General features: G+C 72.9%; 78 protein-coding genes and 1 pseudogene. 30 read left to right on the forward strand and 49 right to left on the reverse strand.

The features are described from left to right. Nucleotides 1-108 precede the first annotated feature (108 nt). Nucleotides 109-1251, reverse strand: a complete 1143-nt coding sequence (locus tag ACIRFH_RS15440; RefSeq protein WP_403520650.1) for an aminoglycoside phosphotransferase family protein — start codon at nt 1249-1251, stop codon at nt 109-111. A gap of 280 nt (nt 1252-1531) precedes the next feature. Between ACIRFH_RS15440 and ACIRFH_RS15445 the strand changes: the two genes are divergently transcribed. Next, nucleotides 1532-3040 (forward strand): hypothetical protein, encoded by a 1509-nt coding sequence (locus tag ACIRFH_RS15445; RefSeq protein ID WP_403520652.1) that lies wholly within the window; start codon nt 1532-1534, stop codon nt 3038-3040. 15 nt (nt 3041-3055) lie between these two features. Here the strand turns inward: ACIRFH_RS15445 and ACIRFH_RS15450 are convergent, their stop codons facing one another. The 4 genes from ACIRFH_RS15450 to ACIRFH_RS15465 form a co-directional block, all read right to left on the reverse strand. Further along, on the reverse strand, nt 3056-4384 hold the full coding sequence (locus tag ACIRFH_RS15450; RefSeq protein ID WP_403520654.1) for a SpoIIE family protein phosphatase: 1329 nt from the start codon (nt 4382-4384) through the stop codon (nt 3056-3058). Between the two features lie 273 nt (nt 4385-4657). Beyond that, entirely contained in the window at nt 4658-5677 is a 1020-nt protein-coding gene (locus tag ACIRFH_RS15455) for a Gfo/Idh/MocA family protein (RefSeq protein WP_403520656.1), read from the reverse strand. Between the two features lie 103 nt (nt 5678-5780). Beyond that, the gene (locus ACIRFH_RS15460) at nt 5781-6875 is read right to left on the reverse strand and encodes a chemotaxis protein (RefSeq protein WP_403520658.1); all 1095 of its coding nucleotides are present in this window, start codon (nt 6873-6875) and stop codon (nt 5781-5783) included. Nucleotides 6876-6963: 88 nt separating this feature from the next. Further along, nucleotides 6964-8550 carry an alpha/beta hydrolase gene (locus ACIRFH_RS15465; protein WP_403520660.1) on the reverse strand — a complete coding sequence of 529 codons (1587 nt, stop codon included), beginning with the start codon at nt 8548-8550 and terminating at the stop codon, nt 6964-6966. Between the two features lie 249 nt (nt 8551-8799). On the opposite strand from ACIRFH_RS15465, the gene ACIRFH_RS15470 reads away from it, so the two are divergent. Next, a complete protein-coding gene (locus ACIRFH_RS15470; protein ID WP_403520662.1) occupies nt 8800-9477 on the forward strand; it encodes a chaplin in 678 nt (225 codons plus the stop codon). Nucleotides 9478-9639: 162 nt separating this feature from the next. Here ACIRFH_RS15470 and ACIRFH_RS15475 read toward each other — a convergent pair whose 3' ends face one another. Further along, nucleotides 9640-10125, reverse strand: coding sequence for a nucleoside deaminase (locus tag ACIRFH_RS15475; protein WP_403520664.1), 486 nt, complete (start codon nt 10123-10125; stop codon nt 9640-9642). 193 nt (nt 10126-10318) lie between these two features. Continuing rightward, the gene (locus ACIRFH_RS15480) at nt 10319-10759 is read right to left on the reverse strand and encodes an SPW repeat protein (RefSeq protein WP_403520666.1); all 441 of its coding nucleotides are present in this window, start codon (nt 10757-10759) and stop codon (nt 10319-10321) included. Nucleotides 10760-10952: 193 nt separating this feature from the next. On the opposite strand from ACIRFH_RS15480, the gene ACIRFH_RS15485 reads away from it, so the two are divergent. The 5 genes from ACIRFH_RS15485 (at nt 10953) to ACIRFH_RS15505 (ending at nt 15803) form a co-directional block, all read left to right on the forward strand. Further along, nucleotides 10953-11156 carry a hypothetical protein gene (locus ACIRFH_RS15485; protein ID WP_403520797.1) on the forward strand — a complete coding sequence of 68 codons (204 nt, stop codon included), beginning with the start codon at nt 10953-10955 and terminating at the stop codon, nt 11154-11156. 124 nt (nt 11157-11280) lie between these two features. Further along, nucleotides 11281-12603, forward strand: a complete 1323-nt coding sequence (locus ACIRFH_RS15490; protein WP_403520668.1) for an aldehyde dehydrogenase family protein — start codon at nt 11281-11283, stop codon at nt 12601-12603. A gap of 194 nt (nt 12604-12797) precedes the next feature. Then, nucleotides 12798-13697: an oxidoreductase gene (locus tag ACIRFH_RS15495; protein WP_403520670.1), complete on the forward strand. Its 900-nt coding sequence runs from the start codon at nt 12798-12800 to the stop codon at nt 13695-13697. 588 nt (nt 13698-14285) lie between these two features. Further along, nucleotides 14286-14678 carry a VOC family protein gene (locus tag ACIRFH_RS15500; RefSeq protein WP_403520672.1) on the forward strand — a complete coding sequence of 131 codons (393 nt, stop codon included), beginning with the start codon at nt 14286-14288 and terminating at the stop codon, nt 14676-14678. Between the two features lie 45 nt (nt 14679-14723). Further along, on the forward strand, nt 14724-15803 hold the full coding sequence (locus tag ACIRFH_RS15505) for an adenosine deaminase (protein WP_403520674.1): 1080 nt from the start codon (nt 14724-14726) through the stop codon (nt 15801-15803). On the opposite strand, the gene ACIRFH_RS15510 is transcribed toward ACIRFH_RS15505, so the two are convergent. Both ACIRFH_RS15510 and ACIRFH_RS15515 read right to left on the reverse strand, forming a co-directional pair. Continuing rightward, nucleotides 15785-16300, reverse strand: coding sequence for a DinB family protein (locus ACIRFH_RS15510; RefSeq protein ID WP_403520676.1), 516 nt, complete (start codon nt 16298-16300; stop codon nt 15785-15787). The genes ACIRFH_RS15505 and ACIRFH_RS15510 overlap by 19 nt on opposite strands. A 25-nt stretch (nt 16301-16325) precedes the next feature. Further along, a complete protein-coding gene (locus ACIRFH_RS15515) occupies nt 16326-17210 on the reverse strand; it encodes a LysR substrate-binding domain-containing protein (protein WP_403520678.1) in 885 nt (294 codons plus the stop codon). A gap of 107 nt (nt 17211-17317) precedes the next feature. Here ACIRFH_RS15515 and mgrA point away from each other — a divergent pair, with 107 nt between their 5' ends. Continuing rightward, on the forward strand, nt 17318-18307 hold the full coding sequence (gene mgrA, locus ACIRFH_RS15520) for an L-glyceraldehyde 3-phosphate reductase (RefSeq protein WP_403520680.1): 990 nt from the start codon (nt 17318-17320) through the stop codon (nt 18305-18307). Between the two features lie 77 nt (nt 18308-18384). Here the strand turns inward: mgrA and ACIRFH_RS15525 are convergent, their stop codons facing one another. After that, nucleotides 18385-18783, reverse strand: a complete 399-nt coding sequence (locus tag ACIRFH_RS15525) for a nuclear transport factor 2 family protein (protein WP_403520682.1) — start codon at nt 18781-18783, stop codon at nt 18385-18387. Between the two features lie 335 nt (nt 18784-19118). On the opposite strand from ACIRFH_RS15525, the gene ACIRFH_RS15530 reads away from it, so the two are divergent. Beyond that, nucleotides 19119-19529, forward strand: a complete 411-nt coding sequence (locus ACIRFH_RS15530; protein WP_403520683.1) for a hypothetical protein — start codon at nt 19119-19121, stop codon at nt 19527-19529. Between the two features lie 167 nt (nt 19530-19696). On the opposite strand, the gene ACIRFH_RS15535 is transcribed toward ACIRFH_RS15530, so the two are convergent. Continuing rightward, entirely contained in the window at nt 19697-20410 is a 714-nt protein-coding gene (locus ACIRFH_RS15535) for a ScbR family autoregulator-binding transcription factor (RefSeq protein WP_403520799.1), read from the reverse strand. Nucleotides 20411-20951: 541 nt separating this feature from the next. Here ACIRFH_RS15535 and ACIRFH_RS15540 point away from each other — a divergent pair. Next, a complete protein-coding gene (locus ACIRFH_RS15540; RefSeq protein WP_403520685.1) occupies nt 20952-21728 on the forward strand; it encodes an HAD family hydrolase in 777 nt (258 codons plus the stop codon). A gap of 314 nt (nt 21729-22042) precedes the next feature. On the opposite strand, the gene ACIRFH_RS15545 is transcribed toward ACIRFH_RS15540, so the two are convergent. From ACIRFH_RS15545 to ACIRFH_RS15555, 3 genes are all read right to left on the reverse strand, one after another. Next, a complete protein-coding gene (locus ACIRFH_RS15545) occupies nt 22043-23317 on the reverse strand; it encodes a streptophobe family protein (protein ID WP_403520687.1) in 1275 nt (424 codons plus the stop codon). Nucleotides 23318-23404: 87 nt separating this feature from the next. Continuing rightward, nucleotides 23405-23821, reverse strand: a complete 417-nt coding sequence (locus ACIRFH_RS15550) for a PRC-barrel domain-containing protein (RefSeq protein WP_403520689.1) — start codon at nt 23819-23821, stop codon at nt 23405-23407. Then, a complete protein-coding gene (locus ACIRFH_RS15555) occupies nt 23818-24402 on the reverse strand; it encodes a PRC-barrel domain-containing protein (RefSeq protein ID WP_403520691.1) in 585 nt (194 codons plus the stop codon). The genes ACIRFH_RS15550 and ACIRFH_RS15555 overlap by 4 nt, the downstream gene beginning before the upstream one ends. A gap of 153 nt (nt 24403-24555) precedes the next feature. On the opposite strand from ACIRFH_RS15555, the gene ACIRFH_RS15560 reads away from it, so the two are divergent. After that, nucleotides 24556-25011 (forward strand): ATP-binding protein, encoded by a 456-nt coding sequence (locus tag ACIRFH_RS15560; protein WP_403520693.1) that lies wholly within the window; start codon nt 24556-24558, stop codon nt 25009-25011. Between the two features lie 109 nt (nt 25012-25120). Here ACIRFH_RS15560 and ACIRFH_RS15565 read toward each other — a convergent pair whose 3' ends face one another. Then, a complete protein-coding gene (locus tag ACIRFH_RS15565) occupies nt 25121-26008 on the reverse strand; it encodes an RNA polymerase sigma factor SigF (RefSeq protein WP_403520801.1) in 888 nt (295 codons plus the stop codon). A gap of 277 nt (nt 26009-26285) precedes the next feature. Between ACIRFH_RS15565 and ACIRFH_RS15570 the strand changes: the two genes are divergently transcribed. Further along, entirely contained in the window at nt 26286-26678 is a 393-nt protein-coding gene (locus ACIRFH_RS15570) for a helix-turn-helix domain-containing protein (protein ID WP_403520695.1), read from the forward strand. Nucleotides 26679-26760: 82 nt separating this feature from the next. Here the strand turns inward: ACIRFH_RS15570 and ACIRFH_RS15575 are convergent, their stop codons facing one another. Further along, complete coding sequence (locus ACIRFH_RS15575; protein ID WP_403520697.1) at nt 26761-27363, reverse strand: ClpP family protease; 603 nt, start codon at nt 27361-27363, stop codon at nt 26761-26763. Continuing rightward, entirely contained in the window at nt 27363-28019 is a 657-nt protein-coding gene (locus tag ACIRFH_RS15580; RefSeq protein ID WP_403520699.1) for an ATP-dependent Clp protease proteolytic subunit, read from the reverse strand. Before ACIRFH_RS15580 ends, ACIRFH_RS15575 begins: the two co-directional genes overlap by 1 nt. A gap of 243 nt (nt 28020-28262) precedes the next feature. On the opposite strand from ACIRFH_RS15580, the gene ACIRFH_RS15585 reads away from it, so the two are divergent. The 3 genes from ACIRFH_RS15585 to ACIRFH_RS15595 all read left to right on the forward strand — a co-directional run bounded on the left by ACIRFH_RS15585 (nt 28263) and on the right by ACIRFH_RS15595 (nt 30447). Then, on the forward strand, nt 28263-28745 hold the full coding sequence (locus tag ACIRFH_RS15585) for a VOC family protein (protein WP_403520701.1): 483 nt from the start codon (nt 28263-28265) through the stop codon (nt 28743-28745). Between the two features lie 174 nt (nt 28746-28919). Continuing rightward, a complete protein-coding gene (locus ACIRFH_RS15590; RefSeq protein ID WP_403520703.1) occupies nt 28920-29717 on the forward strand; it encodes a VOC family protein in 798 nt (265 codons plus the stop codon). A 31-nt stretch (nt 29718-29748) separates the two neighbouring features. Further along, nucleotides 29749-30447: a ribonuclease H gene (locus ACIRFH_RS15595; protein ID WP_403520705.1), complete on the forward strand. Its 699-nt coding sequence runs from the start codon at nt 29749-29751 to the stop codon at nt 30445-30447. Between the two features lie 23 nt (nt 30448-30470). Here ACIRFH_RS15595 and ACIRFH_RS15600 read toward each other — a convergent pair whose 3' ends face one another. Continuing rightward, nucleotides 30471-30923: an SRPBCC family protein gene (locus tag ACIRFH_RS15600; RefSeq protein ID WP_403520707.1), complete on the reverse strand. Its 453-nt coding sequence runs from the start codon at nt 30921-30923 to the stop codon at nt 30471-30473. A gap of 141 nt (nt 30924-31064) precedes the next feature. Here ACIRFH_RS15600 and ACIRFH_RS15605 point away from each other — a divergent pair, with 141 nt between their 5' ends. Next, nucleotides 31065-32048 (forward strand): aldo/keto reductase, encoded by a 984-nt coding sequence (locus tag ACIRFH_RS15605; protein ID WP_403520709.1) that lies wholly within the window; start codon nt 31065-31067, stop codon nt 32046-32048. A 55-nt stretch (nt 32049-32103) separates the two neighbouring features. On the opposite strand, the gene ACIRFH_RS15610 is transcribed toward ACIRFH_RS15605, so the two are convergent. Then, a complete protein-coding gene (locus ACIRFH_RS15610; RefSeq protein WP_403520711.1) occupies nt 32104-32451 on the reverse strand; it encodes a hypothetical protein in 348 nt (115 codons plus the stop codon). Between the two features lie 231 nt (nt 32452-32682). Here ACIRFH_RS15610 and ACIRFH_RS15615 point away from each other — a divergent pair, with 231 nt between their 5' ends. Further along, complete coding sequence (locus ACIRFH_RS15615; protein ID WP_403520803.1) at nt 32683-33108, forward strand: DUF6328 family protein; 426 nt, start codon at nt 32683-32685, stop codon at nt 33106-33108. A gap of 51 nt (nt 33109-33159) precedes the next feature. On the opposite strand, the gene ACIRFH_RS15620 is transcribed toward ACIRFH_RS15615, so the two are convergent. The 7 genes from ACIRFH_RS15620 to ACIRFH_RS15650 form a co-directional block, all read right to left on the reverse strand. Further along, nucleotides 33160-33585 (reverse strand): SsgA family sporulation/cell division regulator, encoded by a 426-nt coding sequence (locus tag ACIRFH_RS15620; RefSeq protein WP_403520713.1) that lies wholly within the window; start codon nt 33583-33585, stop codon nt 33160-33162. Between the two features lie 100 nt (nt 33586-33685). Beyond that, nucleotides 33686-34660 carry an LLM class F420-dependent oxidoreductase gene (locus ACIRFH_RS15625; RefSeq protein WP_403520714.1) on the reverse strand — a complete coding sequence of 325 codons (975 nt, stop codon included), beginning with the start codon at nt 34658-34660 and terminating at the stop codon, nt 33686-33688. A gap of 127 nt (nt 34661-34787) precedes the next feature. After that, nucleotides 34788-35747 carry a threonine/serine dehydratase gene (locus tag ACIRFH_RS15630; protein WP_403520716.1) on the reverse strand — a complete coding sequence of 320 codons (960 nt, stop codon included), beginning with the start codon at nt 35745-35747 and terminating at the stop codon, nt 34788-34790. A 127-nt stretch (nt 35748-35874) separates the two neighbouring features. Continuing rightward, nucleotides 35875-36552 (reverse strand): AIM24 family protein, encoded by a 678-nt coding sequence (locus tag ACIRFH_RS15635; protein WP_403520718.1) that lies wholly within the window; start codon nt 36550-36552, stop codon nt 35875-35877. A gap of 132 nt (nt 36553-36684) precedes the next feature. Next, entirely contained in the window at nt 36685-37038 is a 354-nt protein-coding gene (locus tag ACIRFH_RS15640; protein ID WP_403520719.1) for a UBP-type zinc finger domain-containing protein, read from the reverse strand. After that, nucleotides 37035-38492, reverse strand: coding sequence for an ATP-binding protein (locus ACIRFH_RS15645; RefSeq protein WP_403520721.1), 1458 nt, complete (start codon nt 38490-38492; stop codon nt 37035-37037). The genes ACIRFH_RS15640 and ACIRFH_RS15645 overlap by 4 nt, the downstream gene beginning before the upstream one ends. Next, nucleotides 38489-40165, reverse strand: a complete 1677-nt coding sequence (locus ACIRFH_RS15650; RefSeq protein WP_403520723.1) for an FAD-dependent oxidoreductase — start codon at nt 40163-40165, stop codon at nt 38489-38491. The genes ACIRFH_RS15645 and ACIRFH_RS15650 overlap by 4 nt, the downstream gene beginning before the upstream one ends. Nucleotides 40166-40410: 245 nt before the next feature. Here ACIRFH_RS15650 and ACIRFH_RS15655 point away from each other — a divergent pair, with 245 nt between their 5' ends. Beyond that, nucleotides 40411-41283, forward strand: a complete 873-nt coding sequence (locus tag ACIRFH_RS15655; protein ID WP_403520725.1) for a universal stress protein — start codon at nt 40411-40413, stop codon at nt 41281-41283. 16 nt (nt 41284-41299) lie between these two features. Here ACIRFH_RS15655 and ACIRFH_RS15660 read toward each other — a convergent pair whose 3' ends face one another. After that, the gene (locus ACIRFH_RS15660) at nt 41300-42532 is read right to left on the reverse strand and encodes a DUF4032 domain-containing protein (protein ID WP_403520727.1); all 1233 of its coding nucleotides are present in this window, start codon (nt 42530-42532) and stop codon (nt 41300-41302) included. A gap of 9 nt (nt 42533-42541) precedes the next feature. Next, the gene (locus tag ACIRFH_RS15665) at nt 42542-43288 is read right to left on the reverse strand and encodes an MBL fold metallo-hydrolase (RefSeq protein ID WP_403520729.1); all 747 of its coding nucleotides are present in this window, start codon (nt 43286-43288) and stop codon (nt 42542-42544) included. Between the two features lie 316 nt (nt 43289-43604). Between ACIRFH_RS15665 and ACIRFH_RS15670 the strand changes: the two genes are divergently transcribed. From ACIRFH_RS15670 to ACIRFH_RS15680, 3 genes are all read left to right on the forward strand, one after another. Continuing rightward, nucleotides 43605-44225 (forward strand): TetR/AcrR family transcriptional regulator, encoded by a 621-nt coding sequence (locus ACIRFH_RS15670; RefSeq protein ID WP_403520730.1) that lies wholly within the window; start codon nt 43605-43607, stop codon nt 44223-44225. Between the two features lie 28 nt (nt 44226-44253). Beyond that, nucleotides 44254-45927, forward strand: a complete 1674-nt coding sequence (locus ACIRFH_RS15675) for an FAD-binding dehydrogenase (protein WP_403520732.1) — start codon at nt 44254-44256, stop codon at nt 45925-45927. Between the two features lie 137 nt (nt 45928-46064). After that, nucleotides 46065-46514: a DUF6098 family protein gene (locus ACIRFH_RS15680; RefSeq protein WP_403520734.1), complete on the forward strand. Its 450-nt coding sequence runs from the start codon at nt 46065-46067 to the stop codon at nt 46512-46514. Between the two features lie 10 nt (nt 46515-46524). On the opposite strand, the gene ACIRFH_RS15685 is transcribed toward ACIRFH_RS15680, so the two are convergent. After that, nucleotides 46525-46776, reverse strand: coding sequence for a WhiB family transcriptional regulator (locus ACIRFH_RS15685; protein WP_403520736.1), 252 nt, complete (start codon nt 46774-46776; stop codon nt 46525-46527). 211 nt (nt 46777-46987) lie between these two features. Between ACIRFH_RS15685 and ACIRFH_RS15690 the strand changes: the two genes are divergently transcribed. Then, nucleotides 46988-48286, forward strand: coding sequence for an MFS transporter (locus ACIRFH_RS15690; RefSeq protein ID WP_403520738.1), 1299 nt, complete (start codon nt 46988-46990; stop codon nt 48284-48286). 7 nt (nt 48287-48293) lie between these two features. Here the strand turns inward: ACIRFH_RS15690 and ACIRFH_RS15695 are convergent, their stop codons facing one another. The 3 genes from ACIRFH_RS15695 to ACIRFH_RS15705 form a co-directional block, all read right to left on the reverse strand. Next, the gene (locus ACIRFH_RS15695; RefSeq protein ID WP_403520740.1) at nt 48294-48749 is read right to left on the reverse strand and encodes a cyclic nucleotide-binding domain-containing protein; all 456 of its coding nucleotides are present in this window, start codon (nt 48747-48749) and stop codon (nt 48294-48296) included. Nucleotides 48750-49073: 324 nt separating this feature from the next. Next, nucleotides 49074-50552 (reverse strand): aminotransferase class I/II-fold pyridoxal phosphate-dependent enzyme, encoded by a 1479-nt coding sequence (locus ACIRFH_RS15700; protein WP_403520742.1) that lies wholly within the window; start codon nt 50550-50552, stop codon nt 49074-49076. 102 nt (nt 50553-50654) lie between these two features. Then, nucleotides 50655-50876, reverse strand: a complete 222-nt coding sequence (locus ACIRFH_RS15705) for a hypothetical protein (RefSeq protein ID WP_403520744.1) — start codon at nt 50874-50876, stop codon at nt 50655-50657. Between the two features lie 164 nt (nt 50877-51040). Here ACIRFH_RS15705 and ACIRFH_RS15710 point away from each other — a divergent pair, with 164 nt between their 5' ends. The 5 genes from ACIRFH_RS15710 to ACIRFH_RS15730 all read left to right on the forward strand — a co-directional run bounded on the left by ACIRFH_RS15710 (nt 51041) and on the right by ACIRFH_RS15730 (nt 55141). Next, nucleotides 51041-51484 (forward strand): ATP-binding protein, encoded by a 444-nt coding sequence (locus tag ACIRFH_RS15710; RefSeq protein WP_403520746.1) that lies wholly within the window; start codon nt 51041-51043, stop codon nt 51482-51484. 179 nt (nt 51485-51663) lie between these two features. Beyond that, nucleotides 51664-52530: a SigB/SigF/SigG family RNA polymerase sigma factor gene (locus ACIRFH_RS15715; RefSeq protein ID WP_403520748.1), complete on the forward strand. Its 867-nt coding sequence runs from the start codon at nt 51664-51666 to the stop codon at nt 52528-52530. 213 nt (nt 52531-52743) lie between these two features. After that, nucleotides 52744-53610, forward strand: a complete 867-nt coding sequence (locus tag ACIRFH_RS15720) for an ANTAR domain-containing protein (protein ID WP_403520750.1) — start codon at nt 52744-52746, stop codon at nt 53608-53610. Nucleotides 53611-53831: 221 nt separating this feature from the next. Beyond that, the gene (locus ACIRFH_RS15725; RefSeq protein ID WP_403520752.1) at nt 53832-54665 is read left to right on the forward strand and encodes a DUF1206 domain-containing protein; all 834 of its coding nucleotides are present in this window, start codon (nt 53832-53834) and stop codon (nt 54663-54665) included. Between the two features lie 41 nt (nt 54666-54706). Continuing rightward, nucleotides 54707-55141 carry a hypothetical protein gene (locus tag ACIRFH_RS15730; RefSeq protein WP_403520754.1) on the forward strand — a complete coding sequence of 145 codons (435 nt, stop codon included), beginning with the start codon at nt 54707-54709 and terminating at the stop codon, nt 55139-55141. 4 nt (nt 55142-55145) lie between these two features. On the opposite strand, the gene ACIRFH_RS15735 is transcribed toward ACIRFH_RS15730, so the two are convergent. The 10 genes from ACIRFH_RS15735 to ACIRFH_RS15780 form a co-directional block, all read right to left on the reverse strand. Beyond that, complete coding sequence (locus tag ACIRFH_RS15735) at nt 55146-57392, reverse strand: FUSC family protein (RefSeq protein ID WP_403520756.1); 2247 nt, start codon at nt 57390-57392, stop codon at nt 55146-55148. Between the two features lie 91 nt (nt 57393-57483). Next, nucleotides 57484-58860: an NAD(P)/FAD-dependent oxidoreductase gene (locus tag ACIRFH_RS15740; protein ID WP_403520758.1), complete on the reverse strand. Its 1377-nt coding sequence runs from the start codon at nt 58858-58860 to the stop codon at nt 57484-57486. 224 nt (nt 58861-59084) lie between these two features. Further along, a complete protein-coding gene (locus ACIRFH_RS15745; RefSeq protein ID WP_403520760.1) occupies nt 59085-60821 on the reverse strand; it encodes a PP2C family protein-serine/threonine phosphatase in 1737 nt (578 codons plus the stop codon). Further along, entirely contained in the window at nt 60818-61882 is a 1065-nt protein-coding gene (locus tag ACIRFH_RS15750) for a SpoIIE family protein phosphatase (protein WP_403520762.1), read from the reverse strand. Before ACIRFH_RS15750 ends, ACIRFH_RS15745 begins: the two co-directional genes overlap by 4 nt. Next, nucleotides 61882-62322, reverse strand: a complete 441-nt coding sequence (locus tag ACIRFH_RS15755; protein WP_403520805.1) for an anti-sigma regulatory factor — start codon at nt 62320-62322, stop codon at nt 61882-61884. The genes ACIRFH_RS15750 and ACIRFH_RS15755 overlap by 1 nt, the downstream gene beginning before the upstream one ends. Continuing rightward, nucleotides 62322-62753, reverse strand: a complete 432-nt coding sequence (locus tag ACIRFH_RS15760; protein WP_403520764.1) for an STAS domain-containing protein — start codon at nt 62751-62753, stop codon at nt 62322-62324. Before ACIRFH_RS15760 ends, ACIRFH_RS15755 begins: the two co-directional genes overlap by 1 nt. Next, complete coding sequence (locus ACIRFH_RS15765; protein ID WP_403520766.1) at nt 62750-63646, reverse strand: STAS domain-containing protein; 897 nt, start codon at nt 63644-63646, stop codon at nt 62750-62752. The genes ACIRFH_RS15760 and ACIRFH_RS15765 overlap by 4 nt, the downstream gene beginning before the upstream one ends. 154 nt (nt 63647-63800) lie before the next feature. Continuing rightward, nucleotides 63801-64193 carry an STAS domain-containing protein gene (locus ACIRFH_RS15770; protein WP_403520768.1) on the reverse strand — a complete coding sequence of 131 codons (393 nt, stop codon included), beginning with the start codon at nt 64191-64193 and terminating at the stop codon, nt 63801-63803. A gap of 170 nt (nt 64194-64363) precedes the next feature. Further along, complete coding sequence (locus ACIRFH_RS15775; RefSeq protein WP_403520770.1) at nt 64364-66835, reverse strand: SpoIIE family protein phosphatase; 2472 nt, start codon at nt 66833-66835, stop codon at nt 64364-64366. 97 nt (nt 66836-66932) lie between these two features. Beyond that, nucleotides 66933-70928: a HAMP domain-containing protein gene (locus ACIRFH_RS15780; RefSeq protein WP_403520772.1), complete on the reverse strand. Its 3996-nt coding sequence runs from the start codon at nt 70926-70928 to the stop codon at nt 66933-66935. A gap of 333 nt (nt 70929-71261) precedes the next feature. Here ACIRFH_RS15780 and ACIRFH_RS15785 point away from each other — a divergent pair, with 333 nt between their 5' ends. Further along, nucleotides 71262-71633 carry a PRC-barrel domain containing protein gene (locus ACIRFH_RS15785; RefSeq protein WP_403520774.1) on the forward strand — a complete coding sequence of 124 codons (372 nt, stop codon included), beginning with the start codon at nt 71262-71264 and terminating at the stop codon, nt 71631-71633. 67 nt (nt 71634-71700) lie between these two features. Next, nucleotides 71701-72141: an ATP-binding protein gene (locus ACIRFH_RS15790; protein WP_403520776.1), complete on the forward strand. Its 441-nt coding sequence runs from the start codon at nt 71701-71703 to the stop codon at nt 72139-72141. 9 nt (nt 72142-72150) lie between these two features. Here the strand turns inward: ACIRFH_RS15790 and ACIRFH_RS15795 are convergent, their stop codons facing one another. Together ACIRFH_RS15795 and ACIRFH_RS15800 are read right to left on the reverse strand one after the other, a co-directional pair. Continuing rightward, nucleotides 72151-72585: an ATP-binding protein gene (locus ACIRFH_RS15795; RefSeq protein WP_403520778.1), complete on the reverse strand. Its 435-nt coding sequence runs from the start codon at nt 72583-72585 to the stop codon at nt 72151-72153. 154 nt (nt 72586-72739) lie between these two features. Continuing rightward, nucleotides 72740-74650: an AMP-dependent synthetase/ligase gene (locus ACIRFH_RS15800; RefSeq protein ID WP_403520807.1), complete on the reverse strand. Its 1911-nt coding sequence runs from the start codon at nt 74648-74650 to the stop codon at nt 72740-72742. 149 nt (nt 74651-74799) lie between these two features. On the opposite strand from ACIRFH_RS15800, the gene ACIRFH_RS15805 reads away from it, so the two are divergent. Beyond that, nucleotides 74800-75033 carry a DUF6480 family protein gene (locus tag ACIRFH_RS15805; RefSeq protein ID WP_403520780.1) on the forward strand — a complete coding sequence of 78 codons (234 nt, stop codon included), beginning with the start codon at nt 74800-74802 and terminating at the stop codon, nt 75031-75033. Between the two features lie 43 nt (nt 75034-75076). Here the strand turns inward: ACIRFH_RS15805 and ACIRFH_RS15810 are convergent, their stop codons facing one another. The 5 genes and pseudogenes from ACIRFH_RS15810 to ACIRFH_RS15830 all read right to left on the reverse strand — a co-directional run. Beyond that, nucleotides 75077-76168: a glutamate--cysteine ligase gene (locus tag ACIRFH_RS15810; RefSeq protein WP_403520782.1), complete on the reverse strand. Its 1092-nt coding sequence runs from the start codon at nt 76166-76168 to the stop codon at nt 75077-75079. A gap of 111 nt (nt 76169-76279) precedes the next feature. Continuing rightward, nucleotides 76280-78502, reverse strand: coding sequence for a 1,4-alpha-glucan branching enzyme (gene glgB / locus ACIRFH_RS15815; protein WP_403520784.1), 2223 nt, complete (start codon nt 78500-78502; stop codon nt 76280-76282). Between the two features lie 3 nt (nt 78503-78505). Further along, nucleotides 78506-79867, reverse strand: a complete 1362-nt coding sequence (locus tag ACIRFH_RS15820; protein WP_403520785.1) for a maltokinase — start codon at nt 79865-79867, stop codon at nt 78506-78508. Nucleotides 79868-79895: 28 nt separating this feature from the next. Beyond that, entirely contained in the window at nt 79896-81614 is a 1719-nt protein-coding gene (treS, locus tag ACIRFH_RS15825) for a maltose alpha-D-glucosyltransferase (protein ID WP_403520787.1), read from the reverse strand. After that, nucleotides 81611-82045, reverse strand: a pseudogene (locus ACIRFH_RS15830) (alpha-1,4-glucan--maltose-1-phosphate maltosyltransferase); the annotation flags it as partial. The gene treS and the pseudogene ACIRFH_RS15830, both read right to left, overlap by 4 nt.

An 82045-nucleotide genomic window follows, 5' to 3' on the forward strand; every position in this document is an offset into this window, starting at 1 on the left:
GGGGGGGGGGTGTTTTGGCCTAAACAATGGCCCCCCCCCCCCGGGGGGGGCCCCGGGGGGGGGGGGGGGCCCCCCGCGGGGGGCCCCCCCGCGCATTCTCCGTGTCCGTCAGCGGGTGCCGACCGCCGCGCGCACGGCCCGCCGGGCCAGCTGGCAGTCGTCGTGCAGCCGCCGCAGCAGCAGCCGCTGCTCCTCACCGGAGGGCACGGCGCCCGCGGGGGCCGCCGCCGGGGCCACCGGAGCCGCCTCCTGCATCGACCGTTGCACAGCCGTCTCGTACGTACGGATCTCCCGGGTCAGCACGAGCATCAGGTTCACCAGGAAGGCGTCACGCGCCGCGGGCCCCTGCGCCTGGGCGATCTGACTGATCTGGCGGCGGGCCGCCGGGGCGTCGCCGAGCACCGACCACAGGGTCGCCAGGTCGTAACCCGGCAGGTACCAGCCCGCGTGCTCCCAGTCCACCAGCACCGGACCGGCCGGTGACATCAGGATGTTGGACAGCAGCGCGTCGCCGTGGCAGAACTGGCCCAGGCCCTGGCGCCCGGCCGCGTGGGCGATGTCGTGCAGCAGCTTCTGCAGGTCGCCCAGGTCCCGGTCGGTGAGCAGTCCGAGTTCGTGGTACCGGGAGATCCGCGCCGCGTAGTCCAGCGGGGCGTCGAAGGTCCCGGCCGGCGGCCGCCAGGCGTTCAGCCGGCAGATCGCGCCGAGCACCGTCCTGATGTCCGCCCGTGGCGGCGTCTCCAGAGGGTGCCGCTGCAGTGCCGCGGGCCGCCCCGGCATCCGCTCGATCACCAGCGTGCCGTTGTCCGGATCCGCCGCGATCAGCCTCGGCACCCGCACCGGCGGGCGGTGCCGGACGAACGAGCGGTATGCCGCTATTTCGTGCCGGACCCGTTCGGCCCACGCGGGGGAGTGGTCCAGTAAACACTTGGCGACGGCCGTGCTGCGCCCGGTCGTGCCGACCAGGAGGACGGACCGCCCGCTGCGGCGCAGCACCTGCACCGGAGCGAACTCCGGGCAGATCCGGTGCACGGAGGTGATCGCCGCGCGCAGTGGGGCGCCCTGGGCGCCGGACAGGTCGATTCTGCCGCTGAGCGGCTGCGTGCCGGCTCCCGCGCCGCGCCGCATCCTGCCCGCCCCGAGCACCGGGGCCGCCGGACGCGCGGGGGCGAGGTAGGGGCCGCCGCCCGCCGCCGGGCGGGGGTGGAGCGATCGCTGCGGGGCGGACACGGAGGACGATGCTGCGTACATGGGCGAGACAGATCCCTTCGTGTGCCTGCTGTGCCTGCCTGGAGGCGGTGCCCGCCGGAACGGGCGCGCCCTCCGAAAAGCCTTCGCGTCACCCGCCCGGCCGCCGAGGGCCACCCTGGGGAGTACCCCCGCGGCGGCCGGGTCGAGGTGGCGCTTTCCTACCTGACACCCGGCCGCCCGTGGCACACCATCTGGCGCACCCTGGCGAACGGTGGCGAATAGTCGCCCGGCAACCCGCACGGGGCTACTGTCAACTCAGCCGAGAACCTGGGGGCTTGACGTGAGCGGAGAACCCAACACCCGTCTGTCGGATCTGTTCGGCCTGGCCGGCTGGTCCAAGGGCGAGCTCGCGAGGCTGGTCAACCGGCAGGCGGCGGCCATGGGCCACCCCCAGCTGGCGACCGACACCTCGCGGGTGCGGCGGTGGATCGACATGGGAGAGATCCCGCGCGATCCGGTGCCGCGGGTGCTGGCGGCTCTGTTCACCGAGCGTCTCGGCCGTGTCGTGACCATCGAGGACCTCGGTCTGGTCCGGCACGGGCGTGCGGGGAAACGGCGGGTCGGCGGGAGCGAGGAGCATCCCGACGGAGTGCCGTGGGCGCCCGAGCGGACCGCGGCGTTCCTCACCGAATTCACGGGAATGGACCTCATGCTCAACCGACGCGGCTTGGTGGGCGCGGGCGCCGCGCTCGCCGCGGGATCCGCACTCAGCAGCGCCATGCACGACTGGCTGCACACCGACCCTGTCCTGGCTGCCGACGCACCCCGCACCACCGAACCCCTGCACGCCGACCCCGCCGGGTACGACCGCTACGAGGCCGCCCCCATCGGGTCGCAGGAGATCGAGGAACTGGAGCGCTCGGTCGAGGTGTTCCGCGCCTGGGACGCCGCCCGTGGCGGCGGGCTCCAGCGCAAGGCGGTCGTGGGCCAGCTCAACGAGGTGGGCGGTATCCTCGCCTACCACCATCCGCCCCACCTGCAAAGGCGCCTGTGGGGCGTGGCGGCCAACCTCGCCGTTCTCGCGGGCTGGATGTCGCACGACGTCGGCCTGGAACCCACGGCCCAGAAGTACTTCGTCATCGCCGCCCATGCCGCGAGAGAGGGCGGCGACCGGCCCCGGGCCGGCGAGGCGCTGTCCCGGGCGGCCCGCCAGATGGTGCACCTGGGCCGGCCCGACGACGCGCTGGACCTGATGAAGCTCGCCCAGTCCGGCTCCGGCGAGCAGGTACTGCCCCGCACCAGGGCGATGTTCCACACCATCGAGGCCTGGGCGCAGGCCTCCATGGGCAAGGGCCAGGCGATGCGCCGGACCCTCGGCCGGGCGGAGGACCTGTTCGTCTCCGACAAGAGCGATGTGCCGCCGCCGAGTTGGATGCAGCTGTTCAACGAGGCGGATCTGTACGGCATGCAGGCCCTGGCCTACCGCACGCTCGCGGAGTTCGAGCCGGGTGCCGCCGCGCACGCCCAGCACTACGCGGACAAGGCGCTGGCGCTGCGGGTCGACGCACAGGAGCGGTCGAAGATCTTCGATCACCTCTCCATGGCGTCCGCCTGCTTCATCGCCGACGACCCGGAGCAGGCGGCGGGGTACGCGCGCCTGGCGCTGGTGTCGATGGGTTCCAACTCCTCGCGCCGCACCTGGGACCGGCTGCGCCAGATGTACCGGCTCACCGCCCAGTACGCCGGCTACCCGAAGATCCAGGAGTTGCGGGAGGAGATCGAACTCGCCCTGCCGAAAGGCAAGACGGTCAAGGGCAGGGGACGGGGCGGGAACACCGCTCCGGCATAGCGGGCGGCGCGTTTCCTACGACGTCACCCGGGCGACCAGCACACAGGCGTCGTCCTGGCGGCCGGACGCGCCGGGCCCACCGAGTGCCTCCGTCACGATCGGTACGCCGTCCCGTGCCGTGCGCGCCCCGGTGAGACGGGGAGCCAGGGCGAGGAGGCGGTGCACGGCCGTCGGCGTGAGTCCGCCGGTGTGCAGGAGCAGCAGGTCGCCTGCTTCCAGTGTCGCCGCGTCCCCCTCGTCCAGCTCGCGCCCCGTCCCGTCGCGGAACAGCAGCGGGGCGGGTGCTCCGGCGTGTGCCCACGTCAGGGTGCGGGTGCGGGGCCGGTAGGCGCAGTACACGGCGTCGCGCACGGGCGGCAGGGCGGTGGTGCCCAGCAAGCGGGCGAGCCGGTCCGGCAGTTGGGGGGGACGCGCGCCGCCCGCCGCCAGGCCGCGCAGGGCGCTGATCACCATCGCCTGAGCCGGCGCCACGCCGGTGTCCGGACCCGCGAGGCCGCCGACGCCGAGCAGGGTCTCGTCACCGGCGAGCGGGCACGCGTCGTACCAGCCGGGCCGGGGGGCGTCGGCGGACGAGGGCAGGTACCCGGCGGCCAGGTCCAGACCGGGTCGGCCCTGGTCCGGGAACCGCAGGAGGGCGTGCCAGGGCGGCGGCACGGCCTCCTGCGGTTCCACCACGGCCCGTTGCCCGATGCCCGCGTCCCGCGGGTGGCGGTGGAGCGAGTCACGGGTCTCGCTCACCATCCGCTGGCTGCGGCGCAGTTCGCTGACGTCCCGCAGCACGGCCCACATCGAGGCGGTGCTGCCGTCGGCGTCGAGCACGGGCTCGCCCATCATGTGCACGGTCCGTACGGTGCCGTCGGGGTGCACGACGCGGAACTCCCCGTCGATGGGCCGGCCGTCGACGAGACAGCCCGTGACCATCGCGGTCAGCTTCGGCCGGTCCCCGGCGAGTACCAGGGACGGCAGTTCGTCGAGGCTGAGCGGGGCGGCGGTCGGGTCGAGGCCGAGGATCCGGAAGAGTTCACCGGACCAGTCGGCCTCGTCGGTCAGCAGGTTCCATTCGGCGCTGCCGACCCGGCTGAGCAGCGATCCGGGCCGCGGCGCGGGGGCCGGGCCGTCCCGCAACTGGGCCAAGTGCGCGTCGAGATCGGTGAGCTGGTGCAGGGCCAGGTCGCACAGGGCGCGCTGCCAGCGTCCCCGCGGGTCCGCCGCGTCGTGCCGGGTGTCCCGTCGTACGGCGTCCACGTCGTCCCGCAGCCGACGCGTCTGCGAGATCAGGGCCTCGACCGGTCCGTGGCCCGGTGGCTGGGCGGCTGGGCGGTCCGCGGAGAGAGGGGACGACATGACGCACTCCGATGTGCAGACGGTACGACCGAGGCGGATCCGGGGGGTGGCGGAAGGACCGTTACGACTGTTGCACAGCCCGCGACGCCCCGTAAGGGGTTTGGCAACACACGATACGGTGGTGCTTCCGGCATATGCCAGCGTCTTTCCGGTGCGGTGTCCGCGCACCTGTGACGTACGTCCGCGGTCGCCCAAGTCGTAGTGTTCCTACGTCACTTGGGGTTCATCGGTGTCCGGGGGCGTCGTCGCCCGGATGTTCGTCGGACCCCTGTTCTAGGTCGAGGCGGGCAGTGCCGGGCGAGGTGCCGTTTCGATCGCGGTGCGCACCCCTGTCTCCAGGGCCCGGACGCCGGCTTCGGCGACCACGGAGGCGGCGTACCCGTCCCAGGCGCTCGCGCCGGTGACCCGGCCCTGCCGGGCGGCGTCCACCCACGCCTGCACCTCGCGGTCGTAGGCGTCCGCGAACCGCACGAGGTAGTCCTGCGGCACCTCCTCCCGGGCGCCGCCCGCCGCCGTCACCACCATGGTGTGCGCCTGACCGATCCGGGCGCTGCCCGCCTCGCAGACGGCCTCGCAGCGGACCTCGTAGCCGAAACCGCAGTTGACGAAGACCTCCACGTCGACCAGCGCGCCCCGCTCGGTCTCGAAGAGCACGAACTGCGGGTCGAGCAGCCCCTCCGGCGCGCCCGAGGACGGCCGGGGCCGCAGCACGGTCACCGCGGTCAGTTCCTGGCCCAGCAGCCAGCGGGCGGCGTCGATCTCGTGCGAGACGGAGCTGTTGACCAGCATCGCGGAGGTGAAGTCCGGCGGGGAGGACACGTTGCGGTGCACGCAGTGCAGCATCAGCGGCCGGCCCAGCCGTCCGTCGTCCAGCAGGGACTTCAGCCGGCGGTACTCGGGGTCGTACCGCCGCATGAAACCGATCTGCGCCAGCCTGCGGCCGAGCCGCACCTCCGCCTCCACCACGCGCAGCGCGCCCGCCGGGTCCGGCACCATCGGCTTCTCGCACAGCACCGGCAGGCCCCGCGCGAAGGCGGCCAGCAGCGCCTCCTCGTGCGCCTCGCCCGGCGAGGCGATCAGGACGGCCTCGACGCCGGGCGCGTCGAGCGCGGCCTCGGCGTCCGTGTGCACGATCACCCCGCCGATCCCGGCCACGGCCTCCCGAGCCCGCTCGGCGTCGGGGTCCGCGACGGCGGCGACCCTGGCGCCGCTGACCACCTTGTCGAGGCGTCGTATGTGATCGGCGCCCATGTGCCCCGCGCCCAGGACCGCCACACCCAGAAGTCCGCTCACGCTCCACCCGCCCCTTCCCCGTCCGCCGCGCACCCGCGAGGACGGGTGCGTGTACGGCGGACAGGGTTTCATGGTCGTCAAGGCCCCGAGGGCGCGGCGGGCGTCAGTAGCGCAGTACTCCCGCGATGCCGTCCGCGTCCTCCAGCGCACCGTCCGGTACGAACCGGACGTCGGCGCCGGTCTCCAGGCACTGCTCGACGATCTCGTCCACGATGTCCTCGCGGGCGTCCAGGTCACCGCTGTCCGCGGGCATCAGGTGGTCGCCGTCGTCCCGCATCGTCACCCGGAAGTTCTCCTCGACGGCGAGCAGCCGGACCCGGCCGGTGTGCGCGCTCTCCCACAGCTCGTCGACGCCCGCCGCGAAGTACCTGCGCCCGCGGGCCGCCTCCAGCTCCCTGGCCACGGCCTCGACGGCGCCGCGCGCCTCGTCGTCGAGCACCGGCCGCACCGCCCGCCACACGGCGTCCGCGCTGCCGTGGGCGAGGCCCCCGTGCGGGACGGGCACGGCGTGCGCCGCGACCCCGCCCGCCTCCTCGAACAGCGAGAGCGCGGCCTCGGGGCCGGTGATGTACAGCGGTCGGGGGTGGGTGCGCAGCACCTTGCCCATCGCGGTGTCGGCCTCGCGCAGGAACTGCCGGGTCCGCTCGTCGCGGTAGGCGCTCGGCGAGTCGCCGATCCGCTGCTGGCGCTCCGGGTCGAAGTTCTCCGGCGGCCGGTCCATGGGGAAGCCGCCGATGCGCTCCTCGACGACCCGGTCCGCGCCACCGTTCCACAGCGTGACGCGGTCCGCGGCGACCGACAGCACCCAGAACGGCCGCTCGGCGGCCTGCGCGGCGACCAGGTTGCGGGTCAGGAAGGTGTCCGAGAGCACGACGCGCTCGGGCACGGAACGGGCCAGCGTCCAGACCTGGTGCTCGCCGGGGGCGGCGAAGATCGCCAACCCGTCCTCGGCGTGCGTGAGATCGACTTCGGCGAGGGCCCGGTCCAGCTCCCGGGCGACCTCGAGGCGCCGTTCCCGGGGGACCGCCGGATCGTCCTCCAGCTGTTTCTTGGCCTCGGCGACCGCGTTGCGCAGCCGGACCGGGTCCTGGGCGTTGTCCGGTTCGCGGCGGTGCGTCGGCGTCAGCACGGACACCGCCGGATACGGGCGGGGCCGGCGCAGCTCGGCAAGGGCGGCGGGACTCAGATCGTGCTCCATGTCAGCACCATAGAGCGGTCGGGCGTATCAGGCATTCGGAGCAATCGGTGCACATCGGGGTTCCTCGTCCGTGCCCGTGACCGGCGGCTCAGTCCTCCTCGTTCTCGGGGCCGCAGGAACTGCCGTCGGGCGGCAGGGAGCCGTACAGGAGGAAGTCGTCGACCTTGCGGTGGACGCAGTCGGAGGACGCGTAACCGGTGTGCCCCTCGCCCTTGTTGTCGAGCACCACCGCCGAGGGACCGAGCCGTTCGGCCGTCTCCACGGTCCAGCGGTACGGCGTCGCCGGATCGCCGCGCGTGCCGACCAGCAGCATCTTCGGGGTGTCGACGTCCTTCACGTCGTCGCGTATGTAGTCGGTGCCCTTGGGGCGGCCGTGGCACATCAGCACCTGGGCGAGCCGGTACCGTCCGAAGACCGGCGAGGCCTCCTCGTACTGCTTGCGCAGCCGTCCCAGGGAGCGGGTGATCTGCTCGGCGGTGGGACGGTCGGGGTCGTCCGCGCAGTTGATGGCCATCAGGGCGGCCGGCAGGTTGTCCATGGGGACGTCCTCCTCGTCGGTGAGGCCGCCGCCGTTCCCGCGGCTCTTGCCGCGGACGGGGAAGGTGACGCCGCCGGACACGAAGCCCTCCAGACCGCGGGTCTCGCCGTCCTCCAGCAGCTGCGCGAGGGCGCGCTCCAGCGAGGGCCACAGCTCCCGGCTGTAGAGCGCCTGCCCGATGGCGCCCACCATGTCCTCCCCGGAGAACGAGTCGCCGAAGGCCGTCGGCACCGGGTCCGCGTCGAGCGAGCCCACGAGCCGCACGATCTGGCGCCGGGCCTCCCGGGCGTCCTGCCCGAACGGGCAGGCGACGTCCTCCGTGCACCAGTCGAGGAAGTTCTCCAGCGCGGTCTGCTGTCCCCGCGCGCCGGCCAGCCCCTGTTCGGCCAGCGGTTCCGTCAGCGTGTCCACGCCGTCCAGGACCACCCGGCCCACCTTGTCGGGGAACTGTGCGGCGTAGACCGATCCCAGCCGGGTGCCGTAGGAGAAGCCGAGGTAGTTGAGCCGGTCGTCGCCGAGCGCCGCGCGCATCACGTCCATGTCCCGGGCGGCGTTCACCGTGCCTATGTGGCGCAGCACGGGTCCCGAGTGCTTCGCGCACGCGGCGGCCGCGTCGCGCAGTTTCCGGAGCACGGACCGCGGGTCGCCGATCTCCTCGTCCCCGTCCGCCGCCTCGATGATCTCGCCGATGGCGGGACCGCAGCTGACCGGCGAGGACCGGCCGACGCCGCGGGGATCGAACGTCACCACGTCGTAGCCGTTGGTCAGGTGCATGAAGGCCTTGCCTCCGGTGGACAGTTCGCTGACGCCCGAACCGCCCGGTCCGCCGAAGTTCAGCAGCACCGAGCCCCGTGAGCGACCGGTCGCCCGGTACCGGGCGAGGGCCAGGTCGAGGGTCCCGTTCCCGGGGTGCCCGTAGTCGAGGGGGACGGTGACCTTCCCGCACTGCAGGTCCTTCGGCGCCTCCATGCCCTCGCACGCCGACCATCTGATCTTCTGGTCGTAGAACCGGGACAGGCCGGGTCCGGTGTCGTCCGCGGCCGCGGCGGGCAGTCCCGCGCCCAGCAGGGCCAGCCCCAGTGCTCCGGTGACCGCGCGGCGCCGGAGCGACGACCGAGTCGACAGCTTGGCCAGCATGGATGCCTCCCGGGCGCCCCGTCGAGGACCCGTCGTCGGCGCCCTCGATCACCATAATCGGGCCTCGCACGGCGCGCCTCCGGGCGCTTTCGCGGGGCTTGTGCGGGCGTGCGGACACCATGCTGCTCGTTCGACAAACCGCCCACTCGATGGAGTGAAAGGCCGATAAGCCATAACTCGGATGGTGCGCCCGCGTTTTAACCGGTGCGGGCGAGCGCCCGCGACAATGTCTGGAAGGCAGGGAACCTCATGAGAAGGGTTACCCGAAACGGTGTGTTCGCTGTCGCCGCCTCCGGCGCGCTGGCCATGGCGATGCCGGCGTACGCGGCGTTCGCGTCCGACGGTGCCGTCGCGGACGGCTCCGCGACCGGTTCGCCCGGAGTGGTCTCCGGCAACACCGTGCAGCTTCCCGTGGACGCCCCGGTCAACGTGTGCGGGAACACGGTGAACGTGGTGGGGCTCCTCAACCCGGCCGTGGGCAACAGCTGCGCCAACACCGGCTCAGGCGGGACGGCGCACGCCGGGACGGACGCCTCGCCCGGCGCGTCCGGTGGCGGCGCCGTCGCCGAGGGGGAGGCGAAGGGCTCCCCTGGCGTGCTCTCCGGCAACGCGGTGCAGCTGCCGGTCCACGTCCCGGTGAACGTCAGCGGCAACAGCGTGAACGTGGTCGGCGTCGGCAACGCGGCCGTCGGCAACGAGTCGACGAACACCTCCGGCGACCGTCCGGAGGAACCGCGCCGCCCGGCGAAGCCGGCGCCCTCCGCACCCACCGAGGAGCGCGCGCAGCCCCAGCCGTCCCCGCAGGCCGTGGCGTCCCTCGCCCACACGGGCACGGACGCGGCCCTGCCCGCCCTCGCGGGCGGCGCCGCGCTCGTCCTGGGCGGAGCGGTCCTCTACCGGCGTTTCCGCCCGGGGGCCGGTCACTGACCGGGACGGACGTCCGTCCCGGTCTCCTGCCGGCGGGGTGTGTCACGGCGCCCGCCCCGCCGGGGTGAGACGGCGGGTACGGGCCCGTGAGCCGCGCCCTCGTCTCGGCCCCCCGGCCCGTGACACCCCGGTGCCCGGTCGTGCCGGGGGCCTCGCGCCGCGTCAGGCACGTCCCCCGTGGAGCCGGTGGTGCAGCGCCCGCACCTCGTCCGTCAGCTCGGGCACGGGGCCCTCGACCGTCACTCCGGGCGCCACCTCGCCGACCGGCAGCGTCCGGACCGGTGGAGCGGGCACGCCCCACTCGGTCAGCCAGGTGCCGAGCTGCTCCGACGAGGCGACGTACACGATGCGCCCGAGGCCCACCCAGGCGTGCGCGGCGGCGCACATCGGGCAGTGCTCTCCGGACGTGTACACCGTCGCCGCCGCCCGTTCCCCGGGGGTGAGGTGGGCGGCGGCCCAGCGCGCGAGCTCGAACTCGGGGTGCCGGGTGCGGTCCCCGGACGCCACCCTGTTGCGCTCCTCGGCCAGCGCCGTGCCGTCCGCGCCCGCCAGGACCGAACCGAACGGCTCGTCGCCTGCCTCCAGCGCCTCGGCCGCCAGCTCCACGCAGCGGTGCAGATGTCGTAGTTCGGCGTCCTTCATGACCATGCCCCAGGGCCCTCCTCGCGATGTGATCCTCGACGGGCACCCTACGTCCCGCGCGGCGCCCCTCGGACACGGCGGACGCCACACCGGTCCGGTCCGGGCCCCGCGAGCCGGAGAGGGCGCACGAACGCGGCGCGCCGCATCCGGCGCGCCGCGTCGGGCTGTCCGGCCCGTCCTTCCGTGCCGGACCTCGGGCCTACGGCCTGGGGGCGCTCCTCGCCGCCGTACCGGCGCAGACCGCGCCCAGGACCAGGGCCAGGGCGCCGATGACGATGTTGTTCCAGATGACGCCGGCGTCCGGGTTCGTGCCGACGATCCACGGTGAGACGATCATCCACACGCCCATGGCGCACATGGCCCAGCTGAGGCCGTACATGCGCTCGGGGGCCCGGGTGAATCCGAGGGCGAGCAGGCCGATCGCGATCCCGATGATCAGGTTGTGGGCGACGAGCGCGGGCTGGCTCGCGGTGAAGTGGAGTATCCAGGGGGACACGGCACAGTACAGGCCGAGCAGGAACACCGGCCCGTCCACGAGTGCCACGTCACGACCACCGAGCATGCGGGCGTAACGCGCCCGCATCTCCGGCGCGTCGGGGTGGCTGGTGATGTCACCTCTGGTGTGCGAGACGTTGGCCATGAGTCGTCTCCTTCGACTTGCCGGGCCGACCGCGTCAGGCGCGGTGCGGTAGCGCCGTTTGTTCCATTCTGCTCTTATTCGGTCTTTATGTGTAGAGATGGGTGGCCCGTACATGTCCCCCTGGATCGCGGGCATCCGCAGGAGTGCGCGAGCGATCGACCGATACGAGGGAACGGTGGAGGTGGCGGCCGTCATGGGTGCGAAGGTGTTGGAGCGGTTTCCGGCGGGGTCTCCGCGCGGGTCATGGCCGGCGGAGGAGTTCGCGGCGCGACGCCGTGCCGAGGGCGAGCCCGCCACCGTCGTGATGGACCTGGAGACGGACGCCTTCCTGGTGGTGGTACCGGCCCGTGACGAGGACAGGGCGCGGGCCGGCGTCCGAGGAACCGCGCGCGAGTGACGAGGCCCACGGAATCGGGGCCGAGGGCGGGAATGTATTTCCCCACCTGAAAGGTTGGCAATTACATCTGGTCGGCGGTCGCCCGCGGTCGCCGGCGCCCCCAGTCACACATCAGCGAGGCACCGTGAACCACCCCGCCCCCGAGCAGCCGGCCGACATCGTCTCCCGGCTGCGTGCCACCTTCCGCACCGGCCGCACCAAGCCCGTCGAGTGGCGCACCGCCCAGCTGGGCAGGCTGCGCGCGCTGCTCACGGAGAACGGCCCGGACCTGGAGGCCGCGCTCCACGCGGACCTGGGCAAGGGCGCCGCGGAGGCGCAGCGCACGGAGATCGGCTTCACCGTGCGCGAGATCGATCACACCCTCGAGCACCTCGCCGACTGGCTGCGCCCCGACCCTGCCCCCGTCCCGGCCCACCTCGGCGCCGACGCGACCGCCTGGACCCAGTACGACCCCTTGGGCGTGGTCCTCGTCATCGCGCCCTGGAACTACCCCGCGCAGCTGCTGCTCGCCCCGATGGTCGGCGCCCTGGCCGCCGGCAACGCGGTGGTCGCCAAGCCGAGCGAGCTGGCCCCCGCCACCTCCGCCGCGCTGGCCCGGCTGCTGCCGGCCTACCTCGACACCGAGGCCGTCGCCGTCGTCGAGGGCGGGGTACCCGAGACCACGGCCCTGCTCGCCGAGCGCTTCGACCACATCTTCTACACCGGCAACGGCACCGTCGGCCGCATCGTCATGCGCGCCGCCGCCGAGCACCTCACCCCGGTCACCCTCGAACTCGGCGGCAAGTCCCCGGCGTTCGTCGACCGCGGCACGGACCTCGACGTGGTCGCCGCCCGGCTGGCGGGCGGCAAGTTCCTGAACGCCGGGCAGACCTGCGTGGCCCCCGACTACGTGCTGACCGACCCGGAGACCGCCGCGGCCCTGGAGCCCGCGCTGGCCCGCGCCGTCAAGGCTCTGTACGGCGACGACCCGGCGGACTCGGCGGAGTACGGCCGGATCGTCAACGAGCGGCACTTCGACCGGCTCACGGGGCTGCTGGGCTCGGGCCGGGTGGTCGTGGGCGGCGGCAGCGACCGGGCGGCGAAGTACATCGCGCCGACCGTGCTGGCCGACGTCGCGCCCGAGTCGCCGGTGATGGGCGAGGAGATCTTCGGCCCGATCCTGCCGATCGTCACCGTCCCCGGGCTCGACGAGGCGATCGACTTCGTCAACGACCGGGACAAGCCGCTCGCCCTCTACGTCTTCACCGAATCCCCGGAGACCCGGGAGCGGTTCGCCGCCGAGACGTCCTCCGGCGCACTCGGCCGGGGGCTGCCGCTCGCCCATCTCACCGTCTCCGACCTGCCGTTCGGCGGCGTGGGGGAGAGCGGCATGGGCAACTACCACGGCCGGTACTCCATCGAGACGTTCAGCCACCGCAAGGCGGTCCTCGACAAGCCGCTGGGCTGACCGGGCGCCGGGGCCGCGCCGGCCTGACCCGTATCAGGGCAGGGCGGCGCGGCCCGCACCGTCGCCCGACAGGAATCCCGCGCAGGTCCGGAGCCGGACCGTCACCTGTCGGCGGTCCAGTCGGATCCCCGGCGGCCCGCCGGGCGGCGACCTGCACCGCTGAGCCCCCGCGGGGCGTGTGCGAGACTCCGCCGATGACCTCGGAAACGATCACCGCGGAGGCCGCGGGCACCTGGAACCTCGGCGACCTGACCGTCAACCGCGTCGGCTTCGGCGCGATGCGGCTGACGGGCAGCGCCGCCTTCCACCTCGGCACGCCGAGCGACCGCGCGCGGTCCCTCGCCGTCCTGCGTCGGGCGGTCGAACTCGGCGTCGACCACATCGACACCGCCGCCTTCTACTTCTCCTCCCTGCGCTCAGCCAACGAACTGATCAACAGCGCGCTGGCGCCGTACCCCGACGACCTCGTGATCGTCACCAAGGTCGGCCCGTACCGCGACTGGTCGGGGGAGTGGGGGACCTCCGCCCGCCCCGAGGACCTGCGCGGCCACGTCGAGGAGAACCTGCGCCAGCTCGGCCGCGACCACCTCGACGTCGTCAACCTGCGCCGCATGCGGCAGGACTCCATCGCCGAACACTTCGGCGCCCTCGCCGAACTGCGCGAGGCGGGCCTGATCCGCCACCTCGGCCTCTCCGACGTCGAGCCCCGCCACCTCGCCGAGGCCCAGGCCATCGCGCCCGTGGTCTGCGTCCAGAACCGCTACGGCCTCGGCTTCCACGACCCCGCCACCGACGAACTCCTCGCCCTGTGCCGGGATCAGGGCATCGCCTTCGTCCCGTTCTACGCCATCGCCGGCGAGGCGGGCCCCCGGGGTGCCGGCACCGCCCACGAGGACGAGGTCCGCGCCGTCGCCCGGGCCCACGGCGCCAGTCCCGCGCAGGTCAGGATCGCCTGGACGCTGCACCAGGGCCCGAACGTCCTGGCCGTCCCCGGCACCGGCGACCCCGGCCACCTCGCCGAGAACGTGGCCGCGGGCGCCCTGCGGCTCACCGACGAGGAGCTGTCGCTGCTCGACGGGGTCCGGACGGGCTGACGCACCCCATGCGGTCCAGACGCCGTCCCGCACGAGGTGCCGCCGCCTCAGCTCGTGCTGCTCGTGCCACGCCCGCACCGCGAGCGGGCGGACCCGGGACCAGGCGTACGACGCGCTGTCCCCGCGCGGGCCCCAGCCCGTCTTCGCGCGGAACGCGTCGGCCGCCGCCGGGGGCGCCTCCAGCAGGCCGAACGTCTCCGCCTCGCCGTCGATCAGCACGACGTCCCGGGTGTGTCCGAACGCCGGCCGGGCCCGGCCGGCGTCCCGCAGGTTGCGGCCGGTCGGATCGGTGAGCCGCGTGCCCAGCCGGACCGCCTCCCGGTGCCGCACGAACCACAGCGGGACCAGGCACGGCGAACCGCCGGCGTCCGCCGTGGCCACCCGGACGCCGGACTCCCGCTCCAGGCGGTCGAGCACGTCCTGCCTGCGCTGCCCGGGTTCGCGCGGCGGTGCGGTGATCCTCATGGCCGTGTCGGTAGCGGGCGGACCGGGCTCGCGCCTCGGGCCGAAGACGCAGGACCGGAGACTGGCGCCCGATGGGTTTTACGTATAACCTCTCCCGTCGATCACTCCTTCCGGAAGGTCCCGATGCCGCACATCGCCCTGGTCACCCTCGTCGTCGACGACTACGACGAGGCGATCCGCTTCTACACCGAGGCCCTCGGGTTCCGGCTCGCCGAGGACACGCCCCGGCCCGACGGCTCCCGCTGGGTCGTCGTCGAACCAGGCGCCCCCGGGCAGGGCACCGCGCTGCTGCTGGCCCGCGCCAAAGGTGACGCCCAGCGTGTCCGGATCGGCGACCAGACGGGCGGGCGCGTCGGCTTCTTCCTGCACACCGACGACTTCGCCCGCGACCACGCCCGGATGACCGCCGCCGGTGTGACCTTCCTGGAGGACCCCCGGCACGAGCCCTACGGCTCGGTCGCCGTCTTCCAGGACCTGTACGGCAACCGCTGGGACCTGCTCCAGCCCGCCGCCTGACCCGACCGACGCTTCCGCACAGACCCCGCCGAGGAACCACCGCACATGTCATCTACGCGCATAGATATCGAGACCCTCCGTCGCCTCCCCAAGGCGGTGCTGCACGACCACCTCGACGGCGGCCTGCGCCCCGCGACCGTGGTGGAGCTGGCCGCCTCCGTCGGTCACACCCTGCCCACCACCGATCCCGACGAGCTGGCCGCCTGGTACTACGAGGCCGCCAACTCGGGCGACCTGGTGCGCTACATCGCCACCTTCGAGCACACCCTCGCCGTGATGCAGAACCGCGAGGGCCTGCTGCGCACCGCCGAGGAGTACGTCCTCGACCTCGCCGCCGACGGCGTCGTCTACGCCGAGGTCCGCTACGCCCCCGAGCTGATGACGAACGGCGGGCTCGGCCTCGCCGAGGTCGTGGAGACCGTCCAGGAGGGCCTGGCCGCCGGCATGGCCAAGGCCGCGGCGGCGGGCACGCCGGTCCGCGTCGGGACCCTGCTGTGCGGCATGCGGATGTTCGACCGCACCCGCGCGACCGCCGACCTCGCGGTCGCGTTCCGGGACGCGGGCGTCGTCGGCTTCGACATCGCCGGAGCCGAGGACGGCTTCCCGCCCGCCGACCACCTCGACGCCTTCGAGCACCTGCGCCGCGAGAACGTGCCGTTCACCATCCACGCCGGCGAGGCCCACGGGCTGCCCAGCATCCACCAGGCCGTCCAGGTGTGCGGCGCCCAGCGCATCGGGCACGGCGTGCGCATCACCGACGACATCCCCGACCTCGCCGCCGGCAAGCTCGGCCGCCTCGCCGCCTGGATCCGCGACCGCCGCATCGCCCTGGAGATGTGCCCGACCTCCAACCTCCAGACCGGCGCCGCCACCTCCATCGCCGAGCACCCGATCACGGCGCTCAAGGACCTCGGCTTCCGCGTCACCCTCAACACCGACAACCGTCTCGTCTCGGGCACGACGATGACCCGCGAGATGTCCCTCCTCGTCGAGCAGGCCGGCTGGACCGTCGCGGACCTGCGCACGGTCACGGTGAACGCCCTCAAGAGCGCCTTCGTCCCCTTCGACGAGCGCAACGCCCTGATCGAGGACGTCGTCCTGCCTGGTTACGAAGCGGCGCTCTGAACGAGCCCGCGCACATAGGCGGCCTGCCCGACGTGCTGGAGATCGTCGGCCAGGACGCTGACCAGCCGCACGCCCAGCGTGACCGGCGGATCCCAGTTGTCGTCCACGACCCGCTCCAGGTCCTCGGCGGCCAGGGAACGCAGGGCCCCGAGCGTCTGCTCGTGCACGGCGTCGTAGTAGCCGGTCAGCAGGTCGGCCGAGTCGACCCGCACCTTGGCGACCTTCGCCGAGCTGTGGCCGTACCCGGTGTCGCGGCGGGGCAGGTCCAGCCCGAAGCGCTTCTCCCAGTCCTGGGCCAGCCACATCTGGTCGAGCCCGAAGGCGTCCGCGATGTGGTCGTCCTGCACCCGGGTGAGGTGCCAGACCAGCCAGGTCACGGAGTTGGCGTCGTCGGCGGGGCGGGCGTTCAGGCCGTCGGGATCCAGGCCCTCGACGGCGGCGTGGACTTCTTCCCGGATGCGGCCGTAGCCCTCGATGAGGATGTCCTTCGCGTGCATGGGTCCACCATCGCGCAGTCCGCCCTCACGCGCTCCCCGTCTCCAGCAGTCCCATCAGCGCCCGCGCCGCCGGGCTGGTGGCCTGGGCGGGCGGCAGCAGGGCGACGGTCTCGTACGCCGCGCCTCCGGTGTCCCCCAGCGGCAGCGAGGTGAGGGACGCCCGCTTGTGCCGGAAGTGGCGCGGCACGACCGCGATGCCCAGGTTCTCGTCGAGCAGGTCGAGCAGCCCGTGCACGTCGTTCACCTCCAGCGCGACGGTCCGCCGTACGCCCGCCGCGGCGAAGGCGGCGTCGGTGACGCGGCGCGGGCCCCAGTCCGGGTGGAAGTCGACGAACACCTCGTCGGTGAGATCGCGCGGGGCCGGCACCGCACCGCTGCTCGCGAGGCGGTGGCCGGGGTGGCACAGGACGGTCATCGGCTCGCCGGCCAGTGAGACGGAGCGCAGCTGTTCCGTGTCCGCCTGCGTCCGGTAGGCGAACGCCAGGTCGAGCCACCCGGCCGCGACCTCCTCCGCCAGCTCGCCCGACCCCGCCTGGCGCAGCCGGATCTCCACGTCCGGATGCCGGCGCCGGAACGCGGCCAGCAGCCTCGCCACCGGCACCCCGGCGATGCACTGCTCGGTGCCCAGCGACAGCGTGCCGCGCAGCACGCCCTGCACCGCGGCGACCGCCTCGTGGGCCGACCGCACCTGCGCCAGGATGCGCCGCGCCTCGCCCAGCAGCGCCCGCCCGGCCTCCGTCAACGTCACCCTGCGGGTCGTGCGCACGAACAGCGGCGCCCGCAGCTCCCGCTCCAGCGCCCGGATCGACGCCGACAGGCCGGACTGGGACACCAGCAACCGCTCGGCCGCGCGGGTGAAGTGCTGGTCCTCGGCGACCGCCACGAAGTGCTGGAGATGACGCAGTTCCATGATTGAGAAGGCTAGTCGCTGAATACCATCGGATTCTTCTGTTGGACCACTGCCCGCAGGTCGCGACAGAGTGGAGGCCACCCTGGATCTACCTTTCTGGAGTCGCGTTGTACACCGCATCCCCCGACCGCTACGCGGACATGCCCTACCGGCGCACCGGACGCAGCGGCCTGAAGCTCCCCGCGCTCTCGCTCGGCCTGTGGCACAACTTCGGCCCGGACCGCCCCGTCGAGACCCAGCGCGCCATCCTGCGCCGCGCCTTCGACCTCGGTGTCACCCACTTCGACCTCGCCAACAACTACGGCCCGCCGCCCGGTGCCGCCGAGTCCGCCCTCGGCGAGGCGCTGAAGGCCGACTTCGCGCCGTACCGTGACGAGCTGGTGATCTCCACCAAGGCCGGCTACCTGATGTGGCCCGGCCCGTACGGCGAGTGGGGCTCGCGCAAGTACCTGCTCTCCTCCCTCGACCAGAGCCTGCAGCGCATGGGTCTGGAGTACGTCGACATCTTCTACTCGCACCGCCCCGACCCGGAGACTCCCCTGGAGGAGACGATGGGTGCCCTGCACACGGCGGTGCAGCAGGGCAAGGCGCTGTACGTCGGCGTCTCCAACTACTCGCCGGAGCAGACCCGCGAGGCCGCCCGCATCCTCGCCGGTCTGGGCACCCCGCTGCTCATCCACCAGCCGCGCTACTCCCTGCTCGACCGGCGCCCCGAGACCAGCGGCCTCCTGGACGTCCTCGACGAGCTGCAGGCCGGCTCCATCGCCTACTCCCCGCTGGAGCAGGGTCTGCTGACCGCCCGTTACCTCGACGGCATCCCCGAGGACTCGCGCGCCGCGAGCGACAGCCCCTTCCTGAACTCCGACGCGGTCACCGGCGAACTGGTCGGCAAGCTGCGCGCGCTGGACGAGATCGCCAAGTCCCGCGGCCAGTCCCTGGCCCAGATGGCCCTCGCCTGGGTGCTGCGCGAGGGACGGGTGACCTCGGCCCTCGTCGGCGCGAGCAGCCCGGGGCAGCTGGAGGACAGCGTCTCGGCCATCGGGAACCTCGCCTTCGACGCCGACGAACTGGCCAGGATCGACGCCGTCGTCGCCTAGACCGCCCCTGCCTCACGGTCACGGCCCGAGCCGTTCCGCCGGCCGGACCGTGACCGTGAGGCCCTCCCGCGAACTCCTCACGCCTCCGCGGGCACCCGGTCCAGGAAGCCGTACACGGCCCGGATCCGGCCCTCGCCGTCCAGTACGACCACGTCGGATCCGGCCACGGGCGCCGAACCTCCCCCAGCGGGGGGACCCCCGGCCTCGTTCACCAGCTCCCAGGAGAAGCGGGCCGTGTCGTGGTGCCCGTCGACGGCGCCGGACAGCCGGAAGACGTACCCCGGGAACTGCTCGTGGGCCGCCGTGATCACCGCGGCGATCTGCTCGTGGCCGCGCACGTCGGCGAGCGGGTCGGTGTAGCGGCCGTCCGCCGTCCAGGCCGCGGCGACCGCCTTGTCCCGCGCTTCCGTCCCGGCGTTCCAGGCCTCGAAGTAGCGGGCGACGGCATCCTCGTGACGGTGGGTGGGTGTGGACATGCCGATCAGCCTCCATCGCGATGTACGTGCTGGTCAGGGACCGGATCCCGGTCTCGGCGACCCGGTACCGCAACCATGCCCGCAGCCGGCCGGAGCCGTCGATTACCTCCGGGGTCATGACGGCCGCCCCGGCCGCTCGCCGCGTTTCGGCCAACGGCCGCCGTGAATATGCCAGGAGACTGGCCGGAAATTCATGGTGACAGTGATTCAGCAGTGAACATACTCACCTCTAGGGCGTCTCACAGCACGCGACAGCGCCCTCACGCACCGCCACACGAGCCGCACGGACGCCATGCCCGACCGGTGGGCGAACCGGGCGACGGGGGAGGGGAGCAGTGCACGACGAGTTCCTGTGCCATGTCACCGCCTACGGCACCTGCGACGGCCGGCGCGTCGGCGTGCCCCTGGGCACCTACCGGGCTCCCACGCTCGCCCTCGCCCTGTGGTGGCTGCGCGACCGCGCGTCCTGGATCGCCGACCGTCTGGATCCGCAGCCCGACTCCCCGCACCTACCGCGCGGCGCCCTGACCCCGGTCGCCGACGACGCTCCCGACGTGCCGCGCGTCCTGCGCGCCTGGTGCGCGGACCCCGTCCAGCAGGAACTGGTCGCCGACGAGCTGACCGAGGGGCGTCTGGTGCGCATCGCCACCAGCGACGACACCACCGAGTACGAACTGCTGGCCGAGTCGGTCGACGCGCTGCGCATGCAGCGGGCCGCGCCGCGGCTGGCCGTCCCCGTCGCCTGAGACCACGCGCGGCGGCAGGGCCCCGGCCGGTTCCTCGTCGAGGGCGCTGCCCGCCCCACCGTCGCCGCCGTCGGCCACCCGCTCGCTCGTCATGGCCGCCGTGCCGCAGCGCGCGGGGCCTCACCGGAGGAAACCGCGGCTCGATCCATGGATCCGCGGGGTGCCGCTCACGTACCGTACGCCGGACGGTCGGCCTGCCCGGGGCCGGTGCGCGCGGTCAAGGCCGGTCCGGAGGCGGGCGGGCCGCAGCCGGCGGTACCCGTTCCGCCTGGGGCCCGCGCCGGAACCCTGACGGGGCGCGGATCCCGCTGGAGCGAGGGCAGGGTCAGGTGCCACCAGTCGGAGAGACGACCGCTGAGAGCGTGCGGTCCTTCCAGCGCCTCGGTGAGGGCGCAGACACCGAAGAAGGAACGGACCAGGCTGCGGGCGGTGGGGGCCGGGCGGACGTGGGCGGCCAGCTGGCCGCGGCTCCGGGCCTGGCAGAGCAGACGCGTGGCGGCGGTCGTCCAGAGGGCGAAGGGGTCGGGCAGGCGTACGCCGATGGCGTCGCGCTCTGCCCACAAGCGGGCACCTGCGCGAGTCAGGGGGTCCTCGGAGAGGGCATGGGCGATCTCGTGACTCAGTAGGACGAGGCGTTCCAGCGGTGGCACGGACAGGTCGCCGTACCGTGTGGCGAGGCCGGGCCAGGTGGCGAAACCGTCCCGGACGACGGCGAGGGCGATGCCTTCCTTGCTGGCGTAGTGGAAGTAGACGGAGCCGCTGGTCCGTCCGGACCGGGCGCTTATGTCGTTGACGCTGGTCCCCGCGTATCCCTGCTGGGCGAAGAGGTGGGCGGCCGCCTCCAGGAGCGATCTGCGGGTTGCTCTGGCCCGTTCTTGCAAGATTTCGTACACCTCGGCTCGTTGTGTAATGAACGACTGAAATGTAGTGCGCCCGCGTACGCCTGGAGCAATCAAGCGTCAACTGCATGTGGTTATTGCTCACTTCTTTCGAATATGAACGCGTGCGAGTGGCGACTGGCCTTTTGGGTGTTGCTCCTGCTTCACCGGGCGACGGGGGAACTGCTCGCCGACAGGTGATTCGTTCCCCGCCATCTGCGACAACTGCGGTGCCACCCAGTGATGGTGAGTGACCGTCAGGAGGCATGGGCGACTCGCGTCCGGTGGTCCGCATACACCCTGGTCGCCCGATGGTCGAGCACTCGAAGTAGTGATTGCGCCGACTTTCGGTGCAGAAATAACGTAGTCATCGCAATGTTTTCATTTTGTGGCTGATGTCCCGAAATGCTGCTTGCTCCCGCCGGTGGAACCGGCGAAGGGGACGGTGACGGCCCTGATGCCCGTCACGGGAGGCCGCAACAGCTCACCCGACGGTCCCGTGACGCGCGTGACCGCCCACCCCCAGGAGGTCATCGTGACCCGTATGGCACGCTTTCCGGCGAACTGGTCGCCGGAAGCCGTCGTCTTCGACTGCGACGGAACCCTGATGGACACCGAACGGCATTGGCAGGATGCCCGCAACCGGACCTTCCGTGAGTTCGGCCTGCTGCCTCCGCCCGGTTTCGCCGAGCGGGCCAAAGGTGTGCACTACGTCGACTGCGGGCGGCTCATGGCCCAGGAGACGAACAAGCCCGAGCTGACCGCGGACCTGACGGCGTCGCTGCTCGAACACTTCCTGTTCCTCGTCGCGGAGGATCCGCTGACGATGCCCGGCGCCTCCGAGTTCGTGCGGTTGTGCGCGCGCCGGCTTCCGCTGGCGGTGGCCAGCAACTGCCCGCTGGTGGCGGTGGAGGAAAGCCTCGGCCGGGCCGGGCTGCGCAAGTACTTCCGCCACATCGTCGTACCCACGGTGCCTCCGGGGGAGCCCGGCGCGGCGGAACCGGCGGAGAGCCCCGAGCAGGAGAACCCGGTACGGCCCAAGCCCTGGCCCGATGTCTACGCCACGGCCGCCCGCCTGTGCGGAGTCCCTCCGCGGGCGGCTCTCGCCGTCGAAGACTCCCTCACGGGCGTCGAGTCGGCGTGGCGCGCGGGCCTGCGGGTCCTCGGCGTGGGGCCGCTGCCGCGCGACGACAGGAGCGGACAGGCCGACGCCTGGGTCACGGGGCTGGACTCCGAAGAGGTGCTGCAGTGGGCGCGGTCATGGGTGTCGGACCCGGACGCGGATGCCGGACAGGATCCGGTGGGGCGCAAGCCCCTGTAGGGAAGAGAGCCGCCGTGCCGTCAGCCAGGCCGGCGTTCCCCGGCGTGCTCTCACCACGGGCGGCGCGGCCCCAGGGCATCGCGGCCGGACCGGTCGGTCCTCGGAACACGACGGCGGGCAGGGAGCATGGCGTACGCGGTACATGCCGACCGGGTCCAGCAGTGCCTCACGGAAGGCGCCGCGCCCTCGGGCGCCCACGGCCGGCAGACGGTCCCCTGGGACGGCATCGGGCAAGGTGGCGGCCGGGGCACGTGCGGACACCGCGTACGGACACCGCGACACCGGTACGGTGCTGCTCGGCCAGGCGGTCGGGGTCAGCTGCCGTACCCGGCCCTCCCGGCCCATCGGCGCGCCCCTCGCGCGAGGAGCGCGCCGAGGAACCCGGTGACCAGACCCCACGGCAGGGCGAGGCCGACCGCGCCCCACAGCCGCGGGTGCAGGAACAACCGCCCGGACAACCCTCCGCCCAGGTCGCCGATGCCGAGCACCGACAGGCCGTAGTACGCCGAGATCCGGCCCACAGCGCAGATCATGAGCACCGTGAGTGCCAGCGCGGCCGCCATGTGCACGGCGTGCCGCCAGGCCGGCGTCCCGGCCGGGGACCGGGCTGCCGCCAGGCACCCGGCGGCCAGCAGCAGCACCACGGCCGCGACCAGGAGCCACCACATCCGCCCGTCCCGCTCGGTGAGCGTGCCCAGGTCCACCGTGGAGACGTCCGGCGTGCGCAGCACCTCGTCGAGCACCTGCGGCATCGGCAGCCCGAACGGCCCCTCCACCCGGCCGTTCCAGGTGGCGCCGAGGCCGATGGTGAGCGCCGGCCACACCAGGTTCGGCAGGCCGAGCAGCAGCACGGCGAAGGTGTCCGCCGGGTGTCCCCGCGTCCCGGTGACGACCAGGCCCACGACGGTGCCGACGACGACGTACGCGAGCAGCAGTGCCACCATCGCGTACGCCACCGGCCGCACCGACGCCCGAAAGCGCAGCAGCCGGCCCGGCAACGGCGCCCCCCGGGACACCAGCAGGGCCAGTACCAGCACACCCGCCAGCCACAGCAGTCCGAACAGCACGGTCAGCGGCACGTCCGTGGTGAAGCCGATCCGCGGGGTGATGCCGAACAGGTCCCCGAGGTCGTCGAGCACATCCTCCCCGAGCGACACCTCGAAGGTCTGCCGCGAGGCGAAGGCCAGTCCGACGAGGGCGAACAGCCACAGCACGGCGATGCGGCCGGCCCAGCCGGCCAGCTCCCCGGCGCCGGCGACCGCCCGGTGGCGCAGTGGACGCAGGAATCCCGCGGCGATCACCAGCGCCCCGGCCAGCGTGACGGACAGCGGCATCACGGTCAGCCCCGCGTCGGTGCCGACGAGCCCCCCGGCGTCCCCGGACAGCTCCAGCGAACCGCCCACGGCGGCGACGACCGTCGCCGTGACGACCCGGGGAAAGGCGTTGTCGGGCAGTCCCGTGGCGCCGGCCGCCCACAGCCCGAGCGCGGCCGCGGCTCCCATGGCGACCAGCCCGGCCAGCACCGTGCCGAGGGCCTGAGCCCAGCCGTGACGGGCCACTGCCGGGCCGGAGGGGGTTCGCGAGCTCACGCAGCCACGCTAAGCAGCACCCGCGCGCCGCGCCCTTCCGACGGGGCCGTCCGCGTCGGCCCGCACGTGGCCACCCGGCCGTTCGGCTCAGCCCGCCCGGACGACGAGCGCGTGGTCCCCGAGGCCCGTCATGCGGCCGGCCGACAGCTCGCCCCGCGTCGTGAACAGCGCCAGGACGCGGCCGGTGTGCGGATCGAACGCCACGTCCAGCACCGTGCCGCGCTCGACGCCCGCCTCGGTCAGGACCCGGCGGCCCAGCAGATCGTGGCCGGGCGGCACCACGTCCGGCGCGGTCACCGGCCCCACCCGCAGCGCTCCCGGGCCGAGCGACCGCACCGCATCCCAGGGCAGTACGGTCTCCCGGCGCAGGCGGCCGGCGCGGTAGCGGACGTGGCTGACCACGCCGGCGGGGGCGTCGACCGTCAGGGACGTCACGGCGCCCAGCCTGCGGTCACCGTCCCGGCCCAGCACGGGCAGGCCCCGCGCTTCGGAGAACAGCATCACGACAGCGAGCCCCTCCAGCTGCCGGGCACACCGCCGAGCAGGGCCGTGAAGCCCGGCAGGTCGTCGGCCACGTGCCGCACGGCGTCCGGGGGAAGGACGAGCGCCCGGCCGACGACCGTCACCGTCCCTCCCCGCGCCACGTACACCTTGCGCCGGTGGCGCGCCGGACCCGGCGCGAACCGCCTGCTCGCCGCCACCCGGAAACCGACGACCCGCCCGCCGGTGCCGCCCTCCACCACGACGTCGAGCACGGTGCCGACCTCGGTGCCCGCGTCCGTCACCACACTCGCCCCCAGCAGCCTGCCCCGCAGCGTCTCCTGGCGCGCCGTCAGCAGCGCGGTGCTCACCAGGCCCCGCCGGTCGCGGACCATCACCGCGTCGTGGCCGAGCGCGTGCACCGCCGACCACGGAAGGCCCTCCTTCATCGGACCGGACCACAGACCCCGGCCGCTCAGCGTGAAACCGGTGATCCGCCCGGCCGCGGTGTCGAAGACGGTGTCCTTGACATGGGCGACGGCGTCCCCGCCCAGAGTGACCACCGGCAGGGTGGTGAGACTGCGCGCGCCCATCAATTCGTTCATCGCACCCCGCACCCCTTCCCGCCTCCTCCGGGTGCCCCGGCCGGCTGTGACGATGCCCGCACTTGTGAGAAGAGGTGGACTGTGATGCCGAACCCGGGGTACGAGGACTGGTGCAGTGGCGTCCGGCCAGTCCGGCTTCCGAGAGAGAAACGCATGACCGAATACCTGGGCGGGGCAGTGATACCGACTGGCTTCGACGTACCCGTGGAACCGCTGAGGCAGGCGGCACACTATTCCGGCGAGCCCGGATGCATTGCGCAGGCGCGGCACTTCGCCTCGCTCTTCCTCGACCAGCTCAGGACCGAGTGGTGCGCCACGATCGGCCGGCGGTCCGACGGCGCGGTGCTCCTGGTGGTGAGCGAACTGGTCACCAACGCGGACCGGCACAGCCAGGGGCCTTACATCCTGGAGCTGGAGGGTACGGACGCGACCGTGACGGTGACCGTCTACGACAGCAACGGCGCGGTGCCCCGGCGTTTCCCCCGCGATCCCGAACGCGTCGGGCGGCACGGGCTCGAGATCGTCCACGCCCTCGCCGAGACGCTGGTCGTGGAGCGGGTGCCGGTCGGCAAGCGCGTGCGCGCGGTGGTGCGGCTGACCGACGAATGACCGGTGCGCCCGTCCGCGCCGCCCACTCGTCTCGAAGGGCAACGATCGTCTCGAAGGGCAACGAACCACCCCGGGGCCGTGAGGACCCCGGGGCCTGCCGTCGTCGCTGTCAGGCGCAGCCCAGCTCGCCCAGCATGCCCTCGCGCAGCCGGGTGATGATCCGCTTGATCAGCCGGGACACGTGCATCTGCGAGCAGCCGAGCTGTTCACCGATCTCCGCCTGGGTGGCCTCCTCCACGAACCGCATGTGGATGATCCGCCGGTCGCGCTCGCTCAGCTCGGCCATCAGCGGGGCGAGCGAGTGGAAGTCCTCGACGAGCCGCAGCCCGTCCTCCTCGACACCGATGAAGTCGGCGAGCACCGACTCGCCGCCCTCGGGACCGTCCCCGGTCAGCGCGGCGTCCAGGGAGGAGGAGTTGTAGCCGTTGGACGCGATCTGGCCCTCGACCACCTCGCTCTCGCTGATGTTCATCAGCGTGGCGAGCTCGGCCACGGTGGGCTCACGGTCCAGCCGGCTGGACAGTTCCTCACGGGCCTTGGCCAGCTCCACGCGCAGCTCCTGCAGGCGCCGCGGCACGTGCACCGCCCAGGTGGTGTCACGGAAGAAGCGTTTGATCTCGCCGACGATGTACGGCAGCGCGAAGGAGGTGAACTCGACCTCGCGCGACAGTTCGAACCGGTCGATGGCCTTGATCAGACCGATCATGCCGGTCTGGACGATGTCGTCCATGTCGTCGCCGCGGCCGCGGAACCGGCCGGCGGCGAACCGCACGAGCGACATGTTCATCTCGATCAGCGTGTTGCGCGCGTACTGGTACTCGTGCGTGCCCTCTTCGAGCTCCGTCAGGCGCTGGAAGAACTGCCGGGACAGCTGCCGCGCGTCCCGCGGGGCCACGGTGCGCGGGTCCATGCCACCCGGCAGTGACCCGTCGTCCGTCCCGCTCTCGGTGGTCGTCCCGACAACCTGCGCTTCCGGCCGGATCACGGCGGTCTCCATTACCTCTCCCACGAACGTCACGGTTGGGCGTCTCCCCAGGTTCTTCCCGTTGGCGGGTACCCGGGTCACGTCCGTCCATGCCACCCGGTTTCCCGGGTGGCCTGAATACGGTGACCGCGGAGTCGTCGCGGGGCGCTGTCCCTCCTTCCAGGCTATGCCCGTGAACGGCCGGAGGCACCCGGGCGCGCCCTCTCGCGGAAGATCATCTTCCGGTGATTTCCCTGTGGGCGGAACGCCGCTCCCTTGCCGCCGGCCGCCGGACTCCTAGGCTGTAGACGTGACCAGCCACGTGCCGAACGAAGCCCGCGTCATCCCCCTGCGCCCGCCGGCCGCGCGCCCCCAGGACCGTCCCGCCGTCAGAGAGCCCCTGTGGCGCGATCTGGTCGGCGACGTCCTGCGGCGCGAACGGCTGGCCCAGGAACGCACCCTGAAGGACGTCGCGGAGGCCGCGCGTATCTCGATGCCGTATCTGTCGGAGGTGGAGCGCGGCCGCAAGGAGGCGTCGTCGGAGGTCCTCGCCGCCGCCGCGGGCGCCCTCGGCATGGGCCTGGCCGACCTGCTGGCGCGGGCCCAGGGGGAGCTGGTCCGCGTCACCGCCCGGCACACCGGAGCCGGCCGCGGCCCCGGTGTCTCCGGGGCCCGGTACGACGGGATGTGCCTGGCGGCCTGACGGGGCGTCCCCCGCTGCCCGGCCCGGTGCCCCGCGACCGTCGTCTCCGTCGTCGCGGGCCCCGGGCCGGAGTCTCACGCCCTCACACCCTCGAGAGGCGTCGGCTGAGCACCTCGTCGGCAAGCCCGTAGGCCACGGCCTCCTCGGCGGTGAACACCTTGTCGCGGTCCATGTCCGCGCGCAGCGTCGCCGGGTCGTGCCCCGTGTGCCGGGCCAGCACCTCCTCGACCTGGGAGCGGATCCGCACCATCTCCTTGGCCTGCAGGGCCAGGTCGGAGACCGTGCCCTGCCGTCCGCCGCTGGCCGGCTGACCCAGCAGCACCCGCGCGTGCTCCAGCACGAACCGCCGCCCGGCGTCCCCGCCGGCCAGCAGCACGGCCGCCGTGGAGGCCGCCTGCCCGACGCAGAACGTCGATATCGGCGCCTGCACGAACGTCATCGTGTCGTAGATCGCCATCAGCGACGTGAACGAGCCGCCGGGGGAATTGATGTAGACCGCGATCTCGCTCTCCGGAGCAGCCGACTCCAGATGCAGGAGCTGCGCGATGACGACGTTGGCCACGCCGTCGTCGATCTCGGTCCCCAGGAAGATGATCCGCTCCGACAGCAGCCGGCTGAACACGTCGTAGGACCGCTCGCCCTGCGGGGTGCGCTCGACGACGTTCGGAATCGTGTAGCTCCCCATCACTGCAGCCCCATCCTGCGTCGCGAGGCGGCCGGGCGGACGTCCGTGAGGGACTCCACGACCCGGTCGACCATGCCGTACTCCCTGGCCTCCTCGGCCGTGAACCAGCGGTCGCGGTCACCGTCCCGGGAGATCGTCTCCGGGCTCTGGCCCGTGTGCTCGGCGGTGATCCGCTCGATGGTCCGCTTGGTGAACTCCAGGTTGTCCGCCTGGATCTCGATGTCGGCCGTGGTGCCGCCGATGCCCGCCGACGGCTGGTGCATCATGATCCGCGCGTTCGGCAGGGCGAAGCGCTTGCCCGCCGCGCCCACGCTGAGCAGGAACTGCCCCATGCTGGCGGCGAACCCCATGGCGAGCGTCGAGACGTCGTTGGGGATCAGCCGCATCGTGTCGTAGATGGCGAGCCCCGCGTGCACCGAGCCGCCGGGGCTGTTGATGTACAGGCTGATGTCGGTGCGCGGGTCCTCCGCCGAGAGGATCAGCAACTGGGCGCAGACCCGGTTGGCGGAGACCTCGTCCACCTGCGTGCCCAGCAGCACGATGCGCTGGGCGAGCAGCTGTGCGGCCAGGTGGTCGTCGAACCGGGTGGGAGGGGTGTCGCCCTCCTCCGCCCGGGGCGGTGTGGCCGGCGCCGGGCCGGTCATGAGTGGAGACATCGGCGCTCCTTGTCGAGTCGTCGCGAACGTCGTGAGCGGCTGGTGCGCCGCGGTTCCTCCACTCTCGGCCGGGGACCGGACCCCGCGGGGATTTCTCTGCCCGCGGCAGATTCGCCGTGAGCAGAGCGTTCACGCGGCCGGCGCGACGCCGCGGAAACTTCCGGCGCGGCGACCGATGAGTTCCGGACCCCGTACCGGTCGACAGTGGTGACCGCGTTCCACGCCCACGCCCGGGAGGTACTCATGACCGCCGACGGATTCACCACATGTCTCTGGTTCGACGAGCAGGCGCAGGAGGCGGCCGAGTTCTACGTCTCCGTCTTCAAGAACTCGAGCATCGGCGCCGTCACCCGTTACCCCGAGGGCGGCCCCCGCCGAGCGGGCACCGTGCTGACCGTGGACTTCACGGCCAACGGCCAGAGGTTCGTCGCCCTGAACGGCGGACCCGAGTTCAGGTTCAACGAGGCGATCTCCTTCCAGGTCATGTGCGAGAACCAGGAGGAGGTCGACCACTACTGGGCCAAGCTCGTCGAGGGCGGCGGCCAGGAGGGTCCCTGCGGCTGGCTCAAGGACCGGTTCGGGGTGTCCTGGCAGATCGTCCCGGTCCGGATCGAGGAGATGCTCCGCGACGAGGACCCGGCCAGGGCCGAGCGTGCCTTCAAGGCGATGATGTCGATGGGCAAGCTCGACATCGCCGCGCTGGAGAAGGCGTACGCGGGGCAGTGAGGCGTCCGCCGCCGTGCCCGGCACGGCGGCGCGTCCGGTCCGGCCCGTCCCGGGACCGCGACGACCGGCACGCGGAGCCGGGCCGTGACGACCGGCACGAGGAACCGACTCCTCTCACCGGCCGCACCACCACCACAACCATCCGGCACATCCAGCGATGCGGAGGCGACAGCCATGGCCGTGCAACCCGAAGGAACCCCTTGTTGGGCCGACGCGATGTTCAGCGACGTCGAAGGGGCCAAGAGCTTCTACGGCGACGTCCTCGGCTGGACCTTCGGCGAGTCGTCGTCGGAGTACGGCAACTACACCCAGTGCTACGCGAACGGCAAGGCGGTCGCCGCGGTGGTCCCGCCGCCGCCCGGCCAGGAGGACCGGTCCCAGTGGTGCCTCTACTTCGCCTCCCCGGACGCCGCCGCGACCGCCGGCCGCATCCGCGAGGCCGGCGGCGAGCTGCTGCTGGGGCCGACGCGGGTCGGCGAGTCCGGCACCATGTGCCTGGCCCGCGACCCGGGCGGCGTCGTGTTCGGCGTCTGGCAGGGCGGTACCCACGAGGGGTTCGAGGCGATGGCCGAACCCGGCGCGTACTGCTGGGCCGAGGTCCTCACCCGCGAGCCCGACAGGTCGGACGCATTCTTCCCCGCGGTCTTCCCCTACCGGGCGAAGCAGATGGAGGACGAGCACGTGGACTTCCGCCTCTTCGACCTGGGCGGCGATCCCGCCCTGGGCCGGATGCGGATGACCGAGGACTTCCCGCCCGAGGCGGCGCCCTGCATCAACGTCTACTTCACCGTCCCCGACTGCGACGACGCCGTGGCCCGGGCCACCGAGCTCGGCGGCGTCCTGCGCTCCGGCCCCATGGACACCCCCTTCGGCCGCTTCGCGGCGCTCAGCGACCCGCAGGGCGCGGACTTCTCCGTGATCGACATCACGAAGACCGCGGGGGAGATGCCGAACCTCAAGCCCGCTCCCTGAGGGCCGTCCGGGCACCCGGCCGGGCCATGGCATGATCGGGGCCATGCGTGAACGTGTGGTGGCCGCGTGCGACGGGGCTTCGAAGGGAAACCCGGGCCCGGCCGGCTGGGCCTGGGTGGTGGCCGACGAGTCGGAGGTTCCGGTCCGCTGGGAGGCCGGGCCGCTCGGCCGGGCCACCAACAACGTCGCCGAACTCACCGCCCTGGAGCGGCTGCTGGCGTCGACCGACCCGGACGTGCCGCTGGAGGTCCGCATGGACTCCCAGTACGCGATGAAGGCGGTCACCACCTGGCTGCCCGGCTGGAAGCGCAACGGCTGGAAGACCGCCGCCGGCAAGCCGGTCGCCAACCAGGAGCTGGTCGTACGCATCGACGAGCTGCTCGACGGCCGCTCGGTCGAGTTCCGCTACGTGCCCGCCCACCAGGTCGACGGCGACCGGCTCAACGACTTCGCCGACCGCGCCGCCAGCCAGGCGGCCACCGCCCAGGAACCCGCGGGCAGCGGCCTCGGTTCCCCCGAACCGCCGCCCGCGCCGGACGTCCCGGCGGCGAGGAAGGCACCGCGCCGCGGACCGGGCACGGCCCGCAAGGGCGGCGCCTCCGCGCGCACGCTCAAGGCGAAGTTCCCCGGGCGCTGCGTGTGCGGCCGTTCCTACGCGGCCGGGGAGACCATCGCCAAGAACGACCAGGGCTGGGGCCACCCGGAGTGCCGCACGACGGCGGCCGGGTGACCCCTCCCGGGTGGGTGTGCGGGTCACCCGACGGTGCCGCGCCAGCCCCCGGTCTCCCGGCCGCGCTCCTCGATGAACCGCTTGAACCGCTCCAGGTCCCCCTTGGCCTGCCGCTGCACGACCCCGAGCTTGTCACCGACCTTCTCGGCGACGCCTTCCGGCTGGAACTCCATCCGGAGCATCACCTCGGTGCGGCCGTCGTCCAGGCGGTGGAAGGTGACCGCACCGGCCTGCCGGGCCTCGCCGGAGACCGTGGTCCACGCGACCCGCTCGTCCGGGACCTGCTCGGTGATCTCCGCGTCGAACTCCCGGCGGACGCCGTCCACGCTCGTCACCCAGTGGGTGAGGGTGTCACCGCGCTGCTCGATGCGCTCCACCCCGTTCATGAACTCGGGGAACGACTCGAACTGGGTCCACTGGTTGTAGGCGGTACGGACCGGGACACCGACCTCGATGGACTCCTCGACCTGCGACACGCTGTCTCTCCTCCTTCTGTTCGTCTTCCGTTCGACGGGCAGGTCCGCGCGGGTACCCGGCGGCCGCCGGGCGAATCACCCCCGTCGCAGGATCCGTTGGGCCGGTGCGGGCGAGGGGGCCGCGGATGACAGACTGACGGCATGGACGAGCGCACTTTCGACAGGTCGGGCCGGCACGCTTCGGTGATCGGCCTCGGCACCTGGCAACTGGGGGCCGACTGGGGAGACGTCGACGACAAGGAAGCCCTCGCGGTACTGGAGGCGGCGGCCGAATCGGGCGTGACCTTCTTCGACACCGCGGACGTCTACGGCGACGGCCGCAGCGAGCGGATCATCGCGGCCTTCCTGCGCGGCAGGCCGGATCTGGACGTACTGGTCGCCACGAAGATGGGCCGGCGCGCCGAGCAGGTCCCGCAGAACTACGTCCTCGACAACTTCCGGGAATGGAACGACCGTTCCCGGCGCAACCTCGGCGTCGACGTCCTGGACCTGGTCCAGCTGCACTGCCCGCCGACCCCGGTCTACTCCTCCGACGAGGTGTTCGACGCCCTGGACACCCTCGTCGAGGAGGAGCGCGTCAAGGCGTACGGCGTCAGCGTCGAGACCTGCGAGGAGGCCCTGACCGCCATCGCCCGGCCGAACGTGACGAGCGTGCAGATCATCCTCAACCCGTTCCGGATGAAGCCCCTGCGCGAGGTCCTGCCGGCCGCCCGGGAGGCCGGCGTCGGCATCATCGCCCGGGTGCCGCTCGCCTCCGGCCTGCTGTCCGGCAAGTACACCAAGGACACGGTCTTCGCCGCGAACGACCATCGCAGCTTCAACCGCCACGGCGAGGCGTTCGACCAGGGCGAGACCTTCTCCGGCGTCGACTTCGCCACCGGCGTGGAGGCCGCCGCCGAGTTCGCCGCACTCGCCCCCGAGGGGTACACCCCGGCCCAGCTGGCGCTGCGCTGGATCGTCCAGCAGCCCGGCGTGACCACCGTGATCCCCGGCGCCCGGTCACCCGAACAGGCCCGCGCCAACACGGACGCCGCCCGGCTGCCGGAGCTGACCGAGGACACACTCACGGCGATCCGCGACCTCTACGACCGCCGGATCAGGGAACAGGTCGAAGGCCGCTGGTAGGCGTTCGCTCCCGCCGCCGCACGGCACCACTCGCCGTGCTCCCTCACCGCACCGCTCACGGCGCCAGGAGCAACTGCCGTTCCTGTTCCTGGTCGCCGGAGGAGGTGCCCTCGTCCCGCGCCGAGAAAGCGCCGGTCAATGTCCTGCTCGCGGCCTCGACGGCCTGCGGGGTGCCCTGCAGGGTGACCGACACCGGCGCCGACAGTCCGGCGCCCGCCTCCGGTGACGCCGGATCGGCCTCCGGGGAGGGCGGGGAGCTGAAGGTCGCGGTGCGGACCGTCGCCCCTTCGTCGGTCGGCAGTTCGTCGGGCGCCCCGAAGGCACCCTCCAGAGCGCGGACGACCGCCCGCGCGTCGTCGATGCCGCCACCACTGAGTGTCACGGTGAGCTGAGTGTCGGACATCCTTCGCCATCCTCCTGGGCCTCGATGTGGGTCCCGCCCGTGTAACCGTCCTCCGATCACCCAAACCGGACACCGCCGACACGGCGTCTGACCACGGGGAACCCGGGAAGAGGGAAGGGAACCCAGTCGGCGGCAACGGGAGGAACAGTGGCGGACACGGACGCGGACACGACGGGGAACCCGGGCCGGCGCAGAGGACGCGACGAGACCGAGGACGAGCGCGCGGACCGGATGTGGACCGAGCTGATCCAGGAGGTCCGCGTCGCGCAGATGGGCGTGCAGATCCTCTTCGGCTTCCTGCTCACCGTCGTGTTCACCCCGAAGTACGACGACCTGTCGGACACGAACCGGACGATCTACCTGGTGACGGTCGTCCTCGGAGCCGTGACGACCGGTGCCCTGATCGGGCCGGTGTCGCTGCACCGCCTCGTCTCCGGGCGGCGCGTGAAACCCCAGGCGGTACGGTGGGCCTCCCGGCTGACCCTGCTCGGGTTGGTACTGCTGCTCGCCACCACGACCGCCTCGCTCCTGCTGATCCTGCGCGTGGCCACCCACGACGGCTTCGTGCCCTACCTGGTCGCCGGCGTGGTGCTGTGGTATCTGCTGTGCTGGTTCGGTATACCCCTGTGGACCCGGTACCGCCACACGGCACGCTGACGGCGCGGCCCCTGCCGGGGAGCCGCGCCGTGAAGGTGCGCCGACGTCCGCTCAGTCGTCGGCCATGAGGTCCGCCAGGAAGTCGTCGACGCGCACCTCTTCCTCGCCCGGCCGGACCACCCCGTGGGTCTCGCGCAGGAACGCGGCCACCGCCGTCGCCCACACGAAGACCACGGCGCGGTGACGCTCCCCGTCGGGCCGGTGGTCGCCGAGGAACTCCATGCGCAGTTCCTCCCACATGCCCCGCCCCACGGGCCGCAGCCGCACGTCGCCCACGCCGACCGGGCGGACGAGTCCCTCGCCCACCATCTCCCGGTCCAGCGTCCAGCGGGCCAGGACGCGACCGTCGTGGCTGAACACCACGGTGAGCGCGAACGGGTCCGCCGGGTCGTAGCTCAGGTGGGCGAGCACCGGGAAACGGTCGGCGTCGCCTGTCTGGAGCTGCACGACCAGGGTCTTGTGCACGAGGGAGTTCACGGCAGAGGCCTCCGGGAGAACAGACGTAGGGCCTTCTAGTACCCCGCTCGTCCGCACCATGCTCCGGCAACCGGGTGATTACCCCGTGTGCTCCCGGCCCTCAGGAGCCCAGGGCGTCGCGCAGGGCCGGCAGCAGGGTCTTCTCCGACCAGTCCAGGAACGCCGGCTGGGACTCGCCGCCGATCTGCACCAGGGCGATCTCGGTGAACCCGGCCTCCGCGTACGGGCGCACCGCCTCGACGAAGGCGTCCGGGTCGTCGCCGCAGGGGATCGACTCCGCGACGTCCTCGGGGGTGACGAACTGGGTCGCCGCGTCGAACGAATCCGGGTGGGGCAGCTCGGAGTTGACCTTCCAGCCGCTGCCGAACCAGCGGAACTGGGAGTGGGCGCGCTCGATCGCCGCGTCCCGGTCCGGGTCGTAGCAGACCGGCAGCTGGCCGACGCGCGGCTTGCCCCCGCCGCCGTGCCGGTCGAACGCCTCCACCAGTTCCGCCTTGGGCTCGGTGGCGATCACCAGGTCGGCGAGCTCGCCCGCCAGCTCGCAGGAGCGCTCCCCGGAGACGGCGATGCCGATGGGCGGCGGGCTGTCCGGCAGGTCCCACAGCCGGGCCGACTCGACGTCGAAGTGTGTGCCGTGGTGGTTGACGTGACCGCCCCCGAAGAGCGCCTTGATGATCTCCACGGCCTCCCGGAACATCTCGTGGCGCACGTCGACGGACGGCCAGCCGCCGCCCACCACGTGCTCGTTGAGGTTCTCGCCCGAGCCGAGCCCCAGCCGGAACCGGCCCTCGGACAGCAGCTGGAGCGTCGCCGCCTTCTGCGCCACGACCGCCGGGTGGTAGCGGAACGTCGGACACGTCACGTACGTCATCAGCGGGATGCGGGACGTCGCCTGCGCCGCGGCGCCCAGCACGCTCCACGCGTACGGCGAGTGTCCCTGCGAGCGCAGCCACGGGAAGTAGTGGTCCGAGGTCACCGAGAAGTCGAAACCCACCTGCTCGGCCCGCACCACGTGGTCGACGAGCTCGCGGGGACCGGCCTGCTCGGTCATCATCGTGTATCCGATTTGCACCATACGGGGCGAGTCCCCGTCCGCGCGGCGCGAAAACGGACGCGTGCCGGGGGCCGGGGTACGGCGAGCGGGCCGGGGTGCGTACGATCCGGCCCGGACCTTCCCGCGCGGCTCGTGCGAAGCGCCGGCGTCAGCGCAGCCCGAAGCGGTCCGTCCAGGCCGTCATGTCGGCGATCGTGGCATTGCCCCCGCACACCACCAGACCGATCCGGGCACCGTCACCCACCCGCTCCACCACCCGCCGGGCCGCGGGCAGCAGACAGCCGGCGGCCGGCTCGGTCCACACCTTCGCGTGCTCGGCCAGTGCGAGCGACCCCTGGACGGCCTCCCGGTCGGACACCACGAGCACGTCGGTGACCAGTGCGGACACCTGGTCGTACGTCAACCGCGAGACGGAGGGCGCACTGAGCGTGGTGACGACCGACGACAACGGGACCGGCAGCGGACCGCCCGCGGCCAGTGCCCGGGACATGGCCTCGGCGCCCTCGGTCTCCACGCCCCAGACCCGCACGTCCGGCCGGCGGGCCCGCAGCGCCGCCGCCACGCCCGCGATCAGCCCGCCGCCGCCGACGCTCACCAGCACGTCGGTGAGCTCCCCGGCGTCCTCGGCGAACTCCAGCCCCACGGTGCCCTGCCCCGCGACCACCACGGGGTCGTCGAAGGGGTGGACCAGGGTCAGCCCCTCCTCCCGCAACCGCGTCACGAGCGCGAAGGCACTGTCCATGCCGTCGGTGAGCCGTACCAGCGCGCCCGCCGCCTCGGCGGTCTCCACCGACCGCGCGGGCGCCGTGCGCGGCATCACCACCGTGGCCTTCACGTCGAGCGCGGCGGCCATGACCGCCACGGCGATGCCGTGATTGCCGCCGCTGACCGCCACCACGCCCGCGGCCCGCTCGGCCTCGGTCAGCGACAGCAGCTTCGCCGTCGCGCCGCGTGCCTTGAACGACCCGGTGCGCTGCAACAACTCCATCTTGGCGGTGACCGGGACCCCGAGCAGCGCGGTCAGTCCCGGGCTCGGCACCGTCGGGGTGCGTACGACATGGCCGGCGATCCGTTCGGCCGCGGCTTCGATCTGAGTGATCCCGATCAAGGCAGTCATCCTTCCGGCGCGGGCGGTGATCCACGCCGTCCCGCAGCCTTTCGCGCGACGCGCCCCAGGTCAACAGGGTTCCGGGACGCGGACGCCGAGGCCCGCGGCTCGGGCCGCCCGGCAGGGCTCAGTGCTGCTGGGGCTTCTGCGGCGTGGCCTCACTCGGCCGCACGACGACGTACCCCTCGCCCTGGAGCGTCAGCTGCACGGCCTCCCCGGAACCCCCGCGCAGCATCGAGCCGAGGGACTGCGAGCGGTGCAGCGAGGTCGCGAGCCCCGCGGACCAGCCGACGACCGCGTCCGTGTCGACGTAGACCGGGTACTGGGGCGACACGGGTATGACCAGCGGGTTGCCCTCGCACACCAGCCCCAGCCTGCCGTGGCCCGTGAAGACGCTGTTGAACAGTCCGCCGCCGGCGATGCCCGAGCCCTTCACGGTGGCGATGCGGTACGACAACGACGCGTCGAAGCACAGGACGTTGCGGCCGTTGACGGTGAACTCGTCGCCCGGCTCGACCTCCACGATGAAGCAGTTCTGCGCCTCGTGCGCGAACCACGCCTCGCCCTGTCCGCGGACCGCCATCAGCGGCAGTCCCTCCCCGGTGACCGCGCGCTTGAGCATGCCGCCCACGCCTTGGCCCTTGCGCTCGAACCGGAGGCCGCCGCGGTAGGCGATCATCGCACCCTGCCGGGCGAGCATCTCGCCGTTCACCACGTACCGGAGGCACTTGGCGTTCTCGACGGTCATGCCCGGCGCGGAGGCGGGCTGCACCATGTGCTCGCTGGAAAAGAGATCACCCTTCATGCGGGCATCCTGACCCGGAGCGTCACGTTCCGCCAAGATCGTCCGCCGCCGTGGCCGGTTTCGCCCCGAAAGCGGCCGGCCGGCCGCCGGAGAGCCGGGTCCGGTACATGCCCGCCCGGCGGGCCGCCGCGTTCAGGAGCGCAGCATCCGGGCCCAGTCCGCCGGCACCCGGCCCGCGGGGCCGGGGGAGGGCTGGTCCTCGGGGCGGCCGGCCGGCGGGGCGAGTTCCGGTCCCGAAGGCAGTATCTCGTCGGTCGAGTAGTCCCAGAACCAGTCCTCGCCGGGCTCGAAGCTCTGCACCACCGGATGCCCGGTGGCCTTGTAGTGGCCGGTCGCGTGCTGCCCCGGCGAGCTGTCGCAGCAGCCGACGTGGCCGCAGGCCGCGCAGCGCCGCAGGTGGAACCACCATCCGCCCGCCGCGTCGCACTCGACGCAGCCGGTGCCGCTCGGCGGGACGCTGGGGTCGATTCCGGTGTCACTGGTCATGCCGGCTCCTCGGTCGGGTCGGATGCGGTCGCGGTGAGCGGGAGAAGGACCTGGAAACGGGTGTCCCCGGGCACGGACTCGACCCGGAGGGTGCCGTGGTGCTTGTCGACCACGATCCGCCAGGAGATGTCGAGGCCGAGCCCGGTGCCCTCGCCCACCGGCTTGGTGGTGAAGAACGGGTCGAAGATCCGCTCCCGGATCTCCGGGGCGATCCCGGTGCCGGTGTCGCGGAACTCCACCAGCAGCCGGTCGTGGTGGAGCGCGGTCCGCACGGTCAGCGTGCCGTCACCGCCCGCGCCGTTCACGGCGGAGACCGCGTTGTCGATCAGGTTGGTCCACACCTGGTTCAGCTCCGCCGGGTACGCCGGGATACGCGGCACCGTGCGGTCGTACTCCTTGACGACCTCGATCCGGGGACCGATCTTGCCCGACAGCATCAGCAGTGTGCTGTCGAGGAGTTCATGGACGTCGACGTCGCGGTAGGGCGCCCGGTCGAGCTGCGCGTACTGCTTGGCCGCGTCCACGAGGTGGGAGATGCGGGCGGTGGAGTCCGCGATCTCGTTCATCAGCAGCTCGGTCTCGACGGTGTAGTTGAGCCAGCCGACCGCCCCCGGCAGGATCTCCGCGTCCACGGCCGCCGCGACCTGCTCCAGCCACTCGGCGTCCAGTCCGGCCTGCACGAAGGTCGGCGCGAGCTGCCAGCCCTGCGCGATGCCGTGGTCCTCCAGCCAGTCGGTGAGCGCGTCCTCCCGGTCGGCGGCCTCCAGCGGACTCAGCGAGGGCGCCTTCGCGACCCGCTCGGCGGTGCGCTCCTGTATCTCGATGAGACCGGCCAGCGCGTCCCGGGAGAACGGGCCCTCGGCGATGACGGCGAGCTTGTGCCGCATCTTCGCCACCCGCTCCCGCAGCGCCGACGTGGCGCGCACGGCCGCCGCCGCGGGGTTGTTGAGTTCGTGCGTCAGACCGGCGGACAGCGAACCGAGGGCCAGCAGCCGCTCCCGCTGGCCTATGGTCCGCTGGTTGTTCTTCGAGCCGAAGAACAGTCCCTCCAGCAGATGCACCGCCATCGGGAACCACTCCCGCATGACGGACGCGAAGGTGTCCGCCGGCAGCACGAAGAACCGCGTCGGCTCGGTGACCCGCATCGAGTTGTTGTAGACCTGCGGCACCCGGTCGCCGACGTACGCCTGCATCGCGCCCGCGTACACCCCGCGCTGCGAGGTGCGGTTGGTCTCCACGTCGTCCCCGCCGACCCGGCGGGAGAGCACGACCGTGCCGTCGAGCAGCACGTAGAAGCAGGTCGCGGGCTCGCCCTCGGCATAGACGGGACCGGGCTCGAACAGCTCCACCCGGCCCTCGGCGCACAGCCGGCCCAGCTGCTCGGGGGACAGCTTCTCGAAGAGGAACAGCTCCCCGATCTCCCCGGGGCTGCACGGCATCGGCCGGCCGCTCACGACTGCTCCAGGTAACGGTGGACGAGCATCACGGCCATGGCTCCCTCTCCGACGGCGGACGCGACCCGCTTCGCGGACTGGGCGCGGGCGTCGCCCGCCACGAACACACCCGGGACGCTGGTCTCCAGGTGGTACGGCGGCCGGTCCAGCTCCCAGTCCGCCGGCGGCCGCCCGTCGGGGGTGAGGTCGGGCCCGGCCAGGATGAACCCGCGCTCGTCCCGCAGCACGGTGCCGTCCAGCCAGTCGGTCAGCGGGGCCGCGCCGATGAACACGAACAGCCACTGCGCGTCGACGAGTTCGGTGTGCCCGCTCTCCGCGTCGCGCAGCGTCAGCCGCTCCAGGTGTCCGTCGCCGTGCGCGCTCTCGACGACCGTGCCGCAGCGCACGTGGATGTTGGGCGTCTCCTCGATCTGCTGGATCAGGTAGTGCGACATCGACGCCGTCAGGGAGTCGCCGCGCACCAGCAGCGTCACCGACTTGGCGCCCCGCGACAGGTACATCGCCGCCTGCCCGGCCGAGTTGGCGCCGCCCACGATGTACACGTCGTGGTCCTGGCAGGACGCGGCCTCGGTCAGCGCGGAGCCGTAGAACACCCCGCAGCCGGTCAGCTCGTCCGTGCCCGGCGCGGCCAGCTGCCGGTAGGAGACGCCGGTCGCCAGGATCACGCTGTGCGCGGCGACCGCGGAACCGTCCGAGAACCGTACGATCCGCGCCGCCCCGTTGGCCTCGAGCCCCGTCACCTCCCGCGCGGTGAGGATCTCGGCGCCGAACTTGGCGGCCTGCCGACGGGCCCGCTCGGTGAGCTGCCCGCCGGACACGCCGTCGGGGAAGCCGAGGTAGTTCTCGATCCGGGAGCTCTGCCCGGCCTGCCCACCGGTCGCCGAGCGCTCCACCAGCACCGTCCGCAGGCCCTCCGAGGCCCCGTACACGGCCGCCCCGAGCCCGGCCGGGCCGCCGCCGACCACCACCAGGTCGTAGAACTCGGCGGTCGGCGTCGTCGCCAGCCCCACCCGGGCGGCGAGGTCCGGCGCCGCGGGCTCCACCAGCGGTGTCCCGTCCGGCGTGATGACCACCGGCAGCCGCTGCCCGTCCTGCCCGGCCGCCGACAGCAGCCGCCGGCCCTCCGGCTCGTCGGAGGAGTACCAGCGGTAGGGCACCTGGTTGCGGGCCAGGAACTCCCGGACCTCCGAGGAGCGCGCCGACCAGCGGTGACCGACGACCTTGGTGCTGGGCACCGGCCGGTGGTCGCCGGCGCGCCACGCCCGCAGCAGGTCGTCCAGCACCGGGTAGAGCTTCTCCTCCGGCGGGTCCCACGGCTTGAGCAGGTAGTGGTCCAGGTCGACGACGTTGATCGCGTCGATCGCCGCGTCGGTGTCGGCGTACGCCGTCAGCAGCACCCGCCGCGCCCCCGGGTACACGTCGAGGGCCTGCTCCAGGAACTCGATGCCGTTCATCTGCGGCATCCGGTAGTCGGCGAGGATCACGGCCACCAGGTCGCCGCGCAGCTTGAGTTCGCGCAGCGCCTCCAGCGCCGACTCGCCGGACTCCGCGCGCACGATCCGGTACGAGGCGCCGTAGCGCCGCCGCAGGTCGCGGGCGACGGCGCGGGAGACCCCCGGATCATCGTCCACGGTCATGATGACGGTCCGCGTCGTCCCGTCCGCCTGTGCCATACGTCCCCCACGTCGAACGGCCGGATTCACGGCACGGCGTCCCCGTCACCGCACCGGCCTGGGACCCATCGTATGGTCGATCGTCCCGCACCGCTCGGGCCGGTGGGGGACGCGGCGCCGGCCCGGCACCGTGATGCCCTCGGCCCGGCCGGTGCGGTCACTACCGCTCCCGCCGTGACGTCGTGTGCGCGGCGTGGTGAAGACTGGGCCCCATGGACGTGACCGAGACACAGGGAGGGGCCCGCATGACGCACCCGATCACGGCAGGGGTGGACGGAACCGAGGAGAGCCTGGCGGCACTGGCCTGGGCCGCCAGGGAGGCGGTCCGCCGGGGAGCCCCGCTGCACGTCGTGCACGCCTGGCGGGCCGAGCCGGAAACGGCCGGCGCGGGGGACCGGGACGCGCAGGAGCGGTGGGTCCGGGACTCGGTCGCCGAGGCGGTCCGGACCGTCACCGGGCGGCACCCGGACCTCGCGGTGTCCACGGACGTCACCGAGGCCGACGACGCCGTCGCCGTGCTGCTCGCCGCCGCGGCCGAGGCCCGGACGCTGGTGCTCGGCTCGCGCGGCCACGGAGCGGTCGTCGGCTTCCTGCTCGGCTCCGTCGGCCAGCAGGTGATCGCCGAGGCGACCCGGCCCGTCGTCCTCGTGCGGGCCGGGGACGAGGCCGCGGCGGAGGCCGCCGGCCGCGAGATCGTCGTGGGCCAGCAGGGGGAACCCGAGGACAGTGCCGACGTGATCGGGTTCGCCTTCGAGGCGGCCGCCGCGCGCGGTGCCACCGTGCGCGCCGTGCGGGCCTGGACCCTGCCGACGGTGTTCACCTACAGCCCGGGCTCGATGCGGCTCGCCGACGAGGCCGGCGGTCTGGAGCAGTACGAGAGGAAGGCCCTCGGCGAGGCGCTCGGGCCCTGGCGCGAGCGCTTCCCCGACGTCCCGGTGATCGAGCACGTCCAGATGGGCAGCGCCGGGCAGGTGCTGCTGGAGGTGGCCGCCGGTGCCCAACTGATGATCGTCGGCCGCCGCGCCCGCCGCACCGCCGTCGGCGCCCGGATCGGCTCGGTGGCGCACGGCGTACTGCACCACGCCGCCTGCCCGGTGGCGGTCGTCCCGCACAGCTGAGCCGTGCCGGGGCGCTTCACTCCGACGTGGGCTGGAGCGTCTCCCGGGCCTTGGGCAGGATGTTCGCGATGTAGTCCTGGACGGCGGTGTCCAGGCCGATGTCGTGCTGGGCCCGCTCGGACAGGTACCAGCGGTGCTCCAGCAGCTCGTGGTAGATCTCGGCCGGGTCCATCGCGCCCCGCAGCTCCACCGGCACCGCCCGCACGGTCGGCCGGAACACCTCCCGCACCCAGCGGTGGGCGAGCACCTCCGGACGGGCGCCGAGGGGGTCGCCCGGGGCGTAGTCGTCCTGGGTGGCCATCCAGCTCTCCAGGTCGTTGAGCAGCCGCCGGGCCTGGTTCTCCTCGGCGTCCAGGCCCGTCAGGCGCAGCAGTTGGCGCTGGTGGTGCCCCGCGTCGACGACCTTCGGCACGAAGGTGACCGTGTCGCCGTTGGAGGCGTGCTCGATCTGCATCTCGGCCACGTCGAAACCGAGGTCGTTGAGCCGCCGGATCCGGCGCTCGATGTAGTGGTGCTTGCCCGCCGGATAGACGGAGGTGCGGGTCAGCTCCTCCCACAGGCGGCCGTAGCGCGCGCAGATCTCCCTGCCGAAGTCCACCGGGTCGACGGAGGGGTGCAGCGCCCCGGACGCCTCCAGGTCGAGCAGCTCGCCGCTGATGTTCACCCGGGCGAGATCGAGGTCGTAGTCGCGCTGCCCGTCGCTCAGCCGCGGGTGCAGCTCTCCCGTCTCCGCGTCCACGAGGTAGGCGGCGTAGGCGCCCGCGTCGCGCCGGAAGAGCGTGTTGGACAACGAGCAGTCGCCCCACGCGAATCCGGCCAGGTGGAGGCGGACCAGCAGCACGGCGAGGGCGTCCATCAGACGGTGCATGGTCGCCGGGCGCAGCGTCGTCTCGAACATCGACCGGTACGGCAGGGATCCGCCGAGGTGCCGGGTGATCAGGACCGGCTCCAGCGGCCCGCCGGCGCCGTCGGTGCGGCCGGTGACCACGCCCAGCGCGTCCACGGCGGGGATGGCGAGCCGGTCGAGGTCGCGCAGCAGCTCGTACTCGCGCAGCGCGGGCCGCTCGGCGAGCTCCTTGACGGCGATCACCTCGTCGCCCGCCCGGGCGTAGCGGACGACGTGGCGGGAGATGCCGCGGGGGAGCGGCACGAGGTACTCCTCGGGCCACTCCTCCAGCGGCAGCTGCCACGGCAGTTCGAGCAGGAGAGCGGGGTGCTCCGGATTGGTGGCACTGATGTGCAAGGCCATGGCCCGACTCTAGAACGTCCGTTCCCGGGCCAGTCGGGCGGCGTCCTTCAACGCACCCCGGTGGACGGGTCCGTGCCCGGGGAGCAGCACGTCGCCGTCGAGTCGCGCGAGGACGTCGAGCGAGGCCACCGCGCGGTCCCGCTCGTGGTGGAACATGCCGGGCAGCAGCTGGGGGCCCTTCAGGCGCGAGGTGGGGTGCCCGCTGACCAGGGCGTCGCCGGAGATCACCACCCCGGCGTCCGGCAGGTGGTAGGCGCAGTGTCCGTCGGTGTGCCCGGGGGTGTGCACCGGCACGGGCCGGCCGGGCAGGTCGAGGGGGCCGTCGGAGGGGAAGGGGGCGGGTGCGGTCACCGGGTGCTGCTGGGTGCCGCCGGAGCGGAGCACGTGCACCATCCAGGGCAGCACGCCCGGCCGCCAGCTGTTGCGCAGCACCTCGCCGACCGACACCTGCTGCAGGAAGTCCCGCCGGGCGTGAGGCACTTCGGCCTCGTGGAGGAGGACGGGGGTGCCGTGGGCGGCGCGCAGGTACTCGGCCGAGCCCAGGTGGTCGTTGTGGGCGTGGGTGATCAGCACGGCCGCCACCGCCTCGGGGGAACTCCCGATCGCCGCGAGGGAGTCGAGCAGGAGCCGCCGGTCACCGGGGTAACCGGTGTCGATCAGGGTCACCGCGTCGCCCTCGGTGAGGATGACCCAGTTGGTGTTGCTCCCGTGCACCAGGTAGGTGCCGTCCGCGACGTGCCGCACGTCCGCGCGCATCGATGTCCCCGCATTCGTTTCCAGGTGGCTGCCCGACGGGGACAGCCAACCAGACGCGGCGGGCGGGCGGGTGTCCGACGCCCGACGCGCCCCGCGCGGTGCGCCGCGACCCGCCGGGTGGAGCCGGGCCGGATCTCGTCCGTACGGTCGAGGAGGCGTCTTCGGGGGTGTCTGGCCGTGGAACCGGCACACGGCGTATGCGCATGAGGATTCCCGGCGCGTCCGAGGTCTTTCGATACATCCATGTATCCGATACGTTCACGTGTCCAACGGCGGAGGGCGGTGCGGTCATGGCGGCGAGAGAGGCCACCGGCGCGTGACCCGGCGACGCGCGCGCACCCGCGCCGACCTGCTGGGGGCGGCGTTCGCGGTGTTCGCCGCCAAGGGGTTCGGCCGGGTTCCGATCGAGGAGGTCTGCGAGGCCGCCGGCTACAGCCGGGGCGCCTTCTACTCGAACTTCGACAGCCTCGACGAGCTGTTCTTCGCCCTCTACCGCGAACGGGCCGACCTGATCGCGGACCAGGTGACCGCGGCCCTCGCCCTCGACGGACCGGACCTGGACGTACGGGCCGCCGTGGACCGCGTCACCGGGGTGCTGCTGCTGGACCGGGACTGGCTCCTGGTCAAGACGGACTTCCTGGTGCACGCCGCCCGCGACCCGGACGTGGCGCGGACCCTGCTGGAACACCGGGCGCGCCTGCGCCGCGCGATCGCCGACCGCCTCGCCCGGGCGCACGCGCACACCCCGCTGCCCGCCGTGCTGGGCGACGCCGAGGCCGCCGCGCACGCCGTGGTCGCCGCCTACGACGGCGTCACCGCCCAACTGCTGCTCGACCGGGACGTCGAGCACGCGCGCGCCTGGCTGGGGCAGCTGCTCACCGCACTGCTCACCGACGGAAGCGGCACCTTCGGCAACAACCCCGGCAACACCCCGTGACAAGACATATGAGGAAGGGACGGTCGCCATGGACGCCGACGTCATCGTGGTCGGAGCGGGCCTCGCGGGCCTGGTCGCGGCGCACGAGCTGACCAGCCGGGGCCGCAGGGTCGCGCTGGTCGACCAGGAGAACGCGGCCAACCTCGGCGGACAGGCCTTCTGGTCCTTCGGCGGCCTCTTCCTCGTGGACTCCCCGGAGCAGCGGCGCCTCGGCGTCAAGGACTCCTTCGACCTGGCCTGGAGCGACTGGCGGGGCAGCGCCGGTTTCGACCGGACCGAGGACGAGGACGCCTGGGCGGTGCGCTGGGCGAGGGCGTACGTCGAGTGGGCGGCGGGGGAGAAGCGCTCCTGGCTGGCCGGGCACGGCATCACCTTCCTGCCCACCGTCGGCTGGGCCGAGCGCGGCGACCTCACGGCCGGCGGGCACGGCAACTCGGTGCCCCGCTTCCACGTCGCCTGGGGCACCGGCACCGGGGTCGTCGAACCGTTCGTGCGGTACGCGCGGCAGGCCGCCCGCGACGGACTGCTCACCGTCCACCACCGCCACCGCGTCGACCACCTGGTCGTGGAGGGCGGCGCCGTGCGCGGGGTGCGCGGCACACTCCTCGCCGAGGACACCTCGCCCCGCGGCGTCGCCTCCAACCGCGACGCCGCCGGCGAGTTCCACCTCACCGCCCAGGCCGTGATCGTCACCTCCGGCGGCATCGGCGCGAACCACGACATCGTGCGCCGCCACTGGCCCGCGCGCCTGGGCACCCCGCCGGCCGAGATGGTCACCGGCGTCCCCGCCCACGTCGACGGACGGATGCTCGGCATCAGCGCCGAGGCGGGCGCGCGTCTGGTCAACCGCGACCGGATGTGGCACTACACCGAGGGCGTGCGCAACTGGGACCCGATCTGGCCCGGCCACGGCATCCGCATCCTGCCCGGACCGTCGTCCCTGTGGTTCGACGCCCTCGGCCGCCGTCTGCCGTCGCCGTACCTGCCCGGCTACGACACCCTCGGCACGCTGCGGCACCTGCGCACCGCCGAGGACCTCGCGGGCCACGACCACTCCTGGTTCATCCTCACCCGGAAGATCGTCGAGAAGGAGTTCGCCCTCTCCGGCTCCGAGCAGAACCCGGACATCACCGCCAAGGACCGCGCGGGGTTCCTGCGCGAACGCGTCCTCGGCAAGGGCGCCCCGGGCCCGGTGGACGCCTTCCTGCGCGAGGGCCCCGACTTCGTGACCGCGCCGGACCTGGAGCAGCTGGTCGACCGGATGAACGGGCTCACCGACAAGCCGCTCCTGGACGCCGCCTCGATCCGGCGCCAGATCGAGGCCCGCGATCTCCAGATGGCCAACCCGTACGCCAAGGACGCCCAGGTGCAGGGCATCCGCAACGCCCGCCGCTACCTCGGCGACCGCCTCGGCCGGGTCGCGGCCCCGCACCGCATCCTCGACCCGGCGGCGGGCCCGCTGATCGGCGTCAAGCTGCACATCCTCACCCGCAAGACCCTCGGCGGCATCCAGACCGACCTCGACTCCCGGGCCCTGGGCGCCGACGGCGCGCCGGTCGAAGGACTGTACGCGGCCGGTGAGGTGGCCGGCTTCGGCGGCGGCGGGGTGCACGGCTACAACGCGCTGGAGGGCACCTTCCTCGGCGGCTGCCTGTTCTCCGGGCGGGCGGCGGGCCGGGCCGCGGCACGGCAGACGGCCTGAACCCGCCGGACGCCCCGTCTCCTCATGCCTGGTGGGGGCGTGACACGGGAGTCCTGCGGGAACACCGGGAACCGGATTTCGTGCCGCCCCTTCCGGGTACTCCGTCGCCCCGACGGGGCTACGAGGGAGGAACGCACATGAGCGCATCGGACGACCTGCCGGTCGTGCGGACACTCGCCGAACTCGCCGGCCTGGTCGGACGCCACCGGGGCCTGTACGTGCGCTGGTCACGCGGCCCCGAGACCGATCTCGCCAAGACCTCCAGCACGGACGAGCTCACCGGCGTGCCCATGCCGGGCCTGTCCGCCAACCCCCTCGACGTGGAGGAGTGGTGGGCGGACCGGCCCGTACGGGTGTGGGCGGCCCGCCGGCTGCACGACTACGCGCATCTTCCGCACGACAAGGGCCCCGGCGTGCGGCCCTGGGTGCTCACCGGCCGGGAGACGGGCCGCGGCCCGGACAACGAGCCGCTGGTGACCGACGTCCGGCCGATGTGCTGGATCGCCTCCGGAGTCATCGACGAGGCCCGCAGGGAAGTGGAGCGCCAGGAACGCCCCTGGGGCCCGCTGCGCCGCACCGGCGGCTGAGGGTCCGCGCTCACCCGGAGCGCCGGCGCGCCGCGGTACGGCGCTTGAGCGCACGGCGCTCCGTCTCGCTGGTCCCGCCCCAGACGCCGATGGACTGCCCCGTGTCGAGCGCCCACCGCAGGCACTGCTCCTGGACCGGGCAGCGCCGGCAGACCGCCTTCGCCTGCTCGGTCTGCAACAGGGCCGGGCCGGTGGTGCCGATCGGGAAGAACAGGTCGGGGTCCTCCGTGCGGCACGCGGCGTGCTCGCGCCAGTTGTCCATCAAAGTCACCTGCGATCGAATCGTGTCGTGTCCTCGTGAGTGCCTTGCTCCGTGTCGGGTGACCTGTCGACAGCGGAGTGAAACCGACGGCATGCCCCGGGCCCTGCCGGGTGCGCCGCGGCGGGACCGGCCACGCGGTACGAACACGCTCGAACGGAACTGCGATAGTGAGGCCTTCGATCGAAAGATGTGCTGAGCATGCAGGAAGCGCGTGGACACGAGCGAGAGCAGTACCGCATCCCCGGACGAAGCCCCCGCCCCGCACGGGGCCCGGCGGCGCGGCCGACGCCGCTGGGCCATGGACACCCGTCCCCTGCGCCGTCCCGCCTACCGCAGGCTGTGGTCCTCGACCATCGTCACGGCCGTCGGCAGCCAGCTCACCGCCGTCGCCGTGCCCAAGCAGATCTACGACATCACCGGCTCCTCCGCCTGGGTCGGTGCCGCGAGCCTCGCCGGGCTGCTGCCGCTGATCGTGTTCGCGCTGTGGGGCGGCGCGGTCGCCGACACCATGGACCGCCGCAAGCTGCTGTTGATCACCAACACCGGCATCGCCGTCACCTCGCTGCTGTTCTGGGCGCAGGCCGTCACCGGTCTGGAGTCGGTGGCCGTCCTGATGCTCCTGCTCGCGCTGCAACAGGCCTTCTGGGGCCTGAACGCCCCGGCCCGCAACGCCTCCATCGCCCGCCTGGTCCCCGAGGACGAACTCGCCGCCGCGGGCGCCCTCGGCTCGACCGTCATGCAGACCGGCCAGGTGGTCGGCCCGCTGCTCGCCGGTGCCCTCATCCCGGTCGTCGGCCTGCCCGAGCTGTACCTCGTCGACGCGCTGGCCCTGTGCGTCACCGTGTGGGCGGTCCACCTGCTGCCCGCCCTGCCGCCGCTCGCGGGCACGGCGGTCCGGCGCGCGGGCGTCCGCGAGGTCGTCGCCGGTTTTCGCTACATCGCCGGGCACAAGGTGCTGCTGCTCTCCTTCCTGGCCGACATCGTCGCCATGGTCCTCGGCATGCCCCGCGCGCTGTTCCCGCAGCTCGCCGCCGAGACGTACGCCCCCTGGGGCGAGGGGCTCGCCCTCGGCCTGCTGTTCGCGGCCGTCCCCGTCGGCGCGGTGGCCGGCGGGCTGTTCTCCGGCACCTTCTCCCGGGTGCGCCGGCACGGCTGGATGGTGATCGGCGCGGTCGTCGCCTGGGGCGCGGCCATCACCGGGTTCGGGCTGAGCGGCAACCTGTGGCTCGCGGTGGCCTTCCTCGCGATCGCCGGGATCGCCGACATGGTCTCCATGGTCTTCCGCGGGGCGATCCTGCTGTCCGCCGCGACCGACGAGATGCGCGGGCGCATGCAGGGCGTCTTCACGGTGGTCGTCGCCGGCGGCCCGCGCCTGGCCGACGCCCTGCACGGCGGCGCGGGTTCGGCCTTCGGGGCGCGGGCGGCGGTCGCGGGCGGCGGGCTGCTCGTCGTCGTGGTGATGTCGGCCCTCGCCGCCGCCGTACCGGCGCTGCGCCGTTACCGCGTCTGACGCCGCGTCACGACATGCTGCGGCCCCGCAGCGCGGCGTGCTCCATGAGCCGGACGCGGGTGGCCTCCAGCCGGTGCGCGAGGATCTCGGCCACCGTCCGCACCAGCACGATCCCGAGCTGCGGGTCCTCCTCGCACAGAGCGAGCACCGACGCCGCGTCGAACTCGTAGGCGCGCACCGGGCTGAAGGCCTCGGCGCCGAAGTCCCACTCGTACGGCGGGAACAGCCAGGACCAGCCGAGCAGGTCGCCGACGCCCAGGCTGGCGACCGTCACCCGTTGCAGCGACGTCACCTGCTGGGTCAGGGAGACCGTGCCGGACCGGACGACCCAGAAGCGGTCGGCCCGGCCTCCTGCCTCGAAGATCCGGGCGTCCTCCGGGAAGGACACCTCCCGGGCGAGCGCCATGAGACGACCGCGCTGGTGCGGGGGGAGGGCGGTGAGCAGTTTGATCGCTTTGGTCATGACCCGGGGCTCCTCCCCGACGATTCGGTTCAGGTGCGTTCCCTACGCACCATTTCAGCCGCTGCCGGCGTCCTGGGCACCTCAGCGGACGGCGGATTCCGTACGAATGCGGCGCCGGTCCGGGAGCGGCGGCGTCCGGGCGTGAAAAAGCCCTGGCTGGACGGGGGAAGCCAGCCAGGGCCGTAAGCGGTGACGCACGGAGGACCTGTCCGTCGACTCCGTCGCCACGTATGGATGAACGCTAAACCATCTCGCGCGTTCCGGGAACTCGAAACCGGGTCGCGTGACCTGTTTCACTGGCCCGTCACCCGCTGTGGCGTGTCGTCACCCGGTTCCCTCCGCGACGACCCTGACCGTCTTCAGCGACGGGTCGCTCGGATCCGGCAGATACATCCCCGCGTCCAGACCACTGCGCAGGTACCGCAGGACGGGCTCGGTCAGCCGCTCGCCCGGCAGGACGGCGGGGATACCGGGCGGATACGGCGTGATCATCTCCGCGGAGACGCGCCCGGCCGCCCGGTCGAGCGGCACCGCCTCGGCCGGGCCGAAGAACGCGTCCCGGGGCAGCATCACCTGCGGCATCCGCAGCTCGGACGGCGACGGCACCTCGACGCGCGGGGCGGCATCCAGGTCCGGCACCGCCCGGGCGAGGTCCTTGAGCGCGGCCAGCAGCTCGCCGGCGGTCTCCCGGTCGTCGCCGTGGGTGATCTGCGTGCCGATGCGGCGGTGGTCGGTCAGATGCGCGACGACGCCACGGCGTTCGCGCAGCCAGTCCGCCGCCTGGTACCCGGACACACCGAGCCCGTCGAGGTCGATGACGACGGGCAACGGGTCGAAGCCGTGGGCCAGCCCCGGACCGCAGAAGTCGTCCCGGTCGTTGACGTGCATCCCGTCGATCTCCTCGACGGCCGCCCGGACCTCGGCCACCAGATCCAGCGCACCGCCCATGATCTCCCGGCCCCGCAGTGCCATCTGGCGGCGCCAGCCGTCCAGGCCGGCGAAGATCAGCACCGACGGGCTGGTCGTGCTCAGCAGATCCGCCCGCATGCCGAGCAGCTCCGGCGGGACCAGGTCACCGCGCAGATGGAACACGGAGCCCTGTTCCAGGCCGCTGCCCATCTTGTGGATGCTGGTCACACAGATGTCGGCACCGGCGTCCATCGCCCAGGACGGCAGGTCGGGGTGGAAGGGGAGATGCGCACCCCACGCCTCGTCGACGATCAGCGGTACCGGACGCCGGTGGCAGACCTCGGCGACGGCCCGCAGGTCGGCGCTCGCCCCGTACGGCGTCGGGCTGGTGATCAGCGCGCCCTTGGCATCGGGATGCTCGGCGAACGCCCGCTCGAACGCGTCGGGGGACGGGGGGTGGGCCAGATGCCGCTCGGCGTCCCAGCGGGGTTCCACCCAGACCGGCTCGATGCCGGAGAGGACCAGACCCGACACGACGGACTTGTGGGCGTCCCGGCCGATCAGCAGCTTCTCGTGCGGGCCCGCCACGGCGAGCATCGCCGCCTTCACCGACAGGCTGCTCCCGCAGGTCGTGAAGAACGTGTGATCGGCGTGCACCGCGTCGGCCATCAGCTCCTGGGCGCGCTGCAGCACCCGGCCGCGGGTGAGCCGGTCGTCGAGGCCGCCGGTCGTCAGGAGATCACCGAAGAAGACGGCGTCGCCCAGCACCTCCCGCACCGCCGGGTCGGCACCGCGCGCCTGTTTGTGCCCGGGTGGAGTGAACGACAACCGCCCCTCGCGGCGGTAGTCGACGAGGGCTTCCAGAACGGGCGCACGGGTGTGGTCGGCTGTCATGCCGACCCGGTTTCCCGGCCTGGGCCTTCGTCAATCCGGCGGTGACCCGGTGACCCGGCGCCACCGTCCGTGCCCCGGGCCGTCAGCCGGACCCCGAGCCCGTCAGCCGGCCTCCGCGCGGCGGCCCGGGGTCAGGACCTCGTCCAGCACCCGCAGGACCGCCTCGTACGCCACCGTCCGGACCGCCGCCTCGCGGGAGCCCTCCGGATCGGTCGACCGCAGCTCGTCCCTTCGCGCCCGCCACGTCCGTTCCTGTTCCACCGCACAGGCCCTCGCGCGGTGCATGCGGCGCAGCAGTTCGTCCGAGTCCACAACATCCGTCATGTACTCCACGTACCCCCGCACGGCGCCCGGATGGCTATTGGTCCGGAAGGAGGGCCGAAGGTTTGGGGGAGCGGCCGGGGGTCAGCCGGACAGCACGGGGCCCGCGGCGGACGCACCGCGCCCGGCCGGATCCCCCCTCACCCCCACGACCAGGGAGCTGACGGATGCGTGACAGGCACACCACCCCATCCGCCCTCGAACGGTCCGGAACGGGCCGGTGCGGGCCGTCACCGCCCCGCAAACCCGCCGAAGCCCGCAGCGCGGTGGAACGCGTGGTCACCGAATGCTGCCGTACCGGCCACGTGCCGTGCGACGCGCGGGCGCTGTCGGACGCCGTCCTCGTCGCCTCGGAGCTGACCACCAACGCGATCCTGCACGGTGGCGGCATCACCGACTTCCAGGTCGACGTCGTCGGTCCCGGCGTCCGCCTCTCGGTGTGCGACCGCAGCGCCGAGCTGCCGGTGATCGTGCCGCCGACCGACCCGCGGGGCCGCCGTCGCCTCGGCGGCCACGGCTGGCCGATCGTCTGCCGGCTGGCGCGCGACGTGCGTGTGGCAGACCTTCCGTCCGGAGGCAAGCGGATCACCGTCGTCGTTCCGCTGTCCTGAGTACTTTTCGAAAAGCGGAGTTTGTTCCCCCGGGGCGGGGGCAGTCGCAAGTTCGTGCTTCGGACCGGAGGCGCAGCAGCGGGAGCGGTATGACTGCTCCGGCCCCTCCGGGTGGAGACCCGGACAGTGCCGCTTCCGCGGAAAGTTCCCCTGAGACCACCGTTCAGGAGCGAATCCGCATGCTCATCGAAACGCCCACCATCCGTCCCGGTACCCCCGAGCCCGCGCAGGACTCGACCGCTCCTGCCACCGCCCCCCGACGCCGGCACGACGACGCGCCGGACACCGCCGCGCTCTTCGTCCGGCTGTCGGCGCTGGAGGACGGGCCGGAACGGGACGCCGTCCGCGACGAACTCGTCACGGCCTGGCTGCCCATGGCCCATCGGATCGCCGGCCGCTTCCGGGACCGCGGCGAGTCCATCGAGGACCTGCGCCAGGTCGCCGCACTCGGGCTGGTGAAGGCCATCGACCGCTTCGACCCGGAGCGCGGTGCCTTCGAGAGCTACGCCGTGCCCACCATCACCGGTGAGGTCAAGCGGCATTTCCGGGACCGGATGTGGGCCCTGCGAGTGCCCCGCCGGGTCCAGGAACTGCGCAACAAGGTGCGGGTGGCACGACGCGAACTCACGCAGAGCCCGGGCAGCCCCGAACCGTCGGTCGCCGACCTGGCCGCCCACACCGGGCTCACCGAGGAAGAGGTCACCGCGGGGATGGAGGCGCTGGAGAGCTTCAGCACCCTGTCGCTGGACGCCGAGCTGTCGGCCGGCGACGACGGCTACAGCCTCGCGGACACCCTCGGCGCCGCCGACTCCTCGTACGACACCGTGATCGACCGCGAGTCCGCCAAGGAGGGCCTGCGCAGGCTGCCTGAACGCGAGCGGGCCATCCTCTACATGCGCTTCTTCGAGGACATGACGCAGAGCCGTATAGCCGACCGCCTGGGCATCTCGCAGATGCACGTGTCCCGGCTCATCAGCCGCAGCTGCGCCCGTGTGCGCGACGAGGCCATGGGACAGCGCCCCGTCCGCCGCCGCACGACGGTGTGAGAACCGCCGCACGACGCCTTCACGCCTCCGGGGAACGACGGGACGGATCCTGACGCCTCACCCAGCGCTGCCGCGCCGACCCGTCGGCGGCCACGGGACACCGCGGACTACGACGGGACGGACGGGGAAGGCGAGGTGGCGTGCCGCCCCGTATGCCGGACAACGGCATACGGGGCGGACGCGTGTCCGGGGAACGAAGGCGGAGGAGTGTCCATGACGGCGGACGACCACGCGGTGGCGGGGGAACGGGCGGAACCGGGGGAACCGGAGCGGCTGCGGGCACAACTGCACGACCTGCGCGCCCGGGCCCGCGACCGCCCGATGATCTTCCAGGCGCAGGGCATGCTGCGGGAGCGGTACGCCCTCGCCGACGCGGAGACGGCGTTCGCGCTGATGCAGCGCGCCTCCCAGCGTTTCAACATCAGGGTGCGCACCCTGGCCGACGCCCTCGTGACCACGCCGGGCCCGGACGAGCCGGACGGCGTGTGGTTCCCGCGCCGGGTCCGCCGCCCGGAGCCGGCGCTGTCCTTCCCCGGCGCGCACCACGCCGGCACCGGCAACCGCGGTGGCGTCCTCGGGGCCGTGCTGAGCCAGACGCTCGCCGTGGTCGGCACCGACATGGGCAACGTGCAACTGACCGACCGTGCCCGGGGCGGACTGCGCATCGAGAAACACACGGGGCACCCCCCGGACTTCGTCGACTTCTTCTGGCACGTCGGCCCGGAGGGCACGGCATGCGCCCTGGCCGCCCGGAACGTCACCCAGGTCACCGTGCGCGACGTGGCGACGGACCCCGTCCTCGACGAACCGGCCCGGCGGGCCATTCTCGCGGCGGGCAGTCGCGCCTGCCACAGCGTGCCGCTGACGACCGCCTCCGGACAGTGCGTCGGCATGGTCTCCGCCCATGCCGGCCGCCCGCTGGGCGAGCTCACCCCGGCCCAGCGCGAGGCCCTGGAAGCCCTGGGCGGCCAGGCCGGCCGCCGGCTCGCCTGGCACGACCACACGGTGGTGCGGGACGCGCTGGAACACCTCCACACCCTCGGCCGCGCGGCGCGCGGCGGCCGGCTGCGCCGGAGGTGACAGGCCGCCCGCGCACGGCCGCTCCGGCTCGGGGCACCGGCCGGCGGTCCGGCCGACTGGCAGACCGCCCGCGCACGGCCGTTCCGTCCCCGGGCGCCTCATCAGCACCGGCGGCACACGCCCGGCGCGGGCCCGGCGCGGCGTCCGCCCCGGGCAGGGCCCGCGCCCCCGGTGTGCGGGGGAGAAGGCGGGGCATGCGGAGTTCCGGAGGGGAGGTCCACATGAGCGTTCTGACACGCGCCGGCCGCGGCACGGCCCGGCGGGCGGCCAACGGATCGGCCGCCGAGGGGGCCGCCCGGGCGGGACTGACCGCGCGCGGCGTCATCTACCTGCTCGTCGGGCTGCTGGCCCTGCGGATCGCCTTCGGCGACGGGCAGCGGCAGGCCGACCGCGGTGGTGCCCTGGCCGAGCTGTCGGAGAAACCGTTCGGCGCCGTACTACTGTGGGCACTGGGCGCCGGACTCGTCGGCATGGCACTGTGGCGGCTGTCCGAGGCGCTGTTCGGCGCCGTCGGCGAGGACGGCCGCAGCGTGAAGAAGCGCCTGCCGGCCGCCGCCCGCTGCGTCTTCTACTCGTTCGTCGCCTACTCCGTCCTGGCCTTCGCGGCCGGCTCCCGCGGCAGCGGCGGCGGAGCCGGCGACCGGCAGTCCCGGGACGTCACGGCCAAGGTGCTCGAGATGCCCGCCGGACGGTGGGCCGTGGGCGCGGCCGGGGCCGCGATAGTGGTCGCCGGGGTGGTGATCGCCGTCCAGGCCGTGCGCCGCAGCTACCACAAGAAGCTGAAGCTCGGCGAGCTGAGCCCGCGGGCGCGGCGGCTGGTCGACGTCACCGGCGTCGGCGGCGGGGCGGCCCGGGGGATCGTCTTCGCGGCGGCGGGCGCCTTCGCCGTGCAGGCCGCGGCCGACTACGAACCCGACCGGGCCAAGGGCCTGGACGACACCCTGCGCTCCTTCGCCGGCACCCCGCTCGGACCCTGGCTGCTGGTCTGCGTCGCCGCGGGTCTGGTGCTGTTCGGCGTGTTCTCGTTCGCCCTGGCACGCTGGCGCAGGGTGTGAGCCCGACGTCTGAGCCGCGCCGCACGGGGAACACGGGGCGAATGAACGAACACGAGATTCCTCCGCCGGACGGACGTCCCGTGGACGTCTACCTGGACCTCCTGCGCTTCCGCATGGAGACCGACGACTTCCAGCTGCTGCTCAGCGTGGTGGAACCGGTCCTCCAGGCGATCGACGAGCACCAGATGCCCACCATCGACTTCTCCCTGGACGGCGACAGCGCCGAGGCGCTGCCGCAGGAGATCCGGGACGAGGCCGCCCTGGTCATCGCCACCGCCGTCACCGGCCGGCTCGACAACGAGGTCGTCGAGATCAGCACCGACGAGACCGGCCCCGTCCGCGTCGTCACGGACGCGGCCACCGCCTCCGACCCCGAACGCCTCGGCGAGATCGCCGACTACCTCAAGGAACGCCACCGGCAGAACGAGGAACTGCGCGGCATCGCCGAGGCGAGCGGAATGCCCAGCGACTTCTGACCCGTCACCGCTTCGGCGTCGCGACGGGCACGCCCAACGGCCGGGCGAGGCCCACCACGGCCTCGTCCAGACGCTCCAGGTGCCGCAGGACGCGCCCGGTGATACGGCCGTACCGCGGTACCCCGCCCGGCTCGAACTCCAGCAGCGAGGCGATGCTGGGCCCGGTCTCCACCTCCACCCCGGCATCTTCGTCGGCGACGCGCGCCGCGATCGCCTCGATGTTGCGCACCGTGCGCCGCACCGCCCCGCGCAGCCGCGGATCGGCCGCGATCGACGGGTGGGTGGGCAGCAGCTCGGCCGTCGCCGCCAGCGACCGCGCGTGATAGGCACACGTCTCCAGCAGCGCCACCACGTACTGGGCCGTGTTCCGGCGGGCCCGCAGCGGCGTGATCGGGTGGGTGAGCGGCTGGGTGGCGCCGCGCAGATCGCCCAGCGCCTGGTCCAGGTCGCGCGCCGTGTCCAGCAGATCGGCGGCCGGCCCGCCGCTGAGCTGGTCGACGGCGCCCTCGGTGACGTCCACCAGCCGTTCCAGCACGGTGCCCAGCAGTTCGTTCGTACGCCGGTCCGTGCGGATCGGCAGCACCAGCGCCGCCGCGATGATCCCGCAGGCCGCGCCGAGCGCCGTCTCCTCCACCCGCAGCAGCAGCACCGACATGCTGTACGTGTGCAGCAGGGTGTACAGCAGCCCGAGCATCGCCGTCACGAAGAACGACATCAGCGTGTAGGACAGCGGCGCCGTGTAGAACATCGCGAAGATGAACAGCAGCACCAGCCCGAACGCGGTCCAGGTGTGGCTCCCGACCAGCCCGGCCAGCACGATGCCGGCCACCACCCCCAGCACGGTCCCCAGCAGTCGGCGGTAGCCCTTGACCAGGATCTCGCCGGTGGAGGCGGTGTTCAGGAAGACGATCCAGCAGGTGAGCACCGCCCAGTACCAGCGCTGCGAGGACAGGAACTCCCCGCCGACGATGGCCAGTGAGGACCCCACGGCGACCTGCACGGCGGCGCGGGTGGTGGGCCGGCGCAACCCGGCCGGCTCCTCCTCCGGCGCGGGCTCCTCGCCGGCGTCGATGGCGGCGTCCTCGGCGTCCAGCTCCTCGCGGGAGCGGGTCGTGGCGGGCGTGTCGTCCGACTCGTCCTGCGGCCCGTCCAGCGCGATCCTGAGGCCCATGACCGCGCGGGCGGTCTCGCCGATCCCGCGGAAGACGTCCTGCACGGCGGGCGTCGCCTCGGGCAGGTTCTCCTCGTCGCGATAGCCCAGCAGCCGGTTGCGCAGATGGGACAGTGCCGTGCCGCGGGCCTCGGCGGGGGGCCGCAGCACCAGCGCGCGCAACGTCCCCAGGTCCCGGCGCAGGATCGCCGTCGCCTCGCCGGGCGCGGGCGTGCCCCCCACCGACGGGGCCGGAGCGCCCGGCAGATGCAGGGTGAGGGTGTCCGCCCGCTCGGCGCTGCGCGCGGTCAGCAGCAGCAGCCCGAGGCGCTCGGCGGCGATCTCGGCGTCCGCGATACGGCGCTGCACCAGACGCGCCGTCGACGCGTCCGGGGTGCCCTCCTCCAGCCGGGACTGGATCATCAGGGCCGTCTCGTGCAGCCGCGCGGTGCCGTCCCGCAGATGCTCGAGCGTCTTGTCGATCTCGCCCGGCCCGGCGTCCAGCAGTTCGAGCTGCGCCGAGATCAGCTGCGCCAGCCGGGCCCGGAAGGCCTGGCGCAGCCGCGACAGGACACGTGCGGGGGTCGCCGGCACGATCGCGAAACGCACCAGGGCACTGCACGCGAACGCCACGGCGATCGCGGCCCACAGCTCCGGCAGCGCCGACGTCCCCGCGCCTACGAACAGGGACACGAAGTAGATCTGGAAGCCGATCAGGCCCAGGGCGTGGCCGCGGTCGCCGAAGCGGCGGCTGTAGACGGCGCAGAAGATCAGGACGACGAAGAAGACGTCACCGGCGACGACCCGCGAGGTGAGCAGCGCGCTCACCGACACGGCCGCCAGCGCCACGGGCAGGCCCAGTGCCAGGGTGACGGCCTGCGCGCCGGGCTGCTTCTCGCGGATGGCGAAGGTGGCGACCATCGCCGACATGGCGCCCGCCACCAGATGCTTGACGTCCGACCCCAGGAGGGCCAGCACGGCCAGCGCCAGGGCGATGGCGCCCACCGTCCGCAGCCCGGCCGTCAGCCGCAGCAGTCCGGGATCGGACGCGGCGACGCGATCCCGCAGTCGTGTCCGCACCGAGCGCCCCGCCTGCTTCACGCCGCCGCACACTCTCCCGACTCACGCCCGACTCACGCCTGTAGATCCACTTGCCAGCATGCCATGCCGCGAACGGGTCGCCGGCAGCGGGTCACGACTGCGCCCGGCCCGCCCCCTCGACCTGCTTGCGCACCTGCTCCGGCGTCAGATAGGCGTCGGTGTACTCGAAGTCCTTCAGCTTCGCCGGCTTGCGGGCCTGGAAACCGGTGCGCACGAAATCGTCGCCGGCGACCGCGTTCAGCATCCAGTTGGCCGCCACCCGGGCCTTGGCCACGCCCGTGCGCAGCGCCGACCAGTGGTAGCCGCGGGCCACCGCCTGGGCGGGCAGGCCGTGCAGTTCGACACCGAGCGGCTTGGACACCGCGTCGGTGCCGCCGAGGTCGACGACCAGACCGAGGTCCTTGTGGACGTACGGCCGCATCGGCTGGCCGCGCAGGGTGGAGATGATGTTCTCGGCGACGTGCTTGCCCTGGCGCATGGCGTGCTGCGCGGTGGGCGGGCAGACGGCGCCCTCCTGGCCCTTGGCGAGGTCGGGCACGGCCGCGGAGTCGCCGAGCGCGAACACCCCGTCGTGGCCCGGCAGGCACATCTCGGCGGTGACGGCGAGCCGTCCCTTGACCGTCTCCGCGTCGAGCGTGGCGATCAGCGGGCTCGCGACCACGCCGGCGGTCCAGATCAACGTGCGGGTGGGCACCACCCGGCCGTTGGTGAAGGTGACCTCCTCGGGCCCGGCCTTCTCGATGGACACGCCCAGGGAGATCTCGATGCCGCGCCGCGTCAGCACCTCCTGCGCGCTGCGCCCGAGTTTCTCGCCCAGCTCGGGCATCAGCTTCGGCGCGATGTCGATCAGGTGCCACTTGATCAGGGACGGGTCCAGGCGCGGGTAGCGCTTGACGGCCGCGTGGGTGAGCCGCTGCAGACAGGCCGCGGTCTCGGTGCCCGCGTATCCGCCGCCGACCACCACGAACTGCAGCCGGGAGGCGCGCTCGGCGGGATCCTGGCTGGCGTCGGCGAGATCGAGCTGCGAGATGACGTGGTCGCGGATGTAGGCGGCCTCCGCGAGCGTCTTCATGCCGAACGCGTGGTCGGTGAGCCCCGGGATGTCGAACGTGCGGGTGATGCTCCCGGGGGCCAGCACGATGTAGTCGTACGGTTCGTTGACGATCTCGCCGGTGATGGTCCGCACCACGCAGACCTTCGCCTTGAGGTCCACGCCGATGGCCCCGCCCGGAATGATCCGGGTGCGGTACCTGCTGCTGCGGCGCAGGGACACCGCGATCGACTGCGGCGTCAGCACCCCCGAGGCGACCTGCGGCAGCAGCGGCAGATAGAGCTGATAGGCGAACGGCGTCACCAGGGTGACGGCGGCCTCGTGGGGGGAGAGCCTGCGTTCCAGACGGCGGACGCACTCCACGCCGGCGAAACCTGCGCCGACTACCAGGATCCTGGGTCGTGTCACGGTGTTCATCCCTTTCTGCGGTTCCGGGCGGTCTGCCGCGAACGCCATTCGCCTGCCCCTGGATCGCCGCTTCGCACCTCGTCGATCCCATCGCGTCGGCGGCGGTCCGGCGAGCCGGGAGCGCCGGGCAGGCGACACACCCTGTGCACCACCATGCCCCGGCCGGGGCCGGTTCGCACCGGGCGGGCGTGAACGGCCGGAGACGGGCCGGTGGGGGAGCGGTGACGGGACGGTCAGCCGGAGCCGTCGAGACGGCACAGCAGCAGGCACACGTCGTCGTCGCGCTCCGAGTCGCTGAGCAGGGGACGCAGGATCCCGTCCGCCGAGCCCTCCAGGTCGGTGTCCAACTGCTCCGGGGTGAACGACCCCAGGGCCGCGGCCAGGCGTTCGATGCCCGGGTCTATGCCCAGGGCCCGCCGCTCCACCAGACCGTCCGTGTACAGCGCCAGCGTCGAACCCGGCGCCAGCAGCTCCGTGTGGTCGGCGATCTCCTGTTCGAGCGGGATACCGAGCATCGCCCCCGGTTTGGCGTCCAGCGTTCGGACTAGGCCGTCCGGGGTACGCAGCACCGGCGGCGGGTGACCGGCCGCGGCCCACGTCATCGTCGGGTCGTCGGGGTGGAAGCGCGCGATGACGGCGGTGGCGAACAGGTCCGGCTGGAGGTGGTGCAGGAACGTGTGCAGCCGGGTCAGCAGCCGGCCCGGGCTGCCGCCGTCGACCGCGTAGGCCCGCAGCGCGGTCCGCAGCTGGCTCATCATCACGGCCGCCCGCAGCCCGTGCCCGGTCACGTCGCCGACCACGACGATCACCCCGCCGTCGGGCTGGCGGAACGCGTCGTACCAGTCGCCGCCGATGTTCAGCCCGTGCGTGGCCGGCAGATAGCGCGCGGCCAGGCTCAGGCCCGGCGGCGCCGGAAGCTCCGTCAGCAGGGCGCGCTGCAGGGTCTCGGCGATGTCCCGGTTGTGCTGATAGCGCTGGGCGTGGTCGATCGCGATGGCGGTCCGCCGGGTGAGCTCGATCAGCATCACGGCGTCGTCCGGGTCCCAGCGCTCCCCGGGCGGGGTGAGCGTCACGACGCCGAGCGGCGCGCCCCGGGTCGGCAGCGGGATGCACAGCAGGGGGCGGTCCGGATCCAGTGCCGAGGGCGGATGGTCGTCGACGCCCGGCAGCCCGCCCGGGTGCGCGGCGGCGTACTGCGGCCGTCCGGTGCGGGCCGCGACCACGGCCGCGGCGGCGTGCACCGGCGGCCGGTTCCGGTCGCCGTCCTGGTCGAAGATCCAGACGTCGACGCCGGCGGCGTACTCGGGCACGAGCAGGTCCGGCAGCCGGCGCACGATCTCGTGGTGGTCGAGCGAGGCGGTGAGCACCGCGCTCGCGTCCGCCAGGAACGTCAGCCTGCGACGGGCGTTCTCCGCCTCGGTGCGGGCCTTGCGCTCGGCGGCGAACGCCTCCCGCTGGGCCCGCCCGGCGGCGTCCAGCTCGGCGTGCAGCGCCACGACGCCCTGGTTGGTCTGCTGCAGCTCCTCCCGGTGGAAGGCGACGAGGGCCTCCTGCTCGGTGAGCCGGTCCAGCACCAGCGCCGTGTCCTCGTCGGCGCCCAGCAGGGCCTCCGCCAGCGCGGTCGGGTCGTCCGCCACGGCGTCCTCCCGGGCGGCCGGGACCGCTTCGGGGCAGGGCACCGCCATCCGCCACGGCGGCTCCCCGTCGGCCGCGGCCTCGCTCGCCGGCGTCACCACGGCGTGCAGCACGCCCCGCCCGGCGTCCGGCGTGCCGGCGGGCGCGGTGGCCGCCTCCAGAGTCAGCCGCCAGGTGCCGCCCTTGGTCAGACACTGCCGCAACCGCGTGCTCAGCGAGGCCGCCAGCCGCGTGCGCTCCAGCGGCGGCACACCGTACGCCGCGGCCAGCCGGGCGGTGGCGATACGGGCCCGGGCGGCGTCCGTGACGCCGGTGATCTGCCAGGTACGGGTCATGGGCGGTCCGGCGGGGTCGAGGTCAGGACGGCCACGGCTGTGTCGTCGCGCACGGGGCGGGCGGAGCTGCTGGCGTCACGGATCGTCACGGCCGCGGTCACGGCCGGGTCGACGTCCGGGGCGCAGGCGTCGGGCGACGGCGTCCAGCGGCTCGGCAGACCGTCGCTGTGCAGGATCAGCACCCGGTCGTCCGCCCACTCCCGCTCCTCGTCGCGCACGGTCGTGGGCCGGTGGGTACCGACGATGCCGGGCTGGGACACCAGTGGCCGCCAGGTGCCGCCCGCGCAGAGCCGGGCCCCTATGTTGCCGATGCCGGCGAACCTGAGCCGCCCGGCCCGCGTGTCGACCTGGGCGAGCGCGACGGCCGCGCCGCGGGTGCCGGCCAGCGCCGCGTCCAGCCGCTTCAGCGCCTCGGACGGCACCAGGTGAGCGGCGCCGCGCAGTGCCTCCACGGCGGCCGCCGAGGCCCGGGCCGCTTCGGGGCCGTGGCCCAGCCCGTCGGCCAGCATCAGCGTCACCCGGTCCCCGGACCGCACCCACGCCCAGGCGTCACCCGAGTAGTCGGCACCGCCGAACGGCACGTTCACGCCACCGGCCCGCACGCCCGCCACCGGGCCCTCGTCCGCGGCACGGCCGCGGGGAGCGCCGCCGATCCGGGCCAGCACCACGGTGCCCCGGCCCGGGACGCTGTGCAGACCGAAGTCCTCGGCCACGCGCGCGCAGGTGCCCAGACCCGCGCCGAGCGAGCCCGTGGTGGTGAACCCGTCGCTCAGGGCGGCGGACACGTCGGCGATGCCCGGACCGTGGTCGACCGTCGTGATCTGCACCGCCCTGGCCTCGTCCCGGCCGGCCGTGAGCAGGGGCGGGGACACCACGTCGATGAGGACCTGACCGCCCCCCGCGTGCTTGAGCAGGTTGGTGGCCAGCTCTGTGGCGACCAGCGCCGCGGAGGCGGTGCACTGCTCGTCCAGCCCGGCCAGGGCCGCCGCGTGCTCCGCGGCCACCCGGGCGTCGCGCACCCGGGTCGAGTCGTGCACGGGTACGTCCCACACGCGTGGCATCAGAACTCCTCTCGCGGCCGCGGCGGACGGCCCACCCACGAGGTCACCCGCACCGTGGTGCCGGCGCCCGGGGCGCTCTCGATCGCGAACTCGTGCACCAGCCGCCGGGCACCGCCCAGCCCCATGCCGAGCCCGTCGCCGGAGGTGAAACCGTCACGGAGCGCCTGCTCGACGTCGGCGATGCCCGGCCCCTCGTCGCTGAACGTGAGCCTGAGCCCTCGCACGCCGCCCTCGGTGACGGCTTCCGTGTCCATCGTCCCGCCGCCGCCGTACACCAGCGTGTTGCGGGCCAGTTCGCTGGCCGCCGTGACCAGTTTGGTCTGGTCCACCAGCCCGAAACCGAGCTGGGCGGCGGCCTGCCGCACGTGCTGTCGCACCCACACCAGATCCATGTCCGAACGGATCGGCAGGCGGGCCTGGGCGCCCGCGGCAGTGTGCATCACGGGCTCTCCTGGCGCAGCCCGCCGTAGCGGGACGACGGAGCCTGCCGGGCGAGGAGCTCCATCGCCACCTCGGTGCTGAGCGCGGTGTGCACCCGCGGCAGGGTCAGGCCGAGCTCCACCAGGGTGATGGCCACCGCCGGCCGCATGCCGACCACCACGGTCCGCGCGGCCAGCAGATCGGTCTGCCCGGCGATCTCGGCCAGCACCCGGCCCAGGAAGGAGTCGACGATCTCCACACCGGAGATGTCGATGATCACACCGGTGGCCCCGGTACGCACGATGGTCTCGGCGAGATCCTCCTGAAGGTGCTGCGCCGTGCTGTCGTACAGATCTCCCTGAAGGGTGACCAGGAGGACGTCACCGAGCCGCAGGACCGGCACATGGCCCGTCACGGGGCCCGTGTGGGGCCCGGGAAAACCCTCGTTCACCGCGCGACCGGACCGTTCACGACGGGGTTCACGATGCCGACGCCGAGCTGGTGCAGGATGTAGCCCAGCGCGTCGGCGAGGCTCGCCCGGGTCACCACCGTGCCCAGGTCCAGGCCGAGGTGGACCATCGTCTGCGCGATCGCGGGCCGGATGCCGGAGACGATGCACTCGGCGCCCATCAGCCGGGCCGCGGCGACCGTCTTCATCAGATGCTGGGCCACCAGCGAGTCGACCGTCGGCACCCCGGTGATGTCCAGGATCGCGTACCGCGCCTGCTGCTCGACGACGGCCTCCAGCAGGGTCTCCATCACCACCTGGCTGCGGGCGCTGTCCAGCGTCCCGATCAGCGGCACGGCCACGATGCCGTCCCACAGCTTGATGACGGGCGTGGCCACCTCCAGCAGCTGCAGCCGCTGCCGGTCGATCAGGGCCTGGTTCTCGTTCAGCGTCGTCTGCATGACCACCACCCGCAAGGTGCCCATCAGGACACTGAGCGTGGTGACACAGTCCCGGACGTGATCGGCCGAGGCGTCCGGGAGATCGGCCAGCAGCAGGTTCTCGACCGGTGGGCGCAGGGCGGCCAGTTCGCTCGACACCTGCGCGGTGCTCAGGCCGGCGCGGGAACGGGCCGCGCCCATCCTCGACAACTGCTCGCGCACGGTGGTGAATCCCGCGGCGTCCGGGTCCTCCACCCGGGACGCGTCGGCGACTTGGGCCAGCGCGTCCACCACGGACTTCCCCGCCTCGACCGCCTCGTCCCGCGAAACGGTGAACACCGTCCGGAACAAGGGCTCGTCGGCCCACCGCTGGGCGATCTGCTCACGACGGCGCCGCAGGAACTCCCTGATCTCCTGCGTCGCCGATCCGGCCGTTCCCTCCGCCTGCTCCGGCACTTGTTCCACTCCTCATCCGCGTTGCGCCGTACCGACCCCGCGGGCAACGTGACGGCGACGTGACTCTGCCGGGCGACAACTGTAACCATCCGGCGACCTCGCACGACACCTGCTCCCGCACGAGCGGCCCGGATGAGCGGCGGGGCGGGCACGCTCAGGCTTCGGGCACCGCCGGGCCCTCCGGCTCCCGGTCTATGCGGGAGAGCGCCTCCTCGACGCTGTCGGAGACCGGCACGGTGATGCTCACACCGGTCAGCTCCAGGATGCGCAGCACCGCCGGGGCGGGCGAGATGATGTGCACGCTGCCCGGCAGGTCACGGGCCTCCTGGTAGACCCGGAGGATGATGTTCATCCCGGAGGAGTCCATGAACGGGACGTCCGACAGGTCCAGCAGGAAGTGCCGTCGGCCGTGGTGCAGTTGATTGGCCAGGTGGTGCTGGAACTCGGTCGCGGTGTCGACGTCCAGATAGCCCTCCACCTTGAGCAGCGCGACGTCCTCCCGGGGCAGCGTCACCTCGACGGACAGCGGGTTCTGGGCAATGGGCACGTGTACCTCCAACGATCCTGACGGCCAGGGGCTGGGTCACCCCCGTGAGCGACTTCGCAGTCCCCGGGCGAGGGGCACGCCGGCGATCGACATCACCGTCCGCCGTGCCCCCGCCTCGTGAACACCGCTCACCGCGCCGGGCGTATACCCCCGAATCCGAAGGTCACACGTCACCCGACCCGGATGCCCACGAGACACGTGTCGTCGTCCGTGTCCGACCTGCTGTAGGTCAGCAGCCGGTCCAGGTGCTGGTCGAGCGACCTGGGGGTGGGACGGGCCGTGCTCAGCAGCTGCGACAGCGACTCCTCCACCGAGCGGTCACGGCGTTCGATCAGACCGTCGGTGTACATCAGCAGCGTGTCCTCGGCGGCCAGCTGCACCTCGTCCTCCTCGTAGGCGGCCTCCGCCACCGCGCCCAGCAGCATGCCCCTCACCAGCGGCAGGGGCTTCGCCTCCGGGCCCCTCACCAGCACCGGCGGCAGATGCCCGGCGCGGGCCCAGCGCAGCGTCCGCCGGGCCGGGTCGTACAGGCCGCACACCGCGGTCGCCGTGACCCCGCCGGTCAGATGGTGCGCCACGATGTTCAGCCACGACAGCAGCTGCCCCGGACCCGCGCCCGTCACCGCCAGCCCGCGCAGCGCGTTGCGCAGCACGACCATGCTGGTCGCCGCCTCTATGCCGTGCCCGGCCACGTCCCCGACGCACAGCAGCACCATCCGGTTCGGCAGCATCACCGCGTCGTACCAGTCACCGCCCACCAGCTGCTCCGTCTCCGCCGGCCGGTAGCGGACGGCCACCTGGAGGTCCGGCACCCTGAGCGGGGTCTGGGCGGGCGGCATGATCGCGTGCTGCAGCTGCAGGGTCAGCCGGGCCCGCTCGACGGCCTGCTGCTCGGTGTGCGCCAGCTGGTCGCGGGTCGCGGCGAGCGCCACCTCCGTCCAGTGCTGGGCCGAGATGTCCTGGTAGGCGCCCCGCACGACGAGCAGGCGGTCGTCGGCGTCCAGGACCGGCTCGGCCACCACCCGCACGTGCCGGGTCACCCCGTCCGGCCGTTGCAGCCTGAACGCCGCCGACGCCGGCCTGCGGTGGTGCAGCAGCGTGCGCAGGAACCGGCCGATGGGGACGGCGTCGTCCGGATGGGCGTGGGCGGTCAGCTCCTCCAGCGGCACCGGGGTGCTCGTCCGCGGACGCCCGTACAGGTCGAACAGCTGCCCGTTCCAGGTGATCTCACCGGTCAGCAGGTTCTCCTCGAAGCCGCCGATGCGGCCGAGGCGCTGGGCGTGCTGGAGGAGGCTGGCCAGCCGGGCCGTCTCGTCCTCGATGCGCCAGATGAGCAGCACGGCGTTGCCGTGCCGGCTGATGCTGATGTCCGCGACCGCCGACAGCGGCACCTGGTCGACCAGCGCGGTCAGATTCATCCGCCGGGCCCGGAACGGCTCGCCCGTGGCGTACACCCGCTCCACGCTCCGGAACAGCTCGCTCTCCCCGGCGGCCATCGGATACGCCTCCAGCAGCAGTGCGCCGCCCACCACGGCACGCGGCCGTCCGGCGGGATCCAGGAAGCGCTTGTTCACGTGCTGGATGCGGAAGTCCGCCAGGTGCCCGGCGGCGTCCAGGTGCGGCACCAGGACCAGGGCGGGGTCGTGCAGCCCGTCCGCCAGGTCCATCAGCTCCGCGGCGTCCGGCAGCACCCGCGGCTCCAGCCCGGCGCCGTGCGGCGGCGTGTACGTCTCCAGCGTGTGCGCGCACAGCTCCGCCAGGGCCTCCACCTGGCGCACCACCTGGGGCGGCTGCGCGGGCAGGGGCTGCGGCCAGGCGATCTCCAGCACGCCGTGGATGCGTCCCCCCGTACCGGCGGGCACGGCGGCCCGGCCGCCGTCGGGGTACTGGTGCCGGCCCACGCTGGGCAGCCCGGTCCGGGCGAGCGAGGTGATCCACTGGCCCGCGCGTTCGGTCAGGCCGCGCCGTGCCACCGTCGCCACGTCCGGCGGCACATAGCGCCAGCGCGTGGCCTCGGCCGGCGAGAACCCGGCGCAGCCGGCCAGCGTGAGCGACCCGTCGGAGCCGGCCGCCCAGATGGCCACGGCGACCGCGCCGAGCGGGCGCAGCGCCTGCTCCAGCAGGGCGTCGGCGACGGCCTGGGTGTCGTCCGCGGCCAGCGCGCCGCTCTCGGCCGCCCGCAGCCGCACGGCGGCGGACTCGGCGGACGGCTGCCCGACGCTCTCGGAGCTCTCGGAGTTCTCGGGCTTCTCCGCCTCGGCCGCGGCGGTGGCCGCGAGGAACGCGTCCGTGACCTCCGACATCCGGTCCCGGGCGGCCTGGTTGATCACGTCGACCGCGAACTCCAGCTGCGTCACCTGGGACTGTTCGGCCAGCTCGGCGAGCTGCCGCGCGGCCTGCGCCGGGCCGCACCCGAGCCGGGCGACCAGCACGCCCTTGGCGAGCTCGATCAGGGCCCGGCCCTCGGCCTCCGCCTGCGCGGCCCGCACCTCGCGGCTGAGCCGTTCCACCGTGGCCGCGAGCCTGCCCACGGGCGACAGCGGGGACATGCCGCGCAGGCCGGCGGCGGCCTCGCCGGCCTCGCCGGAGGCGCCGGGCGGTTCGCCGGCGCCCGGTTCACGCGGCTGCTCGGAGATGCTCACGATCGGGAAGCTCCTCGGCTGGAGACCGTCATGGTGCGGGGCGCGCCGCGCCGCGCACCGTCCGGCCCACTGGTGTACGGGACGGGGGCCGGCGCGGTCATGCGGGCAGCCAGCGCCGCACGCAGGCGATGAGGTCCTGCGTGTCGACGGGCTTGGTGACGTAGTCGCTGGCCCCGGAGGCGAGGCTCTTCTCCCGGTCGCCCGGCATCGCCTTCGCCGTCACCGCGATGATCGGCAGGTCCGCGTACCGCGGCATGCGGCGGATCTCCGCGGTCGCCGTGTAGCCGTCCATCTCCGGCATCATCACGTCCATCAGGACCAGCGCGACCTCCGGATGGTTCACCAGCGTCTCGATGCCCCGCCGGCCGTTCTCCGCGTGCAGGACCCGGAAACCGTGCAGCTCCAGGATCCCGCTGAGCGCGAAGAGGTTGCGCGCGTCGTCGTCCACGACCAGGACGGTGCGGCCCGACGGCGTCTCCGCCACGGGCTGCGGCGCCAGATGCTGTGGCTCCTCGGGGCGGACCAGGGACAGCACGTCCCCGGGCTCCTCGGCGGACAGGTGCAGCGCGATCCGCTCCCGCAGCTCGTCCAGGCTGGACAGGAACTCCAGCGCCCCGCCCCCGGCGCCGGCGCGCAGCCGCTCCTCCAGCGCCACGTCCGCGCGGTGACCGCTGTGCACGAGCACCGGCACGCTCGCCAGCGCCGAGTCGCCCCGCAGCGCCTGGAGGAACCGGGACGCCTCGGAGTCCGGCATGCCCAGCTCCAGGACCACGCAGTGGCACGGCTCGGCCGCCAGCGCGCCGGCCGCCTCCTCGGCCCCGACGGCGGTGATGACGTCGAGCGGGGGCCTGCCGCCCGCGTCGTCCCGCCCGGGCGACAGGTCCGCGACCACGCTCTCCGCGACCAGGGTCAGCAGACCGCGCGGCCGCTCCTCCACCACGAGCAGCCGTCGCGGACGCCGGCGGTGCCCGCCGGGCAGCTCGGGCAGCGGCGCCGGGCTCGTGAGCACGTTCGCGGGCGACCGGTCCGGCGCCTGCTCCCCGCCCCGGCCCAGCAGGTCCTCGAAGTCGGGCCGGGCCACCGGCAGGAACAGCGTGAACGTGCTGCCCTGGTCGGGCGTGCTGTCCACCGTGACGGCGCCGCCCAGCAACTGGGCGATCTCCCGCGTGATGGACAGGCCGAGCCCGGTGCCGCCGTACTTGCGGCTGGTCGTGCCGTCGGCCTGCTGGAACGCCCCGAAGATCGACTCCAGGTGCTGCTCCGGGATGCCAATGCCCGTGTCCCTCACCCGGAAGGCCACCACGGCGCCGCCCCGGACCACACCGTTGGGCACCTCGTCGTCCGGTGCCGGCTCGATGGCCAGTTCCACCCCGCCCCGCTCGGTGAACTTCACCGCGTTGGACAGCAGGTTGCGCAGCACCTGACGCAGCCGGGAGTCGTCGGTCAGCAGGTCCGCCGGCGCGCCCGGCGCCGTCGTCACCGTGAACTCCAGGCCCTTCTGCGTCGTCATGGGCCGGAAGGTCGCCTCGACGTACTCGATGAGCTGACGCAGCGTCACCCGCTCCGGGGAGACGTCCATCTTCCCCGCCTCGACCTTCGACAGGTCCAGGATGTCGTTGATCAGCTGGAGCAGGTCCGAGCCCGCCGAGTGGATGATCCCCGCGTACTCGACCTGCTTCGGGGTGAGGTTGCGCGACGGGTTCTGGGCGAGCAACTGGGCGAGGATCAGCAGGCTGTTGAGCGGGGTGCGCAGCTCGTGGCTCATGTTCGCCAGGAACTCCGACTTGTATTTCGAGGCCAGCGACAGCTGCTGGGCGCGGGCCTCCAGCTCCTGGCGGGCCTGCTCGATCTGGAGGTTCTTCGCCTCGATGTCCCGGTTCTGGGCGGCCAGCAGGGACGCCTTGTCCTCCAGTTCGGCGTTGGAGCGCTGCAACTCCTCCTGCTGCACCTGCAGTTCCGTGGAGCGGGCCTGCAGCTCGGCCGTCAGGCGCTGGGACTCGGCGAGCAGCTCGTCGGTGCGGGCGTTGGCCACGATGGTGTTGACGTTGACGCCGATGGTCTCCATCAGCTGTTCCAGGAAGTCCCGGTGGATCGGCGTGAACGGTGTGACCGACGCCAGCTCGATCACGCCGAGCACCTGGCCCTCGACCACGATGGGCACCAGCACCAGGGCGGTGGGCACCACCTGGCCGAGCCCCGAGGAGATGGTCACGTAGCCGGGCGGCAGCTCGTCCACCACGATGGTGCGCCGGCTGCGCGCGGCCTGGCCGACCAGGGTGCGGCCGAAGGCGATCCGGGTGGGCCGGTCCGCGTCCTCGGGATAGCCGTAGGAGCCGACGAGCCGCAGCTCGGGGCCGTCGTCGCCGTCCTCGGCCAGATAGAAGGCGCCGTACTGCGCCGACACCAGCGGCACCAGCTCGTCCATGATCAGCTCGGCGACCACGGGCAGGTCCCGGTGGCCCTGCATCAGGCCGGAGATGCGGGCGAGGTTGGTCTTGAGCCAGTCCTGCTCCTGGTTGGCCCGGGTGGTCTCGCGCAGGGACTGCACCATCGCGTTGATGTTGTCCTTGAGCTCGGCGACCTCGCCGGACGCCTCCACGTTGATCGAGCGGGTCAGGTCGCCCTCGGCGACGGCACTGGTCACCTCGGCGATCGCCCGGACCTGGCGGGTGAGGTTGCCCGCCAGTTCGTTGACGTTCTCCGTGAGCCGCTTCCAGGTGCCGGAGACGCCCTCCACCTCGGCCTGGCCGCCGAGCCGGCCCTCGGTGCCGACCTCGCGGGCGACGCGGGTGACCTCGTCGGCGAAGGCGGAGAGCTGGTCGACCATCGTGTTGATCGTCGTCTTGAGTTCCAGGATCTCGCCGCGCGCGTCGACGTCGATCTTCTTCGACAGGTCGCCCCGGGCCACCGCGGTCGTCACCAGCGCGATGTTGCGCACCTGGCCGGTGAGGTTGTTGGCCATCGAGTTGACGTTGTCGGTGAGGTCCTTCCAGGTGCCGGCGACGTTGGGCACGTGCGCCTGGCCGCCGAGCCGGCCCTCGGTGCCGACCTCGCGGGCGACGCGGGTGACCTCGTCGGCGAACGCCGACAGCGTGTCGACCATCGTGTTGATGACCTCGGCCAGGGCCGCGATCTCGCCCTCGGCCTTGACGGTGATCCGCTGCGACAGGTCACCGCGGGCCACCGCGGTGGCGACCTGGGCGATGGAGCGGACCTGCCCCGTCAGGTTGGACGCCATCACGTTGACGTTGTCGGTGAGGTCCTTCCAGGTGCCCGACACGCCGCGCACCTGCGCCTGCCCGCCCAGGTTGCCGGCCGTGCCGACCTCGCGGGCGACGCGGGTGACCTCGTCGGCGAAGGCGGAGAGCTGGTCGACCATCGTGTTGATGGTGTTCTTCAGTTCCAGGATCTCGCCGCGCGCGTCCACGGTGATCTTCTGGGAGAGGTCGCCCTTGGCCACCGCCGTGGCCACCTGGGCGACGTTGCGGACCTGGTTGGTCAGGTTGCCCGCCATGAAGTTCACCGAGTCGGTGAGGTCGCGCCACGTCCCCTTGACGCCCTGGACGTCCGCCTGGCCCCCGAGCCGTCCGTCGGTGCCGACCTCGCGGGCGACGCGGGTGACCTCGTCGGCGAAGGCGGAGAGCTGGTCGACCATCGTGTTGATGGTGTTCTTCAGTTCCAGGATCTCGCCGCGCGCGTCCACGGTGATCTTCTGGGAGAGGTCGCCCCTGGCCACCGCCGTGGCCACCTGGGCGACGTCGCGGACCTGGATGGTCAGGTTCCCCGCCATGGCGTTGACCGAGTCCGTCAGATCGGCCCAGGTGCCCGAGACACCCGGCACCCTCGCCTGCCCGCCGAGGGTGCCCTCGGTGCCGACCTCGCGGGTCACCCGGGTGACCTCGGAGGTGAACACGGACAGCTGGTCCACCATGCCGTTGAAGACCTTGGCGATGTCGCCCATCAGGCCGTCCGCCTCGTCCGGCAGGCGTGTGCCGAAGTCGCCGTCCCGCACGGCCGTCAGGCCGGCCAGCAGGCGCCGCAACTCCTGATCGCCCGGCACCGTGTCCACGGCACCGGTGCTGTCGCTGGTCATGCGCACCCTCGTTCCGCTCCCCAGGAGCCCCCGGCATCCGAGGGCTCGGAACACCTCCGGACTCGTCAGGCGGTCCGGTCTGTCGTGCGTGCATTTCCGCAGTTCACGGATCTGCTCGATGAGAAAAATACGTCAGAGGCTAACCCAGGTGCCGAGCGGCCGACAAAGCGAGGGGCCCCTGCCGGACCCGGGGTCCGCGCCCCGGCCGACCGCCCGCCCCGAATGGGGTGGCCCGTGCCGGGTATCCGCTGCTGTGGAGCCGGTCCGGCCAGCCCGCCCGTGGCATCCGCCCGGCCCGTCAGTCGTCGAGCCATGCCGAAGGGAAGGGACAGCGTGCCGACGGACAACATCTGGTCGTACGCGGCGGACAGCGGACACACGGAGGGGCAGGACCTCACGGGCTGCACCGTCCTCGCGAGCGACGGCACCGTCGGCCACGTGGACCGGCAGGCCGAACACTTCGGCATGCGGCACCTGGTCGTCGACACCGGCGTCTGGGTCTTCGGACGCAGCGTTCTCGTACCGGTCGGCATGGTGCGGGGCGTCGACCCCGAGGCCCGCACCGTCACCGTGGCGTGCACCAGGGCGGAGATCAAGGCCGCGCCCCGGTTCCGGACCGACAGCGAGACCATGGACCGGGAGTATCTGGCGGCCGTGGGCGACTATTACGACCGGTTGCCGCCGCGGGGGACCACGGGCGACTGACCCGGTGGCCGGCCCGATCCGGCACAGGACGACAGCACGGCCGAAGCGAGCCAGGGACACCACAGACATGGAACGAACCGACCCGATCACCACCTCCGCGCCCGCCGGCACACCGGCGCCGGCCGGCGTGACCAGCGCGGCCGACGCGCGGGCCCACGCGGAGTCGGTGGTGCGCGCACGGTGGGGCGGCACGGACCGCGGGGTGCGCGAGGAGGACGTGGTCGACCTGCTGCTCGTCGTCTCGGAGTTGGTCACCAACGCGATCCGGCACGGCGGCGGACTGGCCGGCTTCGACGTCCGGACCACGGACGAGGGCGTGTGGATCGCCGTCCACGACCACAGTCCGGTGGTCCCCCGGGAGGTGTACGCGTTTCCCACCCGTCACCACGGCAGCGGCTACGGCTGGCCGCTCGTCGCCCGCCTGGCGCGGGACGTCGCCGTCGTCCGGCGTCCCGAGGGCGGCAAGACGATCAGCGCGCTGGTGCCGATACGTCCGCGCGGCACCTGACCCGGGCGCTCACCAGGGCAGGAAGACATGGATGTCCTTGCCCCGCCCACCGGTGACGACGCTCACCTGGTCGGACAGGGTGTGGATGAGATGCCAGCCGATACCGCCGCCGCCGCTGCTCGGATGGAAGGGACGCGGCGCGGGTTCCGTGGTGCTGGTGTCGTGCATCACCACGTGCACACCGTCGAAGGTACGGCGCAGACGCAGCTCGAAGGGCCCCGGGGCGTACTGCACCGCGTTGGCCGCCAGTTCCGTGACGACCAGCAGGATGTCGTCCCAGTGCTCGGGCGCCGAGGGCGGCGCCACACGCGCCAGGTCGTAGAGGAACTCCTCCGCGACAAGGCGAGCACCGGTCACATTGTGCAGCTCCCCGGTGAAGCTGGCGGTGCGGCTCGTGATCTCCTCGGAAGCCAGTGTCCTGTCCCAACGCGACTCGGCTGCCATTTCGCCTTCCCGGCCCGGCGTCCACCGGGCGTCGTCCTTCCCTTGCTTCCCCCTCGTTTGTTAGTTCCCGAGTCGGCGGAGCCTACGCGCCCGTCTCCGCAGGGGAACGGCGCGGCGCACCGCCGGTGATGCTCCCGTCACCGGAAGAAGACGTTCACCGGAAGAAGACGTTGTCCGAGTCCTCCCGGCCGGCCGGTTCCCGCGCCGGCACGTGCGGCCGCCGCCGCGAGCGGGCCTCGTACATCGCGTCGATCTCCAGGGCGTAGGTCCGCACGATCTCGTCCCGCCGCAGCTTCATCGACGGTGTGAGCAGCCCGTTGCGCACGTCGAACGGTTCCGGCAGGACGCGGAAGACCCGGATGGACTCCGAGCGCGAGACGGTGCTGTTGGCCGCGGCGACGGCCCGGCCGATCTCCTCCCGCAGCGCGTTCTCCTCGCGCGCCTCGCGCACCGACGCGTCGCCCTGGAGCGCCAGAGCCGCCCGCCAGTGCGTCAGGAACTCGGGGTCCAGCGTGATCAGCGCGCCCACGCAGGGCCGGTTGTCGCCCACGACCACCGCCTGGTGGACGAGCGGGTGCATCCGCAGCCGCTGCTCCAGGGCGGCCGGGGCGACGCTCTTGCCGCCGCTGGTGATGATGACGTCCTTCTTGCGGCCCGTGATCGCCAGGTAGCCCTCGTCGTCCAGGTGCCCGAGGTCCCCGGTGGCCAGCCAGCCGCCGCGCAGCACCCGGCGGGTGGCCGCCTCGTCGCCGAGGTACCCCTGGAACAGCGACGGGCCGCGCACCAGGATCTCCCCGTCGTCGGCCACCCGGATCTCCGTGCCGGGCAGGGCCTGCCCGACGGTGCCCGACTTCTCCCGGCCCAGCGGCTGCATGGTCAGCCCGCCGCTGGTCTCGGTGAGGCCGTAGCCGTCGTGCACGTATATGCCGATGCCCTCGTAGAAGAGGGAGAGGTCGCGGCTGAGCGGCGAACCGCCGGACGTCGCCCGCCGTACCCGGCCGCCCAGCGCCGCCCGCAGCCGGCGGTACACCGTCCGTTCGTACAGGGCGTGCTGGAGCCGCAGATCGAAGCCGGGCCCCGGCCCCCTGCCGAGCCGCCGGCGTTCCAGCGCCGCGGCGAAGTCCCGCGCCGTGCCGGCGGCCCGCTCGAGCAGCGCCCCGTGGCCCGCCTGCCGGGCCGTGCGCAGGAAGTTCTTGTAGAACTTCTCCAGGATCGACGGGACGGCGTAGAAGTACGTCGGACGGAAGGAACGCAGCGCCGCCGACAGCGCCTCCTCGCTCGTCGCGGGCTCGTGCGCCATGAGCAGTCCGCCGCGGACGCACAGGTTCTGGATCATCAGCCCGTACACGTGCGAGAACGGAAGGAAGGCGAGGACCGCGCCCTGCTCCCCTTCGGGCGCCACCGTCCGGCCCCAGCCGGCGAGCAGCGTGTCGCACGGGGCGGCCAGGCCGCGGTGGCTCAGCGCGCAGCCCAGGGCCCGGCCCGAGGTGCCGGAGGTGTAGGCGACGACGGCGGTGGAGTCCGGCGGCACGATGCGGCGCAGGGAGTCGACGGCTGCGTACGGGATGGGCTCGCCGCGCGCCACCAGCTCGGCCGGCGCGCCCGCGTCCAGCTGCCAGACGTGCCGCAGCGACGGCAGCGACGCGCACACCGAGCCGACGGTCATCACGCTCTGCTCGTCCTCGACCACCACGGCCACGCAGCCCGCGTCCCGCAGGATCCACTCGACCTGGTCGCGCGAGGAGGTCGGGTAGACCGGGACGACCTCGCCGCCCACCGTCCACAGCGCGTAGCTGAAGACCGTCCACTCGTACCGGGTGCGGGCCAGGATCGCCACGCGGTCGCCCGGCCGGATCCCGCACGCGATCAGCCCCTTGGCCAGGCCGACCACCTCGTCGCGGAACTCGACGGCCGTCACCCGTTCCCAGACGGCCGAGGACGGCACGGGGCGGCGCGCGAGCATCGGCAGGGCGGGGGTGCGGCCCGCCGTCTCGAAGAGACTGTCGGCGAGCCCGCCGGTCAGGGGCGGCGGAGCGGCCCGGGGAGTGGGAGCGAGGTCGCGCATGCGCTGCTCCTGACGGGGGTGGGGGGTGGCGTCGCCGACGAGCACCGTCATCGGCGGCTCGAATCTAGCCGAGCCGCGCGGGCGAGGAGGCCGGGACGGCGGAAGTGTTCCCGCCCGGTGATCCGGGCGGATCGGGGGACCCGTAGGGCATGAGCTACACGAACCCCGATCCCGACCCGGAACACACCACCGGCCTGGAACCGGGCGGCGGTGTGCCCCCCGGCGAGACCCCGCCGGCGGAGAGCAGCCTGCCCGAGGCGGGCCCGCGCGAGGTGCACAATCCCACCAAGGGCTGGGCCAAGGGACCCCTGGTCCTGATCCTCGCCCTCGTGGTGCTGATCGCGGCCGGCTTCCTCGCCTACGCCCTCGCCCTGATCTTCTGAGCGGCCACGGCGAGGAGGCGGGCCCGGCAGGGCACGGTCCGCCTCAGGCCGACTGGGTACGGCGCACGCACTCGGCGACGACGTCGCGCAGGCTGCCGGTGCGCTCCAGCAGCTCGCGCTGCACGCGGGCGCCGTTGCCGTGCCGCAGCAGGCCCTCGGCCAGTTCCTCGGCCCGCTCCAGGTCGCCGGCGGCGGCCAGCGCCTCCCGTACGTGCTCCAGCAGGGCCCGGACGACCGTCTCCGCGGGCATGCGCCGCATCGTCGCGGGGTGCAGAAGCTCCTCCGTCAGCCCGGACCGGGCGGCCCGCCAGGCGGCCAGGCGCAGCAGGCTCACACTGTGCCCGACCGGCTCCTTGCCCTCCCGCCACTCCCGCGCGGCCGTCTCGACCAGGGCACGGGCCAGGGCGGCGATCAGGACGGCGGTACTCGCGTCCAGGCAGACGTCCATGACCCGGAACTCGACCGTCGGGTACCGCCGGGCCAGCCGGACGTCGAAGTAGATCATCCCCTCGTCGAGGATGGTCCCGGTGGCCACCATGTCCGCGACCCGCCGGTGGTAGGTCTCCGCCGACCCGAACAGTTCCGTCGGCCCGGCCGACGGCCAGCGCTGCCAGACCCGGCTGCGGTAGCTGCTGTACGCCGAGTCCTTGCCCTGCCAGAACGGCGAGTTCGCGCTCAGCGCGGTGAGCACCGGCAGCCAGGGCCGCACCCGGTCGACGACGGCGACCGCCTCCTCGTCGGACTCCACGGACACGTGCACGTGACAGCCGAGGACGAGCTGTTCGTGCACCACGACGCCGTACTGCTCCTCCATCCACCGGTACCGGTGGTTCATGCCGACGGCGGGACTGACCGGCAGCGGGGAGGTGGCGAGCGCGGCGACGGCGCAGCCGATCCCCCCGGCGTGCCGCCCGGCCTCCTCGCGGCAGCGGACGATCTCCGCGTGCAGCCGTTCCATGTCCGCCTGCGGATGCGTGGCGAACTCGAGCATCTGCTCGTGCAGTTCCTTCTCGAAGACGTCCTGCTCGTCGTCGTCCCGGGAGGCCCGGGCGAGCACCGCGGCGGACAGCGCGCGCGGCTCGCCGGACTCGGGATCGACCAGGAGGAGTTCCTCCTCCACTCCGACGGTGCGCACGTGATGCCGCCTTTCTGTGGGACCGGCCGGGGCGACGACGGGGACATCCCGTCGTTCGAACCCCGACTGCCCCCACAAGGGCCGCGGAACACCTGGCAGCGCCGCAGCGCGTCACAGGGCGAAGGGCGTCAGCCACACCGTGGCCAGCGGCGGCAGCGTGATCCGGACGGTGCCGTCCTCCGGCTTGACCGGGTCGGGGTTGGTCACACCGCTGCCGCCGTACTCCTCGGCGTCCGTGTTGAGGACCTCCTGCCAGAGGGCGGCGTCGTCGCCGACGGCGAGCCCGTACCCGTGCCGGACCACCGGCGAGAAGTTCGACACCGCCAGCAGAGGGCTGCCGTCCTTGTCGAACCGCAGGAACGCGAACACGTTGTCCTCGGCCGCGTCCACGGCGACCCAGCGGAAACCGGCCGGGTCCGTGTCGCGCTGCCACAGGGCCGGGGTCCGGCCGTAGCGGGTGTTGAGGTCGCGCACCAGGTCCTGGATCCCGCGGTGGTCGCCCGCCGAGTGGTACCCCTCGTCGAGCAGCCACCACTCGGGGCCCTGCTTCTCCGACCACTCGGCGCCCTGCGCGAACTCCTGGCCCATGAACAGCAGCTGCTTGCCGGGGTGCGCCCACATGAAGCCGAGATAGGCGCGGACGTTCGCGCGCCGCTGCCACCAGTCGCCCGGCATCTTCGACACCAGCGCCCGCTTGCCGTGCACCACCTCGTCGTGGGAGATCGGCAGCACGTAGTTCTCGCTGTACGCGTACACCATCGAGAAGGTCATCTCGTGGTGGTGGTACTTGCGGTGCACCGGCTCGTGCGCGACGTACTCCAGGGAGTCGTGCATCCAGCCCATGTTCCACTTCAGCCCGAAGCCGAGCCCGCCGGTGTCGGTGGGCCGGGTCACCCCGCCCCACGCGGTCGACTCCTCGGCGATGGTCACCACGCCGGGGCAGCGGCGGTAGACCGTGGCGTTCATCTCCTGCAGGAACGCCATGGCCGCCAGGTCCTCCCGGCCGCCGTATACGTTCGGCTCCCACTGCCCGGAGTCGCGCGAGTAGTCCAGGTAGAGCATCGAGGCGACCGCGTCGACGCGCAGCCCGTCGATGTGGAACTCCTCGCACCAGTACACGGCGTTCGCCACGAGGAAGTTGCGCACCTCGGTGCGGGCGTAGTCGAAGGTGTACGTGCCCCAGTCCGGGTGCTCGGCGCGCCGGGAGTCCCCGGGCTCGTACAGCGGGTCCCCGTCGAAGCGGGCCAGCGCCCAGTCGTCCTTCGGGAAGTGCGCCGGCACCCAGTCCATGATCACGCCGATGCCCGCCCCGTGCAGGGCGTCGACCAGGTACCGGAAGTCGTCGGGCGAGCCGAGGCGCGCGGTCGGCGCGTAGAAGCCGGTGACCTGGTAGCCCCAGGAGGGACCGTAGGGGTGCTCGGCGACCGGCATCAGCTCGACGTGGGTGAAGCCCAGGTCCTTGACGTACGCGGGCAGCACCTCGGCCAGCTCGCGGTAGGTCAGCCCCGGACGCCAGGAGGGCAGGTGCACCTCGTACACCGAGAACGGCGCCTCGTGCACGGGCGTGGCGGACCGGGCCCGCATCCATTCCCGGTCGTTCCACTCGTAGTGCGACGCGGTCACGACGGAGGCCGTGTTCGGCGGCTCCTCCGCCGCGCGCGCCATCGGGTCGGCCTTGAGGAACCGGTGCCCGTAGCGGGAGTGGATCTCGAACTTGTACCGGGTGCCCTCGCCCACGCCGGGCAGGAACAGCTCCCACACCCCCGACGAACCGAGCGAGCGCATCGGGAACGCCGTGCCGTCCCAGTGGGTGAAGTCGGCGGCGACCCGCACGCCCTGTGCGTTCGGCGCCCACACCGTGAACCGGGTGCCGGTGACGCCCTCGTGGGTCATCGGTTCCGCGCCGAGCGCCCGCCACAGCTGCTCGTGCCGGCCCTCACTGATCAGGTGCAGGTCCAGATCGCCCAGCGCGGGCAGGAAGCGGTACGGGTCGTGCGTCTCCAGCTCGCCCCCCTCGTACGCCACGACGAGGGTGTACGCGGGGATCTCCGCGAGCGGCAGGACGCCGGAGAACAGGCCGTCCTCCTCCGACACGAGCGGGTGGCGCTCGCCGTCGACGACCACGCTCACCTCGCGGGCGAAGGGGCGCAGCGCCCGGAAGACGATCCCGCCGGGCACCGGATGGGCGCCGAGCAGCGCGTGCGGGTCGTGGTGGGCGCCGGCCAGGAGGCGCCCTCGGTCGGTCGGGTCCAGCGGTGGGGCGGCCCCGCACGCACCGGATGCGTGCGGGACGGGACCGGACGGCTCGGGGAGCGAGGTGTCGCGGAGGGCCACGGGTCAGTCTCCTCTCACGGCGAGTCGTTCGATCGCCGCCATGGGTACGGGAAGCCAGTCGGGGCGGTGCCGGGCCTCGTACAGCACCTCGTACACGGCCCTGTCGGTCTCGTAGGCGCGCAGCAGGCCGTGCTTCTTGCGGGGGTCCCACCCGGCCCGGGCGGCATAACCCGCGCAGAACGCCTCCCGGCAGCGGCGCGCCCACTCGGGGCGCCACGGGCGGCGCTGCCGGGCGGCGTAGTCGAAGGAGCGCAGCATGCCCGCGATGTCCCGCACGGGGGAGTGGGCGCTGCGCCGTTCGGCGAGCGGGCGGGACGGTTCTCCCTCGAAGTCGATGACGAACCAGTCCCGGCCGGCCCGCAGCACCTGCCCCAGGTGCAGGTCGCCGTGGATGCGCTGGGCGGGCGGTCCCGAGTCGCAGGTGGCCAGCGCGGCGAAGGCCGTCCGCAGTCCGGGCACGAAGGGCTGCAGTGCCGGCACGCAGTGCGCGGCGGCGGTCAGCCGCTCGGTCATCGCCGCCGCCGTGCGGCCGTTCTCGCCGGGGGGACCGGCCGGGAAGGCCGAGGCCAGCGCCAGGTGCACGTCGGCCATCGCCCGCCCCAGCTCGTGGGCCTGCGCGGTGAAGTCGTCCCCGGAGGACAGCGCCTGAAGGGCGAGGGTCCAGCCGTCGGAGGCGTCGTGCAGGAACGGCTGGAGCACGCCGAGCGTCGCCCCGTACGGATGGGTCGTCCGCAGCCACGCCACCGGCGCGGGCACCCGGTCGCACCCCTGCCGGGCCAGGGCGTTCGGCACCTCCAGGTCGGGGTTGATCCCCGGCTGGATGCGCCGGAACACCTTGAGGATGAACTCGTCGCCGTACACCAGCGAGGAGTTGGACTGCTCGGCGTCCAGGATGCGGGGCGCGAGCCCGCCGGGCACCGGACGGGACGGGTCGCACTCGAAGCGCAGCGGTCCCGCCTTGCCGGGGTGCCGCAGCCGTTCGAGGAGCAGCTGGGCCGTCCGGGGGTCGTGCAGGGCGTCGTAGACCGTCCGTCCGGCCAGCGGCCCCTCCTGCACCTGGCCGATGAGTGCCCGTCCCAGGCGCGGCGACGGCTGCTCGCGCACACCGAGCAGCAGCTGGTAGCAGTCGCCGGCCGGGGGCGTGCCGCCGGGCGCGGGGACGGGGCCGTGTCCGGTGTGGACCAGCAGGTGCAGGCAGCCGGGGAACAGTTCGGTCATCGACAGCAGACCGAGTTCGGCCACGGGCCGGTCCTTGCCCGCGAACCAGCGCTGCCTCGGCAGCCACTCCCGCAGCAGCCCGCCGAGCGAGGCCATCGGCTCGGCGAGATGCGCCGGCCTGGGGCGCAGGGGTGCGGTCTTCGGCATGGTGACGCGTCCTTTCCTCGGCCCACGCTCACACGCGGCGGCCGATGCGGGATGCGACTCGGGTGAGCCGGAACCAGTAGAAGCCGTGGCCCCCGAGGGTCAGCAGATACGGCAGTTCACCGATGGCGGGGAAACGGACCCCGCCGAACAGCTCGACCGGATGGCGGCCGGCGAACTCCCGCAGGTCCAGCTCGGTCGGCTGCGCGAACCGCGCGAAGTTGTTCACGCACAGCACCAGGTCGTCCTCGTACTCGCGCAGGAAGGCCAGCACGGCGGGGTTGGACGAGGGCAGCTCGGTGTAGCTGCCGAGGCCGAAGGCGGGGTTCTGCTTGCGGATCTCGATCATGCGGCGGGTCCAGTGCAGCAGCGAGGACGGCGAGGCCATCGACGCCTCGACGTTCGTCACCTGGTAGCCGTAGACCGGGTCCATGATCGTCGGCAGGAACAGCCGGCCCGGATCGCAGGTGGAGAAACCGGCGTTGCGGTCCGGGGTCCACTGCATCGGCGTGCGCACCGCGTCGCGGTCGCCGAGCCAGATGTTGTCGCCCATGCCGATCTCGTCGCCGTAGTACAGGATCGGTGATCCCGGAAGGGCGAGGAGGAGGGCGGTGAACAGTTCGATCTGGTCGCGGTCGTTGTCCAGCAGGGTGGCGAGCCGCCGGCGGATGCCGATGTTGGCCCGCATCCGCGGGTCCTTGGCGTACTCCGCGTACATGTAGTCGCGTTCCTCGTCGGTGACCATCTCCAGGGTCAGCTCGTCGTGGTTGCGCAGGAAGATGCCCCACTGGCAGCCCGACGGGATCGCCGGGGTCTTCGCCAGGACCTCGGAGACCGGGTAGCGCGACTCGCGGCGCACGGCCATGAAGATCCGCGGCATCACCGGGAAGTGGAACGCCATGTGGCACTCGTCGCCGCCGGAGGCGTAGTCGCCGAAGTAGTCGACGACGTCCTCCGGCCACTGGTTGGCCTCGGCCAGCAGCACGGTGTCCGGGTACTGCGCGTCGATCTCGCGGCGGACGCGTTTGAGGAACTCGTGACTGGCGGGCAGGTTCTCGCAGTTGGTGCCCTCCTCGGCGTACAGGTAGGGCACGGCGTCGAGCCGGAAGCCGTCGATGCCCAGGTCCAGCCAGAACTTCAGCGCGGCCAGCATCTCCTCCTGGACCGCCGGGTTCTCGTAGTTCAGGTCCGGCTGGTGGGAGAAGAAGCGGTGCCAGAAGTACTGCCCGCGGACCGGGTCGTAGGTCCAGTTGGAGGACTCGGTGTCGACGAAGATGATGCGGGCGTCCGCGTAGCGCGTGTCGTCGTCGGCCCAGACGTAGTAGTCGCCGTACGGGCCGTCGGGGTTCTTGCGCGACTCCTGGAACCACGGGTGCTGGTCGCTGGTGTGGTTCATGACGAAGTCGATGATCACGCGCATGCCGCGCTGGTGGGCGGCGTCGACGAACTCCACGAAGTCGGCCAGGTCGCCGAACTCGGGCAGCACGGCCGTGTAGTCGGAGACGTCGTACCCGCCGTCCCTGAGCGGTGACTTGAAGAAGGGCGGCAGCCACAGGCAGTCCACGCCCAGCCATTGCAGATAGTCCAGTTTGGCGGTGAGGCCCTTGAGGTCACCGACGCCGTCGCCGTTGCTGTCCTGGAAGGAGCGGACGAGGACCTCGTAGAAGACGGCTCGCTTGAACCATTCGGGGTCGCGGTCCTTGGCCGGGGTGTCCTCGAAGGTGTCCGGTACGGGCTCGTTCACGGTCATGAGGCTGCTGACCCTTCGTTCTGCGGCGCGGCGGCGGACGACCGCTGGACGTGGAAGACGTGCGCGGGGGCCCGGCCGGGCTCGAGGCGCACGTAGTTCGTCCTGCCCCAGTGGTAGGTCTCACCCGTGAGTTCGTCGTGGACCGGCACCGACTCGTGCCGGTCCAGGCCGAGCTGCGGCATGTCGAGACAGATCGTGCCCTCCTGGGTGTGGTGGGGATCGAGGTTGACGACCACCAGCACGACGTCGCTCCCCGCGCGCTTGCTGTACGCGATGAGGGCGTCGTTGTCGGTCCGGTGGAAGCGCAGGTTCCTGAGCCGGTGCAGCGCGGGATGGTCTCGCCGGATGGTGTTGAGGCGGGTGATGAGGGGGGCGATGGTGCGTCCCTCGCGCTGGGCGGCGTCCCAGTCGCGGGGGGTGAGCTGGTACTT

Origin of the sequence: Streptomyces sp. NPDC093586 (genome assembly GCF_044764905.1) — a bacterium.
Classification (GTDB): domain Bacteria; phylum Actinomycetota; class Actinomycetes; order Streptomycetales; family Streptomycetaceae; genus Streptomyces.

Excerpts from the sequence above, each read along its gene's own strand:
- ACIRFH_RS15700 (WP_403520742.1), bottom strand. The coding sequence starts at position 50,552 with ATGACAGCCGACCACACCCGTGCGCCCGTTCTGGAAGCCCTCGTCGAC.
- treS (WP_403520787.1), bottom strand. The coding sequence starts at position 81,614 with ATGACCGTGAACGAGCCCGTACCGGACACCTTCGAGGACACCCCGGCC.
- ACIRFH_RS15680 (WP_403520734.1), top strand. The coding sequence starts at position 46,065 with ATGAGCGCATCGGACGACCTGCCGGTCGTGCGGACACTCGCCGAACTC.
- ACIRFH_RS15660 (WP_403520727.1), bottom strand. The coding sequence starts at position 42,532 with ATGGCCTTGCACATCAGTGCCACCAATCCGGAGCACCCCGCTCTCCTG.
- ACIRFH_RS15820 (WP_403520785.1), bottom strand. The coding sequence starts at position 79,867 with ATGCCGAAGACCGCACCCCTGCGCCCCAGGCCGGCGCATCTCGCCGAG.
- ACIRFH_RS15500 (WP_403520672.1), top strand. The coding sequence starts at position 14,286 with ATGCCGCACATCGCCCTGGTCACCCTCGTCGTCGACGACTACGACGAG.
- ACIRFH_RS15560 (WP_403520693.1), top strand. The coding sequence starts at position 24,556 with ATGACCGAATACCTGGGCGGGGCAGTGATACCGACTGGCTTCGACGTA.
- ACIRFH_RS15525 (WP_403520682.1), bottom strand. The coding sequence starts at position 18,783 with ATGTCCACACCCACCCACCGTCACGAGGATGCCGTCGCCCGCTACTTC.
- ACIRFH_RS15440 (WP_403520650.1), bottom strand. The coding sequence starts at position 1,251 with ATGTACGCAGCATCGTCCTCCGTGTCCGCCCCGCAGCGATCGCTCCAC.
- ACIRFH_RS15640 (WP_403520719.1), bottom strand. The coding sequence starts at position 37,038 with ATGACCAGTGACACCGGAATCGACCCCAGCGTCCCGCCGAGCGGCACC.
- ACIRFH_RS15505 (WP_403520674.1), top strand. The coding sequence starts at position 14,724 with ATGTCATCTACGCGCATAGATATCGAGACCCTCCGTCGCCTCCCCAAG.
- ACIRFH_RS15475 (WP_403520664.1), bottom strand. The coding sequence starts at position 10,125 with ATGGTCATGAAGGACGCCGAACTACGACATCTGCACCGCTGCGTGGAG.
- ACIRFH_RS15705 (WP_403520744.1), bottom strand. The coding sequence starts at position 50,876 with ATGACGGATGTTGTGGACTCGGACGAACTGCTGCGCCGCATGCACCGC.
- ACIRFH_RS15605 (WP_403520709.1), top strand. The coding sequence starts at position 31,065 with ATGGACGAGCGCACTTTCGACAGGTCGGGCCGGCACGCTTCGGTGATC.
- ACIRFH_RS15795 (WP_403520778.1), bottom strand. The coding sequence starts at position 72,585 with ATGGCAGCCGAGTCGCGTTGGGACAGGACACTGGCTTCCGAGGAGATC.
- ACIRFH_RS15575 (WP_403520697.1), bottom strand. The coding sequence starts at position 27,363 with ATGGGGAGCTACACGATTCCGAACGTCGTCGAGCGCACCCCGCAGGGC.
- ACIRFH_RS15675 (WP_403520732.1), top strand. The coding sequence starts at position 44,254 with ATGGACGCCGACGTCATCGTGGTCGGAGCGGGCCTCGCGGGCCTGGTC.
- ACIRFH_RS15740 (WP_403520758.1), bottom strand. The coding sequence starts at position 58,860 with ATGAACACCGTGACACGACCCAGGATCCTGGTAGTCGGCGCAGGTTTC.
- ACIRFH_RS15745 (WP_403520760.1), bottom strand. The coding sequence starts at position 60,821 with ATGACCCGTACCTGGCAGATCACCGGCGTCACGGACGCCGCCCGGGCC.
- ACIRFH_RS15730 (WP_403520754.1), top strand. The coding sequence starts at position 54,707 with ATGAACGAACACGAGATTCCTCCGCCGGACGGACGTCCCGTGGACGTC.
- ACIRFH_RS15805 (WP_403520780.1), top strand. The coding sequence starts at position 74,800 with ATGAGCTACACGAACCCCGATCCCGACCCGGAACACACCACCGGCCTG.
- ACIRFH_RS15720 (WP_403520750.1), top strand. The coding sequence starts at position 52,744 with ATGACGGCGGACGACCACGCGGTGGCGGGGGAACGGGCGGAACCGGGG.
- ACIRFH_RS15725 (WP_403520752.1), top strand. The coding sequence starts at position 53,832 with ATGAGCGTTCTGACACGCGCCGGCCGCGGCACGGCCCGGCGGGCGGCC.
- ACIRFH_RS15450 (WP_403520654.1), bottom strand. The coding sequence starts at position 4,384 with ATGTCGTCCCCTCTCTCCGCGGACCGCCCAGCCGCCCAGCCACCGGGC.
- ACIRFH_RS15790 (WP_403520776.1), top strand. The coding sequence starts at position 71,701 with ATGGAACGAACCGACCCGATCACCACCTCCGCGCCCGCCGGCACACCG.
- ACIRFH_RS15685 (WP_403520736.1), bottom strand. The coding sequence starts at position 46,776 with ATGGACAACTGGCGCGAGCACGCCGCGTGCCGCACGGAGGACCCCGAC.
- ACIRFH_RS15665 (WP_403520729.1), bottom strand. The coding sequence starts at position 43,288 with ATGCGCGCGGACGTGCGGCACGTCGCGGACGGCACCTACCTGGTGCAC.
- ACIRFH_RS15495 (WP_403520670.1), top strand. The coding sequence starts at position 12,798 with ATGACCTCGGAAACGATCACCGCGGAGGCCGCGGGCACCTGGAACCTC.
- ACIRFH_RS15635 (WP_403520718.1), bottom strand. The coding sequence starts at position 36,552 with ATGAAGGGTGATCTCTTTTCCAGCGAGCACATGGTGCAGCCCGCCTCC.
- ACIRFH_RS15555 (WP_403520691.1), bottom strand. The coding sequence starts at position 24,402 with ATGAACGAATTGATGGGCGCGCGCAGTCTCACCACCCTGCCGGTGGTC.
- ACIRFH_RS15755 (WP_403520805.1), bottom strand. The coding sequence starts at position 62,322 with ATGCACACTGCCGCGGGCGCCCAGGCCCGCCTGCCGATCCGTTCGGAC.
- ACIRFH_RS15480 (WP_403520666.1), bottom strand. The coding sequence starts at position 10,759 with ATGGCCAACGTCTCGCACACCAGAGGTGACATCACCAGCCACCCCGAC.
- ACIRFH_RS15650 (WP_403520723.1), bottom strand. The coding sequence starts at position 40,165 with ATGGCACAGGCGGACGGGACGACGCGGACCGTCATCATGACCGTGGAC.
- ACIRFH_RS15470 (WP_403520662.1), top strand. The coding sequence starts at position 8,800 with ATGAGAAGGGTTACCCGAAACGGTGTGTTCGCTGTCGCCGCCTCCGGC.
- ACIRFH_RS15590 (WP_403520703.1), top strand. The coding sequence starts at position 28,920 with ATGGCCGTGCAACCCGAAGGAACCCCTTGTTGGGCCGACGCGATGTTC.
- ACIRFH_RS15610 (WP_403520711.1), bottom strand. The coding sequence starts at position 32,451 with ATGTCCGACACTCAGCTCACCGTGACACTCAGTGGTGGCGGCATCGAC.
- ACIRFH_RS15515 (WP_403520678.1), bottom strand. The coding sequence starts at position 17,210 with ATGGAACTGCGTCATCTCCAGCACTTCGTGGCGGTCGCCGAGGACCAG.
- ACIRFH_RS15585 (WP_403520701.1), top strand. The coding sequence starts at position 28,263 with ATGACCGCCGACGGATTCACCACATGTCTCTGGTTCGACGAGCAGGCG.
- ACIRFH_RS15715 (WP_403520748.1), top strand. The coding sequence starts at position 51,664 with ATGCTCATCGAAACGCCCACCATCCGTCCCGGTACCCCCGAGCCCGCG.
- ACIRFH_RS15465 (WP_403520660.1), bottom strand. The coding sequence starts at position 8,550 with ATGCTGGCCAAGCTGTCGACTCGGTCGTCGCTCCGGCGCCGCGCGGTC.
- ACIRFH_RS15565 (WP_403520801.1), bottom strand. The coding sequence starts at position 26,008 with ATGGAGACCGCCGTGATCCGGCCGGAAGCGCAGGTTGTCGGGACGACC.
- ACIRFH_RS15460 (WP_403520658.1), bottom strand. The coding sequence starts at position 6,875 with ATGGAGCACGATCTGAGTCCCGCCGCCCTTGCCGAGCTGCGCCGGCCC.
- ACIRFH_RS15695 (WP_403520740.1), bottom strand. The coding sequence starts at position 48,749 with ATGACCAAAGCGATCAAACTGCTCACCGCCCTCCCCCCGCACCAGCGC.
- ACIRFH_RS15595 (WP_403520705.1), top strand. The coding sequence starts at position 29,749 with ATGATCGGGGCCATGCGTGAACGTGTGGTGGCCGCGTGCGACGGGGCT.
- ACIRFH_RS15625 (WP_403520714.1), bottom strand. The coding sequence starts at position 34,660 with ATGGTGCAAATCGGATACACGATGATGACCGAGCAGGCCGGTCCCCGC.
- ACIRFH_RS15540 (WP_403520685.1), top strand. The coding sequence starts at position 20,952 with ATGGCACGCTTTCCGGCGAACTGGTCGCCGGAAGCCGTCGTCTTCGAC.
- ACIRFH_RS15750 (WP_403520762.1), bottom strand. The coding sequence starts at position 61,882 with ATGCCACGCGTGTGGGACGTACCCGTGCACGACTCGACCCGGGTGCGC.
- ACIRFH_RS15780 (WP_403520772.1), bottom strand. The coding sequence starts at position 70,928 with ATGACCAGCGACAGCACCGGTGCCGTGGACACGGTGCCGGGCGATCAG.
- ACIRFH_RS15800 (WP_403520807.1), bottom strand. The coding sequence starts at position 74,650 with ATGCGCGACCTCGCTCCCACTCCCCGGGCCGCTCCGCCGCCCCTGACC.
- ACIRFH_RS15655 (WP_403520725.1), top strand. The coding sequence starts at position 40,411 with ATGACGCACCCGATCACGGCAGGGGTGGACGGAACCGAGGAGAGCCTG.
- ACIRFH_RS15615 (WP_403520803.1), top strand. The coding sequence starts at position 32,683 with ATGTGGACCGAGCTGATCCAGGAGGTCCGCGTCGCGCAGATGGGCGTG.
- ACIRFH_RS15580 (WP_403520699.1), bottom strand. The coding sequence starts at position 28,019 with ATGTCTCCACTCATGACCGGCCCGGCGCCGGCCACACCGCCCCGGGCG.
- ACIRFH_RS15485 (WP_403520797.1), top strand. The coding sequence starts at position 10,953 with ATGGGTGCGAAGGTGTTGGAGCGGTTTCCGGCGGGGTCTCCGCGCGGG.
- ACIRFH_RS15710 (WP_403520746.1), top strand. The coding sequence starts at position 51,041 with ATGCGTGACAGGCACACCACCCCATCCGCCCTCGAACGGTCCGGAACG.
- ACIRFH_RS15510 (WP_403520676.1), bottom strand. The coding sequence starts at position 16,300 with ATGCACGCGAAGGACATCCTCATCGAGGGCTACGGCCGCATCCGGGAA.